This window comes from Streptomyces cinnamoneus (assembly GCF_002939475.1).
Taxonomy (GTDB): domain Bacteria; phylum Actinomycetota; class Actinomycetes; order Streptomycetales; family Streptomycetaceae; genus Streptomyces; species Streptomyces cinnamoneus_A.
The window spans coordinates 55,790-166,328 of the sequence record NZ_PKFQ01000001.1 but is presented as its reverse complement, the minus strand read 5'-3'; the positions used below and the strand labels follow the sequence as shown (position 1 = coordinate 166,328).

The window sequence follows — 110,539 nt, the reverse complement described above, 5'->3', positions numbered from 1 at the left end:
GCCTTCGCCCCGGTCAACGCGGGTTCGAGGCCGGCCGGCTCGGCCAGGTCGGCCGCCAGGTGGCGAACACCGTCCGGCACGGCTGCGGCATGCCGCGACACCGCCGTCACCTGCTCGCCGACTTCGGCCAGCGTACGCGTCAAGACCCGACCCACATTCCCGGTAGCCCCAGTCACCACGATCATGAACAGCTCCTTTTCCGACGTCCTGTGTGGGCATGACGCTAGGAGCCGGACTCACTCTTGGTAAGGACATACCTTTGGGTAAGCTCCTCACGTGAGGGAAGGCGCGCAGTTCATACAGGCTGATAAGCACGCGCGGTATGAGGTGCTTCACACCGACTGCCCTGCGCGCGATGTGGTCGACCATGTGACCAGCAGATGGGGGTGTCTGGGTGCTGATCTCCCTGCGGAGCAACAACCTCCGGTTCTACGAACTCCGCGAGTGCATCCAGGGCATCAGCGAAAAGATGCTTGCCCAGACCCTGCGCGCACTGGTCCAGGACGGCTTGGTCTGGCGACAGGTCGAGCCGACGACACCACCCCAGGTCACCTATGGGCTGACCGAGTTCGGGCAGGACGTCAGCGAGCCACTGACGGACCTGCTCGGCCGGATCACGCAGCGGCTGTCACCGGGCAGCACGCAATAGCAGGCGAATGAGCCGCCGGAAGGGCCCAACTGCTGTGGCCAAGCACCGCAGGGCTTGCTGAAGTTCTTGCCTGAGAAGGCGTATGCGTCGCGCGCGTTCTGAAACAACCTGCGGTGCCGCCGGATTCGGGCGGCGCCCCCTCGGCTTGCCCGCCAGGTTGCCAAGCGCAAGCCGCGTGGGCCGGTCCGGGGTCAGGCCGCCCACCTTCGACCGTGCCGCCTACCGGCAGCGGAGCACGGTCGAGCGGTGGGTGACACCCGCTGGCATCAACGTCTCACGCTTGTGATCAGCCGAAGCCGCCCCGGTGACCCGTGGCGTCTCAGGCGCTGCGGGGACCCGCCCCAAGCCTTGACTGGCACCCTTTCGGGTGAATTACGTCCCTAGCACTTATTGCGGCTTATGGTATCTGATGTGCTGGTGGGTGTCCCGGGGCAAGCCCGGGGTATCGCCCTGCAGGAGGCGCTGACCATGCGTTTCGCCAAAGGCTCGCGCAGTAGCACCCCTCGCCCGCCTCAGTCCACGCGATCCCGCACCCGGCTCGCCCGGAGCATCGGGACAGGCCTGGGGGCCGTTCTCCTGGCCGTCGCCAGTGCCACCTCCTCGGCGGCAGCCGACATCCCGCCCCGCACCACCAAGTCCTGCGGCGGCCCCGTGCCCCTTCCGCTCAGCGAGTCGTTCTCGCCGAGCACCACGGTCACGATGTACTCCCTGCCCTTCCACGCCGCGGAGAACCACACGGTCACCGTGGACGTCGCCGCCGAGCTGGACGATCCCTCAGGCAACCCCAGCCTGGGCACCATCGGTGTCGGCATGTTCCAGTGCTGCGACGTGAGCGACTCGGAGGTCAGGGCGCAGCAAGTGGGCAACATCGGTGCTGCCGGCAGTCCCGTGCACACGCACATCACGCAACAGCTGCCCAACAAGTGCAGCCTTCCCACCAAGGTCGGGACGGACTTCGTGTACTACCTGCGCCTGCGCATCGCCAGCAGCAGCCAGTCTGTCCACCTGTCCTACTCGGTGACCTGAACGCCTAGGAGTTCTCCGAGGGATGCTACGGCGCCCTTTGCCCGCCCGGCGGCCGACCTCATGCGTCGCGTTCGACATGCTGCGACAGGCCGGCAGCTGTCGGACGTGACCAGCGTGCCGGGCTCAGCTGCTGTGCCCGGCGGTTCGGCGCTGCGTGGCCCGGTGGGCGAGGGCATCGAGAATGCGTTGCCATGCCGGTGATGCCTCGGAGATCCGGGAAGAGACCAGCTTCAGATACCTTGGCTGGCCGCTGTCTCGTTCGTGTTTGATCTCCCATGCGTCCAGGTCGTCGATGAGCCGGTCCAAGCGTGGATCGTGGGGATCCCAGTCGACTGATTGGTCACAGGCGAGATACAGGCGCGTCGTCTCGGGGTCGTCGAGACTGGCGTTCTTGTCCCGTATCCGCTGCGGCATGGCGTGCGGATCCAGTGCCTGTATCAGAATCCACGAGTCGCGCTCCAGCCGTACCCTTTGTTCGCTGACTCCAAGGCTGCGCATCCGGTTCAGGATGGCGACCACCTCGAGGGGCAGGACAAGCCTTTCTCCGCTGGCCAGTTCAGTGATCCGACGGCGGTAACCGGTGAGCTGGTCGATCTTGCGCTGCAATTCGGCGTCGATGTCGGTGATGGCCGCGGCGAACTCGGTTGGCCGCGCGTGCAGCAGCGCGTCGATACGGGCCAGCGGAACACCGGCATCGGCGAGGGTCCTGATCCGGATGAGGTCCACCGCCGCTTGCGCGCCGTAGCGGCGGTAGCCGGAGGCATCGCGCTCGGGCTCGGGCAGCAGGCCGACGTGGTGGTAGTGGCGAACGGTGCGCACGGTCACCCCGGCGGTCGCCGCGAGCTGGCCGATCGTGAGCACCGTCCTCCTCGGGTCTTCGCGAAACGTGATGATGCCGAGTCTAGAGGCGAACCGCCCGGTCGACGACGTCGCGGATCGCCTGGACCACGGCATCGGGGCGGTCGAAGCAGAGCCGGTGGTGGACCGTGTCGGAAAGGATGCGTTGCTCCCCGTGCGAGACCGCGCTCACCAGGGCCGCGTCCATCTTCCTCTTGCCGTCGTGCATCTGCTGCAACGTCCGCTCCGGCATCAGCGCCTGCTGGGCTGGGTCGGTGCCCAACACGGTGAGAGCGACCATCGGAACGTCAGGAATGCCCGGCCCAGAGCGCAGTTCGGTGGCGAGTCCGGCCAATGTGCTGCGCTCGGCGATGCCGAAGCGGATCCATTCGTCACTCTCGTGGGCATCGATCAGCGGTTGTCGTACGTGCTCCGGGTAGTCCGCGAGCAACTCGCCGCGCATCTCGCGCAGGGCCGGGCGCATCTTTTCGAGCTGCTCCCGATCGGGCGCCAACTGCTCGCAGGCGGCGAGATGCATTGCTGGCGGCAGGAACGCGTCCCAGTCGCGCTGGAGGGCGTCCAACCAGACCAGTCCCGCCACGTCCTGCGGGTACAACTGCGCGAACCGATGCGCGTAGAGGCCGCCGAGGGAGTGCGGCACCAGAACGTATGGGGCGGGGATGCTCTGGGCGCGCAGCAGCTCGCGCAGTTCCGTGGCGACCGCCGCGGCGGTGCGCGGCAGCGGGAGGGGATCGCTGTAGCCCGTGCCGCCGCGGTCGTACACCACAGCGGTGGTGAACTGCGAAACCCCTTGCTGGACACCGAAATAGTCCAAGCCGACCGCGCTGGCGCCCGGCAGGAACACGACGGCCGGTCCGCCGCTGCCCGACCGATGTACGAACACGCGGTGGCCGTCGATCTCCTGGAACCCTCCGACCGGCGGAGCGAGCCGAGCCGAGGAAGTGATGTTGTTCGTCATGCGACGACTGTCCAACCCTGACGCAGGGTCAAGGTCAACCAGGGCAGTGTGCGGCGGTCGATCAACTGGGCCGGCTCACCCGGCGGCAGCACCCGGCGGTCGGGCGCAGCCCCGACCCGCCCGCTGGGAGCCGGACAAGTTCACGGCGGCCGGCTTCCGGGTACAGCCGTCGCAGGTGGTCCGCCCGCCGCGGGTGGCCGGATGCCCGATCCAGCTCGACGGCGGCACCGCCTAAGGACGGGAGCAGCAGGGCCCGCCGGCAGCCCCTGGCCTCCGGCGGGCCCCCGGCGCGTCCGGGTCAGCCGAACTGACCGGGCTGGTAGTCGCCGGCCGGCATCTGGAGCATGACGTTCCCGCGGTTGAAGGCGTTGATGAGGGTGATGACGCCCACCAGGGCGCCGAGCTGGTCCTCGTCGTAGTACTTGGCGGCGTTCGCCCACACCTCGTCCGGGACGCCGCCGGCCGCGTCGGCGATGCGGGTGGCCTCCTCAGCCAGCTCCAGCGCGGCACGCTCGGCGTCGGTGAACACCGTGGCCTCGCGCCAGACCGCGACCAGGTTCAGGCGCTCGGCGGACTCTCCGGCGTGCACGGCGTCCTTGAAGTGCATGTCGGTGCAGAATCCGCAGCCGTTGATCTGACTGGCGCGGAGCTTCACCAGCTCCTGCGTCGACGCCGGCAAGGTCGAGCCCTCGAGTACCTTGCCCGCAGCGATGATGTGCTTGAAGACCTTACCCAGGACCGGGTTGGTGAAGGGGTTGAGGCGTGCTTCCATGATGCGCTCCGTTGCCGTTGGCCGTTACACACCTTAAGACGCCCCAGCCCGGCGAGTTGTGACATGCGTGCCTGTGACGTGAGTCTCCCCTCTTGCGCTGCGGCAACAGGGTGCCGCTGTCGGGTCCCATCCCTTCAGCGCGTCCCATCCCTTCAGCGCGGGACATCCGGTCTCAGTCGGCGCGGCCTGTGGCCGCCACCGTCAGGCCCAGGCCGATCATCGCGAAGCCGCCCGCCGCGCCGACCATGGACAGGCGGCGGTCCGAGCGGGCCAACCAGGAACGGGCCGCCGAGGCACCCAGGCCCCACAGGGTGTCCGTGATCAGACCGATGGCGACCGGGACCAGGCCCAGCAGCATCATCTGGAGGGGGAGGTGGCCCGCGGAGTGGTCGACGAACTGCGGCAGCACGGCCGCGAAGAAGACGATGCCCTTCGGGTTGGTGACCCCGACGAGGATTCCGTCCGCGATCGTGCGCAGATCACCGCGTCGTTCCCCGGCCGGGGCGTCCATGTCCGCCGCGCGCATCTCCTTGCGGTGGCGGAACGCCTGGACGCCCAGGTAGACGAGATACGCCGCTCCTGCCAGCTTCACGCCTGTGAACACTGCCGCAGAGGTCTCCACAAGCGCGCCGAGGCCCCACGCCACCGCGATCACCAGGAGGTAGGAACCGAGCAGATTGCCGAGGACCGTGGCGAGAGCCGTACGGCGTCCGTGCGCGAGGGCTCTGCCGATCACGAACAGGACGCTGGGCCCGGGAATCACGATCACCAGGAGCGACATTGCCGCGAACGCGAGAATGCTGTGCGCGGACACCATGCGTCCGTCACCTCCGAGGGAGTCGTCGAGGTGGCATAGAAGCAGGTGACGGGGTGTCCACTCCAGGAACATCCACATGCTGGAACCAGAGGGCGCGGTTTGTCTCACCCGACGCGACACCCCGACCGAGCCGGCTGTCCGCTGGCCGGGGTGTCGCGGCGCCTCCGTGCAGGCGTTCCCGCACGGTGTACTCGGCGATGGCCTGCCACAGAGAACGGCGCACCCTGAGGTCCGCCGTCTCCTCCGCAGGTGTCTCAGGCGGCCTGGGTGAGTTCGGCGCGGCCGAACAGAAGCGCGTAGCCGGAGGGGAGCTGGCGCAGGATGCGGGTGAGCAGGTCGGGGCCGGCCAGAGCCGCGACGGCGGCGAGGACGGAGCCGGTGTCCCAGCGGGTGGTGCCCAGGGTGGCGCCGGTGCGGGCGGCGAGGTCTTTGACGAAGGCCCAGCCGGTGAGGGGCTGGGTGTCGGGGATCTGCGCGGTGAGGATGCGTGCGGCTTCGAAGGGCAGGCGGGCGGCCAGTTCGACGCGTTCGTCGCCGGTCAGCTGGCGCCCGAGTCCCGAAACGACCAAGCGGACGGCTTCCTCGGCCCGTTCCCGGGTGGGGTAGGCGCCTTCGTAGCGGACCTTCTCCAGCATCTGCTCGTACGTCGTCCCGGGCAGGTGCTGGAGCGGTACGCGCTGGTCGTACGTCACTGCGGTGGTTGCCTTTCTCTCGCTGAGGTCGTGGGGCCGGCGCCCGGCGGGGGCGCGGGCGCCGGGGTGGTCAGGTGGGCTGGGGGCGGCCGAAGAGCAGCTCGTAGCCCGGGGGGAGCTGGAGCAGGATCTGGTGGAGCAGGTCCTCGCCGGCCGCGTCGGCGACCGTGCTGAGGACAGCGCTGACGTCCCAGGCCGCGGTCTGCTCGGTGGCCCCGTCGATCCAGGCCGCCGTCGCCCGCACGAACCGCTCCGGTGGCAGCGGTTCGGCACTTTGCAGCGGGTTGAGAAGGATCAGAGCGAAGTCTTCCGGCAGGGTCGCCGCCAAGTGGGCGCGTACCTCGCCGACCAGGTGCGCGCCCAGGAGGGCGAGCACCACGCGGGCCGCGCGGTCTGCTTCCTGCCGGCTGTCGTACTCGCCGCGTTCCTTCACACGATCAAGAAACGCTTCGCGTCGCAGGGTCACGTCGGCCGCCACCCTTCTTCAGTCCAGTGGGTGCGGAGGACGGGGGAGGGGGGCGATCAGGTGCCCGTCCTCCGCTGCTGATCGGCTCGGATCGCCTGGCTCAGCCGGAGATCTCCTTGCGGGAGGACTCGCCGCCGATGGAGATCTTGCGGGGCTTGGCCCGTTCGGCGATCGGGATGCGCAGGGTGAGCACCCCGGCGTCGTAGTCGGCCTGGATGTGCTCGGTGTCCAGCGTGTCGGCCAGCACGATCTGGCGGGAGAAGACGCCCAGCGGCCGCTCCGACAGCTCCATCTGCACGTGGTCGGCCTTCGCCAGGGGGCGGCGCTCGGCCTTGACGGTCAGCATGTTCCGTTCGACGTCGATGTCGATCGCCTCCGCGCTGACGCCGGGGAGGTCGAAGGCCACCACGTACTCGTCACCCTCGCGGTAGGCGTCCATCGCCATCGCGGAGGGCCGGGACCAGGTGCCCGGCCCCATCATCTGCTGAGCCAGACGGTCGAGCTCACGGAAGGGGTCGGTGCGCATCAACATCGTGAAACACCTCCAACGGGTTCGGGCAGTTGCTGCCAATGCGCCTCACTGAATCCGTTGTAGCATGTCATCCAATGGATGACAAACATGATGTCGTCGAAGGGACGACACACTCCGAGGAGGTGCCCATGACAACACTCGGCCAGCCGGCCTCCTCCCACGCCGACGCCCAGAGTCCGGCCTCGTTCCTCGCCGCCGCGGCGGCCCTGGAGGCCATCGACAGTGCCCTCCGCGGCGCCCAGCACGAGCCCCCCGACACCCTCGCCGACGGCGGCACCGGCCCGGAGCGGGCCCTGGCCTCCCTCCTGCTGCTGCGGCAGATCCGTGAGGAGCTCGCCGGATGGGAAACCGGCCTGATCGAAACCGCCCGCCACGCAGGCGCCAGCTGGGCCGATCTCGCCCACCCCCTCGGTGTCGCCAGCCGCCAGGCCGCCGAACGCCGCTACCTGCGCAACCGGCCCGGCCCCGCCGGAACCACCGCTGAACAACGCGTCCAGGCCACCCGCGAACGCCGCGCCGCCGACCGCACCCTTGTCACCTGGGCCCGCGACAACGCCGCCGACCTGCGCCGCATCGCCGGCCAGATCACCGCTCTCACCGATCTCCCCACCGCCGCCCGTCTCCCGCTCAGCCAGCTCGACGCGGCCCTCGCCTACGACGACCCCGCCGCCCTCATCCACCCCCTGAACGCCGCCCGCCCCCACCTGACCACCACCCACCCCGACCTCGCCGCCCGACTCGACACCCTCACGGAGTCCGCCACAGCCCCGTCCGCCACCCCCGACTGAACCGCTGCACACCGCCGGGTACGCAGCCGGACCTCACGTGGCGGGCCCCGGCCGTCGGCCGGGGCCCGCCACGGCGGCAGCCGCTGAATCCCACCGGAAGGCAGCGGAGGTCGCCCAGGGCCTGAGCCGGTCGCCGCGCGCCGGCTCAGGCCCGGCCGTCCGGTGGCTACGGAGTCACGGCACGATCGTCCAGCGCTGACGGGCGTCGTCGTTGCAGTTCTCGATCGTCACGTAGCCCGTTTCCCGCGCCGACGGCACCAGGCACAGGTGCGCGGCCTCGTTGCGGAAGCGGAGGGTGCCGTCGCCGAAGGTCTCCGCCTGCCAGCGGTGGCCCGTACCGTCGGTCTTGCTGCCGCGACCGGTGCAGTCGTGCAGCACGGAAGGCTCGCCGGGACGGGGCTGGACGCTGTCCAGGACGTCGACGCACCTTCCGCTGCCGCGTCCCTTGAGCCGGACGAGGTTGTCGCCGCTGCCGGCGTACTCGATGTCCCACCGCTGGGTCTTGACGTTGTCGGGCCAGCGGGTGGTCAGTGGGGTGCCGTCGCGGTTGCTCCCACCGAAGTTGTCCAGGTAGAGGCCGTTCCACGCGCGCAGCCGGACCTGTGCGTCACTGTCCTCCCACGCGCGCTCGGGGACCGCGCGGGAGTTGTCCCACCACTGCTGCTCGGGCATGTCACCGCACGGGAAGGCCACGACCGGCTGCTCGTTCTTCGTACCGGTCAGGCACAGGTTCGGGTAGAGGGAGTTGTGCCAGCGCAACGGGCCGCCGGGTGCGCCCGGGTCCTCGGAGTGCCACTGGGCCCCGGGCGACTCGCACGACAGCATGAGGATCGAGGACATCGGAAAGAACGGATTGACGCCGGGGCACGTCTCGCCGGCGGCGAGGGCGGCACGGCCGGCGAGAGCGCCGGACGCGGCTCGGGGGCTGTTGCCGCGGGCGAAGCGGTACCAGTGCCCCCGCACGGTGTCCACACGGAACCGCTGCCGGGCGTTGTACGCCTGCAGGCGGGTGGTCACACGGTTGTTGTTGTCCACGTCGAGGGCCAGCCCGGTCCGGGCGTTCTCGAAGGCGGAGGAGAAGTTGTGCACCGGGCCGTCGGGGGCGGCCGGTACGGGAGTGGGGGCCGGTTCGAACTGGACCGGGTAGTGGTCCGAGCCGCGGCCCGCGGGGATGTCCGCGTTGAACCGGGGCGTGCCGCGCGTGATGGCGTAGTCGAGTTCGCCGCCCCGCTGGTGGGTGGAGCGGCCGGTCCGGGCCAGCTGCTCGTCGGGCCGCAGGTGGAGGCTCTGCTCCCGGGCCTGCCGGTCGGTGCGGTTGCGGATGTCGAGGTTGAAGTCGCCGACCATGACCCAGTTCTCACCGGCCCGGGCGGCGGCACGGATCTGCCTGAGCAGGGGGGCGACGTCCGCGCCGCGCGCGTGGACGTTGTAGTAGACGGTGTTGCCGATCCGTACGCCGAGGGCGCGGCGGTAGCGGTACTCGTTGCGGGGCTCGTCCCGGTTGTACAGCGGGTTCTCGATGACGCGGACCTCGTCCGCGCGGGTCTGGGTGACCACCGCCAGGTTGACCCGGCCGCCTCGCCAGCGGTCCCGTCCCGTGGTGCTGTCACGCTGCGGGTCGGTCTGGAGGTAGTACACCTGGCGGGTGTGATGGCGGTACCGCCACACCGTGTGGTTCACGTGGTCCGGCAGGCCCGCCGGGAACAGGCCGGGGATGGGGATCGACTCACCGACGCCGTGGCGCTGGTGCGCCGCGGTGGGCGGCCCGTTGCCGACCTCCTGGAGGGCGACCACGGGGTGGTGCATCGTCAGGGGGCCGACCTCGCCGCCCCAGCGCAGCCCGTGGTCGGAGCCCTGCATGTTGTAGGTGGCGAACGGCAGGCTGCCGTTATTCGGCGAGGCCGCCGTCTTCGCCGGCCGCTCGTCCGCCCGCGCCGTGGAGCCGCCCGGTCCGGGGGCGGCACCGACCAGTAGTCCGGCCGCCAGCAGGGCGGAGGCGAAGGTCGCCGTCAGCCGCGATCGGTGCGGTCCGGAGCGGGCCTTGGCGCGGGACGGTGGTAACGGTAATCGCATCGTTGTCTCCTTAGGGGAGCGATCGGCTACGAACAACCGCAGAAACGATCCGTTCACTATTGGACGGTTCGCGTCAAGAGCCCATCGCGCGCCACCCGCCCGCCGCGGGCGACCGTCTCGACCGTGCGTCAGCCCGCGGGCTCCTGGTCATCCCGCCGAGAGGACCCCCCGTGTGGGGGGCGCCACCAGGTCGGCTGTGGCCGGATGCCGATCCGGTCCCTTCGCGCCAGGCGACGACGACGGGAACGGGGGCTATGAGGATGGCCCCGCCGGACGGCGCGTGGCAGCCGCCGGGAGGGCGAGGAGGACAAGGAGACCGAAAGCGCTCGCGGCGGTCACCGTGCGGGCGTCGTTGAACAGCTCCCAACGGCGCAGGACTTCCGCGTGGTCGGCTGGTGGCGTGGTGGCGGCCCACTGCTTGATGCGGCCGTTGATGGGGACGTTCCCGAACCGTGTGATCAGGAACGACGAGACCACCAGGCATCCCGCCGCGCCGGCGAGGACACGGGTCCGGCCGCGCTTCGAGGCGGTCAGGGCGAGGGTGCTGAGGGCCGAGACCGCCATCGTGGCCTGCATGGTGATGCCGTTCATCCTCATCAGTGCCGTGTGGAAGTCGAGTCTCATGTCGATCGGCACGGCGTTGAACGTCGGGACGAGGTTGGCGGCGCCGTAGGCGAAGGAACCGGCCAGCAGGCCGGTGGAAAACAGTGAGAGTGCCTGGAAGAGCCGGGTGCGCATGGCCCTCACCGGACGGTGAAGCGGTCGCTCGGCTCGCCGCGGAGGCGGCCGTGCGCGAGCCTGCGGCCGAAGGCGAGCAGGAGGAGGTCCTGGGCGGCGCCGTACACCGGGGCCCCGGAGCCGTAGGACCAGTCCATGTCCTCGGCGCACAGCCGCACTCCGCGGAGGTCGACGCCGAAGAACCTCAGGCCGCTGGGCTTGATGTCGTCCAGCAGGATGCGCAGCCGGTCCTCGGGGACGCGCCGGTCGAGTCCGAGGGCGACGGTGACGTCCAGCCCGTGCACCACGTCGTGGCCGAGGGCCGCCACGACCCCGCCGACCGGCGGCGTCCAGGGGTGGTGGGCGTTGTCCCGCAGGAAGCCGCTGAGCTCGCCGACGGAGTGGGCGGCCGCGTCCCCGCGGGCGACGCGGTCGGTCATGCGGTGCAGATTCCCGCGCGCCTTCACCAGTTCACCCAGTGTGGCGGGCAGGGAGAGCCGGAATCCCATCGACATGTGTGCGACAACCTCACGGACCCTCCAGCCCTCGCACAGACTGGGCGTGTTCCACTCGTCGGCCCGCAGGCCCTCAAGGAGATCGGCCAGTTCCCGGCGTTCCGCCGCGATGGCGGCCTTGACGTCCCTCTCGGCGCCGGCCCGTTGGCCGGCGTGTCCCGTCGCGTTCTTCATGGGATCAAGCGTGCGGCCGGCTGATCCATATTTCCAATAGATAGTCGTGCTGCCATTTAGCATTGACGCTTATGGAACTCCGTCAGCTGCGCTACTTCGTCACCGTCGTCGAAGAGGGCGGTTTCACCCGCGCGGCAGCACGCCTGCACCTGGCCCAGCCCGGCCTGAGCGCCCAGATCCGTCAGCTGGAGAAGGAGCTGGGGCAGCCGTTGCTGGACCGCTCCCACCGGTCGGTGACGCTGACCGAGACGGGCCGGGCGGTTCTGCCGTACGCGCGAGCCGCGCTGGCCGCCGCGGATGCGGTGAGGCAGACGGTCGACGCGTACACGGGGCTGCTGCGCGGCCGCGTCTCGCTCGGCCTGGTCTCCGGGGCCACCGGCCACGCTTTCGACATCGCCTCCTTCCTCGCGGACTTCCACGACGCCCACCCCGCCTTGGAAGTCGCACTCACCGAAGACACCTCCGAGCGGATGCAGACCGCACTCCTGGCCGGCGAACTCGACATCGCTCTCCTCGGACCGACCGACGAGGTGACCCCGTCCGGCCTGTCCTTCGAAACGGTCATCGACGTTCCGCTGGCTGTCGTCACCGCGCCCGGAGACCCGCTCCTCGCCCCGGCCGGCCGTACGAGCGTCCCCCTGGCCGAGCTGCGCGACCGGGGGCTGATCTGCCTGCCGCGCGGCACCGGAGTGCGCGCGGCGCTCGAACGCGCCTGCGCCCAGGCCGGATTCCGGCCCCGTGTCACCTTCGAGGCGGCAGCGCCCCATGTGCTCGCGCAGCTCGCCGCCCGGGGGCTGGGCCTCGCGGTGCTGCCGGCGGGCGAGGACGGCTCGGCTTTCGACGGGCACCTGCGGACCCTGACCATCGCCCGTCCCGGGATCCGCGCCCGGATCGCCCTCGCCTGGCGGGCCACCGGGCCCGCGAGCCCCGCAGCCCGAGCGTTGCTCGACAGCCTGCGCGAGGCCCTGCCCAACGTCCGCGCGAGCTAGTGCCGCATCAGGCAACGTTCGCCCGATACGACTTCGGGCTCACCGTCCTCGGGTGTGACCTCGCCGTCGGCGATCGCGTAGAGGTGCTCGACGCGGGCCTTCTTGGCGGCGTAGTCGGGGTCGCGGGAGGTCTACCAGGTCTTCACGCGTTGAAACGACACGCCCTCCTCACGGAGCAACACCCGAAGGCCCCCGTGGCTGATGTCGTCGACCACCCCCTCGGCGACCAGGAAGCCGGCCAGCTCAGCCAGGCTCCAGGTCGAGAACGGCAGGCCGTGCTCGGGCGGCCTGGACTTGGCGATCTTCTTGGTCTCGCGCCGCTCGGGCAGGGTGAAGGCCCTGGGTCGGCCGCCGCGGTCGAGCGCCTCGAAGCCGTCGGCGTTGAAGTTGTGGATCACGTCCCGGACCCGGTCCGTGCTGGTGAACGTCACCTCGGCGATCTTCGCCACGGGCATGCCCTGCGTGGACGGCAGCACCATCTGGGCTCGCCGCAGGTCACCACCGACCCGGTGCCTCTACGGATGAGCCGCAGCAGGCGCTGCCCCTCGCCGTCATCGATCTCCCGGATGCGTACTTGTTCTGCCACCCAGACAGCTTGACGACACCGCGCCGTCCGTTCCAGCATCCGAACGGCGGGTCACACAACGGGGCGAAGGCTGCCTGACGCGGCACTAGTAGTGCTTTGTTAGGTGGTGTCGTAGGGCTGCCATGGGACGGTCTGTCGGCAGGTGGGGCAGGTTCCGGTCCAGGTGGCGATGAGCTGCTGGAGGAGGTCCAGGGCCTGGTAGAGGGTCAGGCCCTGGCAGGGGCTTTTGGGTGTGTCCGCTGTTCGGTCAGGAACAGATGGGCGGCAGTGACGAGGGTGACGTGCCGGTGCCAGCCGGCGAACGAGCGGCCCTCGAAGTGGTCCAGGCCCAGGGCTGTTTTCAGCTCGCGGTAGTCATGCTCGATCCGCCACCGGGCTTTCGCCAGACGGATCAGATCCTTGGCGGGGAGGTCGGCCGGCAGGTTCGAGATCCAGTACTTCACTGGTTCGCTTTCGCCCTCGGGCCATTGGGCGATCAGCCAGGACAAGGGGATGGTGCCGTCGGCAGCCGGCTTCGGGCGACGGCCCGCGAGCCGGACGCGCAGGAACACGAAATGCGAGCTCATTGCCGCTTTCGATCCCTTGCGCCAGGTCACGGTCCGCCCACGGCTGCGACCTGCGGCCAGCACATGCTCGCGCAATGACACCGGCCGGGTGCGATAGCGGGGCAGTGGCCTGGGGCCGAGCCCGCCGTATTCACGCTGGTGCGGCACCGCGTCCTGGCCGTGGGCGGTCATCTCGCCCTTGACCTGGAGTACCCAGGCCAGGCCGCGTTCGTCCAGACCGTGACGGAAATCGGCGTTCGCGCCGTAGCCGGTGTCCGCGACCAGGACAGCAGGCCGCAGCCCGCAGCCGGCGAGTTCGTCGAGCATGTCCAGGGCCAGCTGCCACTTGGCCCGGTGACGCTCGCTGCCGGGGATCCGGCAGGCCTGCCTGCGGACCTGCGCGTCGGGACCGTCCCAGGCAGCGGGCAGGAACAGGCGCCAGGACAGCGGGCACGAGGCCTCCCCGGAGGCGGCATGGACGCTGACACCGATCTGGCAGTTGCCGACCTTGCCCAAAGTGCCGGAGTACTGCCGGGCGACCCCGGGCGAGAAACGGCCGTCCTTGGGGAAACCGGTGTCGTCCACCACCCATACCTGCGGCCGGACCACGGCCACAGCCCTCCACGCCAGCCGGGCCCGCACCTGCTCGACCTGCCAGGTCGAAGACGTCATGAACTGCTGCAGCTGCTGATGATCGACACCAAGCCGCTCAGCCATCGGCTGCATCGACTTCCTGCGGCCGTCCAGCAGCAGCCCCCGCAGATACAACCCGCCCTTCGCCCGCTGATCCCGCCGCACCAACGGCGCGAACACATCCGACACGAACTCCTCTAACCGGCCCCGCACCGCGGCAAGCTCCCCAGCCCTCATACAGCCAGCGAACTACCGCCCACCCACCACGACAAGGGCCACCTAACAAAGCACTACTAGGGCATGTCTGATGGATCTGGCAGTGGTCCGGTAGGTGTGCGGCAGTGCTCAGGTAGTACTGGTGCACCTCCGTGAAGGCTTCCGGGCGCCCCTGCGGTGGTGGTGCATGGCGGCTGTGGGCTGGACATGCTGCCAGGCGGCTCACCGATACGCCCACGCAGCGGCTTAAGGAGACATGTCGTGAGTACCGTTCGCCGATTCGCAGTCGCCATTGCGGCAGGCGTCCTTCTCGGGCTTGGAAGCATCGCGTTGACTACTCCCGTTCAGGCTGCCGACCGCCAGCCCCGTCGACATCAACGGCATCGCCCATAACCTCAGCCAGATGCTCGGTAACCTCAACCTGATTGACTCGACCCTCCGGAACATCATGTCGACCCTCGCGAACCTGGTGGTGCTTCCCGGCTCAACCACAAACTGGGGTGTTGCGGAGGTCCGCCACAGCCCGGTTTCCGGTTGAAGCCGGAGGGCCTGCCCCGCGCAGCCGGGAAAGATCGCCAGGCGGGAACCCCTGACGCGTCAGACACGCCTGGGCCGTTTCGTTCGGCTCACCGGGCACCGGCCGCGTCACCGGCCGGCGACAAGCTGGGCCAGGTGGTGCAGTGAGTTGGTGAGATGGTCAGGGCTGAAGGGCGGGAAGTGGATGTAGTCCCGGATGGACTGAGGTACCGCCGACCAGTCGTAGGTGAGCGTGACCTCGGTCTCGGACGGGCCGAGCGGGGCAAGGTCGTAACGCCAGGTCCAGCCGCCGAACTCCAGGTGACCGTCATCCTTCTCCTGACCCGTCAGCCAGCCGATGGCGCGCGGCGGGTCGAGTACCTGGACCTGGTTGGCCACCTGGTAGTCACCGTTGGGATGGTTGGGGTGGTACATGTCCATCCGGAAGACCTGCCCCACCTCGGTCAGTGGCGCCCGGTCGACAGCCTCCTGGACCCAGCCGGTACCGTCGATCGCGGAATGGGTCGTCGGGTCCGTCAGCACCGCGAACACCGTCGCGGCGGGCGCAGCGACAGTCAGGGTGGCGCTCACGTTCTCCTGGTCCACGGTGTGCACGCTCCTTGTCCTCTCATCCCGGGCCTCCCACGGGCACGGGAGGGGGCGGTCCCCACCCGCGGACGAAGCGGTGAGGGGGAACTCATCGGTCCTGTGGACGGAACCCTCACCTTTGCCCACGGCGGACTTCAAGGAGTCAAGTTCCCAGGCCGGCAAACAGTTTCACTCATGCGCAGCCAATCACCGCGGTGGCGGCGCTGATGGCGGTGACCGGTATGGCCACATCGGCCCAAGCGGCGGAGGGGACGTTCGTTCTCCAACCGTGCCGACACGGGATCCGGGACCTTCCCCGGCTCGACGCCGACCGGTCCGTGCCTGGCCATTCCAGGCTGGGCCAGGCAGGCGACTGACCCCGGCTTTGCGTCGTGATCGAAGGCGTCCGGTACGAGGTCGAACCGTCCGTAGCCGACAGTCCGGTCAGCGCGCTGTCCCGCGCCGGTGCGCTGGCTGCGGGGGCCGAATGCATGCACCCCTTCCGACGCGTCACGGTGCAGAACCGTGCTGTAGGACGTGCGGGGTCAACTGGCTGTGTGAGACATCCCTCTCCCGTCGTCGTGGCGCTGGTGGCCTGGGGAGGTTGACCATGTGGTCATGACTTCCTCGCCCCGCCCGCCGCACGTCGGTGGCCGCCCGGATCCGACAGACGGGACTACCGCGCTCGGTGGAGAGTCCGCTTCCGCCCGCGGGTACCTGCTGGACAACGCGCGCGCCGAGGCGGGCGAGCGATTCGTTTGGCTGGCCGAGCTGTTCGATGGTGTGACGCGCGGGCACCTCCAGCGACTGGGGGTCAGGGCTGGCTCGCGCTGCTGGGAAGTGGGGGCTGGTGGCCCCGGTATCCCGGAGGCGCTCGCGGCGGCCGTCGGTCCGACCGGGCACGTGCTGGCCACGGACATCGACCCGTCGTGGCTGAAGGCAGGCGACGGGTACGAGGTGCGCCAGCACGACGTCGCCAATGATCCGCCCCCGGAGCCGGGGACGTTCGATCTGGTGCACGCCCGGCTCGTGCTGGTCCATGTACCCGACCGGGCCCGGGCCTTGGCCACGATGGTGGCAGCGCTACGGCCCGGCGGCTGGCTGCTGGTCGAGGATGCCGACACCGCTCTGCAGCCACTGGCATGCCTGGACGACAGCGGCCCTGCGCAGCGGCGGGCCAACCGGCTGCGCGACGCGGTCCGGGAGCTGCTGGCGGGCCGCGGCGCGGACCTGCGCTACGGCCGGACGCTGCCGCGGGCATTGCGTGAGGCCGGCTTGGTAGATGTTGCTGCGGGGGGCTCTTTCCCGGTCGGCGGGCTGGCCTGCGACCGGCTGGAGGCGGCGACCATCCGGCACGTGCGCGGCGAGCTGCTCGCGGCCGGCCTGGCTGACGGCGCCGAGATCGACGCCCACCTGGCGGCCGTCCACGCGGGCGAACTCGACCTGACACTCGCGCCGCTGATTTCGGCCTGGGGACGCCGTCCAGCCGAGCACCCTCCGGCACTCGGTTAGGTGCGGATCCAGGCGTTGTCCGACCTGCCCCTCAGCGCTGTTCGTCGAGGGAGGCCTGGCAGCTCGCGCGGGTGCGCGCTGCGCGTCTCCGGAGCTGGGGCCAGCCCGCGCACGGGCTTCGAAGATCATGGAGCGGTCGGCGAGTGCATCGCCGACGCCCCGATCTGCATGCTCGAACGCCTCGGTATCCGTCGTGATCTGCTTCTGCCCGGGCGACTGGTGCCCGCGGAACCGACGGTGCGCCGACTGCTGGCGCGCGACCCACGCCGCCCACTCGCCCTACTCCGCTTCACGTGATCACAAAACGCACCTCACACGACCACGCCTGAAGCCCTGGCCGGTGCTCCGTGACGGTTGGGCAGCTCCTGGGGAGTGTCCGTGCCGTCCAGCACGCAGTTGAACGATCGGCTCTCGGGTCGTCTGAGTACACTCACGGGCATGGCATGCCGCATCAGTGAGCTGGTCATCGACTGCGCCGACCCCGACCGGCTCGCCGCATTCTGGAGCGAGGTCCTCGGCTACGTCGAACTCGGCCGGGAGGACGACGGAAGCATCGAGATCGGACCGCCCGACACCGGCTTCGGCGGCCCGCAACCCACTCTTGTCCTCAGCCCCAGCAGCGCCCCGCGGACCGGGAAGCTCCGACTGCACATCGACGTCAACGCCACCGACCGCGAGCAGGGCGCCGAGCTGGATCGGCTGCTCGCTCTCGGCGCCAGGCCCGCCGACGCCGGTCAGACCGGCACCGAGAGTTGGCACGTCCTGGCCGACCCGGAAGGCAATGAATTCTGCCTCCTGCACACCCGGCTCAAGCCCCTCTGACCCCACGCACGCACGGAAGATTCTCTGGCCACACAGCCTTCTGCAACACGCTTCAGCGTGTGCGTCGGAGGCGGAGTAGTAATACCCAGTCGGCGCTTCCGCTCCTATACTGCGCGGATGCAGTCAACCATGATCAGACGTGCCGTCGAGCAGGATGCGGAGCCCCTGACCGCGCTGGTTCAGGGGGCCGACGCCTACCGAGGGCAGTACACCTCAATCATTTCCGGCTACCGGGTCACAGCGGACTACATCGACCGCCACCAGGTCTTCACGGCCGTCGATCCGACCGGGCGGTTGCTGGGCTTCTACGCTCTGGTGCTGGATCCCCCGGAGTTGGACCTGATCTTCGTGGCGGATGACGCTCAGGGGATGGGCGTCGGCCGCCTCTTGGTGGAGCACATGATGGGCCAGGCCCGGGAGGCCGGGCTGGCCGACGTTCGGGTCGTTTCCCATCCGCCGGCCGAGAAGTTCTACCGCCGCCTAGGCGCCGAGCGGGTAGGAACGGTTGCCCCGGTGCCGCCGAAGGTGATGTGGGAACGACCGGAACTGCGGTTTGCCGTCATCCCGTGAGGCGGCCGAGTCTGGAGGAATACTGAGCCGTGCGGCTCATCGTCCGGACGGTCCAGTGGTGGATCCTCGTATTTCGCGTGAGAGGTCGATGAGTTCGCTGGCGTAGAGGGTGACGGTGCGATCGCGGAACTCTGCGGGTGTCAGCTCCACCGGGACGTCCTCGCCGGTTTGACCGGTGATGACGCCTGAAGGTGATTCTGCTTTGGCCTCGTCACCGTGGTCTGTGGTGTCGAGGGAGCGCGCGAGTGCTGTGGTGACCGCGGACCGGGCCGACTTGGCGACGCTGAGGTCGTCGAGAGCGAGGGCGATATAGGCGGCGATCAGTGTGCCGGAGGCGTCGACGACGCGGATTCCTTTCGGTATGGCGTTGCCGTCGCGTGCGGTGAGTGTGGCGATGCCTTCGTCCGCGCCCGTCAGAGAGAGCACCGCCCGGGACGACCGCGGGCCGGCGAGCCGGTCGTCCACCTCATCCCCGGCGAGACGTTCCGCTTCCAGCTGACCTTCGGCGGCTCCCTCGGCCTTGCGGCGGTCTTCTTCCGCCCCTTCGGTCTTGCTCTTCATCACGGCCATGGCGGTCCCTCCCCGTTCGTTTCCCGGTGTGCCCTTTCGCTTACCCGGGCACAGGGTGGCGATGCGGAGAAGGCTTCCCGGCGCCGCGGGTTCCCCGCTCCAGGGACACGTCCACGGCGTGAATGCGGGGGCTGTGGCGCTGCCTTGTCGGATCCCTGACCGCGACAGGGATCCGACAAACGTTTGCAGGGGCAGGCCCGTTTGACGGCGATGCAGCAGGTTAAGCGCCACATCAGTCACTGACGAAGGAGGGACGCACACCATGGGCATCCTCGCCTGGATCATCATCGGTCTGCTCGCCGGAGCCATCGCCAAAGCGCTCATGCCCGGCAAAGATCCCGGGGGCATGTTGGTGACGATGCTGATCGGCATCGTCGGCGGCCTGCTGGGCGGCTTCCTCGGCAAGATCATGTTCGGTGTGGAATCGATCAACGGATTCTTCCACCTCTCGACGTGGATCGCCGCGATCGTCGGTTCCGTCATCATCCTCGCCCTCTACCGTGTGTTCGCCCGGCGGAACCACCGCCATCACGGGCACGGCCGGCATTCCCACGCGTGACGCCCCGTCCCCGGGGTGACTGCGGCACAGCCGCGGGGCCCGGCAGGCGGACGAGCCCGCACCCTCCGCAGGGATCGGTGCGGGCTCGTCCGCGCCCCGCCTCCGGCCTGCTACTCGCCCTCGCCCGACGGTGGTCGTACCTCATGCGGGCCGTGCGCCGGCCCGGCCCCGAACGCAACGACGTCCTGCTACAGCGCAAGGCCGTGGCGGCCACGGTGGTGGCCTGGTTCCTGGCCACCCGGCTGCTCCCCGCCCAGGTACGCGCCTTCGCGCCCTTCACCGCCCTGCCGGCGCTGCACCGGACCGTGTACCGCTCGCTGTGGGAGGCCCTGCGCTACCTCGGGGCGCTGGCCGTCGGCGCCGGCCTGGCCGGCGCCCTCGGCACGACGGCCGGAGTGCACGCGTGGACCCTGGCCCTGGTGATGTCGCTCGCCCTCTTCGCCGCGAAGACGTCGTCCTTGGGCGGGCAGCGGTACCAGATACCGGTCGTCGCCGTCTTCGCGTTCACCTCCGGTCTGGGCCGGTGGAGCTACATCACCCACTGTGCGACATTCCGTGAGTTCGCCTGATCCCCGCTGAGTGCCTGACCCTGTGGCCAGGGAGTTCTTCCTCCTACGGGTTTGCGCAGAACTCCAGCAGCTGCCGCGGAATCAGTCCCGCGCCTCGCGGAACCGCTTCACCACCTCGCCCGCGCCCACCGCAAGGACCCCCACCACCGCCACGGTGTAGAGGGACTGCGGGGTTTGCCAGCCACCGTTCGCGTCAGATAGGAAGGCCGGGTTGAACAGCTCCTGCCGATGCAGGATCCACGCCAGCGGCAGCGTGAAGGCTGCCTGGGCGCCGGCGCTCCAGATCGCCAGTGAACGCGTCCATACCCGCACCGCCCGGATCGCGTCGAGCGTGACGAGGCCGACGAGCCCGGCCAGGATCGGCCAGATCCAGCCCGACCACAAGTCCGGGTTAAGCGCATCGAGGCGTGTGCCGCCGTCGGTCTGGTACGGCTGCGCGGTGTGCTGCCAGACGATCAGGGCGATCAGCAACGCGTGCCACACCACCCCGGCGTAGCCCGCCGCGCCGCGTTCCTTCGACACGCGGCGGTCGGGCAGGTCGTCGGGGGTCCAGGCGCTGCCGACCGCGCCGGCCCGCTTGCCGGACCGCTCGATCAGGGCGAACACCACGGTGAGCCAGGCGATCATCTGGGCGCCGACGGAGAGCACCGCCCCGACGGCCCCGCCGATCACTGCGCCGGCCCCCTGACCGTCCAGGATGTCGAGCACCGCACTCAGGGCGGTGACCAGCGGCAGCACGGTGGACAGCAGGACCGTGAGGAGCCGTACGTACGTCGGGTAGAGCCTCGGCCCGATCAGTGCGAGCGGCCGGTCCGCGTACCGGGCGGCGAGCCGGATCGGGTCGCCCATTTCGGTGAGTACCTCGCGCTCGGCGTTCTCCGGATCGGCCAGGCCACGGGCCTCGACGGTGTCGGCGATCGTGGCGCGCAGCTCGTCGGCCACGTCGCCGCGCTGGTCGGCCGGGATGCGCCGGACGACCTCCACCACGTAACGGTCGGTCAGCGTGCCGGTCTCGGACGCATGCAACTTACTCAACGGTCCCCCTTGGTCAGTCGTGATATCGAGGCGCCGAGGTCCTGCCACTCGCGCAGCAATCCGGTGCGGACCCGGGTGCCCTCGGGGCTGACCCGGTAGAACTTGCGTGGTCTGGACTCGTCGGTGTTCCACTCGCTGATGAGCAACCCCTGCTTCTCCAAGCGGCGCAGCAGCGGATAGAGGGTGTTGCCGTCGACGGCGATCCCGGCATCGCCGAGCGTTTCCAGGAGTGCGTAGCCGTACTGCGGCTCCTCCAGGAGCGCCAGGCAGGCCAGGACGACCGTGCCGCGGCGTAGCTCCTGGGCCTGGCTGAGGATCAGTTCATCGGTGCCCACACACGACACGATACTGTGCGCCACACACTAATGTCACCCCCACAGGATTAGGGCCCACGGGATTGGGGCTGCTGGAGATCGACCCCGCGACTTCACCGCGAACCCACCGGCCCATCTCCTAACATCAGGGCGTCGGACCCTCGGGTTGCCACTGAGAACCCTTCAGTTTTCGCGAACTCGCGGGGGACTTGGGGTGTGACCGAGATACGCGCCAAAGGGGCAACGGGATGATCTCGAAGGTCTGAGCGCCGGGCCCCTCCCGTATTTCAGAGGGACACCTACGCTGTTCTGCCAGCGGCAGAACAGCGGCCGGACCGGGCTCGACGATCACTACAGTCCAGTCTCATGACGACGATTACGACGCGTACGGTCGAGTACCCGGCCGACGGTTTGACGATGATCGGGCACCTCGCGCTCCCGGCCGGTGTCGGCCGCCGGTCCGCGGTGCTGCTCGGACCAGAGGGCATGGGGCTCAGCGACGTCGAGCGCCGCAGGGCCGATGCTCTCGCCGAGCTGGGATATGTAGCGCTGGCCTTCGACCTCCACGGCGGGCGCTATTTGGGTAGTCCCGAGGAGATGCTGGACCGTTGCATGCCACTGCTCGCTGATCCCGACCGGATGCGGGGGATCGGCCATGCGGCGCTCGACGTGTTGCGCACCGAGCCCCGGACCGACCCCGACCGGATAGCCGCCATCGGCTACGGCACCGGGGGCGCCATCGCGCTGGAACTCGGGCGAGGCGGCGTCAACCTGCGCGCGATCGGGACAGTCAACGCAACTACCACGGGCCGACCGGGCGAGGCAGCGCGCATCCGCTGCCCGGTGTGGGCCGGGGTCGGATCGGAAGACCCGATCATGCCGCCCGCGCAACGAAACGCGTTCACCGCTGAGATGCAGGCCGCGGGCATCGACTGGCGCCTCACGGTCTATGGCGGCGCCTTGCACGCCTTCCACCACCCGCCGGTCGACCATCCCACGGTCCCGGGCGTCGGCTACCACCCACAGCATGCGCAGCGAGCCTGGCGCGACGTCGTCGACCTGCTCGCCGAGTGCCTGCCCGTGACGGAGGACCTGGGGGCATGACCCAGGCAAACATGCTGGCGCCAGGCCTGGTCAGCGTCGCGCACTGACAGTCCCCTCCCTTCAAGCCCTCACAGCAGAACACATTCGGGCAGTTGTGCGATCGTGGAGACGTATGCACAACTGCCGCAGTAGATGCCCAGGGCGCCACGCCACCTCGCCGGGGGTGGGGTGGGCGCCGTGTCGGGCCTGTCGGGCCAGTGACTCCGCCGGCCGGTGGCCTCACCCCTTGACGTCCCCCTCCGGCGCCAAGGTACGGGCAGCAGCGTGGGCGACGACACTGCGCAGGTCGCCGGTGCCGGCGAGGATCTCCCGCTGCGTGCCCGCCCCGCCGCCGCGCTCCAGCAGGTCGCCCATGGCCTGCTGCACCATGGCCAGGTCGCCGGTGTCCGCCAGCGCCTCCCGGACGTGCTCCACCAAGACTTCGCAGACGGCCTCGGCAGGCTTCGGTTTCCAGGTCAGGGGATGCACCAACTGGCCTTGCACGCCCGACTTCGCCGCGCGCCAGCTCGCCAGCCGCAGGACCCCGACCGTGGCGGGAGAGGGTGGTTCCCCCGCCCGCCAGGCCCTGGCCTCTGTCTCCACCAGGGCCCTGGCCAGCGCAGCGACGAGAACGGCGTCCGCCACGTCCAGGCAGACGTCCGCCACGCGCACCTCCACCGTGGGATACCGGTGGGACAGCCGTGCGTCGAAGTAGAGCATGCCCTCGTCGAGCAGGGTGTCGGTGGCGAGCATGGCGGTTACCTGGGCGTGGTAACGCTCCGGTGAACCGAACGTCTCCACCGGGCCGGCCGACGGCCAGCGCCCCCACACCAGGCTCCGGTAACTGGAGTACCCGCTCTCATGGCCCTGCCAGAACGGTGAGTTCGCGCTCAGTGCGGTCAGCGTCGCCAGCCACGGGCGGATGCGGTCCAGGACGGCAACGCCCTCCTCGTCCGAGTCCACGCCCACATGGACGTGGCAGCCGCAGGTCAGCTGCTCCTGAGCGGTCAGCCCGAACTCATTCGCCACTCGCCTGTACCGCCGCCCGGCGCTCAGCGAGGGGTCGACGGGCAACGGCGAGGTGGCCAGCGCCGCGATCGCCACGCCCGCTGCGCGGGCCTGCTCGGACGCGGCACCCCGGCGTGCCCGGATCTCGGCGGAGAGCTCGTCCATGGTGGTGGTCGGCCGGGTGGCGACCTCCAGTTGTTCCTGCTGCAGTTCCTTCTCCAGGCCGTGCGCGTCCTCCGCCTGGGCGAGAACGGTCTCCGCCACGGCCTGCGGTGCCCCGCTCTCGGGGTCGACCAGCAAGAACTCCTCTTCGACACCCACACTGCGCATGAAGCGGCTCCCTTTCCCGCGTGGTCCGGTGTTCGTTGCCTGCTGCTGCGGGCTCAGTCGGAGGACAAGATCTCCAGCAGATCGCCGACCTTGGGGCCGGGCAGCGCACGGCCCACGTCCGCCTGGGCCGCGAAGCCGGCGAGGCGGTGCCAGGCCATGACCGGCAGGCGGCGGACCTTGTGCTCGGACATGGTCCGCAGGACCTCCTCGCCACTGTCGTCGGCGTCGGTCGTGACTGCCTCATGAGCGAGCTCGTCGACCTTCACCGGAGTGGGGTCCTTGTCCGCGTCGCCGAAGGCCTTCACCCCGTCGAGGTCACGGTCGGTGAGCACACCCGTGAGCTTGTCGTCAGTGCCGCAGACCGGCAGGGCACCCCCGCCGAGTCGCGTCATCCTGCGTGCCGCTTCCAGGACCGTCTCCGCCGCCCCGGTGCACTCGGCGCCTTCCGTCATGATCTCGCGAGCCGTGGCCATGGGGCGCTTCCCTCCATGTCTCGTGTGCGAAGACGGGTGCCCACGGTGGGTCCCGCCAATCGCCCCCGACGCGTACGGTGCGTCGTCGCCCTGAGAAGGCCCGTAAGGGCCGCTCGCGGAGAGTGCGGTCTCTGCTGCCCTTGCTCCTAGTCCTGGACGTTTCGTTTGGATCATCTGGTCGTTGGTCTGGATGTGTCGTTGAGTGACGCGCAGTGGGCGCGGGGATCGAGCCGCCTTCATCTACGAGGGTTCTGGCCGGACGGCAGCTACGGTGCGGTCGTGGGTGGGCACCAGGGTGCCGTCGAGGTGTAGACCGTTTCGCTACGCTGCTGACAGACCTGCGAGATGGCCGGCGGAGATGCCAGTTGATCACGGATGCGGTGAGCAGCCGGCTTCGAAACCCCGAGCGCGATGTCACCTGTCGCCATGCCAGGTGCGTGTGCCAGTCCATCGCGACCGGTGACAGCTAGTCCTTCAACAGCAGCCGTTAGAGTCGTCCGCGCTGAAAACCACCACCGCGATGCCCGGACGGTGTCTCTCCTCAACAGCCCTGCTGAGGAACTAAAGGGTGAGCACGATCTTGCCCCAGGTATGGCCGGTCTCGATCAACTGGTGTGCTGCAGCGGCGTTCTCGATGGGGAAGGTGGCCGCGACCGGCACGGTAAAGCGGCCCTGACCGGCGAGAGCGGCGGCCTCGGCAAGTCCTTCGACCGCCTGCGGGTCCGCTCCCGGGCCCGCCGAGCGCGAGTGGTGGACTCCGTACTGGGCGGCGTTCATGTCGGCGATGGTCACCACCCGGTTCGGGCTTCCGGCCAGGTCCACCAGGTCGGGCAGCGAGCCGGATCCGGCGCAGTCCAGGACGACGTCGACTCCTTTCGGTGCCACGGCAGTTATTCGCTCGCCCAGCCCGGGGCCGTAGGTGATCGGCGTCGCGCCCAGCCCCGCGACGAACCGGTGGTTGTGCGCACCGGCTGTACCGATGACGGTCGCGCCGCGGGCCGCCGCGAGTTGGACGGCGACCGTGCCGACCCCGCCGGCAGCGCCCTCGATCAGCAAGGTCGTGCCGGTGTCGACCTTCAGCCGGTCGAGGGCTCGCGTGGCGGTCTCGACGTTCCCGGCCGCGCCGCCGGCCTGCTCCCAGCTCAGCGCGTCCGGCTTCAGCGCCCATGCTGCCAGGACGGCGTACTCGGCGTTCGCACCGCCGAGCTCCGCGACGTCGACGATGCCGAAGACCTCGTCACCCGGCCAGACACCGGTTACCCCTGTGCCGACCTCGTCGACCACCCCCGCGGCGTCCATGCCGGGCACGTGGGGCAGGCGCAGCGGCACCATGTCGCGGAACCGTCCTGAACGGAGGCGGCAGTCGGCGGGAGTGAGGCCCGACGCCCGTACGCGCACCCGGATGTGGCCCGGTCCCGCGTGTGGTTCCGGTACTTCGGCGACTTCCAGGACGCTCGCGGGACCGTACTCGGAGAATGTCAGTGCTCTCATGGCGTCGGACGCTATCCGGACCCCCCGTCCGTTTGGCTAAAGTGAGAGCGGTGACGACCCCTTTGCCTCACTCCCTGCGCTCCGATGCCCGGGACAACCGGGAGCGCATCCTCGCCGTGGCCCGCACGACCTTCGCGGAGCAGGGGCTGGACGTGGCGATGCGCGAGATCGCGCGGCGTGCCGAGGTCGGATCCGCGACCGTCTACCGGCACTTTCCGACGAAGGAGGGGCTGGTCACCGAGGCCTTCCGCGAGCAGATGACGGCCTGCACGGCCGTCGTCGACGTGGGACTGGCCGACCCTGACCCTTGGCGCGGCTTCTGCCTGGTGATCGAGGGGGTGTGTGAAACGCAGGCGCGGGACCGGGGGTTCACCGCGGCGTTCGCCTCGGCCTTCCCCCGCGCGATCGACTTCGCCGCGGACCGGGAGCGGGCACTGGGCAAGGTCGCCGAACTCGCCCGCCGGGCCAAGGCGGCCGGCAAGCTGCGCCCGGACTTCGTCCTGGACGACCTGATCATGGTACTCATGGCCAACAGCGGCATCCGGACCACCTCGCCGACTGCCGCACTGACCGCCTCACGGCGCTTCGCCGCGCTGCTGATCCAAGGCCTGCGGGCCGAGCCGGCCCTCCCGCCACTGCCCCCGCCGGCCCGGCTGCCGCCAGCGGTTGTGAGCTGGACCGTTTCTTTCGGAACCATCTGATCGTGCAGCGGTTGCGCCGCCCGGCCGACTTCAGGGTCACACCCGGCACGGTGAAGTCGGCGCAGCACGCCCGGAGAAGCTTCGTCGCCGCATCCTCCCACCCGCGGTTACGCATCATGTCAGCGCACCGGGAAACGGATTGCGGAACTGTGCAGCGGCCGACAGCACCGGCTTCCGCCCATGGCCGGTATCGCTGCCCGGTCCGGGCTGTGGTCGATGGGCTTCTCGGTCGCGTCAGCGCCGGCCCGCCTCCGGCTACGGCCCCGGGTGCAGGGCCGAGCATCCCCGTATCCGGAGCACGGCGCCCCCCATGACCGGCTTCACCGGCCGGTCAACCAGGGACGACGTCCGCGGACTCACGGAGGTGAGGGACCAGCGCGGCGGGGCGGCGTGACCCGTTCAATCGGGCCTGGTCAAGGGGGATCAGGGTGGTTCACTCGCGGCAGGGCCGGGAGACGGGTTTGGCGGGGCGGCGGGGTGGCAGGGAGTGGGTCGACAAGCGGGGTGGACGGTACGCCGGTTTGGTGGGTGGTCGCTCGTACTACAGAGGCGCGAGCCCGGCGCCGCACCCTCCGGTCGGATGTTTTGACTGCGGGCTCGTCGCACCGGTAGTCCTCTCCCCGCACGCCCGGAGCAAGCGCACCGGCCGGGCCGGCCCCGCCGCGCGGCCGTTCCCGTGGCGCGGGCCCAGCCGCACCCCGGCCGCACCGCAGGCCGTCCGGTCGGCGGCCGCCGACGGCCCGCCCCTCCGAGGCAACCCCGCCTCGGGAGCCGAACCCCCAGTCCCGGTGGGCGGTTGGGCGTGGCGGCGTCGAAGGCTGCACCACCAATCCGGCCGCTGAGCGTGGTGTCCAGAGGCCACCGGGAGCGCGCGGGGGAGGCGGCGAGAAAGCCTGTGGTCACTATAGGTAGCCAATCAACTACAGTAAGTAGTAGTCTCCGGCGAGGATCTTCAGCGATCAGGGCGGGGGTAAGGCCATGCAGCAAACGGTCCGGAAGTTCCAGGACGAGCTACCACTGATCGGGCATGCGGGGCAGCTGGCGGTGGATCCGCTGGGTTTCCTGGAGCGGCAGCGGACCGCGGAGCCGCTGGTCGCCCTGCGCTTGGTGGGGCGGAAGTGCTTCCTGGTGAACAATGCCGAGGCGGCTATGGAAGTGCTCGTCTCCCAGCAGGAGCGGTTCGACAAGGGCGGCCCGTTCATGGAAGCGGCCCGCCAACTGGTCGGCAACGGTGTGATCACCTGCAACGCTGAGGACCACCGGGTGCAGCGGCCGGTGATGAAGCCGGCGTTCCACCGGAGCCGAGTCGCCGGCTACGCGGACGTGATGCGTGAGTGCGTGGTGGAGGCGACCTCCTCATGGCGCGCGGGCCAGGTGTTTGACGTCGGTGCGGCGATGTACCGGCTGGCCGCGCTGGTGGTCGCGCAGACGCTGGTGTCCGCCCCGGCCGGCAAGCAGGCGGCAGAGGCCATGGCAAGGGCGCTGCCCCAGCTCCTGCGCGGCTTGCTGCGCCGGATGCTGCTCCCGGCCGAGTGGATCCATCGCGTCCCCACCCCGGCGAACCGGCGCTTCGACCAGGCCCGCGCCCGCCTGGACAAGGCCATCGGTGAGGTCATCGCCCAGTACCGGCACCAGGAGGAGGACGACGGGCAGGACCTGCTGTCGCAGATCATCGCCGGGGACCAGGGCAGCGGCCGGCGCCCCGACGACGCCGAGGTGCACGACCAGGTCATGTCGGTGCTGGCCGCGGGCGTGGAGACCACCGCCTCGCTGCTCTCCTGGACCTTCCAGCTCCTGGCCCGCCACCCGGAGATCGAGCACAGGCTGTGGGAAGAACTCGACGGCGCGCTGAGCGACCGCCCGGTCACCTTCGACGACCTGCCCTCACTGCCGTACACGAAGCGACTCCTCACCGAAGTGCTGCGCCTGTACCCACCCGCCTGGCTGCTCAGCCGCATCGTCGTCGAGCCCACCGAGGTCTGCGGGCACCTGCTGCCCCAGGGGGCCGACGTCCTCATCAGCCCCTACGCCCTGCAGCGCAACCCCGAGGTCTTCCCCGACCCCGGCCGCCTCGAGCCCGACAGGTGGCTGCCCGAACGCCTCACCCCCGGGCAGCGGCAGTCCTTCCTCGCGTTCGGCGCTGGTCGCCGCCGGTGCATGGGGGAGTTCTTCGGCATGACCGAGGCCACCCTGGCCCTGGCCACCATCGCCCGCACCTGGCAACTGCGGCCCGCCGAGCCGAGGCCCGTCCGCCCGCTTCCACGCTTTCTGCTCGTCCCCGCCGAACGGCACCTCCTGCTGCACCAGCGGACGCCGCAAGAAGGCCAGAGGTGACCACACTCCCCGCCCCCGGCGTCGAGCCGGACGGTGCCCTGGCGCCGGGCCGTTACCCCAGCTTCCGGCTGCCGTCCTTCCCCCGCTTCCAGAGCGCACTGCACCGCCCCGGTATCGAGGGCCTCGAAGCCTTCTGCCGCACCTGGCTGGACGACAACCTGCGCCACGCCCACGACGAATCCCCCCGCGACTTCGAGGAATTCCTCAACCAGCGCACCTCCTTGTGGAACCTGCTGGCCTACGCCACCACCGACACGGAGCGCACGAAGACGATCTGCCACTGGATCGACGTGCTGTTCAGCATCGACGACCTCTTCGTCCACGCCCCCAGCCCCCGCCTGGAGCGCCTGGGTCTGCATCGACTGGACGTCGTCCTCGACGACGACCAGCCCTTCCCGGGAACCGCTTACCCAAGCGTGCTGGTGGCGCTGAAGGAACGCATCCGCGTCGGCATGTCACCGGCGCTGTGGAATCGTTTCGCTCACGAAATAAAAGGGTTCTTCGCAGCCTGCCGCATGGAGCGGGAGTGGCTGCGCGCTGGCGCCGCCGTGGACCTGCCCGCCTACGAGAAGTCCCGGGTCAAGAGCGTGGGCGAATGCTGCTTCCCGCTCCTGGAATACGGGCTGGACATCGACCTCACCGCGCACCTCGCCCGCATGCCTGAACTCGGCCGGCTCAACCGCCTGGTGGCCCGCCACTGGATGGGCGTCAACGACATCTTCTCGTACCGCAAAGAGCTCTACAGCGGCGACACCGTCAACGAAATCGCCCTCACTCTCGAGAGCGGCGGCAGTCTCCAAGCCGCAGTCGACCGCGTCGCCGACACCGTCAGGCGGACCGAGGAGGAGTTCTGCGCGCTCAGCGGGGGCCTGCTGGCCACGGCGGCCGGCCAGGACCCCGCGCTGGCCCGATACGTGGAAGCACTGCGTTGGATGATCGCCGGGAACCTCACGTGGTCCTACATCACCCCCCGGTACAACGGCCACGGGCACGTCTGGGCCGGCCACACTGCCGCCACGGTGGTCCTCACCCCCCACCGGACCCTCTACCGCCCCGAACCGGCTCACAGGACCCGATAGCCGCAAGTGGCCGCCGTCGAGCACTACCAGAGCTTCGCGACATGCGAGGCCGGGGCGTCAGTGTGCGGCGAGGCGCGCCGCCACGCAAGGGTCCTCGTTGCGGTAGCCGAGGCGGGTGTAGAGCCGCTCGGCGGGGGCGTTGTCGGCCAGTTGCCAGAGGGTGCACAAGCCGTGGCGGCGTACCGCGCACCTGGTGAGCCAGGAGGTCAGGGCCGCCCCGAGGCCCTGGCCGCGCAGGCGGGCGTCCGTCGCGACGGACGCCATCAGGGGGGCGCCGCTGTCCCGCAGGGTACTGAGCGCACCGCAGGCCACCAGCCGCCCGTCCCCGTCCGGATCGCGGATGCCGGCCCACAGGCTGACGTCGGCGGATCCGGGACCGGTCGAGTGCGCCGGGCTGTGCTCGTTGAGGAAGGCGAGGAGCTCCTCGTGGTGACTCTCGTCCAGCGCGACGACCCGGTTCTCGGCCCGGTGGACGGGGGGCTCCTCCAGCGTCCAGCGGAACACCCACTCGACCGCGCCGGTCACCGGGAGGTGCCGGCCGACCAGGACGTCGGTGCCGCGGGGACCGGTGAACTCCCGTACGCGGCCGGGCAGGCCGTGCGCGGCGCGCACGATGAGGCCGGCGGCGGCGTCGGGTTCGCCGACGCTCCACACATGGCCGCGGGCGGCGTCCAGCCAGGCGGCCGCGACATCACCGGACCAGCCGATCCGGTCGGCCGAGGGCTGCCGCGCAGCGCCGAAACGCAGCAGGGCGGAACCTGTCCGGTGCTCCAGGCCCTGGTGGAACAGGTCTGCGGTCCGGGGTACGAGGTGGGGCGTTGCCTGCATAGCTCTGTGGGGAAGGAGTTGGGGATATGGGTGGTGCGCGGCCGGGATCGTCCGTCCGGGGTGGGAGACGCCGGCGGGGCTGCGCACCCGGCGCGCTCGGCGGACCGGGGCACCCACTGTCGCACACCGCCCCTGGCCTGGGGCAAATCGCGGCCCGAGGCGCCGAACGATCAGCGGTCGTCGCCCGTCGCGCCCGGCCTGATTCCCGCCGGTGCCTCCTCGCCGGGCGTCGCCAGTCCGTCGTCCGGCCCGCCCGTACAGGCGGCCGCCCCCGGTGGTGGGGGCCACCGGTACGCCGTGGGCCTCGGAGATCAGGGCCAGTCCGGGCCGCAGCGGCCGGGTTGGACCTACTGACGGGTTTCTGCGCGGGCTTCCCGCCACATGGACCAGAGTGTCGGGCCGCCTCCGGGGATGTGGATCTCGCCCCGCACGGTGAATCCGAATCGCTCGTAGAAGGCGAGGTTGGCTTGCTTCGACGATTCGAGGTGTGTCGGCAGCCCGGCCGCGTCCGCCTTGGCCAGGCCCGAGAGCAAGAGGGCGGCGCCGTGGCCGTTGCCGTGGGCTGCCGGGTCGGCGCCGAGTACTGCCAGATACCAGTGGGGTTTTTGGGGAGTTGCCTCGCCGACCAGTTCCAGCATTTCGCCCAGCCGGGCCGCGTGCTCGCCCAGCAGCCCGTCGATGCGGGCCAGCGTGCCCTCGTCCGGGTGCTGCTCGGCTGTGCCGGGCGGTGTCCAGAAGGCCGCTGCCGCACGGGTGCGTTCACAGTGACCAAGTGGGCCGTATTTGTGCGTGAGCATGATGTCGAACCACTGGGCGAGGCGGCCTTCACGCCCTTCTGCGTCGGGGAAGAGCCACAGCATCATCGGATCGTCTGCGAAAGCGCGGGCCAGGATGCGTGTGATCTCAGGAGTGTCGCCGGTCTTGATGGGCATGGGCGTGTTCGGTGACTGCATGCGGTCAACGTAGGGTCCGAGGACTTTCCGGCACATCGGTCGATCTACCGATGACGCCCCTTGCCGCCACGCACAGCAGGGCCTTCGGTGCGAGGAGCGCCCCCGGACCCTGGGCCCGGCTGGGCTCTGCCCGTTGCCCGGCGAGAGACGACGCTGGTGACGGTCGCTCCCCGGATGCCTTCCGGATGCGTTGAGGGCTGCCGGCGATCCCGCCACCCCGGCGGCAGGGTGAATCCGGCGATGGCCACGCACCAGGGCGGACCACGCGGAGTCGCTCATCTCGACCCTGTCGCGCACGAAGGAGAAACCGGCCCACTGCGCGGCGCCGAGCAGCACGGTGATCGACAGCCTGGTCGGAGTGCGAATCGGTTCGTCGAACTTCGGCTTCGACGCGCTCATCCGCGCCGCCCACCCGTGGGTCATCGCGTGGGCGAGCGGCAGCAGCAGGAGGTACGCCGCAGCCACGACGGCGGGCGGGGCCGGTCCTCGTTGTGCTCACGGCGCGCGGCCGGATCCGTGTCGGGACACCGTATTTCAAAGGCGCTTTTTTGGTGACTGTGCTTTCTTGGTCGTGCGCCGGGACTTCCGGCACCTCACCCATCTTTCGAGGGGACAGCCCCATGAACTCCGCCCCCACCCGCGTCGTGGTCGTCGGCGCCGGCCTCGGTGGCCTTGCCCTAGCCCGTGTCCTGCAGCTCCACGGCCGCTCCGTCACCGTCTTCGAATCCGAGGCTTCCAACGGCGCCCGCCCCCAGGGCGGCAGCCTCGACATACATGCCGCCACCGGTCAGGCCGCCTTGCGCGCGGCGGGCCTTCTCGACCGGTTCCGCGCCCTGGCCCGCCCCAACGCCCAGGAGTGGCGCGTGCTCGACCCCGTCACCGCCACCGCCGTGCCCTTCCCGGGCCCTGTCCACGACGACGACAGCCCGGAGATCGACCGCGGCCAACTGCGCGGCCTGTTCCTGGAATCCCTCGCCGAGGGCAGCGTCCGCTGGGGTCGCACCGTCACCGGGGCCACCCCGCTCGGGGACGGCACCTGGCGCCTGCTCCTCGACGACGGCACCAGCGAGGATGCCGACCTGGTGGTCGGCGCCGACGGCGCCTGGTCGCGCATCCGCCCAGCCCTGTCGGACGCCACACCCAGCTACACCGGTGTCACCTTCATCGAGACCGGCTTCGACGACTGCGACACCCGCCATCCCGCCCTCGCACGCATGGTCGGCAACGGCACCCTGCTGGCGGCGGCCGACAGCAAAGCCCTGCTCGCCCAGCGCAACAGCAACGGCCACCTCCGCGTCTACATCGCCTTCCGTGCCCCGCAGGACTGGCGGACGGCCGCCGGCCTGGAACTCCACGACACGGCGGCCGTACGCGCACACCTGCTGAAGATGTTCGACGGCTGGGACGAAAGCCTGCTGTACCTCCTGCGCCACCACGACGGCGGATTCGTCGACCGACCCGTGTTCGTACTGCCCGTCCCGCACACCTGGGACCACGTCCCTGGCATCACCCTGCTGGGCGACGCCGCGCACCTGATGCCCCCCGTCGGGCTCGGGGCCAACCTCGCCATGCTCGACGGCACCGACCTCGCCCACGCCCTCGTCACCGAATCCAGCATCGACGACGCCGTCCGTGCTTATGAGAGCCGCATGTTGCCGCGCTCGGCCCAGGCCGCCGAGGACTGCGCCAAGGCCCTCGACAGTCTCATCCCCCCGACGGACTCCTGAGCCGGCGTCGGCGCCGCGCCAGCCGCGCTCCAGGCTCGGCGCCGGTGGGGGGCGAACGGCGGACTTCCCTTCGCGGGATCCCGCCGAGCGTCCGCAGGGCATGCGCATGTGCTCCGGAGGTTCAGGCTTTGGTAGGCGACCGCCGCGTGAACCTCTGCTCAGGCGGGCGCCTGGCTGCCGGCCTCCTCCAGGACGCTGAGCCGGAGGCCCCGGCGCCGTAGGCTCGCGGCAGGGCCAGTTGCCCAATGCCCTTCCGGGGGATGGGTATTGGGCATCTATCGGGGGCTGTCGCTCCGATGTGGGCGGCTTGCCGGCGGGGCCTGGCACCTTTCCAGAAGCGGCCGCCGCAGACCACTGGGCGGCCCCGACCCCGAGGAGCCACCATGTGCACCGCCGTTACCGCCGTTACCGCCGTCACCGTCGTCGGCGCCGGACTCGGCGGACTCACGCTGGCCCGCGTCCTGCACGTCCACGGAATCCCGGTCACGGTCTACGAGGCTGAGCCCTCCCCGACGGCGCGCACGCAGGGCGGGTTGCTCGACGTCCACGACTACAACGGGCAGCTCGCCCTCAAGACGGCCGGCCTGATAGACGAGTTCCGCGCCATCGTCATCGAGGGCCGTCAGACGATGCGGCTCGTCGAGCAAGACGGGACCGTCCTGCACGAGATGGCCGACGACGGCACAGGCGGACGCCCCGAGGTGCAGCGCGGGCAGCTGTGACGGATCCTGCTCGACTCGCTCCCGGCCGGCACCGTCCGGTGGGGGCACAGGGTCGACGGCACCCGCGCCCTCGGCCAGGGCCGCCATGAGGTGAGGTTCGCCAGACAACACAGCCCAGGCCATGCTCAAGATGATCAACGGGCAGGGGCAATAGGCGACTCAAGCCGCGACCGGCGGGCAGCGGCTCGGCGGACAGCTCGACGTCCTCACCGCCGCTGGGTGGCTTCGCTTCGCTGAACCGGTGCACGAACCGCTCATGCGGAGCCTTCGGTTCGCCCCGCCGACACCCGGGCGTCAGCAAGCTCCCCGTTCGTAGCCCCAGCGACGACTTGGGGGAGCCGTTCGCCGTCACAACCAGCCCTTGCGGCGGAAGGCCCGGTACAGCAGTCCTGCTCCCAGCGCCATCACAGCGAGCGCGCACGGGTAGCCGTAGCGCCAGTCCAGCTCGGGCATGTGGGTGAAGTTCATGCCGTAGATCCCGGCGACCATGGTGGGGAAGGCGACGATCGCCGCCCACGCGCTGATGCGGCGCATGTCGTCGTTCTGCCAGGTACCCACCTTCGCCAGATGGGCATCCAGGATGGAACCGAGCAGGTCGTCCAGGGCACGGACTTCGATGTCGGTGCGGGTGAGGTGGTCGGCCACGTCCCGGAAGTACGGCACGATCTGCCGCGGCCAGTCATCCCGCCCCGTGGCGAAAGGATGTATGACCGGGACCAGCGGCCCGATGGCGTCGCGGAACTCCACCACTTCACGTTTGAGCGAGTAGATCTGCTCGGTCAGGTCCTCGCGGGTGGGGGAGAACACGCACTCTTCCAGCTCCGTCAGATCCGTCCGTACCTGCGCTGCGGCCTGTGCGTAGGCATCGATGATCACGTCGGTCACCGCGTGCAGGACACTGACCGGTCCGAGCCGGACCATGTCCGGCTGCTGCGCCAGCCGGCGCGCAGCCTCCACGGCGGGATCGTTCGCCCCGTGCCGTACGGTCAGCGCGAAAGACGGACCAAGGAAGATCATCGTCTCGCCGGTTTCCACGTCCGCGGTCTGCTCGACGAACCACAGCGTCTTCACCGCCACCGCCAGCACGTCGCCGAAGCGCTCCTGCTTCGGCCGCTGATGGGCCTGGACCGCGTCCTCGATGGCCAGAGGATGCAGCTTCAGGTACTCGCCCAGCTGCTGCAGCGCCTCGTGACGGGGCTCGGCCATGCGGATCCAGGCGAACTCATCCGGCTTCAGCCCAGCCAGCCGGTCCAGGGTTGTCTGACATCCCCCGTCCGCCTGCTCACAGTCGATCTGCTCGCACTCACCCGTCTGCTTCTGATAGATCACGCACTCCATGCCCTTGCGGATGCTTCCGCCACCGCATTCCATGCCCCCCGGAGTGCAAATACCCAGCCCTGACGGTCAGCACCTGGCCATCACCGGACCTTCGGACGAGGGCCTCAGGAGAGCGGGGGCGAGTTCGCGCCACGCGTGCTCTGGCAGTGCTGCCGGGTCAGCGGTCAGTACCTGCACGCAGACGTGATCGGTTCCGGCGTCGAGGTGCTGCTGGACGCGTCGGCGGATCGCGCCCGTGTCTCCGTACGCGACGATCAGCCGGATCGAGACGCCGTGCGCACAGGCCGACCCGGGTGCCGACGTGGGGCCGGGCGCCGCGGCGGCTGAGCACCTGGACCCAGGGTCCCGGTGTGGAGACGCCCTGGGCCCTTGGGTGCCTCCCCCCGCCGGGGACCCGGAGCCAAGGGCTCCGGGTCCCCGGCGGCCAGTGGCTCGGGCGGTCGTTCCTGCCTTTGCGCCAGAAGGAGCGGCCGAAGACAAAATCCGTAGCGGTCTCATGGCCTTCGGCTGTGCCGGCTGTGCGCCGACCTCAGAGCAGCTGGTCGCGAGGCGTCAGCATTCGTAGGCGTATTCCGCCCGGCCCTTGGTCGAGTCCCACCTGATGGTGGCGGACCTGCCCGCTCCGATGCTCTGGCAGTCGGGGTCCCAAGCCCAGTCGACGGAGACAGTGGCGTTGATCGTGTGGCTGCATATGTTCTTGACCTGCGCCCTGCCGTTGGCGTTGCTGGTCAGCGAGGCGCAGCCGACGAACGGTGCGGCAGAAGTGGTCCCGGACGGCGCAGGGGTGGCAGCCACCGCGGGAACGGCTCCGGCTGCGGCGAGGGTTCCCGCCGCGATCGCCATGGCCAAGGGCGTCAGGATGGTGCGGGCACGCGACATGTCCGGTGCCTCTTTCCCCTGAACGTCCTCCCCCCGATGGGGAGGGCCGCCCACGCCGGGCGGCACCAAGACCTTGTGGGCCCAGGAGTGTCCAGAGCAACAAGAACAGGCTGTCCCGGACAGGGCGCCGTTGTCCGTCCTGCTCACGGGCTTGTCCGGGACAGGTCCCGGACAAGGCCAAGAGCTGCTGGAGCCACCGGACGTCCCAAGGGGGAGGCGCGACCGGCGGCTCTCCGAGAAGCCGCCCGTACGGTGCGGTGGGCGTTCAGCCCGGTCTTCAGCTGCGGTAGTAGAGGTGCCACCAGTAGTCGTGGTGGCCGTGGTGCTTCTCCTCGCGCTTGCACTGGTACTCGTGCCAGTCGCCGTAATGCTTGCCCAGGTCGCCCGCCTGGTGGCAGCACTCCTCGCTGGAGTACCAGCCGTCCGGCTTCCAGTTCGAGCTCGCCTCTTCTTCACTCCCGGTACTGCTCGCCGTACTCGGGGACCGCTCCGGCGGAGCCGCCGCGGCCGCCCCCGCCGTGCCGGCGAACATCAGTCCCGCAGTGGCCAGCGCCATCACAGGGACCAGGCGCAAGTTCCTCGATTCCACGTGCGCTTCCTCTCGTTTTGAGCGTTTGCCCTGATAGTGGGCCTGAAACGGTGCCTCAGGAAGCCGATGTCCCGGGCGCGTGGAAGCGGGGTTTCCCTCAGGCCCCGCGCGGGCGGGCTGAACCCCACACGGCGTGAGGGGACAGGGCGGGGTCCAGGCAGGGAGGGGTGACGTGGCGGCGCCGGCACGCCGCAGCGTGTCGGGCGGTCCTGTGCAGTAGGCAAGGAGTTCACGGTCTGGTAGATCAGTCGGGTGGCCTCACTCTTCTCCTCTCGTCGGTGGTTCCTGTCCATGACGGCCGGCGTGCTGGCCGCGCTGCCGGGAACCAGTAGGGCCGGTGCTCATGAGAGGCCGGGAGGGGAGGCGTGGAACGGGTCGTGGCCGCCGGAGTTGAAGGCGGCGACGGTGCGCGCCATGCCCGAGGCGGTGGCGTGCGCCCGTACGGCCCGTTGGCCCTTCGGGGCGGTGCTGGTCGATGTGGGCGACGGCGAGGTGGTGGCGGAGGCTGCCAACAGCATGGAGGACGGGGACGCCACCGCCCACGCGGAGATGAACCTGCTGCGGGCCGCCGCGGCGAAGGGCTTGCGATTGCCCGAGCATGCGGTGGTCAGCACGGCCGAACCCTGCCCGATGTGCGCGGGCGCTCTGTTGTGGGCAGGCGTTCCCGCTGTCGTCTTCGGGACGTCCAACGCCCGCCTCACGGCTCTCGGGATCCCGCAGATCGACGTGCCCTTCGCCTCGATCGCCCGGCACTCCACCCTGGGCCCGCGGCCGGCGACAGGCGGAGGTGTCCGTACCGACCTCACGGACCCCCTGTACCGGGAGATGGCCCGGCGAGACCGGCAGAGGCGCCAGCCGCGCACACGGTCGGCTGCCTGGTAGACCACGCTCGTGCCGGGAGCGGGCGGTACCGCGTTCCTGTGGGCCTTCCGCATGGCGTCGTGAGCCGGGCTCAGATGCAGGGGCGGCGCGGCCCGAGCCGGACGGGTGGTCGGCACCGGCACCGTCGCCGCGATCCGCCCCGGGCTTCGCCGGATCTAGTCGCCGGTCGTGCCGTCGAGCATCTCGCGCAGGATGTCCAGGTGTCCGTTGTGGCGGGCTGTCTCCTCGGTGAGGTGGAGGAGGATCCAGCGCAGGTCGACACGGACGCCGTCGCGGACGGCTCGCTCGGCCTGCTGGTCCAGGTCGTTCCCGGCGACCAGCTCGCGGTAGGTGGCGCTCTGTTCGGCGTATTCGTCGAGCAACTGCGCGAGCGGGAAGTCGACCGCGATGCGCATCTCGCGGTCGGGGTCCTCCTCGGTCCAGGGGCCCTGGTCTTCCTCGCCGAGGAAGACCACCTGGAACCAGTAGTACTCGACCCAGCGGAGGTGGTTGATCACTCCGCTCATGGTCATCAGCGGTGAACCCGGCAGGAGCGCCTTGCGGGCGTTCTCCGCGGAGACGCCCTCGCACTTGGCGCGGGCGGTGTCACGTGCGTAGTCGAGAAACGTGGTGAGCTGGGTGCGCTCGTCCCACGCGGGCGGCGTGTCGTCGATTCTGGTCATCGCGCGAAGCGTCCCCGATCATGCGACCCGTGTCGAGGTGTTTGTCGACAAGCCGCCGCCACCGCGAGGGAACTCGGCGGTGCGGTGCTGCTGCGCGACCACGGCGGTGTCTTCAGTCCCACCGCCGTCCAGCTCCACCGCATCTCGGCCGAGAACTCCGCCGGCGGCCAAGGTGGTCGTCCTGCGGCCCTGCGGCCTGTCCTCCTCGGGCTGGCGGAACCAGGGAGATCTCTGACGGCGCGGCGCGAGGCCTCACCGGAGGGCGGAAGGCCTGTCGATGTGGGGGAGCGCAGCCGCCGTCAGGTGCCACTGCGAGGTGATCCGGACCGGTGACTTGTCCGTGTGCGCGGGTTGGCGACAGTCGGTATCATCCCTAATGCCCGTTTCACCCGAACTGTGGTGTTGTTGTCTGGTCGGGCAGCTGTCGATGTCGGCAGAGGAACGGGATCACATGGCAGAGGACAGCAGCGGTCCGATAGGCCTGTCATCCGCCCCGGAGAACGGCAGACCCACACGGGCGAGAACGGAGAGCCGGTGTGCCCGGCGGCGGCCGGGAAGCGTGCTCACCGGCGTGGCGGCCGGCACCGCGGCCCTGGTGTTCCTGGCGGCCCCCGGCCCGGCGCCGAGCAGCGCTGCGTCACCCCTGCCCGGCGAGCCCCGGCCGGCGGTCCCGTCGCGGTACGTGCCCGCTCCCTGCCCGGCCCCGCCCCAGCCGATCGCCGCACTGCGCACCGCGCGGTGCGGTTTCCTCGAGGCCCCCGAGAACCGCTCCCGCCCGGGCCGCCGGACGGTCCGGCTGGCCGTGGCGGTCATCCCGGCCAAATCGGCGAGGCCCGCCGCGGACCCGGTGGTGTTCATGGCGGGCGGTCCCGGCGGGGACGCGTTCGACGACATCCCCTTCCTGGTGGACTCCGGCCTGAACAAGGACCGCGAACTGATCGTCATGGCCCAGCGCGGAAACCTCTACTCGCAGCCGAACCTCGCCTGCCCGGAGATGGACCGGTTCAACGCGCAGGCCGTGGGCCTTCGCTACGGCGCACGATCGACGGAACGGCTGCTTCTGAGGGCGGTGAAGGAGTGCCGGGACCGCCTGACGGCCGGCGGCGTCGATCTGAGCGCCTACAACACCGCCGAGAACGCAGCGGATTTCGCCGACCTGCGGAAGGCGCTGGGCATCGCCCAGTGGGACGTCTACGGGTACTCCTACGGCACCGACCTCGCCCTCACCTACCTGCGCAGGCACCCCGACGGGATTCGCGCGGTGGCACTCGACTCGCTCACCCCTCCGCGGACCGCGACCCTGCCGTGGACGTGGAGCAGCGCCCAGGAGGGGATCGGCACCATCTTCGAGGCGTGCGCGGCCGAGCCGCGGTGCAAGAACCGCTACCCCGACCCGGCCCTTACGCTGACGCAGCAGGTGCGAAGGCTGGAGGCACAGCCCCTGACGCTGGACGCCTCCCCGCCGAGTGGAGGGAAGCCGGTCAAGGTCGTCCTCGACGGGGGCGCGCTGCTGGACCTGCTGGTCGGCAACGCCCTGCCGGCCAAGGACGTCCCGGCGGCGCTCGAGGAACTCAGCCACGGGCACCCGGAGCGCTTCGCACAGGCCCGCGCGGCCGGTTCGGTCCAGGACGTGGGCGCGTTCGCGCACGGCCTGACGCAGTCGGTCGCGTGCAGCGAGTGGGCGCCGGGGTACTCGGAGTCCGACGTGCTGAAGGCGGGGCGCCGGGCCTTCCCCGGGTGGCCGGACACGGTCCTGGCCCAGCCGCCCCAGCTTCCCTTCCAGTACGCGGCGTGCCGCGTCTGGGACGTTCCGAACCGCGCGTCCTCCCAGCGGGTGGCCACGGTCAGCTCAGTGCCGGCCCTCGTCGTCTCCGGCACGTTCGACACGAAGACCGGGGCGAGCTGGGCGCGGGACGCGGCCCGCAACCTGTCCCGCTCGACCGCCGTGCGGATTCCCGGAATCGGCCACTGGGTGGTCCCGCAGTCACCCTGCGCGCAACGCGTGCTGGCCTCGTTCCTCGCTCGCCCGACCGCTCCCGACACCGGTTGCGCGGACGGTCTCAAGCCCCAGCCGTTCACGATCACACCGAGATGACAGGGAGAGCAGATGGCACACCACCACACGCCCCGTCGCCGCCGCACCGTACGACGGCTCCAGGTCACGTCGGCCGGCATGGCGACCGGACTCCTCGTCACCGGTCTGCTCGCAGCACCCGTTCACGCGCAGTTCCACCGCGATCCCGGCACCAGATTGCCGATCGGTGCGGCCGCCCGGACGGCGGGCGACGCCCACTTCGAGCCGGGCGCCTGCCCGAAGACGCCGGAACCGGTCGCCGCACTCGAAGGCGCCCGCTGCGGAACCCTCACCGTGCCCCAGAACCGGGCCGAGCCGGGCGGCCGGACGATCAGTCTCGGCGTGGCGATCGTGCCGGCCGCGACCGGCACACCGAAACCCGACCCCATCGTGTGGCTCGCGGGCGGACCCGGCGACGACGCGGTCGGGGAGGCGAAGATGGCCGTCGACGGCGGCCTGAACCGCGACCGGGACGTGATCTTCATGTCCCAGCGGGGGACGTACTCGGCCACCCCGGCGCTCACCTGCCCCAACATCGACGCTTTCAACGCACGCGCGGTCGGCCTCATCTACGACGCACCGTCCACCGAGCGTCTGCACGTCGAGGCCACGAAGGCCTGTCGCGACCAGCTGGCGGGCCGCGGGGTCGACCTCGGCGCGTACAACGACACCGAGAGCGCCGCCGACTACGCGGACCTGCGCACCGCGCTGGGCATCAGGCAGTGGAACGTGTTCGGCATCTCCTACGGCACCCACCTGGCGCTCGTCTCTATGCGTGAGCACCCCGAGGGGATCCGCTCGGTGGGCATCGACGGCATCCTGCCGCCGTCCAAGGCAGGGTCGGCCCTGACCTGGAGCAGCGCCCGGCAGGGCTTCGACGGTCTGTTCAAGGCCTGCGCGGAGCAGCCGGCGTGCGACCGCCGCTATCCGAACCTGTCGGCCACCTTCGACCGGCTCGTCCGCGACCTCGAAGCCAATCCGGTCACGACCACCGTCACACTCCCCGGCAACCCGAAACCGGTGAAGGTCGTACTCGACGGCGGAGCCCTGGTGAACTGGATGACCTCCGCCACCCACGTGGCGCCCCAGGTACCCCGCGCCCTCGACGAGCTGGCGCACGGCAAGCCGCAGCGGATCGCCCAGCAGTGGGCGGGCGGCAAGCTCAGCCCCCAGGCCATGGGAAGGGTCGCGCACGGTCTCGCCTACGGCGTCTTCTGCAGTGAGTGGACGCCGTACGAGAGCCAGGCCAGGGCGATCCGGGGCGGACAGGAGGCGTTCCCGTCGTTCCCCCGCTCGGTACTGGCCCAGGCTCCGCAGCTCACCTTCCTCCGTCCGGACTGCGAGGTCTGGAACGTCCCCGCGGCACCGCGCTCGATCCGGGACGTCACGCGCAGCGACATCCCCACCCTCGCCCTGTCGGGCGGGTTCGACGCCCAGACCGGGGCGGACAACGGGCCCTACGTCGCCCGTACGCTGAGCCGGGCCAAGGTCGTCACAGTGCCCTACGAGCCGCATGTGGTGTTCGCGTCGTCGAAGTGCGCCCAGGAGATCACCGTCTCGTTCTTCGACGACCCGGCCGCGCCGGACACCGGATGCCTGAACGACCTCGAGCCACCCCGATTCGAGATCGGCGCGTGAGGCCGCGCGGGGCTGCGATCAACAAGTGGCCCGGCCCTCACGCCATGTCAGCAAGGCGTGCGGTGGCGGGATCCGGGTGGCGGACGGGCCGGACTGGTGACGCGGACGAGCACCGTGGCCGACCGGGCCGACCGCGATCCTCCTGCGCACGGGATGCGGGCCGGTCGGCATCCGGCGGCCGGCGTGCCGTCGCCGAGCGCGGGCGTGTCACCGGGGCTGTCGTCCCGTATCGGGCGGTAGGAGTTCGACGAGCAGGCTGCGGACACGCCGTTCGATCTCGTCGCGGATCGGGCGGACGGCCTCGACGCCTTGCCCGGCGGGGTCGTCGAGCTTCCAGTCGAGGTACCGCTTGCCGGGGAAGACGGGGCAGGCGTCTCCGCAGCCCATCGTGATGACGACGTCGGACGCTTGGACGGCCTCGGTGGTCAGCAGCTTCGGTGTCCGGGCGGCGATGTCGACGCCGACTTCGCGCATCGCCTCGACCACGGCGGGGTTGACCGTGTCGGCGGGGGCGGACCCGGCGGAGCGGACTTCGATACGGCCTGCGCCGAGGTGGGTGAGGAAGGCGGCGCCCATCTGGGAGCGTCCGGCGTTGTGGACGCACACGAACAGCACCGACGGCTTGGACTCAGGCACGGGCGGAACCTTCCGGGACGGGGGCCGACGGGGCGTCGGCCAGTGGGGGGAAGAAGCGCCGCGCGGCGAGCGCGACGTAGACGAGGCCGATCAGGACGGGGACCTCGATGAGGGGGCCGACGACCCCGGCGAGGGCCTGGCCGGAGGAGGCGCCGAAGGTGGCGATCGCCACTGCGATGGCCAGCTCGAAGTTGTTGCCCGCGGCGGTGAACGCGAGCGTCGTGGCACGCGGGTGGTCCAGGCCGGCGGCACGGCCGAGCGCCATGGACCCGGCCCACATGAGGGCGAAGTAGACCAGCAGCGGCAGCGCGATCCGGGCGACGTCGAGCGGTTGGGAGGCGATGGCGTCGCCCTGGAGGGCGAAGAGTACGACGATGGTGAACAGCAGGCCGTACAGCGCGAACGGGCCGATGCGGGGGATCAGCGTCGCCTCGTACCAGCTGCGGCCCTTGGCTTTCTCGCCCAGGCGGCGGGTGAGGTAGCCGGCGAGCAGCGGGATGCCGAGGAAGATGAGGACGCTTTGGGCGATCTCCCACACGGAGACGTCCAGCGCGGTCTGGTCGAGCCCGAGCCAGCCGGGCAGGACGGAGAGGTAGAACCAGCCGAGGCCGGCGAAGGCGATCACCTGGAAGACGCTGTTGAGCGCCACGAGGACGGCGGCGGCTTCGCGATCGCCGCCGGCGAGGTCGTTCCAGATGATGACCATGGCGATGCAGCGGGCGAGTCCGACGATGACCAGGCCGGTCCGGTACTCGGGCAGGTCCGGCAGGAACAGCCAGGCCAGGGCGAACATCATCGCCGGGCCGAGCACCCAGTTCAGCAGCAGCGACGGGGTCAGGAGGCGGTGGTCCCGGGTGACGGTGCCGAGGTGGTCGTAGCGGACCTTGGCCAGCACCGGGTACATCATCACCAGAAGCCCCAGCGCGATCGGCAGCGAGACCCCGGTGACGGTCACCTTGGCCAGCCCGTCTCCCAGCCCGGGGACGAGGCGGCCCAGGCCGAGACCGGCACCCATGGCGGCGAGGATCCACACGGGCAGGCAGCGGTCGAGGAACGACAGCCGGGGCGCCACCCGAGCCGTGGCCGGGCCGGTCACGAGGGGGTCCCCGTGGGCTCGGGCAGGGGCTCGTCGGCGGGGCGGGTGAGGATGCCGGCGAGCCGGTCGGTCGTCGCAGGCAGCAGGCGGTAGTACACCCACGTCCCCCGCCGCTCGGAGGCGATCAGCCCTGCCTGCTTCAGCAGCTTGAGGTGGTGGGAGATCGTCGGCTGGGACAGGCCGAAGGCCGGGGTCAGGTCGCACACGCACACCTCGCCGCCGGCCCGGGAGGCGATCATCGACAGCAGCCGCAGCCGTACGGGGTCGCCCAGGGCCTTGAAGACCTTCGCCAGCTCCACGGCCTGGTCCTGGGGGAGCGGCGCGGTGAGCAGGCCGGGGCAGCAGCCGTCGGGTCCGTCCTGACCCAGCACCACCAACTCTTGATTAGACATGCTTCTATGTTGACGCCTGTCGATTCAAGACGCAACCTTGTATCGAAGGTAATCGATACAACCTGGCCGAGGAGATCGTCATGTCACGTGTCCAGCTCGCACTCAACGTCGCCGATCTCGAAGCGTCGGTGACGTTCTACTCCCGGCTCTTCGGCGTCGAACCGGCCAAGCGCCGACCCGGCTACGCGAACTTCGTGATCGCCGAGCCGCCGCTGAAGCTCGTCCTCATCGAGGGCGAACCCGGCCGGGAAACCCGCCTGGACCACCTCGGCGTCGAGGTCGAGAGCGCGGAGGAGGTCACGGCCGCGACGGAGCGGCTGAGGGAGGCCGGCCTGGCGACGTTCGAGGAGAACGACACTTCCTGCTGCTACGCGCTCCAGGACAAGGTCTGGGTCCACGGCCCCGGCCGCGAGCCCTGGGAGGTCTACGTCGTGAAGGCGGACGCCGGCCGGCTGGGCGAGAGCTCGGCCCTGGAGGGCGGCATGTGCTGCGGGAGCTGAAGCACCCGGGTCGCCGGGATGCGGTAGGCGCGGATGTTGCGGCCGATGCGGCGCAGCGGAACCGCTCCGGCGGGTGGGGTGACCGATGCCTCTTGCAGGGCCACCACGCTTGCCCGGTCGGACAGCTCCAGGGCGTAGGACCACCGGCCGGGCGAGCGCTGCATGTTCCAGGTGGCCATCCGGTTCGAGTCCGGCGGCGCGGCCGCTGCTGTGCCCGCACCCCCCAGCAGGAACGCGGCACATAAGGCACCGATCACCAGTGCTGTCAGCCCCCGCCGGCCGCCAACATGGCGTGCAGTGGCTGCTGTTCTCTTGTCTGAGTGATGCATGCACGCCGATATCTCGTCGCCACGCCCGCAACGGCACCGGCATTCAAGGCAGATTTGCCTACACGTGGGTCTGATCCAGGTCGACGGCCAGGGGACTTTCGAGACCCCGCCCGCCAGCTGCTGACCGCTGCCAGGCCGGCGCGACGGTTCGAGGGGCGGCAGTGCCGTGGGGGAGTCCGCCGGTGTCCTATGACGCGTGGCGGCAACCCCGAGGGGGAGTCCGCCGGCAGGGGATCGCGCGAGTTCGTGTCCCTTCGACGTTCAGCGGTCGGCACCCGTACGACGCCTTCGCTCGGTCCGGATCCTCGCGAAGGCACCGCACGGGTTGCCGCCTGGGCCCTGTGACGATCCTCGCTGTCTTCGAAGCCCCCAGTCAATCCTGGGGATCTCTAGCCACCCCCAAGCTGTAGCTTGGGGTTTATGACTCTGGACGACCTGCGGGTGTTCGTAGCCGTGTGCCGGGCGGGGAGCCTCAGTGCCGTGGCCCGCGAACTGGCCTGTACGCAGTCGTGAGCCAGCACGTCAAACGGCTGGAGCGGGAGAGCGGAGTGAGCCTGCTGGAGCGCCAGCCGCGCGGGGTCGTCCCCACCGCGGCAGGGCGCATACTCTACGACGCGGCAGCCGAGGGCATCGCCGGCCTCGATCTCGCGCTGCGCCGTCTGGCGGATCTGGTGAACGGGGAGAGCGCTTCCGTGCGGATCGCCACCGGCGCGACGACCGTACGGCATTTCATGGCCGAGGCGATCGTCTCCTTCCGCAGGCAATACCCGAAGGTGAGCCTGGAGTTCCAGACCGAGGCGTCTGGCCGCCGCTGCTTCGACGCCCTCCTGTCCAGCAACCTGGATCTGGCGTGGATCACCATCGGCGCCCCGGTGCGCGGCATCGAGCAGCGGCCCGCCGTGGCCCTGCCCTGGGTGCTCGCCGTACGGGCCGGCGACCCGCTCGCGAGCCGCCCGCGCATCGAGGCGTCCGACCTCGCGGACATCCGTCTGGTCCGGCTGCCGCCGAACTCCACCTCCGGAGGGCGGCTGGACGCCGCCTTCGTCGAGCTGGGCGTGCGACTCGGCTCGGACACGAGCGTCGCCGACTGGGACACGGCCCTGCTTCTGGCCGAACTCGGCCTGGGGCACGCCGTCGTACCCGCCGTACCCGGTCTGGGTGAGTCGGGTCAGGGCGGGCCGCTACGTCTCGTTCCCATCCCCGCCCTGCCGCCCCTGTCGGTCGGCTGGGCCGTACGCCGCTGGGACGCGCTCCCTCCGCTCGCCCGCGCCTTCGCCGACACCGTCACCCGTAGCTGTGCGAAGAGGGCCACCAGTGCGCGGGGCCCCGCCCGGCTCTGACGGCCGGCACTGTCATGAGACTTCCGACCCGCTCCCCACGACGTTTGACACCCGAAAGCGATACGCCCAAGGAGGCACCGAAAGTGACACAAGAGCCCCAGCCCGACCAGCGGCCGATCCCGCCCGCGGTGCAAAAGGCCTACGGAGCAGCCGACCTCGGCGCGAACCCCCTGTTCGCCGGAGGGTTCATCAACTTCGGCCACTGGCAGGCGATCGACACCACCGCCGGCCTTTCCCAGGAGGACCGGGTCCGCAGTCAGCAGGACATGTACCGCCATGTCCTGGAGGCTCTGCCGCCCGCCGGAGGATCCCGGGCACTGGAGGTCGGTTCCGGTACAGGGGTCGGCAGCGCGCTGGCGCTCGAGGAGTACGGCTTCGCACACCTCACCGGCATGGACATCCACCCGCAACAGCTCATACGGGCCCAGGAGTGCAATTCCCGCATCCTCAAGGACCGGCCGGACCACCTGGACTTCGTCCAGGGCGCGGCGGAGGACATGCCCTTCGCGGACGGGGAGTTCGACTACCTCTACAGCGTGGAAGCCGCCCAGCACTTCAGCGACCTGGACGCGTTCGGGCGCGAGACGGCCCGTGTGCTGCGCCCCGGTGGTCATGCCGTGGTCGCCAGCTTCTTCACCACCGACGACGCGCCCGGCCGGGCCAAGCGACTCGCCGGCCTCCTCGACTGCTACGCCAACGGCCTCGACATCGCCCACCCGGTCACGCACGTGGTCGACGCCCTCGCCAGGGCCGGGCTGAAGGGCACCCGTGCTGTGTCGATCGGGCCCTCGGTGTGGCAGGGCTGGGACCGCTGGATCGCCCACGTCTCCGAACCCGACGGGTGGCCCCGCAACTTCCTTCGCGTCCACGAGGAAGGCGTCTTGGACTACTACGTCGTCACGGCCACTCGACCGGCGCCCTGAACAACTGCTGCGACAGGGCGCCGCTCGGCGGGGGGCCAAGCGCGTGGGGTTGCGGTCGGTCATGACGTCAGAAGGTTCTGCGCGGCCTCGCGCAGTGTCGCCCTGACGGGACGGGGGACATCGAGACATCCGCCCACCATGGCTCCGTCCCGCAGGGTGACCAAGGTCCGGGCCACGCGCGCGGGATCGGGGTGACCGGCGTCACGGACGCCCTGGCTTAGAGCCCGGAAAGGATGGGGTGAAGCGTCGGTTTCGGACAGTCTCCGGTGGTCAAGTTCCCCTGGCGTGCGCAAACTTGGCGTACGTCACCTGTTTGACCGGTGACGCATGCTGTGCCACAGTCGAGTGGCACGCCCACGGCGGTCATCGGAACCCCTGTGCGTGCGGGATCTCCTGCGAGGCGCAGAACGGTCGCAGGCCGGCACTTCGAGACGCGCGGAGGGCTTCAGATGATCAACAGGCGTACGTTCGGCAAGGCGCTCGGCCTGAGTGCCGGGGGCGCCGTCGCCGCACCACTGTCGGGACCCGCGCATGCCTCGGCCGTGACAGGGCGGCGGGACGCTACGGCCGCCCCGCCCGTGGCCGGTCCCGGCGGGTGCACCGGGTTCCCTCCGCTCAAGAAGGTCAGGGCCGGTCTGCTGGAGGTCGGCTACGCCGAGGTGGGGCCGGCTCACGGGGCGCCGGTCATCTGCTTGCACGGCTGGCCGTACGACATCCACAGCTACGCCGATGTCGCACCCCTGCTGGCGGTGGAGGGATACAGAGTGATCGTTCCCTATCTGCGCGGCCACGGCACGACGCGCTTCGTCTCGCCCCGGACCTTCAGGAACGGGCAGCAGTCGGCCCTCGCCCTCGACATCATCGCCCTGATGGACGCGCTGGGGCTGGAGAAGGCGGTGCTTGCCGGGTTCGACTGGGGAGCGCGGAGCGCCGGCATCATCGCGGCGCTGTGGCCCGAGCGCTGCAAGGCCCTGGTGTCGGTGGGCGGTTACCTCGTCGTCAGCCTTGAGGCGAACCTCCAGCCGCTGGCGCCGGCGACCGAGCGCGCCTGGTGGTACCAGTACTACTTCTCCACCGAGCGGGGCCGGATCGCCATGGAGGACAAGGGCAAACGGCACGACCTGACGCGGCTGGTCTGGGACACCGTGTCCCCGACATGGCACTTCGACGACGCCACCTTCGAGCGCACGGCTGCCGCCTTCGAGAACCCGGACTACGCCGCCATCGTGATCCACAACTACCGTTGGCGGCTGAGCCTCGCCGAGGGAGAACGGCGCTACGAGCCGTACGAGAAGCGGCTCGCCGCCCGGCCGGCCGTCGTCGTGCCGACGGTGACGCTCGACGCCGAGCGCGACCCGTTCACGGTTCCGGGCGACGGGTCCGCCTACCGGGAGAAGTTCGAGGGGCCGTACGACCACCGCACCCTGAAGGGCGTCGGCCACAACCTGCCGCAGGAAGCACCCGAGGCGTTCGCCCGAGCCGTCGTCGACGCAGACCGGCTCTGACGGGCGGTACTGCCGGTCGCTCCAGGAGCTTTTGCTGGATCGTTCGGCGCTGCGGGAGAGCCGGGCCGCGCGCAGGACCACCGAGGGAGTGGGAGGAAGACGATGCAAGACCGCAGCACACAGGACGGCGGCTCGGCGATGCGCCGGGCGCGATTCGGCGCGTTGCCGGAGCGGATCGCCTACGAGGACCTGGTCGAGGTGAAGGCGGCCTCACCGAGGGACCCGGCGCGAGGCACCTACAACCCCGAAGGGGTGAGCAGTCTCCTCTCCTGCCTGGCGTGGGACCTGATGCTCTGACGCGCACCGTCCTCCGCCGGACGGGCCGCGCCTCTGCTACCCGGAACTGCTCGGCCACCGCGGGCCGTGACCGTGGCGGCGGCCCTGACCGGGCCGCGAGATCTGGCTGAACGCCAAGGAGAGAGGGCCCCGCCCCAACGTCTGACGATCCTTGCGAGCACCGTAGTCACCCGCCAGGATGGTGACGTGAACATGGATCACGTCTTTGTGTGCGGCAATCCGGCCCTGGACTTCGCCGCCACGCTCCGGGCACGCCGAACGGTGCGATTCGAGATGTTCGCGGCACCCGACCGCCTGGACGCGTGGTACGTGGAGTCCGGCATGGTCGACTCCGTCTCGCCCGCCCGGCAGGCCGACGTGGTGCGGGCGACGACCGTACGGGAGGCCGTGTACCAGCTGATCACGGCGCGGCGCCTCGGCGTGGACTTCGACGACGAGGCGCTGGCCGTGGTCAACGACGCGGCCCGCCAGGCTCCCGCGGCACCGCAGCTGACTCACTCGGGCCGCTGGACGTCGGCAACCCAGCGAGAAGCACTGTCCACCGTCGCCCGGCACGCGGTGGAACTGCTCAGCGGCCAGGACGTGCCCCTGCTCAAGGAGTGCGGCAACCCCGAGTGCACCCGCGTCTACATCGACCGCTCGCGCGGCAAGCGGCGGCAGTGGTGCGGCATGGAGTCCTGCGGCAACAAGATCAAGGCCGCCGCGTACCGCGCGCGCAGGAAGACCACCGTCACCTCCACGGGGTGACCGCGATTCCCGTGGCCGTGCCTGCGGTCAGCGCGGTGCCGTCGGCGGGGTCGACGAGTGAGCGCTCATGGGCGGCGTGAGCGCGTCTTCACGCGGTGGGGCGCGCGTTGAGGTGGCCGGCTGCTTTGAAGGTACGCAGGACGGGTGCGGTCTCCAGGGTCTGGATCTGGGGGAGGGCGCCGAGGCGGCGAGTGAGGTAGCGGTGGAGGTCGGTGGGGGTGGCGCACAGCGCTTGTGCGAGGAGGTTGGTGGGGCCGGTGGTGGCGACTACGGCGGCGAGTTCGTCGTGGGCGGCGAGCGTGTTCGCGACATGTTCGAGGTGGGCGGGTGGGACGGCCATCCACAGGAGTGCCTGGGTGGTGATGCCGTAGGCGGCGGCGTCGACTTCGACGTCGAAGAAGAGCCTGCGGCAGGCGCGGAGGGCGTTCAGGCGGCGTGCCACTGTCGCCTGTGTGGAGCCGGTCGCTCGTGCGAGGTCGGCGTAGGAGGTGCGGCCGTCGTGCCCCAGGGCATCGATGAGGATGTGGTCAGCGTCTGTCAGCGGCGCGGAGCGGACTTCCTCAGGTAGCGCGGGTTGAAGCAGCCGTTGCTGAGAGGGAGTGAGGGCCTGTGTCCGACCGCGCCAGGCTGTCGGTCCGCCCAGGTAGGTGTGGAGCAGGCAGTGCGCGGACACGGTCGTGATCCCACGGGTGCGGGGGAGCTTGTGCAGCACGGGCGGGTGCACGCCTTGCGGAGCCTGAACGATGGCGAAGATCTCCGTGCCCGCGGAGGTGAGCTTGACCCAGGAGGTGTCGGGGCGGCGGGCCAGCGACTGGGCGAGTGCCTCGGAGGCGCCGGGGGTGGCGCAGATGCGGACGATCCACTGCGTCCGCCCACCCTGGGCGGGGTCGGCGAGGCCGACCACGCGCAGCCCGGCCTCGGTACGGAGGCGTTGGTAGCGACGTATGACGGTCTGTGTGGACACGCCCAGAACCTCGGCGACCCTACTGAACGGCGCCCGGCCGTCGATCTGCAGGGCTTGGACGAGACCCTGCTCCACATCCTCCAGCACAGGAAGATCTTCTCACTCATGTCGAGCTTCCTGGAACAAAACATCGATCTTCAGGGCCTGGCTAGGACGGTCTGCGGCGGGGCGCCGACTCTTGCTCGGAACGGGCCGAGCGAGAAAGGGAAGATCATGCTGCAAGAAGCCTTGTCCATCGAGGGGGTTCACCGGTGGCGATGGTGGGCGCTGATCACGCTGCTGGTCGCTGAGGCGATGAACCTGCTCGACTCGACGATCGTCACGGTCGCGGCTCCGGTCATACACGCCGATCTCGGCGGTCCCGCTTCCGAGGTCCAGTGGTTCAACGCCGCCTACACGCTGCCGTTCGCGGTGTTCTTGATCACTGGCGGCCGGCTGGGGGACCTGGCCGGGCGGCGTCGGATGTTCACCGCCGGAGTCACCGGCTTCGCCGTGGCCTCTCTGGCATGCGCCCTGGCGCCTTCTGCCGGACTGCTCATCGGTATGCGGGCGGTCCAGGGGGCCGCGGCAGCCCTGATCATTCCGCAGACGATCGGTCTCATCCGCAGCATGTTCGACGGCGCGGAGCTGGCCAAGGCGATGGGCAGCATCGGCCCGGTGATGGGCCTGGCCGCGGTTCTGGGACCGGTGCTGGGCGCCTTTCTCACACACGCGGACCTCTTCGGGTCCTCATGGCGGGCTGTCTTCCTCGTCAACCTCCCCTTGGCGGTCGCGGTGCTGGCCATGGTGCCGCTGCTGCCTGGACGGAACGCGGCGGCAACTGCTCGCCCCCTGCGGCTGGACGGGGTAGGCACGGCGTTGGCCGTCCTCGCCACCACCTTGATCGTTTACCCGCTCATCCAAAGCAGCACAGTCGGCTGGCCGGCATGGAGCTGGGTCGCCCTCGCGGCCGGTTGCGGTCTGCTGGGGCTCTTCGGCCTCCACCAGCAGCGCCGCTCTCGAGCCGGCCGCAGCCCGCTGGTCGAGGTCAGCCTGTTCCACGACCGTGGCTTCCCCGCGGCGCTGGCCACCTCGACACTGTTCTTCGCGGTCATGAACGGGCTGATGCTGGTCATCGTGCTCCAGGTCCAGTTGGGGCTCGGACGTGGCGTACTGGCTGCCGGGCTCACACTGCTGCCCTGGTCCGCCGCGATGGCCCTCTCCTCCTGGATGGCGGGCACCCGCCTGGTGCCCCGCCACGGCCGGAACGTGATGTTCGCCGGCCTGGCCGTGATGTGCGCCGGACTGATCGCCGCCACCATCGCCTACCGGACAACACCGCCCCACACCTACCCCTGGCCCCTGCTCGGGGCGCTCGCCGCGGCCGGTATCGGCAACGGGCTGTTCACCGTGCCCTTCTTCACCACCGCGCTCTCGCGCGTCAGGCCCCACGAGACCGGCTCGGCCGCCGGACTGCTCAACGCCGCGCAGCAACTCGGTGCGACCTTGGGCACAGCGGTACTCGGCACCACCTTCCTCCACACCCTGGACGCCGGCACCGAACCCGCGGGCAGCTCGCTGGCGGCGGCCCAACTCGCCTTCTGGATCGCTGCCGGACTCCTCGGGCTCACCGCGGTGACCGCGCTCGCCATGCTCGGCCGTCATCTTCCGGCACCGGATGGGGATGAGCGGCCTCTGCAACGTCTTACAGGGGCCTCACATGATCAACCCTGACGTACTGCCGTTGGTTCCCTCAGAGTGCGAGCCCGGACTGGTGCAGGTGCAGGTGCAGGGCGAGCACAGACGTCTCGACGATGCCTTTCGTCTCGTCCTCCTGGCCAACGATGGATCGGTCCCCCGGGGCCGGGGCGCGGCGAGGGTGCCGTAGAGGAGCGCGTTGCCTCAGGTCGCGAGCTGTCGGCCCGGTCGATGTGCTGGACGCGAGGGAAGCCCCGCCAGTCGGGCTGGCGGGGCTTCCAAGGCGTCAGATCATAAGCAGGAGCCGCGTGTGCGGTACCAGCTTCCGGTTCACGCTGGTGCTTTGCACGAAGATCGTGAAGTCGTCGTTGTGGTCCGGCTTGACGCGGGCTTCCGCGTCCGGCAGGCCGAGCAGAGCTCGGGCCTGCGGTCCCGTGTATACCCGGTCGGTCTTCTTTTCCAGCACCGCGATCTGCTTCCGTGCCTGGATCTTCTCCGATTTGCTCAGCTGGTAGAACGCGCAGCCGGTACGGTAAGTGTGTCCGCATTCGATGACCCATTCCCGGATGGCCGCTTCGCGGGCCACGGGAATCAGCTGGTACTCCGACGGATTGACAGGGGTGAGACCGGCTGCCTCGATGGTGTCCTTGTTGACTGCCTCTGCGCCCGTGGAGAACACCGCCCGCGATCCCCGGATGCCCTGGGCGCGGCCCACCATGAAGTTCTCGGTGGCCTGTTGGATGACGTGCCCGGCGTCCTCCAAGCCCTGGGTGCTGGTGGCGTCCCAGATGGCGATGTTGTCCTTCGGGAAGCCGCACTGCATGGCTTCGCGCTTGCCCATCTGGTCCGGGACAAGGACGGCCAGCGTCCAGTTGTCCTCCTGCGTCGCGATCAACTGGGCCACGGCCTGTACTAGTTCACGCGGGTTCTTGGTAGAGACATCCGGGCAGTGGTGGCTTGCGTTCTCCTGCCCGTCGGTCAGCACGAACGTCAGGAAACTGTGGTCGCCGTACAGTTGAGCGGTCTGCGCCAGCTCTCGCTGCGACTTGAGGGTGGCCGCCAGGAGAGCCGTCATTCCACCGACCCGGTACAGCTGCTTCAGAGACGGCATCCGCAGCACGTCCTTGTCGTAGATGACGCACTCCACCTTGTCCGCGAAGACGTACACCGTGACGCGGGTCTCCTGGTCCAGTTCCTTCGACCGGCGGGCCAGATACGCAATCTGCTGGTCGGCGACTTCGATGACCTTGCGGCTCAGGTGCGACATGGACGAACTGGCATCCAGCACGAGGGCAACGTGGTTGATGTAGTTCTGGTTTCCGGACATGACGGCTCCCCCTCTTTCGCGGACTCGATGCTCCTACCTTCGCACCCACCACTGACAATCGGTCTTGGCTCTCGGACCGGACCGCCCGCTGGACGCGTCGCCGGGCCCACGTACGACCCGCGCCCTCACAGCCCGTCAGCCGTCCCCCGCCCCGGCCAGCGGGCCGACCGCAGTCGGCCCACCGCGGAGACGCCGCGGGCCTCCGCCGGTCTCATGGCCCCGGCGCCCACCGGCCCGATGCCCACCAGCCCGGCGCCCACCAATCACGCGACCGTGCAGGCCGCCGGCCCGGCTGCCGCGGGGGAGTGTTTGGCCCGTCGCCCGAAGGCGTTCCTGCGGAAGGGCCCGGCCGGAGTGCCGGTGTCGGCGGTCGCGTCGGTCGCCGGGGCGGCTCGCCGGTGGTCCTGGAAGGGCCGGTCCTGGAAGTGCCAGCCAGGTACCCGGCCTGACTGAAGGCGGTGCCGGGCGTAGTAAGGCTGGTGCCTACCGTTTCATTGGTGCTGCGGGCGCCATTCGAAGAGCTGGATCGTCGCGTCGTCGCGTAGTTGGTTGCGCTGGTAGTCGAGGATGGCGTGGATGAGCAGACGCAGAACCTCCGCGGGGCGTTGGCCTGCGGCGGAGGAGCGGATGATGAAGTCGGTGAACCGGTCGAGGCCGAACTCCGCTCCGTCCGCGTCGCGGGCCTCCACGACACCGTCGGTGTAGAGCAGGACGCAGTCGACCGGTTCCAGTGTCGTCTCGTGGACCTCCCGGGCCGCCGGGGCGAGTTGGCCGACCAGTCCGATCGGCGGTTGCGGGGGGCTGTCCAGCGCCCCGTCGAGCACCCGCTCGGCACGGATCAGCAGCGGTGCCGGGTGACCGCAGTTGACCCAGCGCAGCACCCCGGTGAGCGCGTCGAGCCGGCACAGCACGCCGGTGCAGAAGTGGTCGGGCAGCCACTGGGCGAGCGCCTGATCGACGGAGCCGACGACGTCGGCCAGGTCGCCACCGCCGCGGCGGGCGTTGCGCGCCGCGGCCATGGCGACCGATGTGGTCAGGCCGGAGGTCAGATCGTGACCCATGGAATCGAGGATCATGGTGTGCAGGATGTCCTTGACGACCGAGTGGTCGAAGGCGTCACCGGCGACGTCGTACGCCGGTTCCAGGACCGCGGTCGAGACGCACCTGCTGCTGCCGATGGTGTGGGATGGCAGGAACGCCCGCAGCATCTCGGTCGGCAGCCCATGGTCGCGGTGCGGGTGCGGGCAGCGAGCCAGTCGCTGTAGGCGCGCTTGGAGGTGATCAGCATGGCCAACAGATAGGCCAGCATCCGGCTGCGACGCAGCCGCACCCCGTCGAGCCAGGCGGTCTGCACCGCCAGCACGCCCAGCCGCTCCGCACCGTCGACCAGGGGCAGCCAGACGATCACGCCGTCGTCGGTGTCGGCCACGCGCGGGGAGAGAGTGCGGTACGCCCAGCCGGCCAGTGAGTGTTCCACCGGCAGGGTCTCCGTGGCCTCGTCGAGCGGGATGAGCAGCTGTTGTTGCAGGTCGACCAGGTAGATCAACGCGGTGCCCAGGCCGAGGGCCGAGGCGCACCGGTTCGCCAGGCCGGGCATTTCGACCGGCAGGGTGGTCTGCGCCTCGATGATCAGCTCTTCCAGCCGGTTCTCGTCGACGGCGGTGTCGGGGCCGGGGGGCTCGAGCGGTGGGTCCGGCACGTGGATCACCCCTTCCGTTCCCAGTCTCACACCGATCCCGGCCTCTCTCAGGTCGGGCACGGTGCGTGGGGTGTGGCCGCGGCGGGGGAGGGGGAGCTGAGCCCGACGGGGCCCACGTCGTGCGCCAGCCCTGCGATCAGCCGGCCTTCGTCGGCTGCTCTTCTTGGACCGTCGGAGAGCGGTGGCGTGATTGTCCTCAAGCGATCGACGTGATCGACGTGATCCACGTGATCCACGTGACCGAGGTGACCGACACGATCGACGATCCTCGCGGTCGCGGTAAATGGGTTGGGCCGCCCGGCCCCTGGCTGATAGCGTCCGGTCAGCCGTGAGAGAACGCACAGGAGGTGAGACCCATGAAGGCTGTATCCGTATGGGTGCTCCCCCCTTTCGTCACGGTGGGCGATTGACGTCAGGTGTCGCCGGGGAGCGCCTCAGAGAAGGCATTCCCGAAAGGCAACACCTATGAACCCTTTGCATTCCGCCTCGCACACGGGCAACCACGAGGTCGTGGTCACGCGGGTTTCCGACACGCAGTGGCACGCCGTCGAGGACGACCGGGTGGTCGGCAGTGGCGACGCTTCGCGCCGACCCGACGGGCGGCTCTTCATCAGCGTCGACGCATGGCACGGCGCGGTCTTCGACCACATCGCCGACGCGATGCTGGCCGACCTGCCGGCACCGCTCCACACCGTCGTCGACGAGGCCGACCACGACTCGAGGTCCGCCTGGGAGCGGGCCGGCTTCACCACCGTACGCCGCGAGTGGGGCTACCTCGTACCCACAGACCCGCGCGTCACCCGTCTCGGCTCGGTGCGGCTCCCGTCGGGCGTGACGATCGTGCCCGCCGGCGAGGCGGAGGAGGACCCGCTGCGCGCCCTGGACCGCGTCGTCCGCGACGAGGTCGAGGCCGCCGCCGGCTGGCGGACGATGCCGGCCGAGGTGCTGCCCCGCCCGGCGGGGACCACCCTGGTCGACCCGTCGAAGTACGTGGTGGCGCGGCACTTCGACCAGTACGTGGGCCTGGTCCGGGTGACGCCGCTGCCCCGGCGGCCACGGATCGGGCTGATCGCCGTCCGGGCGGACAGTCACCGTCGCGGCATCGCCCGGGCGCTACTGGCCCACGTGCTAGGTTCGCTTCATCGCTCCGGGACCGCTTCGGCATGGGCCGAGGTGGACGAGTCCAACGCGGCGGCCACCGCCCTGTTCGAAGGCATCGGCGCCCGCCGTGCGGGCAGCACCCTGGAGCTCGTCCGCCGCTGACGCTCCACCACACCGCACCGGGCGATTCAGCCGGGCCCGAAGCGGGCGCGGGGACGGCCGCTCCAACGGGCGGTCACCGGCTCGCAGTTATCAGTGGTCGGCTGCGTGCGCTGGCCATCAGTCGGCACCGCGCCCGGCCACGCACCGTATTCATCTCTGCCGACGACACCGTCGAGAACGAAAGAAGTGAGAGACCATGACGAAAACATCGGGGGGCGTGGAAGTCGAGGGCACCGTCGTCGAGTGCCTGCGCAATGCGACCTTCAAGGTGGAGCTCCAGAACGGGCACACAGTGCTCGCCCACATCAGCGGGAAGATCCGGAAGAACTACATCAAGATCCTCCCGTACGACCGGGTGCTCGTGGAACTCAGCCCCTACGACCTCACCCGCGGCCGTATCCGCTACCGGTACAGGGCGTAGCGAAGGAACGGGCCGGGCCAGGGACCTCCCGGCCCGGCCCCGCCGTGTGGCCGAATCCATGACGAGCGTCGAGGCGAGGAATCCCACCCGTGGGAAGCCGCCGGGGACCCGCCGTCATCAGGCTCGACTCGGTGCCCGGTCCGTCCGCTCGGGCGTGGGGAGCGACGTGCAGGTTGTGGGCTGGCCAGGTCGCATCGCACACCTGCTGCCCCTTTGGCCAGAGGATCGCCGCTAGACGGCCCCGCTCGCCATCCGCTGCGCCGCCCGCTCCCCGCGCCGGCCCACGGGCTCGACTCCCCATGCCGCGCCCAGACCGGCCGGTGGCATGTCGACGTAGACCGACTCGTACGAACCGGCCGGGACGACGTACGTCTCGTGCCAGATCCCCACGCCGCCCTTGCTGTCCCGCACGCGGCGGTTGAACGCCGCCCACGCGGGGCGATGCTCCCCGCCCTGGTCGGAGGCGTAGGCGAGCAGCTTCTCCCTCGACTCCCAGTACTGCACGGCGCCGTACACGCGGGGGCCGCCGCGCAGCCCCCGGAGGCCCAGCAGCCCGCTGCCTTCCCGTGAGAGCTCCTTGAGCATGCGCGGCATCGCGGTCAAGACCGGCAGCCAGTGGCGTACGGCCCGCCAGCGGTTGATCCGCATCCCGATGAGGAAGACGACGACCTCGCCCTCCGCGGCGGCCGTGACTCGTCGCTCGGATATCGGTGCCATACCCATGAGACTCTCCGTCCCCTCATTGGATAGCGTCGCTATCCATGCTTGGATAGTGCCACGATCCAATAGGAAGGTGCAAGAGCATGCGGTTGGCGGAGCTGAGCGAGCGCAGCGGTGTGTCCACCGCCACGATCAAGTACTACCTGCGTGAAGGGCTGCTCCAGCCCGGGCGCCGGGTCTCCGCCACCCAGGCCGAGTACGGGGAGGGCCACCTGCGGCGGCTGCGCCTGGTGCGGGCGCTGATCCAGATCGGCGGGGTTCCGGTGGCCGCCGCGCGCGAGGTGATCGCCGCCGCGGAGGACGAGTCGCTCGACCACCACCTGCGGCTGGGCGCGGCGACCCGGGCGCTGCCCTGTGCCGAGGGGCCGGCCGAGGACGACCCGGCGGTGGAGACCGCCCGTCGCTCGGTGGAGGCGCTGCTGGAGCGGCTGGGCTGGTCCTCCGGTCCCGGCCTGGACATGCTCGATCCCGCCCACCGGCGGCTCGTCGACTCGGTCGCCGCGCTGACCCGGCTCGGCTACCCCTGCGGTACCGAGCAATTGCTTCCGTACGGGCAGCTGGCTGCGCAACTGGCAGTCACCGACCTGGACATGGTCGAGGAGCAGCCGACCCCGACCGGGCAGATCGAGGCGGCCGTCGCGCTGACGGTGCTCTACGAACCGGTGCTGCTGAGCCTGCGGCGCATGGCCCACGCGCAGGAGTCGGCCCGGCGGTTCTAACGAGTTGGTGCGTGATAGCGGGTGAGATGTATTTAGCCTGGTCGTGGCCCTTTTTCAGGCGTTGATGCTGCGGTCGGAGACGAGGCCGGCAATGGCGCGGTAGGTGTCGGGCAGGCGGTCGCGGCGATGGGTCCAGCGCATCAGTTGCTTCCAGCGTTTGTGATCGGCCAGGGCGTGTTCGAGGGTGATGCGGTCGGAGGAGTGCCCCTGGCGGTCGCGTTCCCACTGTTCGACTCTGCCGGGCAGTGCTCCGGGCCTCGGTCTTCTGGGCGGTGTGATCGCTAGCTCGCGGTGGTCGCGGCTCAGGCCGAGGTAGCCGTCGTCCAGGAGGACCTCGACGTCGGGAAAGTGCTGGAAGCACACGGCGATGCCCTCGGTACGGGCGGCCGTGGCATCGTGCATACGGCCAGGCCGCAGGCTATCGGTCCATAACGTGCGGCCCCGCCAGTCAGCGATGACGGTGGCCTTCATCGTGTTCTGTTTCTTCTTGCCCGAGACAAACGCGCACCAGCCACCACGCCCGGCCGGTGGGCGGCGGACCTGGATCTCAGTGGCGTCCAAGCGCAGCTCGATGTCCTCGGCATGGGCGTAGGCGAATACATCTGCCAGGGTCCGCAGCCGCAGGCCAGGACGGTCGGGGACCGCACATCCACGCTCGGCAAGCAGGATGCGAATCTCGCCGATGGCCCGGGTGACAGTGGAGCGGTCGACACCGAACAGCAGGGCGAGGACAGCATGCGGCAGATCGTGCCGCAGGTGGATCAGCGTGGCGACCAGCCGGTCAACGAACACCAGTTGGTGACGGGCTCCGGCTCCCGCAGCCCGCTTCCTGGCCCCACCTCGTGCAGCATGACGGCGGCCCCCGAGCCCGGCCTGCCACGGCACCGCCAACTCCTCCACCAGGCACGCGAAATGACGCCGAGAGAGCCCCGTAAACAGCCGATGCGCCAGCACCGCCCGATTGACCATGATCGCCACAGCCGGATCATGCCACCAGCCAGGCACGACGCCTCACCCGCTATCACGCACCCACTCGTTAGCCGAGCCGCGCGGTTCTGCTGGCAACGAGTCGGCTGTCGGCGAAACCCTCCACGCGGGCCGATTGAGCGGTGGAGGTGTCGGGGATGGTGATGTCGGCCTGGCCGTCGGTGAGATCGACGGAGTTGCGTGGGCGCTGGTCGACGTAGACGTCCAACCGGTCGATGTTGGTGGCTTGGACCTTGAGCCGCAGAGCACCGTCGGTCATGGTCGCTTCCGTGATGGCCACAGGGTGTGGCGTCAGGCCCTTGAGAACCTGCCCGGCGCGCTCGAAGAGGTCGGAGTTGCCCTCCAGCAGGTCCCGGCGGGTCATTCGGTAGGGCACGTCCGGGGTGATGCCGAGGTCCTCCACCGGCGTGCCGGAGTTGGCGCCGACCCGCAGGGTACGGCGGATCGCCAACCGAGCCGGTGCCTCTGCGAATGATCCGCAGTAACCGCCGGCCTCCGTCATCATCGATCTCACGAACCCGCACCCGTTCAACCATGCGCACCGCCTGGCAGTGACCGGAACGGCAGACGGCTTCGACTGCGTCACATCGTCCGGCGCTTCCTCAGCTCGGCAAGCCGTTCGCTTACCTGCTCGTCGTCGTGCAGGTAGCTGCCGCTCTCGTCCACCGGAAGATCGATTCCGTGGAGGAGACTCAGCGCCCACCAGGAAACGTCGTCCCAATCGAGCCAGTCGTCGGTCACCCATCGCCCGGCCCAACGGTCGACCTCGTCTCGGGTCAACCGACCTTCGACAATTGCAACGAAGCGGTCTTCGATCTCATGAAGAGTGGGCCGGCGGCTGGCATCCATGCCCTGACCGTACAGGCAGGGCAAACGTTGGCTGATGCGGCACCAGCCTGAGCCATGGGGCGCCCCCGTTTCTGCCGACCGACGACCCCGCTGCGGCGTTTCCCGGGCCCCATCTCTCAGCGATCCAGACGGAGACGGGTTCCTGATATCCGCAAGCCCTCGAAACACGATCGTTCTCCACTCCGACAACGCGCCAGATCTGCTGCCCGACCTTGAGGGGGACCACGCAGGCTGCTGCGGCTTGCACGGCCACGACGGACTGAACCGACTGTGCCCCTGTGGGGCTTCGGTGGGAACAGAGATCAGCGAGTGCTACCCCCCCGTACGAGCTTCACCTTGACCCGGTACGGGTCCATGCCCGAGATGCGACACGTGTGTCTCTCGCCGGGGCCAACCGCTCGAGCAGCGTGCGGGCCGTGCCGACCGGTCAAGGTGCCTGGGGCGGCGCTCCGCACCGGCCTTCGGACACCCTGGGCAGTCCTCCCCTTCTGGAATCGCCCTGGGGCCGAAACCCGTCACCGGGAAGCAGCGTCGACGGAACGAAGCGTCTGCCTACTTGTCCGCCCGCTCGGCGCAGACCGACCGGATCTCCTTCAGCAGCTCTGGGTAGTGCTCTCCGTACGTGTGCAGCGCATGCCACACCGCGTCCAGTGCCGCTTTGAGCGGTTCGGGCTCGGCGGCGGCGAGCACGGCGGGGAGAGCGAAGTGCGGCTGTGAGATCTCTCCGGGGACGTGCGGCGTGCCGGTGGGGTGTACCAGCAGGGCGGCGGTGTGCCTCATGTCTGCGGGTGACGTCAGTCTCTCGCCGCCGGACACCGCCGGTACGAGGCTGCCCGATAGCCGGCCAAGTTCGTACCGCCTCGCCCCGTCGTCTCCCGACTCTGAGGCCGGGACCCACGTCCACCCGGCCGGTGGCGGGGGAAAGTATGGCGGTCGCTCGGGGGCATCGCCCCGAGCACCGACGGCCCCGGTACGAGGGGGGTGGAGCGCAGGGTCTCCCACATCCGGGCTGCGTCGTCGAACGGCGGCGGAAGCGGATCTCCCTCCGCCAACTCGGTGAGCGCTTGGGCGACCCACGACACAGCGGTCAGGCCCGCCGCCTCGCATGCCCGCCGCGCGGCCAGCAATGCCACTGCACGCTGGACCTCGGGACCCGCGGCATCGAGGGCGTGCACCAGGTCGCTGTCGAAGCGCAGCAGACCCAGGACGTTGCTCCCGCGGACTCGGCGCAGCCTCTCACTCGGCAGCCTTCCGCCCCACTCCCACCTCTCTCGTAGTGCAGTCGCCGTTCCTCCGCGGCCCGTACCTCGTCCGTGACCGGCCCGTGCACAAAGAACCCCCTTGTCGAGGACGGCCTCGGAAGTCCCTGTCGGATAGGCCGTCACCTGCCTCGCATCATGCCGCAGGCCACTGACACGACAGGGCCGCCGCCGCGAGGCCGACGGTGACGTCGGTGATGAAGCGGCTGACGGCGCGCTGAGCTGCTACGGACACCTGGCCCGGGAACAAGGTGATGGCCCGCCTCGGCGCCGTCACCCGCACCTGGTTCCACATTCAGCCCTTGGAGTCCGGATGCGCGGCCACCTTCGGCGGGCCGACGACGTCCGCGGCCGGGCGGAGCCGGCGGAGTGGGAGCGCGTCGAGCAGCTGCTCGCCGCCGCGGCGCCGGGCCCGAGCGGGCATCGGTGCTTCGGCGTCACAACCCGGCTCCTCTCGTCGCATCGTCGGACGTCCATCCAGACACGGCGCACCGGCGAACCGTGACACCGCGCCGCAGGGATTCCGTTCACAGCAAGGGCGCTGTTCTGTGCCTCGGTAGAGTGACCGCCGTGAAGTCGAAGATCGCGTCAGTGCTCATCACCATTACGGCCGAATGCCCCAAGGGCCCGGCCTCGAAGAGCCCCGACGAGGGGGAGAGGCCGTCGGGCTTCCCCCAGGCAGTGCGCTTCACCGGCGCCGGACCGCGGTCATGCTGACGTTGACGCACCAGGAGTGGGACGCGGCGGCACTGCGGCTGCTCGGCGACCCCTACGTCTTCGCGGCCACCGGACCCCGCCGGCACGAGGACTGGACGCACGACGTCCTCGCCGTGCTGCACCGGGAGGTCCCCGACCCCCGCGGCCGGGTCCGGCTGGACATGGACCGCACCAACACCGCCCGTCACGAGCTCCCCGCCTACCCCTTCGACCCCCCGGCCGCGGGGGAGATGCCCGGCCTCCTGTACCGCCTGGAAGCCGAGGCGGCGGTCGCCGCGCTCGCCGTCATGAGCGAGGAGTGGCAGGCGGAACCCGCCCCCGTCCGTACTCGCCCGGACCGGGAAGCCGTGCTGGCGGCCGCCCGGATCCTGCTCGGCAGGTACGGCCCCGCCGCGCAGTACTGGACCAACGCGACGGCCGCCGCTTCGGACCCCGCCCCGGACTTCGTGGCGGCGGGCCTGCAGGGCACCTGCTCCAACACCTTCCTGACCTCCGCGTACCTCAACGGCCTCGACCTGTTCCACGACCTCGGCCTGATCGCCGTGTCCGGCGACGAGGTGGGGGTCTTCTGGTCGATCGGGGCGTTCTGACGCCCGGTGCCCCGGCCGACCCGGTGCCCCGAGCCGGTTCAGTGCCCCAGCCGGCTCAGCGCCTGCTCCGGGTAGCGCCCGCCGGCCACCGCCTCGGCGGGGACGGCGTCGCCGATCCGCGCCAGCTGCTCCGGCGTCATGACCAGGTCCACGGCCGCAGCGTTCTCCTCCAGGCGGGCGAAGCGCCTGGTGCCGGGGATCGGAATGATGTCGTCGCCCTGGGCGAGCAGCCAGCCGAGGGCGGCCTGCGCGGGGGTGCAGCCGATCTCTCCCGCGACGGCTTCGAGGGCCCGTACGAGCGCGAGGTTACGGTCGATGTTCTCGGCGGAGAACCGGGGCCAGCGCAGCCGGTTGTCCCCTTCGGACAGCTCGTCGCGCGAGGAGACGGCGCCGGCGAGCATGCCGCGGCCCAGCGGGGAGTACGCCACCACGGCTGTGCCGAGCTCCCGGCAGGTCGCGAGCATCTCCCCTCGACCACGTCCCGGGTAGCGAGGGAGTACTCCATCTGCACGGCGCTGACCGGGTGCACGGCGTGGGCGTCGCGCAGGGTTCCGGGGCTTACTTCCGACAGGCCGAGGAAGCGCACCTTGCCGGCGGAGACGAGCTCCGCCATGGCCCCCACGACCTCCTCGACCGGGACCTCGGGCGAGCGGCGGTGGACGTAGTACAGGTCGATGTGGTCGACGCCCAGCCTCTGGAGCGAGGCGTCACAGGCCCTCCTCACGTGCTCCGGCGAGTTGTCGACCCGGTCCACCCGTCCGCTGACCGGGTCGTGCCGCAGCCCGAACTTCGTGGCGAGGAAGAAGTTCTCGCGCGCCCTCCCGCGCAGCCAGCCCCCCAGAAGCTCCTCGTTGGCCCCTTGCCCGTAGGCGTCCGCAGTGTCGAGGAAGGTGATGCCAAGCTCGGCGGCGCGGTTGAGGGTGCGCTGTGTCTCCGCCGGATCGGCGGGGCCGTTAGGCGACGGACATGCCCATGCACCCGAGACCGATGGCCGAAACGGTCGCACCGCTGCCACCGAGTCTGCGGTTCTTCATGGCTTGCTTCTCCTCACGTGTCCCATGGGATCACTGCCCGCTGCCCTGCCCCTGTTTCACCAGGGCGGAGTAGGCGCGGCCCCCCGTCGAGCCGGGGGACCTCACTCGCGTAGGCCACACCTGAAGGGACGAAGGTCGTCACGGCCGGTGGCTCCTCGGGTAGTTCGACCTCCCGCATCTTCGCATCGATCGCCGCCGCCACGAGAGCCGGGACTGTAAATCGTTGGCTCTGGCTCACACTTCCGGGATGCTGTTGGCGATCTTCGGGTCCTGGTCTGAAGTCGTCACGGGGTCTGGGCATTTAGCGCGGTATCGGCTGTGGCGATACAGGGGGCCGGGGCGGGCATCGGAGGCACGCCTCGGTTTCCGAAGGTCGCTACGTAACGCCCGATGCCGTGACCCCCGGCGAGGAAGCAGCCCTTCGAACCGGTGCCCGTCGATACGGTCGACACGGTGCGGTGGCCGGACACCCTGGTCATCCCAGCGTGCGGGGGTGACGTTGCCGGTGGTGGGTGCGGCGCGAGGCGGACTGCGGCCCCCGGGGGGCACCCGGAGCACAAAATCGTCGTGGGCAGATCAAGTATTGATCGTTTACAGTGCCAAGGATCATCAACTCCCCAGGGAACAGGGCGTTTCATGACGATCACGCGTAGGTCCGTACTCAAGGGCTCGTCGGCCGCGGCCGCCGCCGTACCGTTCGTCACCAGTGCCGCCGGGGAAGCCGCCGCTTCCCCTTCGCCGACGACGCCCGGGCCGCTGCTGCAAAGCCGGCCGCACCGGCTGGGCGCGCCCGGAGTGCTGGGCGTCCACCTGCAGTTCGGCTCGGACCCGTCCTCGGAGATGACCGTCTCCTGGATCACCCCGCAGTCGGTCCGCAGGCCGCAGGTGCGGCTCGGTTCTCCCGAGGGCGGGCACGGCGGCCGCCTCGTCGAGGCCGAGACGCGCACCTACCGGGACGGGCTGTCGAAGGAGGAGGTGTACGTCCACCACGCCCGGATCACCGGCCTGCGCCCCTCGGCCACGTACCTGTACGCGGCCGGGCACGACGGTGCGACCCCGGAGACCGGTTCGTTCACCACGGCGCCGCGCGGCCGCGCCGCCTTCACCTTCACCAGCTTCGGTGACCAGGCGACGCCCAACCTGCGCCGGGTCATCCACCTTCCGGACGGTGTCCCTTCCCCCGTCAACCGCTTCCCGCTGCACACCAGCAGCCAGGTCGGCTCGCCCGCCTCGGCGGACATCGTCTCCGCCGTCGAGCGGGTCGCCCCACTGTTCAACTTCGTCAACGGCGACCTGTGCTACGCCGCGATCGCCGGCGCGTGGGGCACGAGCCGGGCGGCGACCTGGGCGGACTGGTTCATCAACAACAGTCGCTCCACCCGGCTGCGCCCGTGGATGCCCTGCGTGGGGAACCACGAGAACGAGAAGGGCAACGGGCCCATCGGCGCGGCCGGCTACCAGACCTACTTCGCGCTGCCTTCCTCGTCCGCCTCCTCCGACGAGGAGACCCGGGGCATGTGGTACGCGTTCACGGTCGGCGCGGTCCGCTTCATCAGCCTCGCCAACGACGACGTGGCGCTCCAGGACGGCGGGGACACCTACATCAGCGGTTACTCCGGCGGTGCCCAGCGTCGCTGGCTGGAGCGCGAGCTGAAGGCCGCGCGGGCGGACCGGGGCATCGACTGGGTCGTGGTGTGCATGCACCAGCCGATGATCTCCAGCCACCGCAGCGCCGGCAGCGATCTGGGGGTGCGCCGGGCCTGGGGTCCGCTGTTCGACGCGTACGGGGTCGACCTGGTGGTCAGCGGGCACGAGCACCACTACGAGCGGTCGCACCCGGTGCGCGGCACCCTGCCCAACGAGGCCCGCACCCCTCTCCCGGTCTCCACCCGCACCGACCTGATCGACACGGGCAAGGGCACCGTTCACATGGTCATCGGCGCGGGCGGCAACATCGCCACAAGCCAGGACGACCTCTTCGACACGCCCCAGGCCCGCGTCCTGGTCGGCCTGAAGGACGACAAGACCTCCTCCGGCCACCGTGAGCCGGTGTGGATCCCCGAGGAGGCGCCCTGGGCCGCCGTCCAGGACCGCAAGTACAACCGCGGCTTCGCCGCGTTCGACGTCGATCCCGGCGACCGCCGCGAGGGCCTGACACGGATGCGCGTCACCTACTACACGTTCGACGGACCCCACGGCGACCTGACACCCGTCGACACCTTCACCCTGCAGCGCCCGCGTTCGGACGCGCGCCACTGAACCGACCGGCACTGGCAGGCCGGACCAGCGGCCGGGAGACCTCCCACAGGGCCCCGGCCGGGCACTTCGGAGCGAAGCAGTGGAGTGGTCATGGGGTGGGAGACGGAGGAGTTCGGGTCTTCTCATGTCGGCGTGGCAGGGGCGGTGCTGCCGGATGGCACGGAGCCGAAGCCGGCCTTCATCGACAATCCACATGGGAACGTCCACCACTTCAGGGCCGAGCACCGTGTACTGCTCGGTTGGGAACACCGCATCGGCCAGGACGGCGAGTGTGTCCAGCTCATCGCTCACGCCAGATAGCTGTTACGCGCGTCGGGTACGGCCTCGTCGGTCCCGGCTGGCGCAAGGCCGAGGACGACAAGGCCTGATGAACAGGGCAGCAGACCGACGTTACTGACTTCGGCTCGTCAGCGTGACGCTGGATTGTCGAGGGCCAGGCCGGTGCCTGCCATGAAACCGTCGAGAGTGTCGGGCCGGTATCGGAGGCGCTCGAGCCGGGGGTGGGTGCGCAGGTGGTGGCACAGTCGGGTGCGGGAGCCGGGCCGCACGGCCAGCCCGGCCATCTACAGGCGCCCCGAGCGTCGCCCACTGGCTGTCACGACCGGGGTGTGGCCGCGCCGGCCCCAGGTGCGTCCTTTGGGCGGCCGACGGGTGAAGCCCGCCTCATCCTCGAAGCATATGCAGCCTCCGCATGCCGCCCGGGCGCTTTTGACGGCGAGCCGGCAGCCGTGTGGCACCACGTCCGTAAGGACCTCCAGCAGCAGGCGCTGTACCTGGTATGGGCGCACGGCCACCTGGAGGTTGAGGCAGAAGCCACACGCATCCAGCGCTTCGCGAACGTCTTCCCAGGCGTGGCGGGCAGTACGACGGCCGGGGTGCTGGCGGCGCCGGGCCTGGGCGCGCTGCTCAGGCGGCGGGCCGCACGCTGAGCGCGCGGCGCCCCGACAGCGCCCTCCGGCTCGCCGTCGCCACGAGCAGCGCGGCCGCCGAGGCCCCCGCCGGCACGGCGTAGCCCGCGGCGCCCAGGTGCTCGACGGCCCAGCCGCCGGTCGCCGAGCCCGCCGCTATGCCGCCGAGCAGGCCCGTCACGGCCAGCGTCATGCCCTCGTTCAGGCTGCCCGGCGGGGTCAGGCCCTGGACCAGGTTCATGCCCGTGACCATGGTGGGCGCCGTCGCCATGCCCGCCAGGAGCAGCGCGGCCGCGAGGAGCGGCAGTCCGCCGCCCGCCGTCGTCGTCAGCAGCGGCAGGAGTGCCAGGGCGGCCATCGCCGCCAGACAGCGCGGGAAGCGGGCGGACGCCGGGGAGGCCGGGCGCCTCAGCCCGTAGAGCAGGCCCGCCGCGCACGAACCCGCCGCCTGAAGACCCAGGACGGCGCCCGCGGCCGCCCGGTGGCCCTGCGCGTCGGCGAAGCCGATGGTCACCACCTCCAGCGAGCCGAACAACGCGCCGGTGCAGATGAAGACGGCCAGGATCGCGGCGAGTCCGCGATTGCCCCGCAGGGGCGAACGCTGCTTCAGGGGAGTGGCCGATACCGGGGGTTCGGTGCGCTTCTGTGCCGCGAAGAGCACCGCGCCCGTGACGAACATCAGCGTGGCGGTGAGCGTGCCCGCCCCGGGGAAGAAGGACGTGCACAGGAACGTCGCGAGGACCGGGCCGAGCATGAAGCACACCTCGTCCACGGCCTGTTCGAAGGCGTTGGCGGTGTGCAGGGCGGCCGGGTCGGCGCGCAGGAGGTGCGCCCAGCGGGCACGCGACATCCCGCCCGTGTTGGGGCTGGTCGCCGTCGCCGCGTACGACGCGAACAGGGTCCAGGCGGGAGCGTCGGCGTGCACGCACAGCACCAGCGACAGCGAGCCCAGCGCGGCGAACGCGGCGGCCGGGACGGTGACGCGCGCCTGGCCGTAGCGGTCCACGAGCCGGGCCGTCCACGGGCCCGCCAGCGCCGTCGCGGCGAGGCCCGTCGCGGTGACGGCGCCGGCCAGCGTGTACGAACCGCGCTCGGCGGAGATCATCATCACGGCGCCGACGCCGAACATGCCCATGGGCAGCCGGGCGAGCAGGTTCCACGCGGTGAAGGCGCGGGCGCCGGGGAGGGCGAACAGGCGGGCGTACGGATTGGAGCGGAGCGAGGGCATGTCCTCAGCCTCGCCGCGCCCCGGTCGCGCGGTCCAACACCTGATCGCTCGCCATTCACGCACATCTGTTGTGGACTGCCCTGCGTGCCCTACGACATAGAGCCGCGACTCCTGCGCGCCTTCGTTGCCGTGGCCGAGGAACCGCACGTCACTCGCGCGGTGACCCGGCTGCTCACCGCCCAGCATGCGCTCGGCCGCGACGTGCGGCGGCTGCGCCGCCTGTCCACGGGGCCGCGTCGCGCTTGCGTGTGCCGGCGTGCTGCTGCCGGGCCGAATCCAGGCTGTGACGAGGAAACTGTCGAGGGGCTGCGCCGGGTGTGGGCCCCTCACTCAGGGGCTTGTAGATCGCCGTGGTCTTCGATGCCGGTCAGTCGATCGGTGAGGGCAAGCAGCGGGCCCCGCAGACGGCCCGCGAGGCCGGTCGGCGGTCAAACGGGCGCAGCGCGGTGACTGGGGCTGAAGCGCCTCCGATCAGCGCGGCGCTGCTGCTCCGTCGACGGGTCGTCACGCGAGTGCCGCGTAGCCCGCGAGCGCCAGGTAGATCACCCCCGGCCACCGCCCGCCGACCCGCAGCCGGCCGCCCACCGCCGCCCCGGCCAGCGCGTAGCCGAGATCGACGGCCAGCGCCAGCGCGAAGAACACCGCCCCATGGACGAGCAGCCCGGCCTGCGTCGTCGTGAACTGCGGCAGGAACGCCAGGAAGAACAACCCGACCTTCGGGTTGAGCAGGTTGACCAGTACGCCGTCCCGGAACATCCGGCCCGCCGACTCCGGGACGATCGGCGCTGCGGCTGCCGGCCGGGGCCGCAGGGCACGCAGCCCCAGCCAGAGCAGATAGCCCACCCCGGCCCACCGGATCGCGCCGGACGCGACGGGCGCGGCGGCCAGCAGGGTGGCCGCCCCGGCCACCGCGAGGCCAACATGGGCCAAGGTGCCGGCCTCCACGCCGAGCGCGGACAGCAGCCCGGCCCGGCGGCCGTGCGCGGCGGCGCGGGTCACGATGTACACCATGTTGGGCCCCGGCACCGCGATCAGCACCGCAGAGGCCAGTACGAACGCCCACATCTCAGTCCCCCAGCGCCCGGTCGAGCAGGCCCAGCGGCGGCGCGCCGAGGCCGAGCAGCGCCGCGTGGAACCGGCCGAGGCTGAACCCGGAGCCCCATTCGGCCCGGGCCCGGTCCCGCAGGTCGAGGATGGCCAGCTTGCCCCACGTGTACGACATGGTCAGCGGCTCCCGGAACACCCGGTGCACGGCGGCGTCGGCGGCCGGCCCGGCGAGCAGGGCGTCCACGGTGAACCGGTGGCGCGCCTCCGCCACCGACATCGTCCTGGCCTGGAAGCCGATGGTGCAGGCCAGCCGCGTGATCCGCAGCAGCGCGTCCCGGGCGACGCTCGCCACGAACCGCGGATCGCCGTCCCGGAAGCCCTCCTCGACGGCGAGCTGCTCGCAGTAGTGCGCCCAGCCCTCGACGAAGGCGGCGGAGTGCAGGGTGCGCCGGACGTCCCCGGCGGCGCGGCGCAGCGCCCGGCCGTGCGCGTGATGGCCCGGGGCCGCCTCGTGCAGGGCGATGTTGGCCAGCCCCGACCGGTTGTACAGCGACAGCCACTGCGCGCTCCGGTCCGCCGGCCAGCCCGGGGCCGGCGGGGTGATCCGGAACCAGCTCGGCCCGTCCGGCTCGTACGGCGCGGCCATGGTCAGCGTCGCCACCTGGTGCGCGTCGGTCGGCGGGGTGACCCCGACCCGGCACTCGCCGTCCAGGTACGGCACCAGCCCCCGCTCCGCCGTCCACGCCTCGACCTCGGCGACCAGCTCGACGGCCAGCTCCAGCACCCCCGACGGCGACGGGTGGTCGGTGAGGATCCCGGCCATGGTCACCTCCGCCGGCACGGCTGGGTCGATCCGGCCGCACGCCTCGATCAACCGGTCCCGCCACGCGTCCCGTTCGGCGTCGAGCCGGGCGGCCAGCGCGGTCAGGTCCACCTCGACCGCCTCGGTCGCCCCGGCCAGCCGGGCCAGCGCCGACTCGCCGAGCGCCGGGTCCGGATCGCCGGTGCGGGCCGCGTGCCGCAGGTGCGTGGTGAGCCGGTCGAGGGCGGCCCGGGCGGGCGGCTCGTCAGTAACCAGGTGGGCCAGGCCCCGGGCCGTGTCGAGGGCTGTCTCGGCCAGCGGCGCCGGCACCCGGTCGAGGGCGGCGATCGCTGCGTCCACGGCGTCCGGCCAGCCCGCGAGGTGCGTCCGGCGGGCGGCGGCCCGCTCGGCGGCCGGGGCGTACTCGCGGTCGTAGCAGGTGACGTCGAGGTTCTCCAGGTGCGGGGTCGGGTCGAACCGGTGCAGCTCCAGCTCGCCGTAGCGGACCCACAGCGCGTGCTCGAAGGCGGAGAGCTGCCGTTCGTCGTGCGGGTCGGCGACGGGGGAGCCGCCGAGCGCGGCCAGGCCGCGGCGTACCCCGTCGGGGGAGAGGTCCTGGAGCAGCCCGTCGTACTCGTGCCGCCCCGCGTCCGTGCGGGTCGCCGGCACCATGAGATCGGATACCGCCCGCAGCCGGGCGTCCTGCGATGTGATCATGGAGCCGAGTCTTGTCGGCGCGGCGGCCCGTCACCCGGGCCAATGGGGGGAGATGTGGACCGGAACTGGACCGCGGCCGAGCTGGCCGAGATCCTGGGCGACTGGGCGACCGCGCCGGGGCCGCTGTACCGGCGTCTCGCCGCCGCCCTCACCGTCGCCGTGGAGGCCGGCGACCTCGGGACCGGTGAACGGCTGCCGTCCGAACGGGAGCTGGCCCAAGCGTTCAGGCTGAGCCGGGCCACCATCGTCGCGGCCTACGACCTGCTTCGGGACGCCGGCACGCTGGACACTCGCCGGGGCAGCGGCAGCCGCGTGCGCGGCGGCCCGGGCAAGCGTGGCATCTCCGGGGCCGAGTCCGGCACGGCGGTGGTCCGCAGGCTCGCCGCCGGGCCCGGCCCGCTGATCTCCCTGGCCCGCACCGCCGGTGAGCCGCCCACCGACCTGGCCGCCGAGCTCGCCGCCCTCGCGGCCGAGGACCTGCCCGCGCTGCTCGCCGACGCCGGCCACCACCCGCGCGGCCTGCCGGTGCTCCGCGAGACCATCGCCGACCAGTACACGGCCGACGGCCTGCCCACCACCGCCGACCAGATCGTCATCACCACCGGGGCCACCCAGGCGATCAGCCTCGCGATCACTTGCTTCGTCCGCCGCCGCGCCACGGTCGTCGTCGAGTCCCCGGGCTGGCCCGGCTGCCTCGACGCCTTCCACGCGGCGGGCGCCCGGCTCGTCCCGGTCGGGCTGGACGCCGAGGGAGCCGCCGTCGCCGAGCTCGCGCCGGCGTTCGCGGCCGGGCCGGCGCTGGCGTACCTGATGCCGACCTTCCACAATCCGACCGGCACCCTGATGTCGGCCGCCCGCCGCCACCGGATCGGTGAACTGGCCGCGCAGCACGGCGTGCCGGTGCTGGAGGACAACGCCTACTGCACCACCCTGGGCACGCCGCCGCCCCCGCCGTTGGCCGCGTACGCGCCGCGCGGCGCGACCGTCCTCAGCGTCGGCTCGGTCACCAAGACGATCTGGTCGGGCCTACGGGTCGGCTGGCTCCGGGCCCCCGCGCCGATCGCCGAGCGGATCGCGCGCCTGAAGACCCTCGCCGACCTGGGCAGCCCCGTGCTGGACCAGGCGCTCACCGCCCGGCTGTTGAGCCGGCCCAGGCCGCCGGACACCGAGCCGCTCCGCCGACTGGCCCACCTGGAGGCGGCCCTACGCGCCCGGCTACCCGACTGGCGGTGGCGCCGACCGGACGGCGGCTCGGCGCTGTGGATCGAACTGCCCGACATGGACGCCCGGGTCTACGCCCAGGTAGCGCTGCGGCACGGAGTGGAGGTCGTGCCGGACGCGACGCACATCCGGGTGCCGTTCACCCTCCCGGCGGCGACGCTCACCGAGCTGGCCGAGCGGCTCGGCCGGGCCTGGGACAGCCGGTAAGTCCCAGGCCCGGCGGGCCGGTACCGCCGCGATCGGGGCGGTTGTGCATCTGCGGCCGCGGCCATCGGGGAGGGCCGGGACCTGTCCTCGATGTGCTGCGGCGTCCTGGCCGACACCGCCTACCGTTCCACCGTTTGCTGCCGACCTGACGGCCCGGCCTCACTTCAGGTGCCGGGCGAAGAACCGGGCCGCGTCGTCCACTTCGAACCACGTGCCTACGTCTTCCCCGGCTCCCTGCCGATCCTGAACTACTACGCCACTCCCGGTTCGCCCACCGAACAGGTCGGCAAGCACATCGCCGACGCCCAGTACACCCCCGACACCACCTACCCTCGGACAGCCCCGGCCGGCATCCCGAACCCCCGCGCCAAGCGCATTCCCGGCGCGTACTTCAACGCCCCGCTGCACCGCATCACCGAGGCCGGCCCCGAGTGGAAGACCAAAACGCCCACAAGAACGCGGCCGGCAAGGACCGCGGTGACTACAAGGGCATGGGCCTGCCCGCGGAAAAGCAGCCCAAGAGCGGCCAGCAGTGCGATGAGTACCCCTTCCGCACCACGCTGGAAGGTGCCGCGAGCAAGGACTGGGACTTCTCCCTACGCGCTGTGGACCGCTCCGACAACGCCGGCGCGGGCAGCCGCCTGAAGCTGTACGTCCTGCACGAGCGGATCCTGCGCTGGGACGCCGGCCTCGCCGACCCCCAGAGGTCCAACGACGCCTACTGGGTCAACGTCCGCTACTCCATCCGCTGACCTCCGCCCCCGGCAGACCTGGCCGATCCGGTCGGCCCGGCCCGCCCCCGTCCATCCGACGGAGGCGGGCCGGGCATTGCCCGGCAGCGGGCCGCCGGGCCCCAAAGCAATCACGATGCCGGCCGACGCGAACCCGACCGCACCGCTGGCGCGTCGCCCTGTGCTCGCAAGGCGGGGGATCGCCGGCGTACCGGGTATGCCGGATGCCGCCGGACAGGCGGAGACGGTGGCGCGGTCGAGGCGCGCGGCGGGCCGTGACGGGCGCTGGGCCGGACCTCCGATGCCCCGGAGGGACGCGGTCGGCGCTTCTCCGTTCCCGGACCGGATATCTAGACTGCTGGCATGGTTTCGGGGGGCTGGGGATGGTTTACGACTGTCGCGTCGATCCTGATCGGCCAGACCACGGTTGTGACGATGGGCTTCATCAACAACCGCTCCCAGGCGAGGCGGGAGGCGCGGGCAGGCTGGCCGAGCAGTACAAGGTGATCACGGAACGCCGTGAGACGTTCGAGCTGGCCCAGCTCGTCGAGGTGAACACCCTGCTGCGGAACGCCATGACGTCCCTCCACGCCTTCGGTTCGGCCAGGCGGCACTACCGGTCGCGCCTGCGGGAGGACCCGGCCGCGCCGCCGGAGACCTACCGGCAGCCGATGCTGGACGCTTCCGCCGCGTCGGACGCCGCTCTCGACGCCCTGCGGTCCCAGATCGGCTTCATCCTGGCGGATGACGTCCGGGCGCTGGCCGACGCCGCGGAGAAGGCTCTGACGATGGCCGCGGCGGGCGTCCTGCTCGACCAGTCGATCGACTCCGGCACCCTGGGCGCAAGGGCCAACGCGGCGTACGAAGCCTTGGCCGCCCGGCTCCGGGACATTTACGCGACCCGAGAGTCGGCTGTGCCGACGGCTTTAAGCGCCGCAATCGGAAGACCCGGCACATTGCCAAGGACGGACTTGATGACAGCAGCCTTCTGCTGTGCCGTCACCGCGTCGCCGACGACCTTCGCGACATGCTCGTCGAGCATCCGGGATGCCGCGTCAGGCCCGGAACCGAATACCGCCTCGACACCAGCGAGGGGCATGGCAATCTCACGGAGTTGACGCAACACGGTCGCCCGAGCCACCTGGTCAGCGCTGTAGTAGCGGTAACCCGAGACCGGGTCGACCTCGGCAGGGGGCAGCAGCCCGGAGTCGGCGTAGAACCGCAACGCGCTGGAGGTCAGACCACTGCGCTGGGCAAAGACCCCGATCGGCATCAGAGCATCGTTTGGCACCGCACCATCATCGAACTTCAACCAACTTGAAGGTCAACACCGACGAGCGGCGCGCCACCAGGAGGTGGCCGCCCCCCGTACCGGGACCCGGGTCAGGCCGGTGCTGGGCAGAGGGGCCGGGTCAGCCGGCATGGCACGAGCGTGCGGTCGCGCCGCCGCGCAGAGCGGACCGGACACCGAGGCGGCGCAGCGGCAGGTGACTCGCTCACGCAACCCGCCACTCCAACCAAATTAAAGGTTAAAAACAAAGGCAAGTTGGGAGATAAATTCTGCTAGTGTGCGGGGTGGAGGTGAGGTATGCCCACCGAGGAAGAGCTGTTCGCGGCGGTGGACGCGCTGTTGGAGGGTGAGCCGCAGTTGCCGCCCCCCGCCGAACGGGCACGGCTGCGTGAAGCGGCCAAACTGACCCAGGCGCGTCTGGCGCAGGTGCTGCAGACCACGACGCAGACAGTGAAGAACTGGGAGGCCGGCCGCAGTGAGCCGCGGCCGCCGCGTTTCCAGGCGTACCTGCGGCTGCTGGAAGGCTGGGCGCAGAAGTACCCGCCCCACCCCCAGACGCCTGCGGAGCCCGAGTCACCTGCGGAGCCCGAGTCACCTGCGGAGCCCGAGTCGTTGGCCCAGCCCGGGTCACCGGCCCAGCCTCAGCAGCAGGCACAGCCGCAGACGTTCGCCGGCCCCGCCGAACCTGCCCCCGTGGCCCCGGCCCCCGTGCCCCCCCAGGCCACCCTCGCCGCCCCTGAAGCGGAACCCGCCGTGCCGCGTTCGCCGTCGCGCCGTCCGGATGCGAAGAAGGCGACCGCGAAGGCCACCCCGGTTCTCCCGCCGGCCGCCGCCGACCCGCGCTTCGCCCATGGCCCGCTGCTCGTCATCGACGCCGGCACCGACACCGGCCGGCAGGTGACCGGCTACGGTGTCGGCGGCCTGATCGTGGACGTGCCCGCCAAGTCCCTGCCCGCGCTCGTGGAGTGGACCCTCGCCGAGGCGCAGCTCGGGGCGGAGAAGCTGCATGGCTGTGGGAAGGACGCGGACCCGCTGCTGGTGCTCACCGCGGCCGCGTGCGAACGGTACGGGTTGCCGGTGGAGCTGTCGGAAGCAGAGCGGCTGGCCGGGCGGATCCCGGACGGTCACAAGGTCATCAAGCAGCTTGAGCGGGCCGAATGGCAGCTGACCCAGCGCGGCTTCGGTCCGTGGGCGCGGATCTACCGCCCGGCTCAGGGCCGCACGCGCCGGTGCGTACAGCTGTGCATCCCGTCGTGGGGCGCGCTGGACGCCCGCTCGTGGGGCCATTCCGCGCAGCTGGAGCCGGCCGAGCTCGCCCGGGTGCTGGGCACCTACGCGCGGCGGGTGATGACGCCGGTCGGCGCCACCGCCGTGACGGGCGTGGAGCTGATGACCGCGCTCAACCCGCCCACCCGCGCGAGCGAGCCGGACGAGACGGGCAAGCGGCACCCCGAGCACCGTCCCGGCTCGCTGGGCCGGCACCCCATGGATCCGGCGCCGTGCGAAGCGACCGACGGACACCCGGTCCTGGCCCAGCTGCCCCGCTTCCACGTGCGCGGCCCGGCGGAGAAGCTGTTCGAGGAAGCGTATGACTGGGCGCGTGACCTCACCGACGACGAGTGTATGAAGCGCTACCTGGTCGGCATCGACGTCAACCTCGCCTTCGGCGCGGCCGCCAACGGCGCGGTCGTCGGCCTCGCGTCGCCGCCCGTGCACGTCACCAACCCGGTCTTCGACGCGGCCCTGCCCGGGGCGTGGCTGGTCGACCTCTCCCACGTCGACCTCTCCCGCGTCCAGGTCGCACGGCAGTGGCGGCAGCTGCGGGGCGACCTGCTGCCCAGCCCGTTCACGCCGACCGGCGAGCACCCCACCGGCCCGGCCTGGTACGCCACCCCGACCGTGGCGTACGCGGTGGAGCTCGGCTACGACGTCGCTCCGCTGGAGGCGTGGGTGCGCCGCGAGAAGGGCAAATTCCTCGACGGCTGGTACAAGCGGCTGCGCGACGCGTACGTCGAGACCATGGGCGACCTGGGCGTCGCGGAGAAGCTGCCGCCCGAGGAGTTCCTCAAGGCGATGGACGGCTACAAGAGCCGTGACCCGGAGATGGCGATCGTCCTGGACGCCGTCAAGATGACGACGAAGGGCGGCATCGGCAAGCTGCAGGAGAAGGCGCGCGGCGGAGGCTGGCGCCCCGGCCAGGCATGGCCGGCGCTCACCCGGCCGACGTGGCGCCCGGACATCCGGGCGACCGTCATCTCCCGCGCCCGCGTCAACATGCACCGCAAGATGGTCGCCCTCGCCGCCGCCACCGGGCAGTACCCCCTCGCGATCCTCTCGGACTGCGCCGTCTACGCCGCCGACGGGCCGTCCCCGCTGGACGTCCTGCCCTACGACGCCGACGGCAAGACGCTGCCGGGCAGCTTCCGGCTCGGGGTGTCGCCAGGCATGGTCAAGCACGAAGGCACCCAGAGTGTGCTGTGGGGCGCGGAGGTCCACGAGCGACTCGGCACGAAGGACGGCAAGGTCGCCAACCTCGCCCGCTACATCAAGACCGGCGAGGTCACCGCCAAGGACACCGGAGAATAGGAGACGAGGACCGATGGTCACGGTCGGGGAAGGCCTCGACAAGGCGGTACAGGGCGCGTTCACGCGCCCGGCCCCCAAGTCCGCCGGCGCCCAGATGCGCTACCTGGTCAAGCAGCACAAGCACAGCACGAAGGCCGTCGCCCAGCTGCTCGGCATCACCCAGCGCACCGTCGAACGCTACGTGAAGGACCAGATCAAAAAGCCCCGCTCCGACCTCGCCGCCCGCATGGAACATGAGGTCAAACAACGCTGGCAGCCACAGATCCGGGCCAAGGCCAAGCACACCGCGGCCACCACCGGCGGGATCATGATCGACACCCGCGCCCGGTTCGGCTTCACCGCCGCCCCAGGCACCACCGACGACGCCCGCCTGCGCCACCTCACCCTGGCCCTGCCCCCGACCCACGCCGCCCGCCTCTTCGAAGCCCAGGAGCGGGGAGCCACGGAAAACCAGCTGCGGCAGATCGCCGCCGAGGCCCTGGGGGAGGTCTACTTCCGCGACGACGGCCGCCGCGCCCACGGCCTGGAGGTGAGGCTCACCGACGTGGAGCACCTCGAGTTCGACCTCTGACCCGGCCCTGAGAGGAGCCCGGTCAGCGTACCCGCCGTATCACGCCCTGCCGGAGCGGTTGACCAGCAGGGCGATCTGCACGCGGTTGTTCAGGCCGAGCTTGGCCAGGATGTGCGCGACATGGGATGTGACGGTGGGAAGACTCATGCAGAGGTCGGAGGCGATCTGGGCGTTGGTCCTGCCCTGGCCGATGGCGACCGCGACCTCCAGCTCGCGGTCTCCCAGAAGGTGTCGGTCAGGGGAGTGCGCAGCACGCCGAGAACCTCCTGCAGATCCTCCAGTGCGTCGTGAGCGCTGGAGCGGATGACCGATGCGGCCTGCCTGACCTGGTCGGCGGGCGCACCGGGGTTGGCCTCCCATGCTCCGGCATGCACGCTCAGCAGCGACAGGCGGTGCGCCAGGACGTCGTGCATTTCGCGTGCCAGCGATTCCCGTTCGCGCTGACGGACGTGGTCGGCGCGCAAAGCCGCCTCCGTCCTGGCGTGCTCGGCGCTCTCGCGCGACACGCGCACGAACAGGCCCCATCCGACAGCTGCGCCCACCAGCACGCCCACCAGCACACTTCCCGTCGGCGCTGCCGCCGGGATATCCACGTCGACGAGGCGCGAGTGCATTGCCAAATACAAGGCATAGGGCAGTACAGCGACCGCCGTGACCACGAGAGTGGTCCGCCAGGGGCGCATCGCGGCAGCGGTGAACAGGGCGACGAGGGCCGCGGGAATCAGCGGCCAAATGGTCGACAGGAGCACCAGCACCACGGCGATGGCAACCGGCCACCGCCACAACAGCACACTGCCCGCCAGCGGCACCAGCAGATCCGTGCGGCCCCTGAGCGGCGCTGGAAAGACATGATCCAGCGCCATGGAGACGACACCGGTGAGCCGGGGATACAGCCACACGCCCTTCCCCCGCGCGTAGCCCACGGCCAGCGAACAGACCGAAGCACCGATCACGACCGTCGCGTCGATGACGCGACCACGACGGGCGGGGTCGATTTCCTTCGGGCTCACAGAAACAAAGCATACGTCGCAGACCCACCCCGCATAGCCCTCGGAGCTGCGACGAGCCCGTCGGCATCCTCTTTCCTATGTCTAAGTACATTCCGCTGCCGCGACTCATCCTTTCGACTCGTTCTTTCGCCACCGCATAACCACCGACTTTCTCCTGATGCGTGGACGTTTTCCTGCCTCTAACCTTCCTTCCATGAGCTGTTCCAGGAATTCCGTCGCCGCTCGATATGCGCCCAGCGCCGAGAAGTGTTCGACTTCGTGATGCGCATCGCTTTTCTCCTGAACAACGCCTACGCCATCGGTGGCACGACCAGAACGACCTTCAATCTGGCCGCGTCGCTCGCCGAGCGGCACGACGTGCGCCTCGTCTCCGTCTTCCGGCACCGGGCGGCACCGCTGCTCGAGGCGCCACCGGAGGTCCCCCTCACCGCCCTGGTGGACCGCCGCCAGGGGACTGCGGACATGGCGGATCCGCGCACCCGGCAGCCCGGCGTCCACTTCCCCGCGGGCGACAGCCGCGCCAGTCTCTACCACCGGCTCGCCGAGCAGCGGATCATCGACTGGCTGGCCGAGACCGACGCGGACGCCGTGATCAGCACCCGTACCGGCCTCAACGTCCTGCTCGCACGCTTCGGGCCTCGCGATGCCCTGCGCATCGGCCAGGAACACCTCACGCACGACACCCATCCGCACCGTCTCCGCCGCGAACTCCAGCGCTGGTACCCCCATCTGGACGCGCTGGTGACGATGACGCGCGCCGACGCCCGGGCCCACCGCACCGGCCTGCGCCTCCCGTACGAAATGATCGAAGCCATTCCCAACAGCGTGCCCGCCACCACGCTGCCGCCGGCCGACTGCACGGCCAAGGTCGTCGTGGCGGCCGGGCGCCTGACCCGGGTGAAGCGGTACCACATGCTCATCGAAGCCTTCGCCCGCATCAGCGCACAGCGTCCCGACTGGACCCTGCGCATCTACGGCGGGGGCCCCGAGAAGGACCGCCTCGCCGCGGACATCGACCGTCGCGGCCTGCACGACCGGGTGCGGCTCATGGGAGCCGTCACCCCACTCGACCCCGAGTGGGCCAACGGGTCCATAGCGGCGGTCACTTCGGCGCAGGAGTCCTTCGGCATGACCATCACGGAAGCGATGCGCTGCGGCCTGCCCGTGGTGAGCACGGACTGCCCGCACGGCCCGCGTGAGATCATTCGCGACGGCGTCGACGGCCTCCTGGTACCGCGCGACGACGTACACGCCTACAGCGCCGCTCTCTTGCGCCTCATGGACGACCAGCAACTGCGCACCCGGATGGGAGCAGCCGCCCGCGAACGTGTCGCCAGCGCCTTCGCTCCCCAGGACGCCGCCCGGCGTTACGACGAGTTGCTCACCGCCTTGCGCGCCCGCCGCAGCTCTCTTCCCTCCGACACACCCGGGCTACGCGAAGGCCCTCGGCTCCTGGGGGCGGCGGCACTGTACCGGGCCACCGGCGCCCTGCTCGCACACGGAGCACTGCGCCGCCTGCGCCGCCTGCGCCGCACCCCGCTCGGAGCCCGCGTGGGAGCGAAGCGCCGGCACGTGCAGTGGTCCTTCGCGCTCTTCGCGGCGGTGGCCACGCTGGTCTTCCTCGCTGGTGTCATCACCTGAGGATGGGTGGGGCGTCAGCATCCCGCTGCCCGCCGGCCTCATCCGGCGGCCGACTCGGCGCAATCGGCCGGAGCCCGGCCTCTTTGAAGGAGAGGGATGCGCGGCACGGGAAGCGCCGATGAGGCCCGGATGCGCCGGTCGCGGGCGGTCCCGGGTCCCCGGGATCAGCGTGGGCGGCCCGGAAAACCGTTTCTCTCGGTGACAGGAGGCCGCTTATGCTGGCCGGGTTCTTTCACTGCCCTCTGTGGGCGTGTGCGTGTCCTTCGAGGTGATGACGTATATCCCAGGCCCAGTAGCCGTTCTTCCGGGCTCTGCCCGCGGACGCCTGCCTGTGCTGACAGGCGGTCGGTGCTGTCCGCTGTGAAGACGGTGTTCCCGATGGCCTGGGCTCCGTGACACATTCCTGTGCGCAGTAGGCGTACACGGGCCTTGGCCTGCCCGTTCTCCCTACTGCTCCGAACAGGAACCCCCTCTCCGTGTCTCGTGACACCCGCAACGCCCCGCTCCGCCCGGGCCACACCTCCGCCGGACCGTCCTCGCGCCGTGACTGCCGGATCATGCTGGCCATTGTGCTGGCCGGCGAGCTGATGGCCGTCTTGGACGCGTCGGTCGTCGACACCGCCCTGCCCTCCATCCAGGCGGACACCAGTGTCTCGGCCGCCGGTCTGCAGTGGATCCATGCCGCCTACGGGCTCGCGCTCGCCCTCGGGCTGATCACCGGCGGCCGGCTCGGTGACCTGTACGGCCGCAAACGGACCTTTCTGCTCGGCGCCGGCGCCTTCACCGCCGCCTCACTGCTGTGCAGCCTCGCCGCCGGCCCCGCCGCGCTGATCGCCGCCCGCGCGGTGCAAGGAGCCGGGGCAGCGGTGATGGTCCCGCAGGTCCTGGCCACCGTGCACGTCGCCTTCGACGGCAGCGACCGCGCCAAGGCGTTCGGCCTGTACGGGACCGTCATGTCGGTGGGCAGCGTCGCCGGACCCGTCCTGGGCGGTGTCCTCATCCAGGCCGACCTGTTCGGCCTCAGCTGGCGTTCCCTCTTCCTGATCAACGTCCCCCTCGGCATCGCCACGGTCCTGCTCGGACACAGGTACCTGACCGAGTCCCACAACAGGCAGGCCCTGCGCCTCGACCTCCTGGGCATGGTCCTCTCCGCGCTCGGACTGCTCCTGATCGCCTACCCACTCAGCGCGGGCGGCTCCCACCACTGGCCGTGGTGGACGTTCACGGCCATGGCCGCGGGCGTGGCCGTGCTGGTGGGCCTGGTCTTCCAGCAGCGGAACAAGACCTGCAAGGACGGCTCCTCGCTGGTGGTGCTGTCCCTGTTCTCCGGTCGGCCGTTCTCCGGAGGGCTGACCGCCCAGCTCGTCCTGGGGCTGCTGTCCGGCCTGTTCTTCATGTGCTGGACGCTCTTCATGCAGCAGGGTCTGGGCCTGAGCCCGTTGCGGGCGGCGATCGGCTTCCTCCTCCTCACGCTCGCCGAGATCGGAGGAGCCTGGCTGGCCATGACGGCCGTCGCCCGGCACCAACGCCGCGTACCTCAGGTCGGCGCCCTGCTCGCCGCTCTGGCCCTGACCGTGTTCCACCTGCTGGTCACCACGTACGGCACCGGTCTGTCGATGACCGCCATGGCCCTGCCGGTCCTGGCGCTGGGTCTCGGACTGGGCATGATCGGCGCCCCGCTCACCGACCTCACCCTGGGCCGCGTCGGCGAAGCGCACGCCGGATCGGCCTCCGGTCTGTTCAACACCGCCACCCATCTCGGCATCGCCCTCGGCGTCGTCCTCACCGGGGTGGTCTTCTTCTCCCATGACCAGACCGCGGCCGCCCGCGGCACCGACGTCGCCGACGCCTTCACCGCAACGCTCCCGTACGTGATCGGCGGCCTGCTGACCATGTGGGCCTTGATGTTCTTCCTGCCCCGCCCAGCCTCCCGACGCACTCGCCGGCCCTGAACGCCCGGCTCGGGGTGGGAGACGAGGACGAGTCCCCGCTCCGAGCTGGGCGTGGTCGTAGCAGGCGGTGGTTTTGTTCAGCTGCTTCACGTCGGCGGCCTCGAACCAATTCGTTCACCCGTTTCGTGGCGAGCGTGCAGCGGACGCCGTAGCCCCTCATCGTGGGCTGCGGCCTCATGTCCGCCGAGGCCGTAAAGCGGTGGACAGCGCTGCGGCGCTGGGCGAGCATCTCCGCGATGAACAGCGAATCTCTCTCCACACCCAAACGCGTCCGCTTCGTAGAGCTCAGCGCAAAGGCGCTGCGGGCGCTTGCTGACGGTGACCTCGCTGGCGGCAGCGCCGAGGCCGGGGTCGCCCTTGACGAACACTTCGTCGGTGACCGGGCCCGCCGGATCTTCGGCTATCGCGCTGACCAGCTCGCCGAGAACCCCTCTGTCGCGCCCTGGATCGCGCGTGCCGCGGTGTCCGAGCCGGACGGGACCGTCGTCGGCGACGCCGGGTTCCACGGGCCGCCGGACGAGGCCGGCATGGTCGAGGTCGGCTACACCGTCGTGCCCGGGTACCGCCGCCAAGGCTATGCCCGCGCCATGCTGACGGCGCTGCTCGTCAGGGCTGCCACCGAACCCGGTGTCAGGACCGTGCGCGCCACTATCAGATCCGACAACCACGCCTCCATGGCCACCATCGCGGGCTTCGGTTTCACGCGCGTCGGCGAGCAGGGGGACGAGCGCGACGGGCTCGAAATCGTCTTCGAGGTCCCGGCAGACGCGATTCAGGCCGAGCAGTCTTAGAGCCATGGCGGACTTCGTGATCGTCCCGGTCGGGCCGTGACATGGAAGAGCCGCACGGGTGGGGTGAGCTGTGAGGCTGACCTGGGCCGGGCGGCCTGCTCCCGTCCTGCCCTGCCAGGTGCCTCACGCGCTCGTCAGGCCGTGGGAGACCGCGCGGCAGCCGGCCCTCCCCGAGGCCGGGGCGGGAGCGTCGGCGGTGGAGGGCGGCCCGAAACCCAAGCGAGTACAGGCCACGGGGCGGCTCCGACCGCGACCAGATCACCGCGATCTGCGACGCGGTCGACGAGCTCCGGAAGGAGGTGCCCAGGGCCCGCATGACCGGCCCTGGCGTTCACCCAGGCCACACGGCCGAGAGGGAGAAGTCAGTCGTGGAATCGAGCGGTTGCCCGTTTACCAGGAGACTTTGGCCCCTCCTGATTCACCCCGGTCAAACCAGACTGTACCGCCGCCCACGCCTCCCTTCTCCGGGTGACGCCGCTTGTTCTGCGCGAACACGCCGCCCCAGCCTCCTGTTCCGCCCTTGCCACCTGCACCGACGTCGGAGGGATGTGCTCCCCGAGGACGGCCACCCAGGTGTCCGCGCCCGTTCCGACCGGGTGCGCTGGTGCCGCTGGCGACGCCGGTGCACTCACCTGAGCCACCGCTTCCACCGGCCCCCCGAGCGCCGTCAGCACCCGTTCTTCCGACTTTTCCCCGGCCAAAGGTCGTGTTGCGGCCTGGGTTTCCTCCCTCTCCTCCCTTGCCTCCTTGTCCGCCCCGGCCGCCCCGGGCGGTGGCCGCGATGCCGTTGCCGGGCACGGTCAGCGTGGTGGTGCCGCCGTCACCGCCGTGCTGGCCGTCGCTTCCCTTACGGCCGGGTTGGCGCTGTGCGGAAGCCGGAGCACCACCGTCTGCGCCTTCGACACCTGTGCCGCCGCGGCCGATGGACAAGGTGAGGGTCGAGCCGGGGGTCACCTTGATGGTGCACCGTGTATGAGCGCCCCCACCGCCCCCGCCACCGACGCCTCCGGACCCACCGCTTCCTCCGCTGGTGTAACCGTCGGCGTGTCCGCCTCCTCCGCCGCCACCCCCTGCGGCACCGCCGCCGCCTGCGCCCCAGAGGTCGGCGGTGATGGAGGAGACCCCCTTGGGCACGGTGAAGGTCGATGTGCCCGGAAGGAGGAACTGCTTGCTGTGGCTCGGCGCAGCCTGCGCCTCGGGCGCGAGGGGAACGGCAAGAGCCAGGGTGGCCAAGGCGGCCAGCACTCCAGGTGCCCGGCCGGCGTTAGCGCGTGTCACGACATCTCCGATTCGACAAGCCGACCCCGAAGGGGACGGACGAGTGCGGTCAGCACCCGAAGAGGGTGCTGTGGATGTTTTGAGCGCGTCGTACCGTCCCGGTCCCGCGCCCACCGCGTGTGCGGCGGGCGGGTCCGGGACGAGCGTGGTGCTACTTCGCGGCGGCGTCGACGGTGGCGCCGGCACCGGAGGTGACCGCCTGGGCGGCGGAGTTGGCGGTGTCCTTCAGGGCGGTCACCGGACCCGGCTCCGGCTGCGACGGTGAGGAGCTGGGCGGTGGCTGCTCCTGCGACGAGGACGAGGAGCCGCCCTTGGCGTCGTAGGTGTAGGTGTCGGTGATCTTCCGCTCCTTGGTGATCTTCCCCGGAGCGGGGGAGACGATCGCGATGGGCAGCGGGCCGAGGCCGTCATCGTGGCCGTGACGATGGTGGTCATCAGCCATGGCGGTGGACGCCTGGCCCAGCACTGCACCACCGGCCGCCACGGCCAGCATCACGGCCGCCACACGGCTGCGCATCGAAGACATGGAGAACTCCTTCTCGAAAAAGCACGCACCGCACACCGGGTGGTGGCGGTGTGAGACACAACGCGAGGGAGGTGCTGCCCCTGCGGGCGGCCGGGCTGCGCCGCGGTCACGGCTGGACAGCACGCAGCCCGGCCCCCTGCGGACTCCGCCCCGGCGAGGGCAGGGCAAGGACTACCGGTGCGACAAGCGGGAGGTCAAAACATCCGACCGACACCCGACCTCCACCACCTCGTACACCCGGGCCGCCTCCGATAAGCCGTGCGTACAGCCATGACAGTCACCAGCTACCGGGTGGGATGCGAGGTCGTCCTGCGCCGGTTAAACACCTCGAACGAGTGGCCGGATGGTTGATGCGACAGATGCTCCCACGATGGAGTGACGCGATGCCCTGCGCTTGAGCCCCTGTGAACCGGGGCGGGGCCGGGCCCACGCTCGCACGCTCGCGCCGAGAGCCGAGACATCCCGACGATGCTCGGACCGCCTTCACCGAGGAGGTGATCTCCAAGCTTGACGTTCAACGCCCGACGGCCGGCACCGGCAGCGAGGCGCCTGGCCCCCGTCACCGGCACCGTCATTCAGCGGTGAGTGCCAAGTCGTGGACCAGGAAGTGGAGCTGCATGTCGTCCGTGGAGTCCGCCCACAGCCCCTCGGCATCGAGCACAGATGCCGCGACCATCCGGGCCTCGGAGACCAGCTTGGGCTGGTAGTTGAGGCCCGGCCACGGCAGGACGGGGAAGTCGTTCTCCTCGCCGAACTGCCGGACCCGCTCGAATGCCGCCCAGGACCGCGTCCGGCAGCGACGCGTTCGCCCAGGACCACAGCCAGGTCTGCTGGGCGAGGCTGACACTGCCGATCATCGTGAGCCGGCCGGTGAGGAACACCTTCCCCTCGCGCGACCACGTGATCTGTGCGTGGTCCATCGACCAGTGGTACTGCACGGTTCGCCGGGGAGCGGTCGCCATCGGCTTCGGCAGCGACAGCGGCCCTGGAGGGGCCGCCGCTGATCTGCACCCGGGCGACCGGTTACCAGCTCGGCGTCGAACGGGCCGCCCTGGAGGCGTACGAGCGGACCGTCGTCAGCGAGAAGACGGTGGTCAGTCCCACCAGTCGATGCGTCCCTTGTCGTCGACCTTGGGCCGTGGGACAGCTCCGAACCAGGACTGGTTGTTGTGCTGGGCCATGGATTCGGCTGTTTCGTGAAGCCAGGAACCCAAACTGGGCCACCCCAGGAAACATGCCTGGTCAGCATGGCCAGCGTCACCGAGGTGGTTGTGCCACATCCCTGGCCCCGCCTCGATGAACTGCTCGTCCCCGTCGCTTCCCGCGAAGGGCACCCACTGCGTCCCCCACCACGGGGTCTCCGCCTGGTCGGGATCGTCAGGCTCCCAGCCGTCCATCCGCATCTCGCGGGACGCGATGATCTCCGCAACCGAGTACAGCCGTCGGCAGGGCAACACACCGAGCAGGGAGGTGTCGCCGTCGTGACACAGGAGTGACTCCCTCAGGTCCCCAGGCAACGGGAAACCCAACCGCTCCTCAGCCTCCTTGATGGATTGCTTCGATGCGGGAGGCCGGAGTTCTGACAAGGCCCTCGGCGCATGCTCGCCAGCCACGCGTCGATGCGCCGCCACGACACCGCGACAGGCGGAAATACCGGATCTATGCCCCGTCGGGGCGGCTGGATCATCACGCTCGTCAGCATGCATCACTGTCGATCAGCGAACCACGTCGGGAACCCTCCCCTTTGGAATCAAGCCCTTTATGTGCCTGTCTGGCGGGGTATGGTCCGTTCTGCCGCGCGGTCGGGATGGCGCGCACCGCGTGGTTCCCTGCGTGAGTGGGGATGCCCCCTGGCGACGCCGCCGCCCCCGCGCATCCCGTCGGGAACCCGACGGGATGCCCCGGATGTCGGCGTGGCGACGAGGAGTTACGGGAGTTACGGTGGACAAGTAACGCAAATCCGGCGCCTCGTTGCGGAGGCCGGCCATGACCGTCGTCAGAGTTGGCACGTTCAACCTCAACAACCTCTTTTCGCGTTTCAACTTCCAGACCGAGATCGACGCCGTCCACACCGCGGCCGGCAGCGACGGCGGCGAGCTCGCCGTCAGTTACGAGTTCAACGACCCCCACCGGTTCAAGATCCGTACCTACAAGGGACGGCTGGTCAAGGGCAAGGACCCCGAGGACCAGAAGTTGATCGCCGGGCGCATCCTCGCGATGGACCTCGACGTCTTGGCCGTGCAAGAGGTCGAGGACATCGACACCTTGCGGTTCTTCTGCACCCGGGACCTCCGGCGCCTCTACCCTCACCTCACCCTCATTGAGGGCAACGACCGCCGGCTCATCGACGTGGCCCTCCTGTCCAAGTTCCCCCTCGGCGCCGTCACCTCCTGGCAGCACGCCGTCCACCCGGACCGGCCCGGCGAGCGGGTGTTCAGCCGGGACCTGCTGGAGGCCGACGTGATGGCCCCCGATGACCGGGACAAACGGTTGTTCACGCTGTTCAACAACCACCTCAAGAGTCAGTTCGTGGAGCACGACCAGGACCCCGTCGCCGGCAAGGCCGCCAATGACGAGCTCCGGCGCCGGCAAGCAGAGGTGGCGCAGCGGATCGTCGCGGCCAGGACCCGGCCCGACAGCCGTTTCCTCGTCCTGGGCGACATGAACGACGCGCCGGCGGCGGCGCCCCTCGCGCCCCTGGTGAACTCGTCAGGCCTGTCGCTGACCAACGCCCTGACCCACCCGACGCAGACGCGGGAACCCAAACCGGACGACCCGCCGCCACCCGCGTCGGGCGCGTGGACCCACCGCTTCAAGGAGAGCGGCAAGCCCGCCAAGTACGAGCTCTTCGACCAGATCTGGCTCAGTCCGGCCCTCGCAGAGCTCCAACGGGGCGCGTTCGTCGACCGGCGGACCCGGCACGCGGGGGACGGCAGCGACCACGACCCGGCCTGGGTGGAACTCGACCTGGAATTCTGAACCTTTCGCCATCTCCGTCACCAGAGGCAGCCATGCCCATCGCGAGATACGGCGTCCTCGCCTGCCGCGCCGTCGAACGGCGCCGCGAGGGGAGCGCCGAAACGCCGCACTACCAGATCCACCTCCTCGACAACAGCGGCACGCACTACCGGGCCGCGGTCAACGTGCTGTCGCAGCAGGCCCCGTCCGAGCTGCTCTACGCGGCCGACGACGACTTCCGTCACCCGCTGACGGCTGCGCTGCCCCCTGCGGGCAGCGGCTGGACACCGCTGCCCTCGGAGCGGGGCGGCGCGGCCCTGGACTTCATCCGCGGCAACATGTTCGTGCCCGCGTCCATGCGCACCCTGCCGCCCGACCTGCCCGGCGTGGACAACGACCTCGCCGACCTGCTGGACCACTACGTCGAGCGCGCCGTCGCCGACCCGACGACGGCCCTCTACCTCTTCGGGCAGCGGTTCGGCCCAGAACCGGGAAAGCCCGACGCCACGTTCGGCTTCCGGCCCGGCAACGGCGTCCACGACATCCACATGAACCAGGGCAACGTCGGGCGCTTCCGGAACGACGACGGGGTCTGGCAGGACGGCGCACTCCTCTTCCACCTGCCCGTGGAATCACGGTGGACGGCCATCTTCCTGGCCTTCCAGTCACAGGCCTGGCACACCGACGACGTCACCGGCCATGCCCTGCCCACCCCGGCGCTGCGCCCGTCCGTACGGGACGCGCCACTGCGCGTCGTGGGGGTGCGGACCGACGGCTTCCCGGCGACGGCGCCGGCGGAGTCCGTCACTCTCCTCAACGCCTCTCCCGAGCCCCTGGAACTGACCGGCTGGCAACTGGCAGACGCCCACGGCAACCTGCTCGCCCTGCCCGCGCAGATCCTCGCACCGGGAGATACGGCGACCGTCTCCGACGGCGACGGTTTCCACCTCGACAAGAGCGGTGGCGCGGTCACCCTGCTCGACCCCGGGGGACTGAAGGTCCACGGCGTCGCCTACACGGGCCAGCAGCGCCGGCGCGAAGGGTGGATGATCACCTTCTGAGGGACCGGCTCCGCGACACCCTCGCCCCCGGACGGCTGCTCCACCGCGGCCGAACCCTCGTCGGCACCGTCATGGGGTCCATGCGGATCCTCGCCCACACCCCCGCTCCACCACACTTCTGCAGAACGAACAGCTGCACGCAGGCCCTCTGGTCGGCAGCAGTTGTTGAGAATCTGGGTGCTCGCCATCAGACGAAGAAGGCATTCATGCCGGGGACGTCGGACAGGTAGGTCTCGATGTCGGCGATCCGGCCGTCCCGCAGACGGCAGACGGTGGTCAGGTACTCGTCGAGGATCGCGTCCGGGCGCTGGGCGGTGTTGTGCAGTGACAGGGCCATGTTCTCGCGGCTGACCAGGACGTGCAGCAGCTCGAAGGACAGGCCGTAGGAGGCTATCTTCTGGGCGCGCTCGACCACGGCGTCCGCGCCGACGACGGTGCCGCTGATGGTGTTGTCGCCCGGCAGCGTCCAGGTGGCGTCGTCGTGGAGCATGGACCGGATGGCCGGCCAGTCGCCGGTGATGAGTGCGGCGTGGAAGCGCTGGCCGAGGTCGTAGGCAGCGGTGGTCATGGCAGTCCCCTCCGGGATGATGGCGATAGCCATCTAAAGCAGTCAGGTTTGCTTTAGTGAGGCTAGCGTTCTTCGACCGCTAAAGCAATCCACTCTGCGTTAAGGTGGGGACGTGAACGCAGACACTCCCGCCAAGCGCCCGGGCGGCCGCAGCGCCCGCGTCCAGGCCGCGGTCCACCAGGCCGTCACCGACCTGGCCCGCGAGCGCGAGACGGCCCAGTTGACGATCCCCGCGGTGGCCGAGCGCGCCGGGGTCAACCCCACCACCATCTACCGGCGCTGGGGCACGCTGCAGGCCCTGCTGGCCGAGGTGGCAACCCTGCACACAGCCGACGCCCCGCCTCCCTCCAGCGGTGATCTCCGCACGGACCTGGAGGCCTACGCGATCCGGACACTGGCAGATCTGACCCGGCCCGGCGGCATCGCGTTCTTCCGGGCAGAGGTCGCCCCCGACATCGATGAACGCCGCAGCGGCCTCCGGGAATGCCTGCACCGCGCCACCGTCGGCCTTGAGGCGGTCCTCGAAGCCTCTCGCGGCCGGGGCGAAACTCCACCCTCAACCGAACGACTGCTTGACCGGATTGTCGCCCCGCTCTACTTCCGCGTCGTCTTCTCCATGCCGGACACCGACGAAACCTACGCCCGCGCCCTGGTCACCGACCTGTTCAGCGATCCCTCCCAACCGCAACGCTGACCGTCGTCGACGGTCGACGGTCGACGGTCGACGGTCGACGGTCGACGGTCGACCGTCGGCCGGTCTCCGGGCGCCTCGGCCGGCGCGGGCATCCGGCCGTGCGGCTCGGGTTCGACGGCGGGGCGGTGGGACGACGGAACACTGAGTAGGATGCCCGGCCGCGAATGCCCCCACCAGCGCATATGCGTTGCCGCTACCGGCGCGCACACGGGCCGCGTTGAAGTCTCGGGCCTGGCAGGCCGGGCCGGCGCTCGACTGGCCGTGGTTCACGGCGTGTCCGCCAGTCGGAGCACCGTATTGCGGCTGATCGACGCGCTTTCCGATCCGGAGGTTCCCGTGCCGCGGGTGGTCGGTGCCGACGAGTGCGCCACCGCAGGGGCCGCCGCCACTACGGCATCGTCCTGGTGGACGTCGAAACCCCTGTCCGGTCGATCTGCTCCCGGGCCGGGAGGCATCAAGCCTGGCTGCCTGGCCGCCAGGCTCGCCCGGCGGCAAGGTGTGGAGGTTGCCTGCTGGGACCGCGCCCACCCCCCGCTGAGACGCGAGTGCCGGCTGGGTGAACCCGTCAGCCCCGCCCCGCTTGTTTCGGTCGCGAGGCGGGTGGCGATCGGAAGGGGTGATCAGGAGACGCGCTTGAGGGTCCAGGCGTTGTTGTTGAAGCCGGAGTTCGGGAAGGCGACGCACGAGCTGCTGTAGTACGAGCTGGTCTGGACCCAGCCGGTCGGGTAGTACGTGGACCCGCAGGCCTGGACGACGGTGCCTATGGGCAGGCCGGTGAGCTGCTTGATCTGCTTGATGTTCGGGGCGAAGTTCTGGCCGCCGCAGCTGTTGCTGTAGCCCCAGTTGACGTCGACGTAGCCTGCCGGGGTGGCGGTGTTCGCGCAGGTGGTGGTCACGTCACCGGGTGCCGCCTGGGCAGGCGCGGCGGTGAGGGCGAACACCGCAGCAGCACCGGCGAGAGCGGTCACGGTGGTACGCAAACGGGGCATAGTGGGCTCCTTGGAGGGGAAAACGACCAACGCGAAATGACATCCCGTTTCTACGGCCTGGCCACGAACCCGCAACAGCTGGTTTCCGGCCTGCAAGATCACGCCATCCCTGCCGCCGATGCACCCACCATGATCTACCTGCACGCCACCGCCGTCTGGCTCCAGGGCACCCGCGACTGGATGGTCAATAGCGGCCAATGCCAGCCCGCCGCCACGCGAGCGGCCGGTCGCCTCCGATAGATCCCCTCGCTGCACGCCGATCTGAACGACTCCAGCATCACGGGGCGGCTGCTGGGTCCGGCACTACACGCCGTGCATGATCTGAATCAGGTTGCCGCAGGTGTCGTCCTGGCCGGCCTGGTCCGCACGGCCGCACGGCTATGGCCAGGTCGGAACGCGAAACAGTGAGAATCCGACAACATGGATGAGATCCGGTGAGAATTCGTCAGCTTCGGTGCGACAGGACAGCCCGGACCGGCCCTGTTCTCCTGAAGCTACGGCGAAGTGACAAGTAACTCCCTGTGACCAGGGTGACGCTTGGTCAGAGAGGGCGGGGCGGGGTACGGGAACTTCGCCGGCCTGGAGCGCGGCGCAGTCGGGGGCGGGCGGTGTGCCTGCCCGCCCCCGTTGTCGGACGTGCGAATGCCAGGTGGCGGTAGGCGTGGAACGGCGGCGAACGCGGCAGGGAATCACTTCACCAGGAAGGTGAAGGAGCCTCTCGCATGCGCATCTCCCGCCGCCTCCCCACAGCCCTCGCCGCCGCGGTCGCCCTGATCTGCGCGTCAGTGCCCTCCGACGCCGACGCGAGACCGGTGGTCTCCTACGCCGCGCTAGGTGACTCGTTCTCCTCCGGCGTCGGCGCCCACGAGGCGACCCGGCCTCCGGCAGCTGCCACCGGAGCCCGCACGCCTACGGCCCCCGGTGGGCCGCGGCCCATCACGTCGCCGACTTCCGCTTCCCCGCGTGCGGGGGTGCGACGACGCGGGACCTCCTGACGCGTCAACTCCCTTCGTTGGGCCCGGGGACGGACCTGGTCACCCTCACCGTGGGGGCCAACGACGTCGACTACGTACGCGTCATGCGGGCGTGCAGCATCGGCCCGGACGCGAGCTGCGAGGCGGAGGTGGCCCGGGCGGAGCGCGGCATGGACCACGTCCTCCCCGCCCGCCTGGACGCGACGTACGCGGCTATCGCCCACCGTGCCCCGCACGCCCGCGTGATCATCCTCGGCTACCCGCACCTCTTCGGCGGCGCGCCCTGCCTGATCCCGGCCCCGCCGCGGGCCCGTCGTATGAATGCGGCCGGGGATCACATAGACGCGGTTTTCGCTGATCGTGCGCGTGCGGCCGGTGTTGCGTACATGGAACCGAGGAGGAGGTTCGAGGGGCACGGGGCGTGTGCCGCGGATCCGTGGATCAATCCCGTCGGGCTGGCGGTGTCGGAGTCGTACCACCCGAACAGGGAGGGGCAGGTACGCGGGCCTCTTGCCGTGAGGCGGGGGTGAGGGGGGTTTGCCCTTGGCCCGCCCTTTCACTATTTCTTCCGGGGCTGCGCCCCGGGGCCCGGTACCGCGCTCCGCGCGGTGGGCCGGGGGGCCGCCGCACCCCGGCGGGGGCTTCGCCCCCTGCACCCCTGACCGGGGCATCGCTCCGGACCCCGCAACGCGGCTTCGCCGCATTGTGCTCAAGCGCCGGACGGGCTGATTCGGCGCATCCGCGCCTGAAATACTGCGCCGGGCACCCTCTAAAACCACATCCCCGACCTGCGCGAACTGCGGGCCAGCCGCATTTGCAGGCCCTGACCGACTGTCACCCCCCCCTGCCCCCGCCTGCACATCCTGTGCCACCACCGGTTCACCCCTGTGACCGCACGACACAGCAGCGGATGGCAGGGGCCGTCCTCCCGGCAACGTGTGGATCCACCCGCCCGGGGAGATGAGCAGGGCCCCTGTTATCGTGCGCCGATGTCAATGATCAAGCAGTTCCAAGTGACCTTCGACTGCGCGCAACCTGCGCGCCTCGCCGCCTTCTGGTGCGAGGTGCTGGGGTACGTCGTACCGAGAGTTCCGGAGGGCTTTGCCACGTGGGAGGAGTACCACCACTCGCTGCCGCCTGAGGATGAGATCTACTTCGCGTGCACTGATCCCTCGGGTGTGGGCCCGCGCGTGCTCTTCCAGCGAGTTCCCGAAGGCAAGGTCGTCAAGAACCGTGTGCATCTCGATGTGCGGGTCGGCACCGGCCTCGTGGGTGACGAGCGCCTGGCCACACTCGAGGCCGAATGCGCACGGCTGATGGGGCTCGGCGCGAAACACGTGCTGACGCAGCGCGCCGATGGCGTCAACGAGTCGTGCATCACGATGCAGGACATCGAGGGCAACGAGTTCTGCCTCGCCTGATTCTCCTCCGAGACTGCGAGGGGGGAGCCGGCTCCCGGGGACCTCTCAGGTCCCACATGCGGCGGGAGCTGTCCCGTGAGCGAGGTTGTGCAGTCGGGCGGTGCCGAGCATGGCGTGGCGGACGCCGTCGCCCTTGAGACGGCAGTCGCGGAGGATCTTGCAGGTCTTCATGCGGGCGAAGACGTGCTCGACGCGGACCGGACCTGTTTGTGCGAGCGATTGTGCTCGCGCTTCCAGCCTGGCAACTCTTCGCCCGGGGTGCGGCGGTGGGGCATGAGGAGGCCGGTGCCCGGATAGCCGCCGTCGGCCATCGTGAGGGTCCTGCCCACGGCGGCCTTCGCGCCAGACTCCTCCCATGCCCGGCAGTCGTTGCGATTGCCGGGCAAAGGCTCACCGGCCACAACGACCAGGCGGGTATCCGCGTCGATGACGACCTGGTGGTTGGTGGAGTAGCGGTAGTTCTTCGACTGTTCAGCGATGCTGTGGTCCCGGGTAGGCACCAGGGTGTGATTGTGTCGATGAGAAGCAGCAACGCGTGACAGTGGGTTCGGGGAACGGTTAAGGGTGCTCGGCCCCAGAAATGTCGGTGGATTTCAGGAACGACTTGTCTTGGTCCGGATCCATTGCCGTCAGAGCGAAGGGACGGCCTGGGCGAGTAGCGGGCGTCCGATGAGGGAGTCGAGGATGTCGCGAGCGGCGATCAGATCGTCGATCGCCGCGTTGATCCGGCGGCGCTCTTTCGCCAAGCCGTCGATGAGTTCCGGGCACTTCCCGGACAGGACGACGGTGTCGTCGACGGCGCAGGGCAGGATCTCTGCGACGGCGGAGGTGCCGAGCCCTGCGGAGAGCAGGATCTGGATGCGCCGCACGGTGGTGACGGTGCGTTCGTCGTAGTCGCGGTATCCGTTCGGGAGGCGTGTTGGGGTGAGCAGTCCTTGTTCCTCGTAGTAGCGAAGGGAGCGCTGGCTCACGCCGGTGCGTCGTGACAGTTCACCGATCCTCATGAGGAAGAGTCCAGCAGTGCTTGACCTTGACGTCAATGTGAAGGTTTAGCGTTCGGGACATGATCGAAACATCTGACGAGCAGACTCCGCTCACGCCCGTGACCGTCCTCGGCCTCGGCCCGATGGGCCGCGCCCTGGCCTCCGCCTTCCTCAATGCCGGCCATCAGGTGACGGTGTGGAACCGCACATCTGGAAAGGCCGGAGACCTCCTCGACCATGGCGCGGTGGCCGCCGGCTCGGTCCAGGAAGCAGTGCGGGCCGGACAGGTGATCATTGTCTGTCTGATCGACTACGACGCAGTGCAAGCCACGCTGGAACCATCGCAGGCGGACTGGGAGAACCGGTGTCTGGTCAACCTCACCAGCGGAGAACCAGCTCAAGCCCGCCAGATGTCAGAGTGGGCTTCTTCCCGCGGGATCGACTACCTGGACGGCGCCATCCTGACCCCGACCCCGGCGATCGGCACGCCATCCGCCGCCGTCCTCTTCAGCGGGGCCCACGACGTCTATGAGGCCGTTCAGGAGACGATGTCCGCCGTGGGCGGCGCCGCGGTGCACCTCGGCGACGATCCCGGCCAGGCATCCGCCTACGAGGTCGCGCTCCTGGACATCTTCGCCACCTCGGTCAACGGCATCGTGCACGCTTTCGCCCTCGCGTCGGCCGAGGGCATCGAGCCGGAACGGTTTGCGGCGTTCGCCACCGGTATCGGTGGCCTCCTCCCAGAGATGATCACGCGTTTCGCCCGGCAGATCCAGACCGGTCACTATCCCGGGGACCGCTCCACGATCGCTTCCGCGGCATCCGGGATCACGCACATCATCAACACGGCCACCACCCATGGAATCGACGTGGGGATGCTCACCGCGGCAAAAGGCATCATCGACCAGGCGGTTGCGGACGGTTACGGAACACAGGGGCTCGCGCGTCTGTCCACCATGCTTCACACCCGGGCGGTCGCCTGAAGACCGCCTGCGCCCTCACGTGATCCGGGCCTGGGCGACCTGCTTTCCTCAATGCCCTGCATGACAATCGGCCACGTCCTCGTGCCCTTTCTGCCGCAGGACAATGGCCCGCGGTAGAAAGGCACCCGGTTGCGTCCGTCCAGCCAGCGAATGGGGTGACTGCGCCAGAAGGCCACCGAGTGATCTTCAATTTACGGTCGCCTGTTCGGCCTTGGCCCGGGACTGGGCGAGGCGGTAGGAGTCGGTGCCGGTCTCCATGATCGTGCCGTTGAAGGTGAGCCGGTCGACGATGGCCGTGCAGAGCCGCGGGTCGGTGAAGGTCTTGGTCCAGCCGCCGAAGGCTTCGTTGGAGGCGATGGCGACGCTGTTCGTCTCCTCCCGCTCGGTCAGAACCTGGAACAGCAGTTCGGCGCCGTGCCCGTCGAGCTCCATGTAGCCGAGTTCATCGATGCACAAAAGATCGACACGGCCGTAACGGGCGATGGTCTTGGTCAACTGCTTCTCGTCCGCAGCCTCGACCAGCTCATTGACGAGCTTCGTCGCCAGGGTGTACTTCACCCGGAACCCGGCCATCGCGGCCTCGGTGCCCAGCGCGATCAGCAGGTGGGACTTGCCAGTGCCGGAGTCGCCGATCAGGCAGAGCGGCTGCCCCTTCTTCACCCACTCGCAGGTAGCCAGGGTGTGGACGACAGCGGCATCGATGTTGGGGTTGGCGTCGAAGTCGAACTCCCGCAGCGACTTCTGCCTCGGGAAGGCCGCGGCCTTGATCCGGCGCTCCGAGCGGCGCCGGGTGCGGTCATCACACTCGGCCGGCAGCAGCTCGGCGAGGAAGGCGAGGTAGGACATCTGCTCGCGTGCGGCCTGCTCGGCCAGGTCCGGGAACTTCCCGCGGATGGTGGGCAGCCGGAGCATCCGGCAGGCGCCGACCACGGCGGTTTCGGCCGCCTGCTCGCTCATCCGGCGGCGGCTGGTGGTATTCATGGCATCTGCTCTCCCTTGCTGGCAGCGGTCGTGCCGCGGGTGCGGCGGCCAAGGAGCTGGTCATAGGGGGCCGGTGAGGGCAGCGGCCGGGTGTCGGGCGGGAGATGGGCCAGCCGCCGCGCGGTCAGGAAGGTCACCGTCGGCTCCCGCCGCCGCGGTAGTTCCGGCTCGGGCAGGACGGTGTCAGCGTCGTCGGCTTCCTGGGCCTTGCGGGCCTCCAGGGCGACGGCGTCCGCGGTGAGCGCGCCCACCCGCAGGGTGGCGGCGAGCCCGGCCACCAAGTGCTCGTGCGCCGGCCGAGTAGGAGCACGTCGATCAGGGTCCGGGTGCCGTCCCGGTCGCCGCGGGCCTTGCAGGCCGCGGCCCACCAGGCTTCATGAACCGGGGTGAACTTCCCTGCGGATTTGGCCTGTTCGAGAGCAGTCGCCCCGGGCAGGGCGCCGGGCTTGCGTACGAGGGCTTCCAGGTAGTGATCCAGGACCAGCCGTTCCCCGCCCTTGGCGATCAGCCGTTCGTGCCGGGCGATTTCCGTGGCTCGGTCGTAGACGACCAGTTCGTTGGCGTGCAGCACGGCCCGCACCCGGCGGCCGATGTAGCGGACCGGCACCGAGTAGCAGTTGGTGCCGGTCCGAGATCCGGCTGTGCCGGTCCACCCGCAGGGCGAAGGTGCGGCTGGTGTCGAACGGTTCGTCCGGCAGCGGCTTCAGGAGGGGCTGTTCGACGGCGAAGTACTCGCCGACGGTGCGCGGCCTCATCCGGATGCGGCGGTCGTCATCATGTTCGTCCCATTGCTCGACGAGCAAGTTCAGCTCGGATAAGGAGCACCTCGGGGACCGGCACCAGGTGGTTGCGGCGGAAGTAGCCGACATCCCCTTCCACTCCGCCCTTCTCATGGGCGCCGGCCACGCCGGGGCGGCAGCAGAAGCTATCCAGGCCGTAGTGCTCGCGGAAGGCGAGCCACCGCTCGTTCTCCCGTCTTTCCCGGGCGAACCCGATCACCTTGGCGACCGCGGCCTTCAAGTTGTCGTAGCGCACCTTGCCGGTCGGCGCCCCGCCCAGGACTCTGAGGGCGTGCACGTGGCCCTCGAAGAACGCTTCCTGCCCGCCGGACGCGAAGATCCGGTGCACTGCCTTGCCCGAATACGACAGGCGGAAACTGAACAGGTAGCAGGTCACCGTCTGCCCGGCCAGACGCGCCGTCACATCCCCGAAGTCGACCTCGGCTTCGACACCGGGGCGATGGGACTGCGGCACGAACGCCTCGATGGGACCACGGCCGGCCATCGCGCGGATCTCGCCCCGGCGCACCGCGACGTAATCGCGGACCATGCCGTAGGAGACGCCGAGGGCCTGATGCTCCTCAAGGAGCCGGTCGAAGACACGCTTCGCGGTATGCCGCTGCTTGCGCGGGGTGCCCAGATCCGCCCGCAGCATCTGGTCGGTCACCGGTTTGTACGGGTCCAGGCGGGTCGGCCGCGGCGGCAGCTTCTTGCGCGGCCGGGGCCAGGCCGACTCCAAAGCGTTCTGCACCGTCGGGTGGCCGACGCCGTACTTGCGCATCACGGCACGCTTCGACACCCCGGCACGGCAGTCCCTGCGGACCGCCGCGTACAGCTCGACCTTGGACTTCGGCGCCATCGACGCCTCCTCGCAGCACGGAGCATGCCCATGCTCCCACCGCAAGCCCTCCAGTGCTGCCAAAACTCACCGGCACTCGAACACCACACCCCGAGGCGTTCACGGCACTGACCGACACGCGTTCTCGAAACTCACCGACATACCCAAGGGTTCCGTCGACTACCAGCACGGTGTCCTTGGCGAACCGGCGCCGAGGCTGGAATGCGATGAGCGGGCCGAGCTGGTCGATGATGCGGTCGGCCACCGACTTCGAGATGCCAAACAGCGGGGCGAGTTGGCGCATCGTCAGGTTCGTGCGCCAGTAAGAGAGCCCTTCAACTTCGCCTAGCCACCCTTCGACCTGAGCTTCGACGATTCTGTCCAGGAGGTTCTGACGGATCTCGTCCAGTCGGCCCCGGTCTTCGGACCCGACGACGAGAACCGGACATCGAACGCAAGCGTGTTCGTGGACGCACTCGCTGCCGAATGACCGGCCGCAGGGGCCGAGGGAGAGCTTGCGGCGCCCGAAGCGGCCCAGGAACGCCTCCCACTCCTCGCTGGTGGGGACGCGGTATTCCTCCCCAGGCCGCAGGTTGCGGCGCCGGGCGACGAATGCATGGTGGGCCGCGATGGCCGCGCTCGGATAGACCGCGTTGTAGTGCATCGTGGTGTTGATGTCGTCGTGGCCGGCGATGACCTGCGCGATATGCGGGGGAAGGCCGTTCATGATCGCGTCGGTGATGAACATCCTGCGGAAGTCGTGGGGCTGGTAGCCCAGCAGCTCGCCGCAGGCGTCGGTCCGCTGAGCGGCCTCGATCACCTCGTTGAGTGCCAACTGCTCGCCCCACCCCTTCCGCGACGCGCACCCCCCGGGCCACCCAAACGACCTCGCCGTGAGGCTCAAGGCAGGCGGGGGCCTTGGGCGAGCCGCTCTCAAGTGCCGGCCGGTCGTAACCTTGCGGCGGTGGTCGGCGACCTGTCTGGGCCCGATTCCTTGCCTATCTCGGCGGCAGGGCCTACTTCCTCGACGTCCACCCCGACGAAGACGTGGGACGCGTGGAGGGGCCTTGATGTCAGACACGCTGAAGTAGGTGGGGAAGCCACCGAGGACGTCGCGCTGCGACGGCGTGGGCAAGACCACCATGGCCGCCGACCTGTCCGCCCGCCATGACTTCAATGTTCTGCCCTTCGACCTCACCCCCGACCATCAGGACCTCACCCACCGGTACCGGACACTGCTCCACCAGCCCGGACGCCTCATCCTGGACCGCTGCTTCCTCAGCGAACTCGTCTACGGCCCCCTGCGCCGGGGAACCATGCGTTGAGCTGGGGCCAAGCCCTCGACCTCGCCGAGACAGTCACGGCAATTCGTGCCGGCATCGGACACGACGTACAACCTGTCGTCCCCTCTCGGGCCACCCCGGGCCCTGCGGAGAACAACAGCTCAGCCGACCCCGATGGCTGAGCGCCCGCCGATCGTGACGCCGCGCGGCTACCTGAAGCGGATGGCAGCAGAGCCCGCGCACAGCCCCCGGCCGTAGTGTCCTCGCGCTACGCCCCCGGATGCCGACAGGGTCGCAGGCAGCCCCGTGTGCACGGGACCGTAGGCTCGCGATCATGGGAGCAGACATCACGGCCCTGATAGTGGACTGGGCCGACCTGGAGAACATTCCCGTCCTCGAGCGCGAGGGCGCGCTCATCGAGGCCGCGGACCCGGACGTCGATGATGGAGGGACCGAGGAGGGCTGGGCTTGGCTGCCGCCCGCCCCCGAGGGGTTCCCGGCATGGTGTGCACGGTACGAGTTCGCCAGCACCCGGGGTTCTTTTAAGCCGCACTTCTGGGCGGGCGAGCGCTGGGAGACCGTGCGCGAGCACGTCGCAGCCGACCTTCGAAGCGCGCTGGACACCTTCCTCGGCGGGTTGTTCTGGAACCTGCCCGGCAGTGAGGATGATCTGCAGGAGGAAGAGGACGCCGAGCATTGGTACGGCGCGATGTGGGTCTACTGTTCGCCGCCAGACGTGCTGGGCTTGGCACAAGCATGGGCCGAAGCGGGACCTCGGCTTGAAGCATTGCGCGGACCGTTCGACCTCCACGCGGCGGAACCGGGGACGCGGGTCGGCAGGTTCGAGGGATTTGCCATGCTCCTGCGCGGCTGGGCGGAAGTAGTCGACGAAGCCCACCGTCGCGGCTGGGGGCTGGTGGGGCTGCCGGTCTGAACGGCCCGGGCCGCCGACGGCTGGCCCCCACCGGTTGCCCTGGTCCTACCCAGTGGGCCAAGTGCCGGAGCACTGCTTTCACCGGATGCGGCCGAGGATCACACTTCGCCTCACCCCCGACGACCGTGCCCGGGCCAGGCATACGACGACGACCAGCGGCTCCAGCAGCAACTCGAACGCTCCAGGCTGCGGTGGCCCTGCTCGACGTCTTTCCCCGTCGGCAGGTAAGGGCCCTGGAGTCGCATGGCGTGCTGGTGCGCGACGCGGAGGAAATCGGGTTCTTCCAGAGACGTACTTCGGTTTCCTCTTCGCCCGCTCCTTCATCTCTGCCGGAGAGGACATCCACGATTTTCTGACCGACTCTGGCCAGCACCTGTTCCGGCGAGCCCAGACCCGGCAGATCTTCGAGCGCCTCGCCGGCACGGACCGCGAACGTTCCCGCACCACAGTGGCCCAGCTCCTGTGCTCCGACTGGCTGTCGTCGGTCTCTTCTGCACGCTCGTAGGAGCAGCGGCCGGTCTGCTCGCTCGCATCGACGGAGCCACCTTTGCCACTGCCCTGCTGCGCGGTGCCGTGGCCTTCGCGAGCAGTGCCACCCTGTCCCTGGCGCTGATGACGTTCGTCCTCGCGGTGCTGTGAACCGAGGATGCTTTGTCCCACTTCTCAGGCGAGAACATGGCGCTCGCTCATGGCGGGCGGCCCGGTCGACGTGCACGAGGAACTCGCGGACGCCAACCGCTACGCGGACCGGCATACGGTCGAGGTCACCGAGGCCGACGGGAGGACCGTCCGCACAGAGGTGTACCTCTTCGGCGAGTTCGCCCCTGGCGGGTGTGGCTGGTGTCGGCGCGTGCGGGCCGGGTCTGTCCGCGGTCTTCTTGCTCCGTGGCTGGCTTGCCGGTGGTGGCCTTCCGTGTCCGTGCCCGTTTCCGCCCCTGCGGCTCCGTCGTGCTGGCGGGCCTGGTCGTTGCTGCTCTGCAGCGCCTCCATCGGGTTGACGACGTTGGTGGCCTCCGGCGGGGCCGGCGCGGGCCCGCTTGGTGGTGGGGGTGTGTTGCGGGGTCGGGGTGGTGACAGTCTGGTGTCACCCGTTTGGCGCTTCCCTGTAGCCCGCCCGGGGCGTCGGCCGGACGATGGACCTGTCCTTGTAGCAGCCGATGTCGGAGGCGTCCTCATGCTGGTCAGGAAAATGCACGAAGCCGGTGTGCGCAGCGAGCACGCCTACATGGCGGCGATGGCGTCCATCGGCTTGTCGTTCCTCTCTTGGGCGACGTCGGCGAAGACCGAATCGGCTGGTATCGACCGGGCCGATCGCTGGGGGATCTTCGTCGGTGAATGGGCGCCGACCTTTTTCGGTCTCGGGCTGGCACTCGCCCAGTACGAGAAGTAGGGCCCTCGCTGCCCGCAGCGGACACTGCGGCTGGCGAGAGACGCTGGCGCCCGGGCCGCGCCGTGGGCTGGCTGTCCTGCTTCGGCTGTGCGGGCCTCGGTGGTGCCTACTGCCGGGTGCGGTGTCGGATCCCGGCCGTTGAGAGCCTTGTGCTCGTCGTTGATGAGGTCCTCGTTCCCACGGGCGACACCAGCGCTGGTATGCCGGATCCTGGCCGCTGCCCGGCGCATCACTCTGGCTTTCCTCCTTCCGTTTTTTACGTCGCCTCTGGCCTGTCCAGCGCCGGTGTCGCCGTCCCCGGACCGTTGCGCAACGCACTGGTGGATGGTCTGGGTGGCGTGAGGGGATGAGTATGCCCGCTGTGAGGGGATGTGGTTCTGCTGTTGCGGCGAGCTGTAAGGGCTTGCGCGTGGCCAGGTGGCCGGGTGTCCGGCAGCTGTCCGTTGTGCCTGTTGGCAGCTCGCGGGGAGTGTGAGGGTGTCAGAAGCCTTAATGCGCAGGAGATTTCCGGTGATGGCCTTTATTTCGCAGACGTGACCGCGCGGCGGTGCCTTTGGAATGACGGAGCGTGGATGCCTGCCCTTTGCAGCCTGCTCGTGCGCCGCCTGGTGGCCGGTCCTGCGCATTGGCTCCTGCATAGCGCGCGTGTGGGGGTGGTCGCTCCATGGGTGGCGTCGCGATGGCGCAACAGCTCCTGGTGCCCGCTCGTGGGGGGATGGCTCCGGTCTGAGCTTCTGTGCGACGGGCAAGTGCCACTCCGGCCTGTGTGAGACGGAGCCTTCCGCGGCACTCTTTAGGTGCCGGGCTTGACGGGCCGCTTGTAGTACCGCCAGGGGAACCATCCCGCGCCGACCGGAGTCCAGCCTTCTGATTGCATCCGCCGGTGTCGCGCGAGGGAGGGGAGGGTGACCCGGCAGTGCTCCCAGGGGTGGCTGGATGCCTCCACTTCGTGGAAGAAGGGGCCGTAGCCGACCATGTGCCAGCCGTCGCGGCCGGCTTCTTCTAGGGCGGCCATCTCGTTGAACGCGGTCAGTCCGCTGAGGGTGCGGCGTTTGGGGGCGTTCGGTCCCTCGGCGGGGGGTGTCGAGGGGCCCGTGCCGGTGGCCTTGCTCGCGAAGCGTTGCTGGGCGGCCTGGCGGCTTACTCCCAGGACGCGGCCTACTGTGTCCCAGCTGTGGCCGGCGGCCCTGGCGCCCTGGACGGCCTCGCGCAGCAGCCGGCTAGCCTCTTCGGCGCCGACGCGTGAGGCGTCCACCAGGCGCAGGTATCCGTGGGCGTCGTGTTCGAGCGAGTCGGCCAGCCCGTCGGGGGCGCCGAGGACGGCTGCGGCGATCCCTTCCCGGATCCGGTCCATCTCTGCGGGGTGGAGGAGGGGTTGGTCGTTCATCGGCGCAGTCCGGCAAGGGGTTCGAGGGCGTCGAGGACTGCCTGGTCGCGGCGCGCCTGCTCGGAGGAGTTGCGGGCCGCTGCTCGGGCGGTCAGACCGGCGGTGCAGGCGATGAGTGCGAGGCCCGCGAGGATCAGGGCAATGGTGGCCGAGGTGCCGAGCTGGTCACTGAACGTCATCGTCATGGCCGGCAGAATCGCGGCGAGCGGCAGTGCGGTGGTCATGGATGCGGTGACGGGAAAGAGGCCCCGGTGCCGCGTCTTCGAATTCAAGATCAACATGCGTCAAGGAAACCTTGACGCGGCCGACTTGTCAAGAATTCCTTGACGGCCCCTGTCGTCGTCTGGTCCGTGGGGCGCCGCTTCCCGCGCTCGCGGCGGGGGTCCCGGCCGTCGCAGAGCCCCGACCAAGCGGGCTGATGGTGCTTCCCGCGCATGTGGGGATGGCCCGGCCGGGTTGTGTGGGGTTGGTCCCGGCATGCTGACGTCCGCCTGCGGCTGCGGGTGTTTCCGGCGTGTGCAGGGGTGTTTCCGAGGGGTGAGTCAGCTGCTGCCGACCCCAAGTGGCGTTCATGTGGGCGGGATTTGTTGTCGGCGGCGTACCGAGCGGCGGTCCGAAACACTGTTCCCTGCTGATGCGGGGATGGTCCTGCCCCTTCAAGTAGGAGCCGGGCGAATGGTCGTCTCTTCCCGCGCGCGGGGCCTATTCAGGCTCTGGTTGTTCTGAGGCGTCTGACTCGGTGAAACTGCTCGGTTCTGGCTTCGGTAGTTAGCTAACGTCAACGGAGCCTTGTTGCCCGCTCATGCGGGGGTGTTCCCTACGCCATCGACCACTACAGCGTCGTGCCCACGTGGTCCCCCGCACCAGCACCGTGTTCACATCCAGCGCGGCGTCGAGTGAGTCGGCCTCCACGACCGCCTCCACCGGACCCTCCGGGCAAATGACCGCGATCGGCCGTATCCAGCCCGGACTCATTTCCCATGCCCCATACGCTCATCCTGCCGACCCCAGGCTGTGCTCACGGGGGTTTCCTGATTCCTGGACGAGTCATTCCGAATGATCAGTGGTCGTGGTCACCGGGAAGCAGTCGGGACGTCGCTATGGGCTGTCGGCTCGTTCGTGTCCGTCGCCGCCGGGTGCGCCTTGGTGAGGGTGCATACGCCGTCCACACACTGGCGCTCCAGACGGCCGAGCGAGATGGTCTGCGTCAGGCCGACCATCCAGCAGGTAGGACAGCCGCGGAAGGCGATCAGGGCCAAAGGGGCCGCCAGCAGGGTGGCCGGGCCGGCGACGGGCACCAGGGCGATCGAGCCGATGATCAGGCCGAAGCCGATGGCGCCGCGCGCCAGATGGCGCGGCACGGACTTGCTGGAGAAGTTCATCTCGGGCGCGGCGGACTGTGCGGCGGCCTGGGCCTTCGAGCCCTGCGCGGGCTTCACTGTGTTCGCGACGTTCACGGTGTTCACGGTCGTGAGACTCCTCCGACTGGTTGGTCGATAGCTTGATCGCGCGCCTCATCGGCGGCTTGACCGAGTGGTTGGTCTGTCACTGCCAGAGAGTGACGCAGTGCTGCGCGTGCTCTGTGCAGCCGCGACTTCATCGCGGCGCTGCTCAGGCCGAGAGAATGAGCGACGGTCTTGCTGGGCAGGCCCTGTACGTCCCGCATGATCAGGACCTGCCGCTGGTCACGGGGGAGGGCGCTGACAGCAGCCGCGATGCGCTCCGCCTCCAGCCTGTGCAGCACCGCGTCCTCGGCGGACGGTTCCGCAGTCGCCTGCGGTTCGGCTGTCGCCTCGTCGTTCTGCGAGACGAGCAGCCGTACCTGCCGGAGGCATTCGTTGCGCACGATCCGGAACATCCATGAGGCAAGCGCGCCAGTGGCCCGCAAAGTGCCGATCTTCCGATAGAGGATGATCAGTGCTTCCTGCGCCGCGTCCTCCGCGTCCTGCGGTGAGGAACACAGCGATATGGCGAACCTGCGCACATGAGGCTGCGATTCCATGACAACGGTGGTGAGCGAAGTGACGTCGCCGTCCTGAGCAGCCTTGATCAGCCGCTCGTCCGGCCAAGTGAAGCGTTGGTTCATCTGAGAGGGTGGTTCGTGAGCCTTTGGGTGATTCTGTCGTCGCCTGATGGTGTGATGAGGTGGGTGAACGTAAGCCGTACCCGAGCGACTTATCGGACGAGCAATGGGCGCTGATCGAGCCGGTGATCACGGCATGGAAGCATCGGCACCCCTCCGTCAGTGGCCACCAGGGCGCGTACGAGATGCGGGAGATCCTCAACGCGATCTTCTACCAGGGCAGGACCGGTTGCCAGTGGGCCTACCTACCGCATGATCTACCGCCGAAGAGCGCGACGTATTACTACTTTGCGAAGTGGCGTGACGACGGCACTGACCAGGTCGTTCACGAGCTGCTGCGCTGTCAGGCGCGCGAGCGGGTCCGTCGGTTAGAGGACCCGACCCTGGTGGTGCTGGACACGCAGAGTGTCCACGTGGCCGCTGGCGTACCCGCCTCCACGACCGGCCGGGACGCCGCGAAGAAGGTGCCAGGCCGCAAGCGGGGGCTGGCGGTGGATGTGCTCGGGTTGGTCATCGCGGTGGTCGTGTTCGCGGCGAACGCGCACGACAACGCTGCAGGCACCACACTGCTCGACCAGGTTGCCGAGCACACCGGCGGCACCGTCGAGAAGGCCCTGGTCGACCAGGGATTCAAGACCGCCGTGGTCGCCCACGGCGCGACGCTCGGGATCGACGTGGAGGTCGTCGAGCGCAACCCGCAGGACATCGGGTTCGTCCCGCAGCCCATCTGGTGGAGGGTCGAGCAGACCTACGGGATCCTGATACCGCACCGGCGCCTGGTCCGCGACTACGAGCACCGCCCCGCCTCGTCCGTCTCCTGGGTCTACTGGGCGATGACCCACGTCATGGCCCGCCGTCTCACCGGCGCGAACACCCCACCTGGCGCGAGCCCCAGGCGGTGAGCGCGTGAACATCCAGCCCCTGCTTGAGGCACTCAACATCCAGGAAGTGGCCGCCCGGGCCCTGGCCGCCGACCTCCGCACGCAGGTCGGCGAACTGCAGACCCGGCTACGCGAGGCCGAAACCCACCTCGAACACCTCGCGATCACCCGGAAGACCGTCACCGGCCTCGCCGACCGCCTCCCGGCCGTCCCGCCGGACCTGCCCGAGCACCCGGACTACCCCCGCATCCTCGCTGTCTTCAACGACACGACCGGACCGCTGCGTGCCAGGGACGTCTGCGAAGCCCTCGACCATGAATTACTGCCGAAGAACATCGAAGGCACCCGCGCCAAGCTGAAACGCCTGGTAAAGCTCGACATCCTCATCGAGGGCGACGCCGGCAACTTCACCAGGAAGCAGCAGCCGACCGAGCACCGCAACCCGCAGCTCTGACCCAACCTCGCCGGGAACCGGACATGTGATCGAGCAACCCAGTTGGTCATTTCGAGCATCTCGGTTGGCCAAGGAGGCGCTGAAACAAGACCATGCTGGAATGGATCACTTGTCATCCGCATCGCCCACAGTGGTGCGCCTCACGCGATACACGAAGACTGAGCAGACGGAAATCCTCGGCGACGGTGCCGATCCCTTCGGCGTCGCTGACACCGGCTTGACCTGGCTGCCCAAGGAAGATCATTTCGGTGTCAAGCTGGACGGTCGGCTCGTGGCACATACCGGCCTGCTCAGGGTACCGATATCAATCGGAGCCGTTGAGACCGAGGTGGTGGGCGTCGGCGGGGTGGCCGTCGCACCAGACGTGCGCGGGCGCGGGCTCGCACGCAAGGTTCTGGCCGCCGCCCTCGAGCACGCACGGACGATGGGCCCCCGGCACGGGCTTCTTTTCTGCCGGCCACCACTCGTTCCCCTCTACCAGCGACTCGGCTGGCGAGTCCTGAACCAGGACGTACACGTCGAGCAGCATGAAGGACCGGTGATCATGCCGCTCGCAAGCATGTGGACGCCGCTGCACGGGGATGCGGACTGGCCGGCCGGCGCAGTGCGTCTGCTGTCGTTCCCCATGTGACCGAACCACGGGCGTACCGCCGCCAACTGTCTGGCTGAGCGCCAAAGTGGCCAACTGAAGTGCACAGTGGCCAACCGTGGCTCTCAGCGACAAGGCATCACCTCACGAACCGCCCTCTCAGGGGTGGCGCGGTGCTGGTAGCCGAGGGTCGGGAGTTCGCGCAGCCCGTCTGCTGCCCTCTGGGAACGCATCTGTCCGACGTACTCGAGGGCCAAGGTCCCGACGGTGACGGCCTCGCGCGGGTCGCCGATGGCCATGTGCAGGGCAGCGAGCTTGGTGCGGGACATCGCCCGCGATCGTATGTAGGCGTCGGTGTGGAGCTTGACTGCCATGTCAAAGCGCTCCACTGCGGCCGGCTGAAGGTGTCCCCGAGGACGATGCCGTACAGGGCGTGGCCGGTGTCGCCTTGGTGCTGGGCTGCGTCGTAGTAGGCCATCCACGGCGGGATCGGCGTCGGGGCCGCGGCGGACGAAGGCTTCATCGGCTTCGCCGATGGCGAGAGTGAACACGGCACCGGGCTCGCACGCCAGCTCGTCGAGCAAGCTCGCGGCGTCCTGCTGGATCGAGGGCCACGGGTGCCGTGCCAGCGCAGCGAGGTCGGACTCCGTCCAGGGCACCTGCGGCAGGAGGGCAACGTGGCCCGCGACGGGATCAACAAGCGTGAGCTGAACAAGTGGGCGAGAAACCTGGTCAAGGAGACCAACAAGAGTGTGGAGCGCGCCCAACGACGGAACCCTCTTTGTGTGTCTGCCCAGCTCAATTCCACCGCCAGCGTGATTCCCGCCGGTGAGGTGACCGAGAGCAGCGGCAATCAGGCCCGGCTGCTGCTGTGGCTGGACGAGCAGGCCCGGCAGAACCCCTCGCGCTACATCGACGTGACCCGGTTCGTCGAAGAACAACAGCTGCACGACGAGGACACCTCCGTGCTCGCCTTCGAACTGGAACAGCGCGACCTGGTCACCATCGCGCGCACCTTCGGCGGCACCCCCGAGGTCCACCTCACCGACGCGGGCCGCGCCGCGATCCACCGCCTGAAGAAGCTGCGCCTGGACCGCGCCGCCCGGCTCCGCTACACCATGGACGCCTTCCACCAGTGGCTGTTCGCCACCGCTGGCGACCAGAAGCCCATCAACCCGGCGCTGTTCCTCGACACGCCCGCCGCCTACTTCGCCGGATCCGAGATCACCGGCACAGAGCTGCACGAAGCGCTCGCCCACCTGTCCCAGCACAAGCTGATCGAGCACATCGACACCGAACCCGCCACCGTCGCCATCACACCCCAGGGCGTCAGCTGCGCCCCGGCAGGAGGAAGCGTGCAGGACCACGTCAACCAGCCCCGCCCCGGCACCACGTACAACAACTACATGCCGAACGCCAAGGGCGTCATCATCGGCGAGCAGCAGCACCTCACCCAGAACAACACCGACGGCGTCGACCCCACGCTGTTCGCCCAGCTCACCGGGTACATCGGCCAGGTCAGCACCACCCTGGGCATGTCCGAGACGGACCGCGTGGAGCTGGAGCGCGTCGCCCAGGACCTCCACGCCGAGGCGGCCTCCGGGAACCCTGAACCGGGCCGCCTGCGCCAGTTCGCCACCCAGCTCAAGGACAAGCTCCTGGAGGCCGACACCACCATCGCGGCCACGATGGGCGTCCAGATGGCCGACCAGGCCCTCGCCGCGCTGGTGCAGTAGCTCTTCCAGCAACACCACGGGCCCCGGGGGATCAGCCATGACATCCCAGGGGCCCGGCTTTAGGAGCTCCTGCGGCAGCCACTCCCGCTGAAGCACCGTGTGCAGCAGGAGCGGGATCCCCTTCAGGCGTCCTGGTCGTCGAGTGGTGGACGGCCGAGCTTGCGTAGCCGTTGCCGCCGCGACCGGCAGCAACGGCTCGAACCAGTCCCGCGGATCGTCCGACACGAGCCACGGCGGTTCCTCCCCCGCGACCTCCTCGACGAGCGGCGATGGAGCAGACATGGGCGCCTCCTCCTCGCAGCCTGGCACATGGCCGTGAGCTGCTAGGTTGCAACCAGGCGAACGCATGTACGGGGGTAGTGCTGTGATCGGGCTGGGAGCAATAGCGGGGATCGCGCTGGTGGAACTCGGCATGGTGCTGACGCCGGGGCCGAACATGATCTACCTGGTCTCCCGCTCGATCGCCCAGGGCCGCCGGGCGGGGACGGTCTCACTGGCCGGGGTCGCCCTCGGCTTCCTGGTCTACCTCCTCGCCGTCTCCGCCGGTATCGCCACCGTCTTCGCGCTCGTGCCGGAGATCTACCTCGCGATCAAGCTGGCCGGGGCGGGCTACCTGCTCTGGCTGGCCTGGAAGGCAGTCCGGCCGGGCGGCCGATCCCCTTTCACTACCCACGAGTTGTCGCCGGACGGGTCCCGCAAGCTCTTCCTGATGGGCCTCCTCACCTGCCTGCTCAACCCTAAGGTGGCCATCCTCTACATCTCGCTGCTGCCGCAGTTCGTCGACCCGGCGCGCGGCCACGTCGCCCTGCAAGGTCTGCTGCTGGGGCTGACCCAGATCGCGGTGGGGGTCGCGGGCAACGCGTTCTTCATCGTGACGGCCGGCTCCGTCGCCGGGTTCTTCGGCCGGCACCCGCTCTGGCAGCGCGTGCAGCGCTATGTGATGGGTACCGCACTGGCGGGCTTCGCGGTCAGGATCGCCACCGAACGAACGGGCGCGGCGGTCGCCCTGCGCTGACAGCTGACAGGGTGATACTGCGCGATGCCGTCCCGCACCGTGTGGTCGTCGAGATACCCCAGCAGGCCTGCCTGCCCATGAGCGGTCAGATGCCGCTGCGCCACTTCGATGGCTCGCGGCCCTGCTGTTGCGGACATCACTGCGATCAACGCTCCCAGGCCACCTCCGGCTGTGGCGCAGATTGTTGCCGCCTTCGCGTCGCCTCGCTGTAACTCTGTAAGGGCATCCGCGGCCAGACCACGCAGGCGCCGGACTGGGTTTTCGCTCGCGGGATCCGGTACGCCGGCGCCCGGGGGGCAAGCAATCGTGGCTGACGGGTTCGTGTCGGAATGGCTCATGGCATCCTCCAAGACGCGACCGAGAGGCCAAGTGGGTCACCCCAGAGTGGCTATAGCCGGAGCGGCCTGCTGCCCGATGCTGAGCAGCGGGAGGGCGACTTACGACACTTCGGTTGCCGACGTTCGGGTACGTGCTGGGCGGGTTTGAGGATGCTGTGCGGCGCAGGCCCGGCCGGCTGGACGGCCACGGGCTCGATATCGCACTCATCCTTCACATGACCGCGCTGGCCGACCTCCTGGACGAGGCCGTCAGCGCCGCCTCGACCCGGTCGGGGACGGCGACCGAGCCCGTGGCCGGCACCCAGCCGGTCGCCGTAGCCGGCCGCAAGACCGTGCGCGTGAACAGCGACTGCTCGACCACGAGTCCAAGTACTGGGGCGCCGCTCGGCAGCACCCCCTGACGGAGCTGGATGAGGAGACCCGCAAGGACGCTCTCGCCGCGGCCTTCCTGTGCGGCGCCGACACGCCCTACCAGGCGGAAGCCCTCCTCGGCCGCATCTCCTAAGGCGAGTCGGCGGTAGTTGATCAGGCTGGTGTCTATGACGGTGAAGGCGAGGAAGTGCTCGGGTTCGCGCTCGTAGCGTCGGTGCAGTCGGCGGCAACCGGAGAAC

At 70.0% G+C, this 110,539-nt stretch carries 105 protein-coding genes and 15 pseudogenes (2 of these 120 cut by a window edge); 56 read left to right on the top strand and 64 right to left on the bottom strand.

Features of this window, described 5'->3' with window-relative positions:
• Positions 1–185, bottom strand: partial view of an SDR family oxidoreductase gene (locus CYQ11_RS00940; protein ID WP_099199180.1) — the 5' portion only. It extends 655 nt beyond the left edge of the window; only the first 185 of its 840 coding nucleotides appear in the window; it begins with the start codon at positions 183–185; its stop codon lies off the left edge, out of view.
• 91 nt (positions 186–276) lie between these two features.
• On the opposite strand from CYQ11_RS00940, the pseudogene CYQ11_RS00935 reads away from it, so the two are divergent.
• Together CYQ11_RS00935 and CYQ11_RS29110 are read left to right on the top strand one after the other, a co-directional pair.
• Positions 277–649, top strand: a pseudogene (locus CYQ11_RS00935) (winged helix-turn-helix transcriptional regulator).
• A gap of 468 nt (positions 650–1,117) precedes the next feature.
• On the top strand, positions 1,118–1,675 hold the full coding sequence (locus CYQ11_RS29110) for a hypothetical protein (protein WP_146104625.1): 558 nt from the start codon (positions 1,118–1,120) through the stop codon (positions 1,673–1,675).
• A gap of 123 nt (positions 1,676–1,798) precedes the next feature.
• Here CYQ11_RS29110 and CYQ11_RS00920 read toward each other — a convergent pair whose 3' ends face one another.
• The 7 genes from CYQ11_RS00920 to CYQ11_RS00885 all read right to left on the bottom strand — a co-directional run bounded on the left by CYQ11_RS00920 (position 1,799) and on the right by CYQ11_RS00885 (position 6,770).
• Positions 1,799–2,536: a MerR family transcriptional regulator gene (locus tag CYQ11_RS00920; RefSeq protein ID WP_099199177.1), complete on the bottom strand. Its 738-nt coding sequence runs from the start codon at positions 2,534–2,536 to the stop codon at positions 1,799–1,801.
• Positions 2,537–2,576: 40 nt separating this feature from the next.
• The gene (locus CYQ11_RS00915; RefSeq protein ID WP_099199176.1) at positions 2,577–3,491 is read right to left on the bottom strand and encodes an alpha/beta fold hydrolase; all 915 of its coding nucleotides are present in this window, start codon (positions 3,489–3,491) and stop codon (positions 2,577–2,579) included.
• Positions 3,492–3,789: 298 nt separating this feature from the next.
• Complete coding sequence (locus CYQ11_RS00905) at positions 3,790–4,263, bottom strand: carboxymuconolactone decarboxylase family protein (protein ID WP_099199175.1); 474 nt, start codon at positions 4,261–4,263, stop codon at positions 3,790–3,792.
• 172 nt (positions 4,264–4,435) lie between these two features.
• On the bottom strand, positions 4,436–5,080 hold the full coding sequence (locus CYQ11_RS00900) for a LysE family translocator (RefSeq protein WP_099199174.1): 645 nt from the start codon (positions 5,078–5,080) through the stop codon (positions 4,436–4,438).
• A gap of 254 nt (positions 5,081–5,334) precedes the next feature.
• Complete coding sequence (locus tag CYQ11_RS00895; RefSeq protein ID WP_099199246.1) at positions 5,335–5,715, bottom strand: DUF2267 domain-containing protein; 381 nt, start codon at positions 5,713–5,715, stop codon at positions 5,335–5,337.
• Positions 5,716–5,842: 127 nt separating this feature from the next.
• A complete protein-coding gene (locus CYQ11_RS00890; protein ID WP_099199245.1) occupies positions 5,843–6,238 on the bottom strand; it encodes a DUF2267 domain-containing protein in 396 nt (131 codons plus the stop codon).
• A 100-nt stretch (positions 6,239–6,338) separates the two neighbouring features.
• Entirely contained in the window at positions 6,339–6,770 is a 432-nt protein-coding gene (locus tag CYQ11_RS00885; protein WP_099198808.1) for an Hsp20/alpha crystallin family protein, read from the bottom strand.
• A gap of 128 nt (positions 6,771–6,898) precedes the next feature.
• Between CYQ11_RS00885 and CYQ11_RS00880 the strand changes: the two genes are divergently transcribed.
• Positions 6,899–7,558: a type III effector protein gene (locus tag CYQ11_RS00880; protein ID WP_099199171.1), complete on the top strand. Its 660-nt coding sequence runs from the start codon at positions 6,899–6,901 to the stop codon at positions 7,556–7,558.
• 174 nt (positions 7,559–7,732) lie between these two features.
• Here CYQ11_RS00880 and CYQ11_RS00875 read toward each other — a convergent pair whose 3' ends face one another.
• The 3 genes from CYQ11_RS00875 to CYQ11_RS00865 form a co-directional block, all read right to left on the bottom strand.
• Complete coding sequence (locus tag CYQ11_RS00875; protein WP_099198809.1) at positions 7,733–9,631, bottom strand: ricin-type beta-trefoil lectin domain protein; 1,899 nt, start codon at positions 9,629–9,631, stop codon at positions 7,733–7,735.
• Between the two features lie 252 nt (positions 9,632–9,883).
• Positions 9,884–10,369, bottom strand: a complete 486-nt coding sequence (locus tag CYQ11_RS00870; RefSeq protein ID WP_099198810.1) for an anthrone oxygenase family protein — start codon at positions 10,367–10,369, stop codon at positions 9,884–9,886.
• A 5-nt stretch (positions 10,370–10,374) separates the two neighbouring features.
• Entirely contained in the window at positions 10,375–11,037 is a 663-nt protein-coding gene (locus tag CYQ11_RS00865; protein ID WP_099198811.1) for a maleylpyruvate isomerase family mycothiol-dependent enzyme, read from the bottom strand.
• A 71-nt stretch (positions 11,038–11,108) separates the two neighbouring features.
• On the opposite strand from CYQ11_RS00865, the gene CYQ11_RS00860 reads away from it, so the two are divergent.
• Positions 11,109–12,026 carry a LysR family transcriptional regulator gene (locus CYQ11_RS00860; protein WP_099198812.1) on the top strand — a complete coding sequence of 306 codons (918 nt, stop codon included), beginning with the start codon at positions 11,109–11,111 and terminating at the stop codon, positions 12,024–12,026.
• Positions 12,027–12,052: 26 nt separating this feature from the next.
• Here CYQ11_RS00860 and CYQ11_RS30735 read toward each other — a convergent pair.
• The 3 genes and pseudogenes from CYQ11_RS30735 to CYQ11_RS00840 all read right to left on the bottom strand — a co-directional run.
• Positions 12,053–12,612: pseudogene (locus CYQ11_RS30735) on the bottom strand (helix-turn-helix domain-containing protein); the annotation flags it as partial.
• A 206-nt stretch (positions 12,613–12,818) separates the two neighbouring features.
• Positions 12,819–14,027 carry an IS701 family transposase gene (locus CYQ11_RS00850; protein ID WP_099198813.1) on the bottom strand — a complete coding sequence of 403 codons (1,209 nt, stop codon included), beginning with the start codon at positions 14,025–14,027 and terminating at the stop codon, positions 12,819–12,821.
• Positions 14,028–14,651: 624 nt separating this feature from the next.
• Entirely contained in the window at positions 14,652–15,128 is a 477-nt protein-coding gene (locus CYQ11_RS00840) for an SRPBCC family protein (RefSeq protein ID WP_205041793.1), read from the bottom strand.
• Between the two features lie 600 nt (positions 15,129–15,728).
• Between CYQ11_RS00840 and CYQ11_RS00830 the strand changes: the two genes are divergently transcribed.
• From CYQ11_RS00830 to CYQ11_RS00815, 3 genes are all read left to right on the top strand, one after another.
• A complete protein-coding gene (locus tag CYQ11_RS00830) occupies positions 15,729–16,622 on the top strand; it encodes a methyltransferase domain-containing protein (protein WP_099198849.1) in 894 nt (297 codons plus the stop codon).
• Between the two features lie 438 nt (positions 16,623–17,060).
• On the top strand, positions 17,061–17,444 hold the full coding sequence (locus CYQ11_RS00820) for a VOC family protein (protein ID WP_099198817.1): 384 nt from the start codon (positions 17,061–17,063) through the stop codon (positions 17,442–17,444).
• 117 nt (positions 17,445–17,561) lie between these two features.
• The gene (locus tag CYQ11_RS00815) at positions 17,562–18,014 is read left to right on the top strand and encodes a GNAT family N-acetyltransferase (RefSeq protein ID WP_099198818.1); all 453 of its coding nucleotides are present in this window, start codon (positions 17,562–17,564) and stop codon (positions 18,012–18,014) included.
• Positions 18,015–18,050: 36 nt separating this feature from the next.
• Here the strand turns inward: CYQ11_RS00815 and CYQ11_RS00810 are convergent, their stop codons facing one another.
• Positions 18,051–18,584, bottom strand: coding sequence for a hypothetical protein (locus CYQ11_RS00810; RefSeq protein ID WP_099198819.1), 534 nt, complete (start codon positions 18,582–18,584; stop codon positions 18,051–18,053).
• A gap of 262 nt (positions 18,585–18,846) precedes the next feature.
• On the opposite strand from CYQ11_RS00810, the gene CYQ11_RS00805 reads away from it, so the two are divergent.
• Positions 18,847–19,143, top strand: a complete 297-nt coding sequence (locus CYQ11_RS00805) for a GlsB/YeaQ/YmgE family stress response membrane protein (protein ID WP_099198820.1) — start codon at positions 18,847–18,849, stop codon at positions 19,141–19,143.
• A gap of 77 nt (positions 19,144–19,220) precedes the next feature.
• Complete coding sequence (locus CYQ11_RS00800; protein ID WP_240003342.1) at positions 19,221–19,712, top strand: aromatic acid exporter family protein; 492 nt, start codon at positions 19,221–19,223, stop codon at positions 19,710–19,712.
• Between the two features lie 81 nt (positions 19,713–19,793).
• Here the strand turns inward: CYQ11_RS00800 and CYQ11_RS00795 are convergent, their stop codons facing one another.
• Positions 19,794–20,747 (bottom strand): HAAS signaling domain-containing protein, encoded by a 954-nt coding sequence (locus CYQ11_RS00795; protein WP_240003343.1) that lies wholly within the window; start codon positions 20,745–20,747, stop codon positions 19,794–19,796.
• Complete coding sequence (locus CYQ11_RS00790; protein ID WP_099198822.1) at positions 20,744–21,082, bottom strand: PadR family transcriptional regulator; 339 nt, start codon at positions 21,080–21,082, stop codon at positions 20,744–20,746. The genes CYQ11_RS00795 and CYQ11_RS00790 overlap by 4 nt, the downstream gene beginning before the upstream one ends.
• 345 nt (positions 21,083–21,427) lie before the next feature.
• On the opposite strand from CYQ11_RS00790, the gene CYQ11_RS00785 reads away from it, so the two are divergent.
• Positions 21,428–22,165 (top strand): dienelactone hydrolase family protein, encoded by a 738-nt coding sequence (locus CYQ11_RS00785; RefSeq protein ID WP_099198823.1) that lies wholly within the window; start codon positions 21,428–21,430, stop codon positions 22,163–22,165.
• A 219-nt stretch (positions 22,166–22,384) separates the two neighbouring features.
• Here the strand turns inward: CYQ11_RS00785 and CYQ11_RS00780 are convergent, their stop codons facing one another.
• The 3 genes from CYQ11_RS00780 to CYQ11_RS00770 form a co-directional block, all read right to left on the bottom strand.
• Complete coding sequence (locus tag CYQ11_RS00780; RefSeq protein ID WP_099198824.1) at positions 22,385–23,482, bottom strand: glutamate--cysteine ligase; 1,098 nt, start codon at positions 23,480–23,482, stop codon at positions 22,385–22,387.
• Between the two features lie 53 nt (positions 23,483–23,535).
• The gene (locus tag CYQ11_RS00775; protein ID WP_099198825.1) at positions 23,536–23,955 is read right to left on the bottom strand and encodes a CBS domain-containing protein; all 420 of its coding nucleotides are present in this window, start codon (positions 23,953–23,955) and stop codon (positions 23,536–23,538) included.
• Between the two features lie 561 nt (positions 23,956–24,516).
• Complete coding sequence (locus CYQ11_RS00770) at positions 24,517–25,446, bottom strand: NADP-dependent oxidoreductase (protein WP_099198826.1); 930 nt, start codon at positions 25,444–25,446, stop codon at positions 24,517–24,519.
• A 50-nt stretch (positions 25,447–25,496) separates the two neighbouring features.
• Here CYQ11_RS00770 and CYQ11_RS00765 point away from each other — a divergent pair, with 50 nt between their 5' ends.
• From CYQ11_RS00765 to CYQ11_RS00755, 3 genes are all read left to right on the top strand, one after another.
• Complete coding sequence (locus tag CYQ11_RS00765; protein WP_240003344.1) at positions 25,497–26,147, top strand: TetR/AcrR family transcriptional regulator; 651 nt, start codon at positions 25,497–25,499, stop codon at positions 26,145–26,147.
• A gap of 978 nt (positions 26,148–27,125) precedes the next feature.
• Positions 27,126–28,481, top strand: a complete 1,356-nt coding sequence (locus tag CYQ11_RS00760) for a cytochrome P450 (protein ID WP_099198828.1) — start codon at positions 27,126–27,128, stop codon at positions 28,479–28,481.
• Positions 28,478–29,560: a terpene synthase family protein gene (locus CYQ11_RS00755; RefSeq protein ID WP_099198829.1), complete on the top strand. Its 1,083-nt coding sequence runs from the start codon at positions 28,478–28,480 to the stop codon at positions 29,558–29,560. The genes CYQ11_RS00760 and CYQ11_RS00755 overlap by 4 nt, the downstream gene beginning before the upstream one ends.
• Before the next feature lie 57 nt (positions 29,561–29,617).
• On the opposite strand, the gene CYQ11_RS00750 is transcribed toward CYQ11_RS00755, so the two are convergent.
• Both CYQ11_RS00750 and CYQ11_RS00745 read right to left on the bottom strand, forming a co-directional pair.
• Entirely contained in the window at positions 29,618–30,388 is a 771-nt protein-coding gene (locus CYQ11_RS00750; protein WP_099198830.1) for a GNAT family N-acetyltransferase, read from the bottom strand.
• Positions 30,389–30,735: 347 nt separating this feature from the next.
• Positions 30,736–31,341, bottom strand: a complete 606-nt coding sequence (locus tag CYQ11_RS00745; protein WP_099198831.1) for a GNAT family N-acetyltransferase — start codon at positions 31,339–31,341, stop codon at positions 30,736–30,738.
• Between the two features lie 620 nt (positions 31,342–31,961).
• Between CYQ11_RS00745 and CYQ11_RS00740 the strand changes: the two genes are divergently transcribed.
• Together CYQ11_RS00740 and CYQ11_RS00735 are read left to right on the top strand one after the other, a co-directional pair.
• On the top strand, positions 31,962–33,068 hold the full coding sequence (locus CYQ11_RS00740) for an FAD-dependent oxidoreductase (RefSeq protein ID WP_099198832.1): 1,107 nt from the start codon (positions 31,962–31,964) through the stop codon (positions 33,066–33,068).
• A gap of 383 nt (positions 33,069–33,451) precedes the next feature.
• Positions 33,452–33,892 (top strand): annotated as a pseudogene (locus CYQ11_RS00735) (FAD-dependent oxidoreductase); the annotation flags it as partial.
• 246 nt (positions 33,893–34,138) lie between these two features.
• On the opposite strand, the gene CYQ11_RS00730 reads toward CYQ11_RS00735, so the two are convergent.
• The 4 genes and pseudogenes from CYQ11_RS00730 to CYQ11_RS00715 all read right to left on the bottom strand — a co-directional run bounded on the left by CYQ11_RS00730 (position 34,139) and on the right by CYQ11_RS00715 (position 36,596).
• The gene (locus CYQ11_RS00730; RefSeq protein ID WP_099198833.1) at positions 34,139–35,128 is read right to left on the bottom strand and encodes a magnesium and cobalt transport protein CorA; all 990 of its coding nucleotides are present in this window, start codon (positions 35,126–35,128) and stop codon (positions 34,139–34,141) included.
• Positions 35,129–35,194: 66 nt separating this feature from the next.
• Positions 35,195–35,383: pseudogene (locus CYQ11_RS30070) on the bottom strand (hypothetical protein); the annotation flags it as partial.
• Between the two features lie 297 nt (positions 35,384–35,680).
• Positions 35,681–36,007 (bottom strand): hypothetical protein, encoded by a 327-nt coding sequence (locus tag CYQ11_RS29105; protein WP_146104624.1) that lies wholly within the window; start codon positions 36,005–36,007, stop codon positions 35,681–35,683.
• 277 nt (positions 36,008–36,284) lie between these two features.
• Complete coding sequence (locus CYQ11_RS00715) at positions 36,285–36,596, bottom strand: hypothetical protein (RefSeq protein ID WP_099198520.1); 312 nt, start codon at positions 36,594–36,596, stop codon at positions 36,285–36,287.
• 414 nt (positions 36,597–37,010) lie between these two features.
• Here CYQ11_RS00715 and CYQ11_RS00710 point away from each other — a divergent pair, with 414 nt between their 5' ends.
• Positions 37,011–37,478: a nucleoside deaminase gene (locus CYQ11_RS00710; RefSeq protein ID WP_181143527.1), complete on the top strand. Its 468-nt coding sequence runs from the start codon at positions 37,011–37,013 to the stop codon at positions 37,476–37,478.
• Positions 37,479–37,633: 155 nt separating this feature from the next.
• Here CYQ11_RS00710 and CYQ11_RS00705 read toward each other — a convergent pair whose 3' ends face one another.
• Positions 37,634–38,140 (bottom strand): DinB family protein, encoded by a 507-nt coding sequence (locus tag CYQ11_RS00705; protein ID WP_099198836.1) that lies wholly within the window; start codon positions 38,138–38,140, stop codon positions 37,634–37,636.
• Between the two features lie 559 nt (positions 38,141–38,699).
• Here CYQ11_RS00705 and CYQ11_RS00695 point away from each other — a divergent pair.
• On the top strand, positions 38,700–40,235 hold the full coding sequence (locus tag CYQ11_RS00695) for an alpha/beta fold hydrolase (protein WP_240003345.1): 1,536 nt from the start codon (positions 38,700–38,702) through the stop codon (positions 40,233–40,235).
• A 12-nt stretch (positions 40,236–40,247) separates the two neighbouring features.
• Positions 40,248–41,852 (top strand): alpha/beta fold hydrolase, encoded by a 1,605-nt coding sequence (locus tag CYQ11_RS00690; RefSeq protein WP_181143526.1) that lies wholly within the window; start codon positions 40,248–40,250, stop codon positions 41,850–41,852.
• 207 nt (positions 41,853–42,059) lie between these two features.
• Here the strand turns inward: CYQ11_RS00690 and CYQ11_RS00685 are convergent, their stop codons facing one another.
• Genes CYQ11_RS00685 through CYQ11_RS00675 form a run of 3 tightly spaced genes read right to left on the bottom strand, consistent with a single transcriptional unit; the run spans position 42,060 to position 43,976 of the window.
• Positions 42,060–42,488, bottom strand: a complete 429-nt coding sequence (locus tag CYQ11_RS00685) for an arsenate reductase ArsC (protein ID WP_099198838.1) — start codon at positions 42,486–42,488, stop codon at positions 42,060–42,062.
• Positions 42,481–43,584 carry an ACR3 family arsenite efflux transporter gene (gene arsB / locus CYQ11_RS00680; RefSeq protein WP_099198839.1) on the bottom strand — a complete coding sequence of 368 codons (1,104 nt, stop codon included), beginning with the start codon at positions 43,582–43,584 and terminating at the stop codon, positions 42,481–42,483. Before arsB ends, CYQ11_RS00685 begins: the two co-directional genes overlap by 8 nt.
• On the bottom strand, positions 43,581–43,976 hold the full coding sequence (locus tag CYQ11_RS00675; RefSeq protein WP_099198840.1) for an ArsR/SmtB family transcription factor: 396 nt from the start codon (positions 43,974–43,976) through the stop codon (positions 43,581–43,583). The genes arsB and CYQ11_RS00675 overlap by 4 nt, the downstream gene beginning before the upstream one ends.
• Positions 43,977–44,056: 80 nt before the next feature.
• Between CYQ11_RS00675 and CYQ11_RS00670 the strand changes: the two genes are divergently transcribed.
• The 6 genes and pseudogenes from CYQ11_RS00670 (at position 44,057) to CYQ11_RS00640 (ending at position 49,617) form a co-directional block, all read left to right on the top strand.
• Positions 44,057–44,476, top strand: a complete 420-nt coding sequence (locus CYQ11_RS00670) for an ArsI/CadI family heavy metal resistance metalloenzyme (protein ID WP_099198841.1) — start codon at positions 44,057–44,059, stop codon at positions 44,474–44,476.
• 749 nt (positions 44,477–45,225) lie between these two features.
• Positions 45,226–46,145 (top strand): annotated as a pseudogene (locus CYQ11_RS00665) (LysR family transcriptional regulator).
• Positions 46,146–46,228: 83 nt separating this feature from the next.
• Entirely contained in the window at positions 46,229–47,068 is an 840-nt protein-coding gene (locus CYQ11_RS00660; RefSeq protein ID WP_240003346.1) for a class I SAM-dependent methyltransferase, read from the top strand.
• Between the two features lie 449 nt (positions 47,069–47,517).
• Positions 47,518–48,573: an alpha/beta fold hydrolase gene (locus CYQ11_RS00650; RefSeq protein WP_099198843.1), complete on the top strand. Its 1,056-nt coding sequence runs from the start codon at positions 47,518–47,520 to the stop codon at positions 48,571–48,573.
• Positions 48,574–48,675: 102 nt separating this feature from the next.
• The gene (locus CYQ11_RS00645; protein WP_099198844.1) at positions 48,676–48,870 is read left to right on the top strand and encodes a hypothetical protein; all 195 of its coding nucleotides are present in this window, start codon (positions 48,676–48,678) and stop codon (positions 48,868–48,870) included.
• A gap of 186 nt (positions 48,871–49,056) precedes the next feature.
• Positions 49,057–49,617 carry a CGNR zinc finger domain-containing protein gene (locus CYQ11_RS00640; protein ID WP_099198845.1) on the top strand — a complete coding sequence of 187 codons (561 nt, stop codon included), beginning with the start codon at positions 49,057–49,059 and terminating at the stop codon, positions 49,615–49,617.
• Between the two features lie 88 nt (positions 49,618–49,705).
• On the opposite strand, the gene CYQ11_RS00635 is transcribed toward CYQ11_RS00640, so the two are convergent.
• The gene (locus CYQ11_RS00635) at positions 49,706–50,668 is read right to left on the bottom strand and encodes an Lrp/AsnC family transcriptional regulator (RefSeq protein ID WP_099198846.1); all 963 of its coding nucleotides are present in this window, start codon (positions 50,666–50,668) and stop codon (positions 49,706–49,708) included.
• On the opposite strand from CYQ11_RS00635, the gene CYQ11_RS00630 reads away from it, so the two are divergent.
• Entirely contained in the window at positions 50,636–52,294 is a 1,659-nt protein-coding gene (locus CYQ11_RS00630) for an MFS transporter (protein ID WP_240003347.1), read from the top strand. The two genes, CYQ11_RS00635 and CYQ11_RS00630, sit on opposite strands and share 33 nt — an antisense overlap.
• Before the next feature lie 250 nt (positions 52,295–52,544).
• Here the strand turns inward: CYQ11_RS00630 and CYQ11_RS00625 are convergent, their stop codons facing one another.
• Together CYQ11_RS00625 and CYQ11_RS00620 are read right to left on the bottom strand one after the other, a co-directional pair.
• Entirely contained in the window at positions 52,545–53,585 is a 1,041-nt protein-coding gene (locus tag CYQ11_RS00625) for a vWA domain-containing protein (RefSeq protein ID WP_099198847.1), read from the bottom strand.
• 491 nt (positions 53,586–54,076) lie between these two features.
• Positions 54,077–55,293: pseudogene (locus tag CYQ11_RS00620) on the bottom strand (PP2C family protein-serine/threonine phosphatase).
• 200 nt (positions 55,294–55,493) lie between these two features.
• Here CYQ11_RS00620 and CYQ11_RS30580 point away from each other — a divergent pair.
• From CYQ11_RS30580 to infA, 3 genes are all read left to right on the top strand, one after another.
• Positions 55,494–55,616, top strand: coding sequence for a hypothetical protein (locus tag CYQ11_RS30580; RefSeq protein ID WP_275666346.1), 123 nt, complete (start codon positions 55,494–55,496; stop codon positions 55,614–55,616).
• 133 nt (positions 55,617–55,749) lie between these two features.
• A complete protein-coding gene (locus CYQ11_RS00615) occupies positions 55,750–56,547 on the top strand; it encodes a GNAT family N-acetyltransferase (protein WP_099198489.1) in 798 nt (265 codons plus the stop codon).
• A gap of 196 nt (positions 56,548–56,743) precedes the next feature.
• Positions 56,744–56,968, top strand: a complete 225-nt coding sequence (infA, locus tag CYQ11_RS00610; protein ID WP_031165262.1) for a translation initiation factor IF-1 — start codon at positions 56,744–56,746, stop codon at positions 56,966–56,968.
• A 231-nt stretch (positions 56,969–57,199) separates the two neighbouring features.
• Here the strand turns inward: infA and CYQ11_RS00605 are convergent, their stop codons facing one another.
• On the bottom strand, positions 57,200–57,691 hold the full coding sequence (locus CYQ11_RS00605; protein ID WP_099198488.1) for a DUF4188 domain-containing protein: 492 nt from the start codon (positions 57,689–57,691) through the stop codon (positions 57,200–57,202).
• 80 nt (positions 57,692–57,771) lie between these two features.
• Between CYQ11_RS00605 and CYQ11_RS00600 the strand changes: the two genes are divergently transcribed.
• The gene (locus tag CYQ11_RS00600; protein ID WP_099198487.1) at positions 57,772–58,407 is read left to right on the top strand and encodes a MerR family transcriptional regulator; all 636 of its coding nucleotides are present in this window, start codon (positions 57,772–57,774) and stop codon (positions 58,405–58,407) included.
• Between the two features lie 54 nt (positions 58,408–58,461).
• On the opposite strand, the gene CYQ11_RS00595 is transcribed toward CYQ11_RS00600, so the two are convergent.
• From CYQ11_RS00595 to CYQ11_RS30575, 5 genes are all read right to left on the bottom strand, one after another.
• Positions 58,462–59,376, bottom strand: a complete 915-nt coding sequence (locus CYQ11_RS00595; protein ID WP_181143818.1) for a transposase family protein — start codon at positions 59,374–59,376, stop codon at positions 58,462–58,464.
• Positions 59,377–59,443: 67 nt separating this feature from the next.
• Positions 59,444–59,845: a hypothetical protein gene (locus CYQ11_RS00590; RefSeq protein WP_099198486.1), complete on the bottom strand. Its 402-nt coding sequence runs from the start codon at positions 59,843–59,845 to the stop codon at positions 59,444–59,446.
• A 131-nt stretch (positions 59,846–59,976) separates the two neighbouring features.
• Positions 59,977–60,243, bottom strand: coding sequence for a YxzC family protein (locus CYQ11_RS00580; RefSeq protein ID WP_099198485.1), 267 nt, complete (start codon positions 60,241–60,243; stop codon positions 59,977–59,979).
• Positions 60,244–60,795: 552 nt separating this feature from the next.
• The gene (locus CYQ11_RS00575) at positions 60,796–61,023 is read right to left on the bottom strand and encodes a hypothetical protein (RefSeq protein WP_099198504.1); all 228 of its coding nucleotides are present in this window, start codon (positions 61,021–61,023) and stop codon (positions 60,796–60,798) included.
• Positions 61,024–61,797: 774 nt separating this feature from the next.
• Complete coding sequence (locus CYQ11_RS30575) at positions 61,798–61,926, bottom strand: hypothetical protein (protein ID WP_275666344.1); 129 nt, start codon at positions 61,924–61,926, stop codon at positions 61,798–61,800.
• Positions 61,927–62,212: 286 nt separating this feature from the next.
• Between CYQ11_RS30575 and CYQ11_RS00555 the strand changes: the two genes are divergently transcribed.
• Positions 62,213–62,809: a hypothetical protein gene (locus CYQ11_RS00555; RefSeq protein ID WP_240003277.1), complete on the top strand. Its 597-nt coding sequence runs from the start codon at positions 62,213–62,215 to the stop codon at positions 62,807–62,809.
• Positions 62,810–62,847: 38 nt separating this feature from the next.
• Here CYQ11_RS00555 and CYQ11_RS30840 read toward each other — a convergent pair.
• A pseudogene (locus tag CYQ11_RS30840) lies at positions 62,848–63,843 on the bottom strand (aldo/keto reductase).
• A 636-nt stretch (positions 63,844–64,479) separates the two neighbouring features.
• Here CYQ11_RS30840 and CYQ11_RS00545 point away from each other — a divergent pair.
• Positions 64,480–66,102 carry a purple acid phosphatase family protein gene (locus CYQ11_RS00545; protein WP_099198483.1) on the top strand — a complete coding sequence of 541 codons (1,623 nt, stop codon included), beginning with the start codon at positions 64,480–64,482 and terminating at the stop codon, positions 66,100–66,102.
• 407 nt (positions 66,103–66,509) lie between these two features.
• Here CYQ11_RS00545 and CYQ11_RS30835 read toward each other — a convergent pair.
• Positions 66,510–66,815: pseudogene (locus CYQ11_RS30835) on the bottom strand (hypothetical protein); the annotation flags it as partial.
• Between the two features lie 15 nt (positions 66,816–66,830).
• Here CYQ11_RS30835 and CYQ11_RS29100 point away from each other — a divergent pair.
• On the top strand, positions 66,831–67,031 hold the full coding sequence (locus CYQ11_RS29100; RefSeq protein WP_146104622.1) for a hypothetical protein: 201 nt from the start codon (positions 66,831–66,833) through the stop codon (positions 67,029–67,031).
• On the opposite strand, the gene CYQ11_RS00530 is transcribed toward CYQ11_RS29100, so the two are convergent.
• The 3 genes from CYQ11_RS00530 to CYQ11_RS00515 all read right to left on the bottom strand — a co-directional run bounded on the left by CYQ11_RS00530 (position 67,009) and on the right by CYQ11_RS00515 (position 70,804).
• Positions 67,009–68,238 (bottom strand): MFS transporter, encoded by a 1,230-nt coding sequence (locus CYQ11_RS00530; protein ID WP_099198481.1) that lies wholly within the window; start codon positions 68,236–68,238, stop codon positions 67,009–67,011. The genes CYQ11_RS29100 and CYQ11_RS00530 overlap by 23 nt on opposite strands.
• A gap of 504 nt (positions 68,239–68,742) precedes the next feature.
• Positions 68,743–69,303, bottom strand: a complete 561-nt coding sequence (locus CYQ11_RS00520; protein WP_099198480.1) for a LysE family translocator — start codon at positions 69,301–69,303, stop codon at positions 68,743–68,745.
• A gap of 1 nt (position 69,304) precedes the next feature.
• Entirely contained in the window at positions 69,305–70,804 is a 1,500-nt protein-coding gene (locus tag CYQ11_RS00515) for a DUF885 family protein (RefSeq protein ID WP_099198479.1), read from the bottom strand.
• A 54-nt stretch (positions 70,805–70,858) separates the two neighbouring features.
• Between CYQ11_RS00515 and CYQ11_RS00510 the strand changes: the two genes are divergently transcribed.
• Positions 70,859–72,232 carry an aminotransferase-like domain-containing protein gene (locus CYQ11_RS00510; RefSeq protein ID WP_099198478.1) on the top strand — a complete coding sequence of 458 codons (1,374 nt, stop codon included), beginning with the start codon at positions 70,859–70,861 and terminating at the stop codon, positions 72,230–72,232.
• Positions 72,233–72,663: 431 nt separating this feature from the next.
• A complete protein-coding gene (locus tag CYQ11_RS00505) occupies positions 72,664–72,984 on the top strand; it encodes a NucA/NucB deoxyribonuclease domain-containing protein (protein WP_099198477.1) in 321 nt (106 codons plus the stop codon).
• 883 nt (positions 72,985–73,867) lie between these two features.
• Here the strand turns inward: CYQ11_RS00505 and CYQ11_RS00490 are convergent.
• Positions 73,868–74,254 (bottom strand): annotated as a pseudogene (locus CYQ11_RS00490) (MerR family transcriptional regulator); the annotation flags it as partial.
• Between the two features lie 297 nt (positions 74,255–74,551).
• Between CYQ11_RS00490 and tap the strand changes: the two are divergent.
• Together tap and tpg are read left to right on the top strand one after the other, a co-directional pair.
• Complete coding sequence (gene tap, locus CYQ11_RS00485; RefSeq protein ID WP_099198475.1) at positions 74,552–76,840, top strand: telomere-associated protein Tap; 2,289 nt, start codon at positions 74,552–74,554, stop codon at positions 76,838–76,840.
• 13 nt (positions 76,841–76,853) lie between these two features.
• Positions 76,854–77,411: a telomere-protecting terminal protein Tpg gene (gene tpg, locus CYQ11_RS00480; RefSeq protein WP_099198474.1), complete on the top strand. Its 558-nt coding sequence runs from the start codon at positions 76,854–76,856 to the stop codon at positions 77,409–77,411.
• Positions 77,412–77,450: 39 nt separating this feature from the next.
• Here tpg and CYQ11_RS30065 read toward each other — a convergent pair whose 3' ends face one another.
• Entirely contained in the window at positions 77,451–77,576 is a 126-nt protein-coding gene (locus CYQ11_RS30065; protein WP_420894488.1) for a LuxR C-terminal-related transcriptional regulator, read from the bottom strand.
• Positions 77,555–78,421: a sensor histidine kinase gene (locus CYQ11_RS30830; RefSeq protein WP_420894486.1), complete on the bottom strand. Its 867-nt coding sequence runs from the start codon at positions 78,419–78,421 to the stop codon at positions 77,555–77,557. The genes CYQ11_RS30065 and CYQ11_RS30830 overlap by 22 nt, the downstream gene beginning before the upstream one ends.
• Before the next feature lie 261 nt (positions 78,422–78,682).
• Between CYQ11_RS30830 and CYQ11_RS00470 the strand changes: the two genes are divergently transcribed.
• The 3 genes from CYQ11_RS00470 to CYQ11_RS00460 all read left to right on the top strand — a co-directional run bounded on the left by CYQ11_RS00470 (position 78,683) and on the right by CYQ11_RS00460 (position 82,805).
• Positions 78,683–80,062 carry a glycosyltransferase family 4 protein gene (locus CYQ11_RS00470; RefSeq protein WP_099198503.1) on the top strand — a complete coding sequence of 460 codons (1,380 nt, stop codon included), beginning with the start codon at positions 78,683–78,685 and terminating at the stop codon, positions 80,060–80,062.
• 476 nt (positions 80,063–80,538) lie between these two features.
• Positions 80,539–82,014: an MFS transporter gene (locus CYQ11_RS00465; RefSeq protein ID WP_205041784.1), complete on the top strand. Its 1,476-nt coding sequence runs from the start codon at positions 80,539–80,541 to the stop codon at positions 82,012–82,014.
• A gap of 236 nt (positions 82,015–82,250) precedes the next feature.
• Entirely contained in the window at positions 82,251–82,805 is a 555-nt protein-coding gene (locus CYQ11_RS00460) for a GNAT family N-acetyltransferase (protein ID WP_099198501.1), read from the top strand.
• A 1,429-nt stretch (positions 82,806–84,234) separates the two neighbouring features.
• Here the strand turns inward: CYQ11_RS00460 and CYQ11_RS00450 are convergent.
• From CYQ11_RS00450 to CYQ11_RS00435, 3 genes are all read right to left on the bottom strand, one after another.
• Positions 84,235–84,609 carry a hypothetical protein gene (locus CYQ11_RS00450; protein WP_099198472.1) on the bottom strand — a complete coding sequence of 125 codons (375 nt, stop codon included), beginning with the start codon at positions 84,607–84,609 and terminating at the stop codon, positions 84,235–84,237.
• Between the two features lie 575 nt (positions 84,610–85,184).
• On the bottom strand, positions 85,185–85,529 hold the full coding sequence (locus CYQ11_RS00445; protein WP_481135912.1) for a DUF6882 domain-containing protein: 345 nt from the start codon (positions 85,527–85,529) through the stop codon (positions 85,185–85,187).
• A 174-nt stretch (positions 85,530–85,703) separates the two neighbouring features.
• Complete coding sequence (locus CYQ11_RS00435; protein WP_099198471.1) at positions 85,704–86,315, bottom strand: SMI1/KNR4 family protein; 612 nt, start codon at positions 86,313–86,315, stop codon at positions 85,704–85,706.
• Between the two features lie 280 nt (positions 86,316–86,595).
• On the opposite strand from CYQ11_RS00435, the gene CYQ11_RS00430 reads away from it, so the two are divergent.
• Both CYQ11_RS00430 and CYQ11_RS00425 read left to right on the top strand, forming a co-directional pair.
• On the top strand, positions 86,596–87,588 hold the full coding sequence (locus tag CYQ11_RS00430) for an endonuclease/exonuclease/phosphatase family protein (protein WP_099198470.1): 993 nt from the start codon (positions 86,596–86,598) through the stop codon (positions 87,586–87,588).
• A gap of 32 nt (positions 87,589–87,620) precedes the next feature.
• Entirely contained in the window at positions 87,621–88,628 is a 1,008-nt protein-coding gene (locus CYQ11_RS00425; protein ID WP_099198469.1) for a DUF2278 family protein, read from the top strand.
• A gap of 187 nt (positions 88,629–88,815) precedes the next feature.
• On the opposite strand, the gene CYQ11_RS00420 is transcribed toward CYQ11_RS00425, so the two are convergent.
• Positions 88,816–89,196 (bottom strand): nuclear transport factor 2 family protein, encoded by a 381-nt coding sequence (locus tag CYQ11_RS00420; RefSeq protein ID WP_099198468.1) that lies wholly within the window; start codon positions 89,194–89,196, stop codon positions 88,816–88,818.
• 112 nt (positions 89,197–89,308) lie between these two features.
• Here CYQ11_RS00420 and CYQ11_RS00415 point away from each other — a divergent pair, with 112 nt between their 5' ends.
• Positions 89,309–89,890, top strand: a complete 582-nt coding sequence (locus CYQ11_RS00415; protein WP_099198467.1) for a TetR/AcrR family transcriptional regulator — start codon at positions 89,309–89,311, stop codon at positions 89,888–89,890.
• A gap of 620 nt (positions 89,891–90,510) precedes the next feature.
• On the opposite strand, the gene CYQ11_RS00410 is transcribed toward CYQ11_RS00415, so the two are convergent.
• Positions 90,511–90,879 (bottom strand): hypothetical protein, encoded by a 369-nt coding sequence (locus CYQ11_RS00410; protein WP_099198466.1) that lies wholly within the window; start codon positions 90,877–90,879, stop codon positions 90,511–90,513.
• 36 nt (positions 90,880–90,915) lie between these two features.
• On the opposite strand from CYQ11_RS00410, the gene CYQ11_RS00405 reads away from it, so the two are divergent.
• The 3 genes and pseudogenes from CYQ11_RS00405 to CYQ11_RS00395 all read left to right on the top strand — a co-directional run bounded on the left by CYQ11_RS00405 (position 90,916) and on the right by CYQ11_RS00395 (position 93,274).
• Positions 90,916–91,119 (top strand): hypothetical protein, encoded by a 204-nt coding sequence (locus CYQ11_RS00405; RefSeq protein ID WP_099198465.1) that lies wholly within the window; start codon positions 90,916–90,918, stop codon positions 91,117–91,119.
• A 658-nt stretch (positions 91,120–91,777) separates the two neighbouring features.
• A pseudogene (locus tag CYQ11_RS00400) lies at positions 91,778–92,383 on the top strand (SGNH/GDSL hydrolase family protein); the annotation flags it as partial.
• A 459-nt stretch (positions 92,384–92,842) separates the two neighbouring features.
• Positions 92,843–93,274: a VOC family protein gene (locus tag CYQ11_RS00395; RefSeq protein WP_099198463.1), complete on the top strand. Its 432-nt coding sequence runs from the start codon at positions 92,843–92,845 to the stop codon at positions 93,272–93,274.
• A gap of 45 nt (positions 93,275–93,319) precedes the next feature.
• Here the strand turns inward: CYQ11_RS00395 and CYQ11_RS00390 are convergent.
• Positions 93,320–93,780: pseudogene (locus CYQ11_RS00390) on the bottom strand (transposase); the annotation flags it as partial.
• 123 nt (positions 93,781–93,903) lie between these two features.
• Positions 93,904–94,278 (bottom strand): MerR family transcriptional regulator, encoded by a 375-nt coding sequence (locus CYQ11_RS00385; protein ID WP_099198462.1) that lies wholly within the window; start codon positions 94,276–94,278, stop codon positions 93,904–93,906.
• 59 nt (positions 94,279–94,337) lie between these two features.
• On the opposite strand from CYQ11_RS00385, the gene CYQ11_RS00380 reads away from it, so the two are divergent.
• A complete protein-coding gene (locus CYQ11_RS00380) occupies positions 94,338–95,240 on the top strand; it encodes an NAD(P)-dependent oxidoreductase (protein WP_099198461.1) in 903 nt (300 codons plus the stop codon).
• A gap of 186 nt (positions 95,241–95,426) precedes the next feature.
• Here the strand turns inward: CYQ11_RS00380 and istB are convergent, their stop codons facing one another.
• From istB to CYQ11_RS30570, 4 genes and pseudogenes are all read right to left on the bottom strand, one after another.
• Complete coding sequence (gene istB, locus CYQ11_RS00375; RefSeq protein WP_099198460.1) at positions 95,427–96,221, bottom strand: IS21-like element helper ATPase IstB; 795 nt, start codon at positions 96,219–96,221, stop codon at positions 95,427–95,429.
• Positions 96,218–97,859 (bottom strand): annotated as a pseudogene (istA, locus tag CYQ11_RS00370) (IS21 family transposase). Before istA ends, istB begins: the two are co-directional and overlap by 4 nt.
• A gap of 145 nt (positions 97,860–98,004) precedes the next feature.
• Positions 98,005–98,166: pseudogene (locus CYQ11_RS29315) on the bottom strand (transposase family protein); the annotation flags it as partial.
• A gap of 327 nt (positions 98,167–98,493) precedes the next feature.
• Positions 98,494–98,982 (bottom strand): annotated as a pseudogene (locus CYQ11_RS30570) (site-specific integrase); the annotation flags it as partial.
• On the opposite strand from CYQ11_RS30570, the gene CYQ11_RS00360 reads away from it, so the two are divergent.
• The 4 genes from CYQ11_RS00360 to CYQ11_RS00350 all read left to right on the top strand — a co-directional run bounded on the left by CYQ11_RS00360 (position 98,930) and on the right by CYQ11_RS00350 (position 101,445).
• Complete coding sequence (locus tag CYQ11_RS00360; RefSeq protein ID WP_146104621.1) at positions 98,930–99,163, top strand: ParA family protein; 234 nt, start codon at positions 98,930–98,932, stop codon at positions 99,161–99,163. The pseudogene CYQ11_RS30570 and the gene CYQ11_RS00360 overlap by 53 nt on opposite strands.
• Positions 99,164–99,455: 292 nt before the next feature.
• On the top strand, positions 99,456–100,055 hold the full coding sequence (locus CYQ11_RS00355; RefSeq protein WP_099198457.1) for a hypothetical protein: 600 nt from the start codon (positions 99,456–99,458) through the stop codon (positions 100,053–100,055).
• 462 nt (positions 100,056–100,517) lie between these two features.
• A complete protein-coding gene (locus CYQ11_RS29310; protein WP_181143524.1) occupies positions 100,518–100,694 on the top strand; it encodes a hypothetical protein in 177 nt (58 codons plus the stop codon).
• A 535-nt stretch (positions 100,695–101,229) separates the two neighbouring features.
• On the top strand, positions 101,230–101,445 hold the full coding sequence (locus CYQ11_RS00350; RefSeq protein WP_099198456.1) for a hypothetical protein: 216 nt from the start codon (positions 101,230–101,232) through the stop codon (positions 101,443–101,445).
• A 793-nt stretch (positions 101,446–102,238) separates the two neighbouring features.
• On the opposite strand, the gene CYQ11_RS00345 is transcribed toward CYQ11_RS00350, so the two are convergent.
• From CYQ11_RS00345 to CYQ11_RS00330, 4 genes are all read right to left on the bottom strand, one after another.
• A complete protein-coding gene (locus CYQ11_RS00345) occupies positions 102,239–102,832 on the bottom strand; it encodes a hypothetical protein (RefSeq protein WP_146104620.1) in 594 nt (197 codons plus the stop codon).
• The gene (locus CYQ11_RS00340; RefSeq protein ID WP_099198454.1) at positions 102,829–103,113 is read right to left on the bottom strand and encodes a hypothetical protein; all 285 of its coding nucleotides are present in this window, start codon (positions 103,111–103,113) and stop codon (positions 102,829–102,831) included. The genes CYQ11_RS00345 and CYQ11_RS00340 overlap by 4 nt, the downstream gene beginning before the upstream one ends.
• Positions 103,114–103,905: 792 nt before the next feature.
• Entirely contained in the window at positions 103,906–104,298 is a 393-nt protein-coding gene (locus tag CYQ11_RS00335) for a hypothetical protein (RefSeq protein ID WP_099198453.1), read from the bottom strand.
• Positions 104,295–104,918: an RNA polymerase sigma factor gene (locus CYQ11_RS00330; RefSeq protein ID WP_099198452.1), complete on the bottom strand. Its 624-nt coding sequence runs from the start codon at positions 104,916–104,918 to the stop codon at positions 104,295–104,297. Before CYQ11_RS00330 ends, CYQ11_RS00335 begins: the two co-directional genes overlap by 4 nt.
• Before the next feature lie 59 nt (positions 104,919–104,977).
• Here CYQ11_RS00330 and CYQ11_RS00325 point away from each other — a divergent pair, with 59 nt between their 5' ends.
• From CYQ11_RS00325 to CYQ11_RS00315, 3 genes are all read left to right on the top strand, one after another.
• A complete protein-coding gene (locus CYQ11_RS00325; RefSeq protein ID WP_099198451.1) occupies positions 104,978–105,817 on the top strand; it encodes an IS5 family transposase in 840 nt (279 codons plus the stop codon).
• A gap of 4 nt (positions 105,818–105,821) precedes the next feature.
• The gene (locus CYQ11_RS00320; protein WP_099198450.1) at positions 105,822–106,250 is read left to right on the top strand and encodes a hypothetical protein; all 429 of its coding nucleotides are present in this window, start codon (positions 105,822–105,824) and stop codon (positions 106,248–106,250) included.
• A gap of 100 nt (positions 106,251–106,350) precedes the next feature.
• Positions 106,351–106,881: a GNAT family N-acetyltransferase gene (locus tag CYQ11_RS00315; RefSeq protein WP_099198449.1), complete on the top strand. Its 531-nt coding sequence runs from the start codon at positions 106,351–106,353 to the stop codon at positions 106,879–106,881.
• Positions 106,882–106,964: 83 nt separating this feature from the next.
• Here the strand turns inward: CYQ11_RS00315 and CYQ11_RS00310 are convergent, their stop codons facing one another.
• A complete protein-coding gene (locus CYQ11_RS00310) occupies positions 106,965–107,213 on the bottom strand; it encodes a hypothetical protein (RefSeq protein WP_099198768.1) in 249 nt (82 codons plus the stop codon).
• 303 nt (positions 107,214–107,516) lie between these two features.
• Between CYQ11_RS00310 and CYQ11_RS00305 the strand changes: the two genes are divergently transcribed.
• From CYQ11_RS00305 to CYQ11_RS29095, 3 genes are all read left to right on the top strand, one after another.
• The gene (locus CYQ11_RS00305) at positions 107,517–108,575 is read left to right on the top strand and encodes a hypothetical protein (protein ID WP_099198447.1); all 1,059 of its coding nucleotides are present in this window, start codon (positions 107,517–107,519) and stop codon (positions 108,573–108,575) included.
• Positions 108,576–108,939: 364 nt separating this feature from the next.
• Complete coding sequence (locus CYQ11_RS00300; protein WP_099198446.1) at positions 108,940–109,590, top strand: LysE family translocator; 651 nt, start codon at positions 108,940–108,942, stop codon at positions 109,588–109,590.
• Positions 109,591–110,041: 451 nt separating this feature from the next.
• The gene (locus tag CYQ11_RS29095) at positions 110,042–110,329 is read left to right on the top strand and encodes a hypothetical protein (protein WP_146104619.1); all 288 of its coding nucleotides are present in this window, start codon (positions 110,042–110,044) and stop codon (positions 110,327–110,329) included.
• 107 nt (positions 110,330–110,436) lie between these two features.
• Here the strand turns inward: CYQ11_RS29095 and CYQ11_RS00295 are convergent.
• Positions 110,437–110,539, bottom strand: a pseudogene (locus tag CYQ11_RS00295) (transposase) (its annotated part continues 377 nt past the right edge of the window); the annotation flags it as partial.

Excerpts from the sequence above, each read along its gene's own strand:
- CYQ11_RS29110 (WP_146104625.1), top strand. The coding sequence starts at position 1,118 with ATGCGTTTCGCCAAAGGCTCGCGCAGTAGCACCCCTCGCCCGCCTCAG.
- CYQ11_RS00915 (WP_099199176.1), bottom strand. The coding sequence starts at position 3,491 with ATGACGAACAACATCACTTCCTCGGCTCGGCTCGCTCCGCCGGTCGGA.
- CYQ11_RS00905 (WP_099199175.1), bottom strand. The coding sequence starts at position 4,263 with ATGGAAGCACGCCTCAACCCCTTCACCAACCCGGTCCTGGGTAAGGTC.
- CYQ11_RS00900 (WP_099199174.1), bottom strand. The coding sequence starts at position 5,080 with ATGGTGTCCGCGCACAGCATTCTCGCGTTCGCGGCAATGTCGCTCCTG.
- CYQ11_RS00895 (WP_099199246.1), bottom strand. The coding sequence starts at position 5,715 with ATGCTGGAGAAGGTCCGCTACGAAGGCGCCTACCCCACCCGGGAACGG.
- CYQ11_RS00885 (WP_099198808.1), bottom strand. The coding sequence starts at position 6,770 with ATGTTGATGCGCACCGACCCCTTCCGTGAGCTCGACCGTCTGGCTCAG.
- CYQ11_RS00880 (WP_099199171.1), top strand. The coding sequence starts at position 6,899 with ATGACAACACTCGGCCAGCCGGCCTCCTCCCACGCCGACGCCCAGAGT.
- CYQ11_RS00875 (WP_099198809.1), bottom strand. The coding sequence starts at position 9,631 with ATGCGATTACCGTTACCACCGTCCCGCGCCAAGGCCCGCTCCGGACCG.
- CYQ11_RS00870 (WP_099198810.1), bottom strand. The coding sequence starts at position 10,369 with ATGCGCACCCGGCTCTTCCAGGCACTCTCACTGTTTTCCACCGGCCTG.
- CYQ11_RS00865 (WP_099198811.1), bottom strand. The coding sequence starts at position 11,037 with ATGAAGAACGCGACGGGACACGCCGGCCAACGGGCCGGCGCCGAGAGG.
- CYQ11_RS00860 (WP_099198812.1), top strand. The coding sequence starts at position 11,109 with ATGGAACTCCGTCAGCTGCGCTACTTCGTCACCGTCGTCGAAGAGGGC.
- CYQ11_RS00850 (WP_099198813.1), bottom strand. The coding sequence starts at position 14,027 with ATGAGGGCTGGGGAGCTTGCCGCGGTGCGGGGCCGGTTAGAGGAGTTC.
- CYQ11_RS00830 (WP_099198849.1), top strand. The coding sequence starts at position 15,729 with ATGACTTCCTCGCCCCGCCCGCCGCACGTCGGTGGCCGCCCGGATCCG.
- CYQ11_RS00820 (WP_099198817.1), top strand. The coding sequence starts at position 17,061 with ATGGCATGCCGCATCAGTGAGCTGGTCATCGACTGCGCCGACCCCGAC.
- CYQ11_RS00815 (WP_099198818.1), top strand. The coding sequence starts at position 17,562 with ATGCAGTCAACCATGATCAGACGTGCCGTCGAGCAGGATGCGGAGCCC.
- CYQ11_RS00810 (WP_099198819.1), bottom strand. The coding sequence starts at position 18,584 with ATGGCCGTGATGAAGAGCAAGACCGAAGGGGCGGAAGAAGACCGCCGC.
- CYQ11_RS00805 (WP_099198820.1), top strand. The coding sequence starts at position 18,847 with ATGGGCATCCTCGCCTGGATCATCATCGGTCTGCTCGCCGGAGCCATC.
- CYQ11_RS00785 (WP_099198823.1), top strand. The coding sequence starts at position 21,428 with ATGACGACGATTACGACGCGTACGGTCGAGTACCCGGCCGACGGTTTG.
- CYQ11_RS00780 (WP_099198824.1), bottom strand. The coding sequence starts at position 23,482 with ATGCGCAGTGTGGGTGTCGAAGAGGAGTTCTTGCTGGTCGACCCCGAG.
- CYQ11_RS00775 (WP_099198825.1), bottom strand. The coding sequence starts at position 23,955 with ATGGCCACGGCTCGCGAGATCATGACGGAAGGCGCCGAGTGCACCGGG.
- CYQ11_RS00770 (WP_099198826.1), bottom strand. The coding sequence starts at position 25,446 with ATGAGAGCACTGACATTCTCCGAGTACGGTCCCGCGAGCGTCCTGGAA.
- CYQ11_RS00760 (WP_099198828.1), top strand. The coding sequence starts at position 27,126 with ATGCAGCAAACGGTCCGGAAGTTCCAGGACGAGCTACCACTGATCGGG.
- CYQ11_RS00750 (WP_099198830.1), bottom strand. The coding sequence starts at position 30,388 with ATGCAGGCAACGCCCCACCTCGTACCCCGGACCGCAGACCTGTTCCAC.
- CYQ11_RS00745 (WP_099198831.1), bottom strand. The coding sequence starts at position 31,341 with ATGCAGTCACCGAACACGCCCATGCCCATCAAGACCGGCGACACTCCT.
- CYQ11_RS00740 (WP_099198832.1), top strand. The coding sequence starts at position 31,962 with ATGAACTCCGCCCCCACCCGCGTCGTGGTCGTCGGCGCCGGCCTCGGT.
- CYQ11_RS00730 (WP_099198833.1), bottom strand. The coding sequence starts at position 35,128 with ATGGAGTGCGTGATCTATCAGAAGCAGACGGGTGAGTGCGAGCAGATC.
- CYQ11_RS29105 (WP_146104624.1), bottom strand. The coding sequence starts at position 36,007 with ATGTCGCGTGCCCGCACCATCCTGACGCCCTTGGCCATGGCGATCGCG.
- CYQ11_RS00710 (WP_181143527.1), top strand. The coding sequence starts at position 37,011 with ATGCCCGAGGCGGTGGCGTGCGCCCGTACGGCCCGTTGGCCCTTCGGG.
- CYQ11_RS00705 (WP_099198836.1), bottom strand. The coding sequence starts at position 38,140 with ATGACCAGAATCGACGACACGCCGCCCGCGTGGGACGAGCGCACCCAG.
- CYQ11_RS00690 (WP_181143526.1), top strand. The coding sequence starts at position 40,248 with ATGGCACACCACCACACGCCCCGTCGCCGCCGCACCGTACGACGGCTC.
- CYQ11_RS00675 (WP_099198840.1), bottom strand. The coding sequence starts at position 43,976 with ATGTCTAATCAAGAGTTGGTGGTGCTGGGTCAGGACGGACCCGACGGC.
- CYQ11_RS00670 (WP_099198841.1), top strand. The coding sequence starts at position 44,057 with ATGTCACGTGTCCAGCTCGCACTCAACGTCGCCGATCTCGAAGCGTCG.
- CYQ11_RS00650 (WP_099198843.1), top strand. The coding sequence starts at position 47,518 with ATGATCAACAGGCGTACGTTCGGCAAGGCGCTCGGCCTGAGTGCCGGG.
- CYQ11_RS00645 (WP_099198844.1), top strand. The coding sequence starts at position 48,676 with ATGCAAGACCGCAGCACACAGGACGGCGGCTCGGCGATGCGCCGGGCG.
- CYQ11_RS00625 (WP_099198847.1), bottom strand. The coding sequence starts at position 53,585 with ATGTCCGGAAACCAGAACTACATCAACCACGTTGCCCTCGTGCTGGAT.
- CYQ11_RS00615 (WP_099198489.1), top strand. The coding sequence starts at position 55,750 with ATGAACCCTTTGCATTCCGCCTCGCACACGGGCAACCACGAGGTCGTG.
- infA (WP_031165262.1), top strand. The coding sequence starts at position 56,744 with ATGACGAAAACATCGGGGGGCGTGGAAGTCGAGGGCACCGTCGTCGAG.
- CYQ11_RS00605 (WP_099198488.1), bottom strand. The coding sequence starts at position 57,691 with ATGGGTATGGCACCGATATCCGAGCGACGAGTCACGGCCGCCGCGGAG.
- CYQ11_RS00600 (WP_099198487.1), top strand. The coding sequence starts at position 57,772 with ATGCGGTTGGCGGAGCTGAGCGAGCGCAGCGGTGTGTCCACCGCCACG.
- CYQ11_RS00595 (WP_181143818.1), bottom strand. The coding sequence starts at position 59,376 with ATGGTCAATCGGGCGGTGCTGGCGCATCGGCTGTTTACGGGGCTCTCT.
- CYQ11_RS00580 (WP_099198485.1), bottom strand. The coding sequence starts at position 60,243 with ATGGATGCCAGCCGCCGGCCCACTCTTCATGAGATCGAAGACCGCTTC.
- CYQ11_RS00575 (WP_099198504.1), bottom strand. The coding sequence starts at position 61,023 with ATGAGGCACACCGCCGCCCTGCTGGTACACCCCACCGGCACGCCGCAC.
- CYQ11_RS30575 (WP_275666344.1), bottom strand. The coding sequence starts at position 61,926 with ATGCCCGCTCGGGCCCGGCGCCGCGGCGGCGAGCAGCTGCTCGACGCG.
- CYQ11_RS00555 (WP_240003277.1), top strand. The coding sequence starts at position 62,213 with ATGCTGACGTTGACGCACCAGGAGTGGGACGCGGCGGCACTGCGGCTG.
- CYQ11_RS00545 (WP_099198483.1), top strand. The coding sequence starts at position 64,480 with ATGACGATCACGCGTAGGTCCGTACTCAAGGGCTCGTCGGCCGCGGCC.
- CYQ11_RS00530 (WP_099198481.1), bottom strand. The coding sequence starts at position 68,238 with ATGCCCTCGCTCCGCTCCAATCCGTACGCCCGCCTGTTCGCCCTCCCC.
- CYQ11_RS00520 (WP_099198480.1), bottom strand. The coding sequence starts at position 69,303 with ATGTGGGCGTTCGTACTGGCCTCTGCGGTGCTGATCGCGGTGCCGGGG.
- CYQ11_RS00515 (WP_099198479.1), bottom strand. The coding sequence starts at position 70,804 with ATGATCACATCGCAGGACGCCCGGCTGCGGGCGGTATCCGATCTCATG.
- tap (WP_099198475.1), top strand. The coding sequence starts at position 74,552 with ATGCCCACCGAGGAAGAGCTGTTCGCGGCGGTGGACGCGCTGTTGGAG.
- tpg (WP_099198474.1), top strand. The coding sequence starts at position 76,854 with ATGGTCACGGTCGGGGAAGGCCTCGACAAGGCGGTACAGGGCGCGTTC.
- CYQ11_RS00470 (WP_099198503.1), top strand. The coding sequence starts at position 78,683 with ATGCGCATCGCTTTTCTCCTGAACAACGCCTACGCCATCGGTGGCACG.
- CYQ11_RS00460 (WP_099198501.1), top strand. The coding sequence starts at position 82,251 with ATGAACAGCGAATCTCTCTCCACACCCAAACGCGTCCGCTTCGTAGAG.
- CYQ11_RS00450 (WP_099198472.1), bottom strand. The coding sequence starts at position 84,609 with ATGTCTTCGATGCGCAGCCGTGTGGCGGCCGTGATGCTGGCCGTGGCG.
- CYQ11_RS00445 (WP_481135912.1), bottom strand. The coding sequence starts at position 85,529 with ATGGACCACGCACAGATCACGTGGTCGCGCGAGGGGAAGGTGTTCCTC.
- CYQ11_RS00435 (WP_099198471.1), bottom strand. The coding sequence starts at position 86,315 with ATGCATGCTGACGAGCGTGATGATCCAGCCGCCCCGACGGGGCATAGA.
- CYQ11_RS00430 (WP_099198470.1), top strand. The coding sequence starts at position 86,596 with ATGACCGTCGTCAGAGTTGGCACGTTCAACCTCAACAACCTCTTTTCG.
- CYQ11_RS00425 (WP_099198469.1), top strand. The coding sequence starts at position 87,621 with ATGCCCATCGCGAGATACGGCGTCCTCGCCTGCCGCGCCGTCGAACGG.
- CYQ11_RS00420 (WP_099198468.1), bottom strand. The coding sequence starts at position 89,196 with ATGACCACCGCTGCCTACGACCTCGGCCAGCGCTTCCACGCCGCACTC.
- CYQ11_RS00410 (WP_099198466.1), bottom strand. The coding sequence starts at position 90,879 with ATGCCCCGTTTGCGTACCACCGTGACCGCTCTCGCCGGTGCTGCTGCG.
- CYQ11_RS00405 (WP_099198465.1), top strand. The coding sequence starts at position 90,916 with ATGACATCCCGTTTCTACGGCCTGGCCACGAACCCGCAACAGCTGGTT.
- CYQ11_RS00395 (WP_099198463.1), top strand. The coding sequence starts at position 92,843 with ATGTCAATGATCAAGCAGTTCCAAGTGACCTTCGACTGCGCGCAACCT.
- CYQ11_RS00385 (WP_099198462.1), bottom strand. The coding sequence starts at position 94,278 with ATGAGGATCGGTGAACTGTCACGACGCACCGGCGTGAGCCAGCGCTCC.
- CYQ11_RS00380 (WP_099198461.1), top strand. The coding sequence starts at position 94,338 with ATGATCGAAACATCTGACGAGCAGACTCCGCTCACGCCCGTGACCGTC.
- istB (WP_099198460.1), bottom strand. The coding sequence starts at position 96,221 with ATGAATACCACCAGCCGCCGCCGGATGAGCGAGCAGGCGGCCGAAACC.
- CYQ11_RS00355 (WP_099198457.1), top strand. The coding sequence starts at position 99,456 with ATGGGAGCAGACATCACGGCCCTGATAGTGGACTGGGCCGACCTGGAG.
- CYQ11_RS00350 (WP_099198456.1), top strand. The coding sequence starts at position 101,230 with ATGCTGGTCAGGAAAATGCACGAAGCCGGTGTGCGCAGCGAGCACGCC.
- CYQ11_RS00345 (WP_146104620.1), bottom strand. The coding sequence starts at position 102,832 with ATGAACGACCAACCCCTCCTCCACCCCGCAGAGATGGACCGGATCCGG.
- CYQ11_RS00340 (WP_099198454.1), bottom strand. The coding sequence starts at position 103,113 with ATGTTGATCTTGAATTCGAAGACGCGGCACCGGGGCCTCTTTCCCGTC.
- CYQ11_RS00330 (WP_099198452.1), bottom strand. The coding sequence starts at position 104,918 with ATGAACCAACGCTTCACTTGGCCGGACGAGCGGCTGATCAAGGCTGCT.
- CYQ11_RS00315 (WP_099198449.1), top strand. The coding sequence starts at position 106,351 with ATGGATCACTTGTCATCCGCATCGCCCACAGTGGTGCGCCTCACGCGA.
- CYQ11_RS00310 (WP_099198768.1), bottom strand. The coding sequence starts at position 107,213 with ATGGCAGTCAAGCTCCACACCGACGCCTACATACGATCGCGGGCGATG.